General features: G+C 37.7%; 117 protein-coding genes, 1 tRNA gene and 6 pseudogenes (1 of these 124 running past the window's edge). 92 read left to right on the forward strand and 32 right to left on the reverse strand.

From position 1 onward, the window contains the following. The first annotated feature begins 38 nt into the window (after window positions 1-38). Entirely contained in the window at window positions 39-1,175 is a 1,137-nt protein-coding gene (locus AB3I27_RS00825) for a 5-methyltetrahydropteroyltriglutamate--homocysteine S-methyltransferase (RefSeq protein WP_002292037.1), read from the forward strand. A gap of 77 nt (window positions 1,176-1,252) precedes the next feature. Further along, on the forward strand, window positions 1,253-2,263 hold the full coding sequence (locus AB3I27_RS00830) for an alpha/beta hydrolase (protein WP_368022881.1): 1,011 nt from the start codon (window positions 1,253-1,255) through the stop codon (window positions 2,261-2,263). Between the two features lie 66 nt (window positions 2,264-2,329). Here the strand turns inward: AB3I27_RS00830 and AB3I27_RS00835 are convergent, their stop codons facing one another. Then, window positions 2,330-3,364 (reverse strand): LacI family DNA-binding transcriptional regulator, encoded by a 1,035-nt coding sequence (locus AB3I27_RS00835; protein WP_002306521.1) that lies wholly within the window; start codon window positions 3,362-3,364, stop codon window positions 2,330-2,332. Window positions 3,365-3,477: 113 nt separating this feature from the next. On the opposite strand from AB3I27_RS00835, the gene AB3I27_RS00840 reads away from it, so the two are divergent. From AB3I27_RS00840 to pheA, 10 genes are all read left to right on the forward strand, one after another. Continuing rightward, window positions 3,478-5,703: an alpha-galactosidase gene (locus tag AB3I27_RS00840; RefSeq protein WP_002292032.1), complete on the forward strand. Its 2,226-nt coding sequence runs from the start codon at window positions 3,478-3,480 to the stop codon at window positions 5,701-5,703. A 17-nt stretch (window positions 5,704-5,720) separates the two neighbouring features. Next, window positions 5,721-7,604 carry a glycoside hydrolase family 2 TIM barrel-domain containing protein gene (locus AB3I27_RS00845; protein WP_002342180.1) on the forward strand — a complete coding sequence of 628 codons (1,884 nt, stop codon included), beginning with the start codon at window positions 5,721-5,723 and terminating at the stop codon, window positions 7,602-7,604. Beyond that, a complete protein-coding gene (locus AB3I27_RS00850; protein ID WP_002306525.1) occupies window positions 7,585-8,559 on the forward strand; it encodes a beta-galactosidase small subunit in 975 nt (324 codons plus the stop codon). Before AB3I27_RS00845 ends, AB3I27_RS00850 begins: the two co-directional genes overlap by 20 nt. Window positions 8,560-9,233: 674 nt before the next feature. Then, on the forward strand, window positions 9,234-10,256 hold the full coding sequence (gene aroF / locus AB3I27_RS00855; RefSeq protein WP_002313693.1) for a 3-deoxy-7-phosphoheptulonate synthase: 1,023 nt from the start codon (window positions 9,234-9,236) through the stop codon (window positions 10,254-10,256). Window positions 10,257-10,288: 32 nt separating this feature from the next. After that, window positions 10,289-11,353 (forward strand): 3-dehydroquinate synthase, encoded by a 1,065-nt coding sequence (aroB, locus tag AB3I27_RS00860; RefSeq protein WP_002316320.1) that lies wholly within the window; start codon window positions 10,289-10,291, stop codon window positions 11,351-11,353. Between the two features lies 1 nt (window position 11,354). Continuing rightward, a complete protein-coding gene (aroC, locus tag AB3I27_RS00865) occupies window positions 11,355-12,521 on the forward strand; it encodes a chorismate synthase (RefSeq protein WP_002313695.1) in 1,167 nt (388 codons plus the stop codon). Between the two features lie 16 nt (window positions 12,522-12,537). Next, entirely contained in the window at window positions 12,538-13,629 is a 1,092-nt protein-coding gene (locus AB3I27_RS00870; RefSeq protein ID WP_002309040.1) for a prephenate dehydrogenase, read from the forward strand. Window positions 13,630-13,641: 12 nt separating this feature from the next. After that, window positions 13,642-14,937 (forward strand): 3-phosphoshikimate 1-carboxyvinyltransferase, encoded by a 1,296-nt coding sequence (gene aroA, locus AB3I27_RS00875; RefSeq protein ID WP_002309041.1) that lies wholly within the window; start codon window positions 13,642-13,644, stop codon window positions 14,935-14,937. Next, window positions 14,930-15,439: a shikimate kinase gene (locus tag AB3I27_RS00880; RefSeq protein WP_002292022.1), complete on the forward strand. Its 510-nt coding sequence runs from the start codon at window positions 14,930-14,932 to the stop codon at window positions 15,437-15,439. Before aroA ends, AB3I27_RS00880 begins: the two co-directional genes overlap by 8 nt. Next, on the forward strand, window positions 15,436-16,260 hold the full coding sequence (gene pheA, locus AB3I27_RS00885) for a prephenate dehydratase (protein ID WP_222897079.1): 825 nt from the start codon (window positions 15,436-15,438) through the stop codon (window positions 16,258-16,260). Before AB3I27_RS00880 ends, pheA begins: the two co-directional genes overlap by 4 nt. An 80-nt stretch (window positions 16,261-16,340) precedes the next feature. Here the strand turns inward: pheA and AB3I27_RS00890 are convergent, their stop codons facing one another. The 3 genes and pseudogenes from AB3I27_RS00890 to AB3I27_RS00900 form a co-directional block, all read right to left on the reverse strand. Next, window positions 16,341-18,071, reverse strand: coding sequence for a sensor histidine kinase (locus tag AB3I27_RS00890; protein ID WP_065763788.1), 1,731 nt, complete (start codon window positions 18,069-18,071; stop codon window positions 16,341-16,343). Beyond that, window positions 18,068-18,997, reverse strand: coding sequence for an AraC family transcriptional regulator (locus tag AB3I27_RS00895; protein ID WP_025476918.1), 930 nt, complete (start codon window positions 18,995-18,997; stop codon window positions 18,068-18,070). Before AB3I27_RS00895 ends, AB3I27_RS00890 begins: the two co-directional genes overlap by 4 nt. Window positions 18,998-19,315: 318 nt before the next feature. Continuing rightward, window positions 19,316-19,576: pseudogene (locus AB3I27_RS00900) on the reverse strand (response regulator); the annotation flags it as partial. A 272-nt stretch (window positions 19,577-19,848) separates the two neighbouring features. On the opposite strand from AB3I27_RS00900, the gene AB3I27_RS00905 reads away from it, so the two are divergent. The 36 genes and pseudogenes from AB3I27_RS00905 (at window position 19,849) to clpB (ending at window position 55,824) form a co-directional block, all read left to right on the forward strand. Next, window positions 19,849-21,135, forward strand: coding sequence for an ABC transporter substrate-binding protein (locus tag AB3I27_RS00905; RefSeq protein WP_002306538.1), 1,287 nt, complete (start codon window positions 19,849-19,851; stop codon window positions 21,133-21,135). Window positions 21,136-21,271: 136 nt separating this feature from the next. Next, a complete protein-coding gene (locus tag AB3I27_RS00910) occupies window positions 21,272-22,141 on the forward strand; it encodes a carbohydrate ABC transporter permease (protein WP_104771513.1) in 870 nt (289 codons plus the stop codon). A 320-nt stretch (window positions 22,142-22,461) separates the two neighbouring features. After that, window positions 22,462-23,024: pseudogene (locus AB3I27_RS00915) on the forward strand (carbohydrate ABC transporter permease). Between the two features lie 167 nt (window positions 23,025-23,191). Continuing rightward, on the forward strand, window positions 23,192-23,875 hold the full coding sequence (locus AB3I27_RS00920; RefSeq protein WP_002292009.1) for a DUF1538 domain-containing protein: 684 nt from the start codon (window positions 23,192-23,194) through the stop codon (window positions 23,873-23,875). After that, window positions 23,872-24,645 (forward strand): DUF1538 domain-containing protein, encoded by a 774-nt coding sequence (locus AB3I27_RS00925; RefSeq protein WP_002306549.1) that lies wholly within the window; start codon window positions 23,872-23,874, stop codon window positions 24,643-24,645. The genes AB3I27_RS00920 and AB3I27_RS00925 overlap by 4 nt, the downstream gene beginning before the upstream one ends. Next, window positions 24,642-25,040 (forward strand): P-II family nitrogen regulator, encoded by a 399-nt coding sequence (locus tag AB3I27_RS00930; protein WP_002292005.1) that lies wholly within the window; start codon window positions 24,642-24,644, stop codon window positions 25,038-25,040. Before AB3I27_RS00925 ends, AB3I27_RS00930 begins: the two co-directional genes overlap by 4 nt. 183 nt (window positions 25,041-25,223) lie before the next feature. Continuing rightward, window positions 25,224-25,895, forward strand: a complete 672-nt coding sequence (locus AB3I27_RS00935; RefSeq protein WP_002292003.1) for a hypothetical protein — start codon at window positions 25,224-25,226, stop codon at window positions 25,893-25,895. Between the two features lie 61 nt (window positions 25,896-25,956). Next, on the forward strand, window positions 25,957-26,394 hold the full coding sequence (locus tag AB3I27_RS00940; protein WP_002292001.1) for a hypothetical protein: 438 nt from the start codon (window positions 25,957-25,959) through the stop codon (window positions 26,392-26,394). Window positions 26,395-26,405: 11 nt separating this feature from the next. Beyond that, the gene (locus AB3I27_RS00945) at window positions 26,406-27,074 is read left to right on the forward strand and encodes a 2,3-diphosphoglycerate-dependent phosphoglycerate mutase (protein WP_002309053.1); all 669 of its coding nucleotides are present in this window, start codon (window positions 26,406-26,408) and stop codon (window positions 27,072-27,074) included. A 60-nt stretch (window positions 27,075-27,134) separates the two neighbouring features. Further along, complete coding sequence (locus AB3I27_RS00950) at window positions 27,135-27,758, forward strand: HAD-IA family hydrolase (protein ID WP_222897081.1); 624 nt, start codon at window positions 27,135-27,137, stop codon at window positions 27,756-27,758. A 55-nt stretch (window positions 27,759-27,813) separates the two neighbouring features. Next, entirely contained in the window at window positions 27,814-28,200 is a 387-nt protein-coding gene (locus AB3I27_RS00955; protein WP_002291995.1) for a DUF1149 family protein, read from the forward strand. 211 nt (window positions 28,201-28,411) lie between these two features. After that, complete coding sequence (locus tag AB3I27_RS00960; protein WP_002291993.1) at window positions 28,412-29,803, forward strand: L-cystine transporter; 1,392 nt, start codon at window positions 28,412-28,414, stop codon at window positions 29,801-29,803. A 270-nt stretch (window positions 29,804-30,073) separates the two neighbouring features. Further along, window positions 30,074-30,442: a VOC family protein gene (locus AB3I27_RS00965; protein WP_002291991.1), complete on the forward strand. Its 369-nt coding sequence runs from the start codon at window positions 30,074-30,076 to the stop codon at window positions 30,440-30,442. Between the two features lie 178 nt (window positions 30,443-30,620). Beyond that, on the forward strand, window positions 30,621-31,562 hold the full coding sequence (locus AB3I27_RS00970; protein ID WP_368022882.1) for a rhodanese-related sulfurtransferase: 942 nt from the start codon (window positions 30,621-30,623) through the stop codon (window positions 31,560-31,562). Between the two features lie 68 nt (window positions 31,563-31,630). Next, entirely contained in the window at window positions 31,631-32,362 is a 732-nt protein-coding gene (locus AB3I27_RS00975; RefSeq protein ID WP_002291986.1) for a metallophosphoesterase family protein, read from the forward strand. Window positions 32,363-32,505: 143 nt separating this feature from the next. Further along, window positions 32,506-34,686, forward strand: coding sequence for a Tex family protein (locus tag AB3I27_RS00980; RefSeq protein ID WP_104771515.1), 2,181 nt, complete (start codon window positions 32,506-32,508; stop codon window positions 34,684-34,686). A 19-nt stretch (window positions 34,687-34,705) separates the two neighbouring features. Beyond that, window positions 34,706-35,176, forward strand: a complete 471-nt coding sequence (locus tag AB3I27_RS00985; RefSeq protein WP_002306555.1) for a SprT family protein — start codon at window positions 34,706-34,708, stop codon at window positions 35,174-35,176. A 27-nt stretch (window positions 35,177-35,203) separates the two neighbouring features. Next, window positions 35,204-35,965, forward strand: coding sequence for a YdcF family protein (locus AB3I27_RS00990; RefSeq protein ID WP_104771516.1), 762 nt, complete (start codon window positions 35,204-35,206; stop codon window positions 35,963-35,965). 130 nt (window positions 35,966-36,095) lie between these two features. Next, window positions 36,096-37,430, forward strand: a complete 1,335-nt coding sequence (gene murC / locus AB3I27_RS00995; protein ID WP_002313703.1) for a UDP-N-acetylmuramate--L-alanine ligase — start codon at window positions 36,096-36,098, stop codon at window positions 37,428-37,430. Between the two features lie 426 nt (window positions 37,431-37,856). Continuing rightward, the gene (locus AB3I27_RS01000; RefSeq protein ID WP_002291977.1) at window positions 37,857-38,342 is read left to right on the forward strand and encodes a MaoC/PaaZ C-terminal domain-containing protein; all 486 of its coding nucleotides are present in this window, start codon (window positions 37,857-37,859) and stop codon (window positions 38,340-38,342) included. Beyond that, window positions 38,335-39,018, forward strand: coding sequence for a Bax inhibitor-1/YccA family protein (locus AB3I27_RS01005; RefSeq protein ID WP_002306560.1), 684 nt, complete (start codon window positions 38,335-38,337; stop codon window positions 39,016-39,018). The genes AB3I27_RS01000 and AB3I27_RS01005 overlap by 8 nt, the downstream gene beginning before the upstream one ends. 124 nt (window positions 39,019-39,142) lie before the next feature. Then, on the forward strand, window positions 39,143-41,788 hold the full coding sequence (gene polA, locus AB3I27_RS01010) for a DNA polymerase I (protein ID WP_002309058.1): 2,646 nt from the start codon (window positions 39,143-39,145) through the stop codon (window positions 41,786-41,788). Between the two features lie 44 nt (window positions 41,789-41,832). Further along, complete coding sequence (gene mutM, locus AB3I27_RS01015; RefSeq protein WP_002291972.1) at window positions 41,833-42,669, forward strand: DNA-formamidopyrimidine glycosylase; 837 nt, start codon at window positions 41,833-41,835, stop codon at window positions 42,667-42,669. Continuing rightward, entirely contained in the window at window positions 42,633-43,262 is a 630-nt protein-coding gene (coaE, locus tag AB3I27_RS01020; RefSeq protein WP_070872525.1) for a dephospho-CoA kinase, read from the forward strand. Before mutM ends, coaE begins: the two co-directional genes overlap by 37 nt. A 51-nt stretch (window positions 43,263-43,313) precedes the next feature. After that, the gene (locus tag AB3I27_RS01025) at window positions 43,314-43,646 is read left to right on the forward strand and encodes a hypothetical protein (protein WP_002291968.1); all 333 of its coding nucleotides are present in this window, start codon (window positions 43,314-43,316) and stop codon (window positions 43,644-43,646) included. A gap of 313 nt (window positions 43,647-43,959) precedes the next feature. Further along, on the forward strand, window positions 43,960-44,463 hold the full coding sequence (gene nrdR, locus AB3I27_RS01030; RefSeq protein ID WP_002291966.1) for a transcriptional regulator NrdR: 504 nt from the start codon (window positions 43,960-43,962) through the stop codon (window positions 44,461-44,463). Between the two features lie 22 nt (window positions 44,464-44,485). Continuing rightward, entirely contained in the window at window positions 44,486-45,859 is a 1,374-nt protein-coding gene (locus tag AB3I27_RS01035) for a replication initiation and membrane attachment family protein (protein WP_002291965.1), read from the forward strand. Then, the gene (gene dnaI, locus AB3I27_RS01040; RefSeq protein WP_002306563.1) at window positions 45,859-46,785 is read left to right on the forward strand and encodes a primosomal protein DnaI; all 927 of its coding nucleotides are present in this window, start codon (window positions 45,859-45,861) and stop codon (window positions 46,783-46,785) included. Before AB3I27_RS01035 ends, dnaI begins: the two co-directional genes overlap by 1 nt. A gap of 128 nt (window positions 46,786-46,913) precedes the next feature. Then, window positions 46,914-47,354 carry a hypothetical protein gene (locus AB3I27_RS01045; RefSeq protein ID WP_002291962.1) on the forward strand — a complete coding sequence of 147 codons (441 nt, stop codon included), beginning with the start codon at window positions 46,914-46,916 and terminating at the stop codon, window positions 47,352-47,354. 142 nt (window positions 47,355-47,496) lie between these two features. Continuing rightward, a complete protein-coding gene (locus AB3I27_RS01050) occupies window positions 47,497-48,198 on the forward strand; it encodes a tRNA (adenine(22)-N(1))-methyltransferase TrmK (protein WP_002309061.1) in 702 nt (233 codons plus the stop codon). Next, the gene (locus tag AB3I27_RS01055; protein WP_368022883.1) at window positions 48,195-49,316 is read left to right on the forward strand and encodes a Nif3-like dinuclear metal center hexameric protein; all 1,122 of its coding nucleotides are present in this window, start codon (window positions 48,195-48,197) and stop codon (window positions 49,314-49,316) included. The genes AB3I27_RS01050 and AB3I27_RS01055 overlap by 4 nt, the downstream gene beginning before the upstream one ends. A gap of 13 nt (window positions 49,317-49,329) precedes the next feature. Then, entirely contained in the window at window positions 49,330-50,562 is a 1,233-nt protein-coding gene (pepT, locus tag AB3I27_RS01060) for a peptidase T (protein WP_002291957.1), read from the forward strand. Window positions 50,563-50,692: 130 nt separating this feature from the next. After that, entirely contained in the window at window positions 50,693-51,601 is a 909-nt protein-coding gene (locus AB3I27_RS01065; protein ID WP_368022884.1) for a diacylglycerol kinase family protein, read from the forward strand. A gap of 34 nt (window positions 51,602-51,635) precedes the next feature. Beyond that, window positions 51,636-51,908 carry a DUF1294 domain-containing protein gene (locus AB3I27_RS01070; RefSeq protein WP_002306567.1) on the forward strand — a complete coding sequence of 91 codons (273 nt, stop codon included), beginning with the start codon at window positions 51,636-51,638 and terminating at the stop codon, window positions 51,906-51,908. A 10-nt stretch (window positions 51,909-51,918) separates the two neighbouring features. Further along, window positions 51,919-52,959 (forward strand): lysylphosphatidylglycerol synthase transmembrane domain-containing protein, encoded by a 1,041-nt coding sequence (locus AB3I27_RS01075; protein WP_104760060.1) that lies wholly within the window; start codon window positions 51,919-51,921, stop codon window positions 52,957-52,959. Between the two features lie 255 nt (window positions 52,960-53,214). Beyond that, window positions 53,215-55,824, forward strand: coding sequence for an ATP-dependent chaperone ClpB (gene clpB, locus AB3I27_RS01080; protein WP_002291951.1), 2,610 nt, complete (start codon window positions 53,215-53,217; stop codon window positions 55,822-55,824). Window positions 55,825-55,972: 148 nt separating this feature from the next. On the opposite strand, the gene AB3I27_RS01085 is transcribed toward clpB, so the two are convergent. The 3 genes from AB3I27_RS01085 to AB3I27_RS01095 are packed head-to-tail and all read right to left on the reverse strand — an operon-like array spanning window position 55,973 to window position 58,371. Next, window positions 55,973-56,659 (reverse strand): hypothetical protein, encoded by a 687-nt coding sequence (locus AB3I27_RS01085; RefSeq protein ID WP_002316308.1) that lies wholly within the window; start codon window positions 56,657-56,659, stop codon window positions 55,973-55,975. Further along, window positions 56,637-57,131, reverse strand: a complete 495-nt coding sequence (locus AB3I27_RS01090) for a nucleoside 2-deoxyribosyltransferase (RefSeq protein ID WP_002291949.1) — start codon at window positions 57,129-57,131, stop codon at window positions 56,637-56,639. The genes AB3I27_RS01085 and AB3I27_RS01090 overlap by 23 nt, the downstream gene beginning before the upstream one ends. 19 nt (window positions 57,132-57,150) lie before the next feature. Then, window positions 57,151-58,371 (reverse strand): enhanced intracellular survival protein Eis, encoded by a 1,221-nt coding sequence (locus tag AB3I27_RS01095; protein ID WP_002291948.1) that lies wholly within the window; start codon window positions 58,369-58,371, stop codon window positions 57,151-57,153. A 146-nt stretch (window positions 58,372-58,517) separates the two neighbouring features. On the opposite strand from AB3I27_RS01095, the gene lepA reads away from it, so the two are divergent. Together lepA and AB3I27_RS01105 are read left to right on the forward strand one after the other, a co-directional pair. Further along, window positions 58,518-60,353, forward strand: a complete 1,836-nt coding sequence (gene lepA / locus AB3I27_RS01100) for a translation elongation factor 4 (RefSeq protein ID WP_002291945.1) — start codon at window positions 58,518-58,520, stop codon at window positions 60,351-60,353. An 882-nt stretch (window positions 60,354-61,235) separates the two neighbouring features. Next, window positions 61,236-61,496 (forward strand): hypothetical protein, encoded by a 261-nt coding sequence (locus AB3I27_RS01105; RefSeq protein ID WP_002329257.1) that lies wholly within the window; start codon window positions 61,236-61,238, stop codon window positions 61,494-61,496. Between the two features lie 180 nt (window positions 61,497-61,676). On the opposite strand, the gene AB3I27_RS01110 is transcribed toward AB3I27_RS01105, so the two are convergent. Beyond that, the gene (locus AB3I27_RS01110; RefSeq protein WP_002313710.1) at window positions 61,677-61,979 is read right to left on the reverse strand and encodes a hypothetical protein; all 303 of its coding nucleotides are present in this window, start codon (window positions 61,977-61,979) and stop codon (window positions 61,677-61,679) included. Window positions 61,980-62,309: 330 nt separating this feature from the next. After that, window positions 62,310-62,564, reverse strand: a complete 255-nt coding sequence (locus AB3I27_RS01115) for a hypothetical protein (protein WP_002306574.1) — start codon at window positions 62,562-62,564, stop codon at window positions 62,310-62,312. An 86-nt stretch (window positions 62,565-62,650) separates the two neighbouring features. Between AB3I27_RS01115 and AB3I27_RS01120 the strand changes: the two genes are divergently transcribed. From AB3I27_RS01120 to AB3I27_RS01140, 5 genes are all read left to right on the forward strand, one after another. Beyond that, window positions 62,651-62,794 (forward strand): hypothetical protein, encoded by a 144-nt coding sequence (locus AB3I27_RS01120; RefSeq protein ID WP_167513731.1) that lies wholly within the window; start codon window positions 62,651-62,653, stop codon window positions 62,792-62,794. Window positions 62,795-63,086: 292 nt separating this feature from the next. Continuing rightward, window positions 63,087-63,284 (forward strand): cold-shock protein, encoded by a 198-nt coding sequence (locus AB3I27_RS01125; RefSeq protein WP_104760464.1) that lies wholly within the window; start codon window positions 63,087-63,089, stop codon window positions 63,282-63,284. Window positions 63,285-63,571: 287 nt separating this feature from the next. Further along, window positions 63,572-63,925, forward strand: coding sequence for an ArsR/SmtB family transcription factor (locus AB3I27_RS01130; RefSeq protein WP_368022885.1), 354 nt, complete (start codon window positions 63,572-63,574; stop codon window positions 63,923-63,925). Then, a complete protein-coding gene (locus tag AB3I27_RS01135) occupies window positions 63,903-64,580 on the forward strand; it encodes a type 1 glutamine amidotransferase domain-containing protein (protein WP_002291929.1) in 678 nt (225 codons plus the stop codon). The genes AB3I27_RS01130 and AB3I27_RS01135 overlap by 23 nt, the downstream gene beginning before the upstream one ends. After that, window positions 64,581-65,504 (forward strand): NAD-dependent epimerase/dehydratase family protein, encoded by a 924-nt coding sequence (locus tag AB3I27_RS01140; RefSeq protein ID WP_002291928.1) that lies wholly within the window; start codon window positions 64,581-64,583, stop codon window positions 65,502-65,504. It abuts the gene before it with no gap. Window positions 65,505-65,584: 80 nt separating this feature from the next. Here AB3I27_RS01140 and AB3I27_RS01145 read toward each other — a convergent pair whose 3' ends face one another. The 5 genes and pseudogenes from AB3I27_RS01145 to AB3I27_RS01165 all read right to left on the reverse strand — a co-directional run bounded on the left by AB3I27_RS01145 (window position 65,585) and on the right by AB3I27_RS01165 (window position 68,521). Continuing rightward, a complete protein-coding gene (locus tag AB3I27_RS01145) occupies window positions 65,585-65,977 on the reverse strand; it encodes a VOC family protein (protein ID WP_002291926.1) in 393 nt (130 codons plus the stop codon). A 109-nt stretch (window positions 65,978-66,086) separates the two neighbouring features. Then, window positions 66,087-66,878, reverse strand: a complete 792-nt coding sequence (locus tag AB3I27_RS01150) for a TraX family protein (RefSeq protein ID WP_002291925.1) — start codon at window positions 66,876-66,878, stop codon at window positions 66,087-66,089. Window positions 66,879-67,270: 392 nt separating this feature from the next. Next, window positions 67,271-67,506: pseudogene (locus tag AB3I27_RS01155) on the reverse strand (hypothetical protein). Window positions 67,507-67,665: 159 nt separating this feature from the next. Beyond that, complete coding sequence (locus tag AB3I27_RS01160; protein WP_033606565.1) at window positions 67,666-67,926, reverse strand: hypothetical protein; 261 nt, start codon at window positions 67,924-67,926, stop codon at window positions 67,666-67,668. 181 nt (window positions 67,927-68,107) lie between these two features. Continuing rightward, window positions 68,108-68,521: an Hsp20/alpha crystallin family protein gene (locus AB3I27_RS01165; protein WP_002291922.1), complete on the reverse strand. Its 414-nt coding sequence runs from the start codon at window positions 68,519-68,521 to the stop codon at window positions 68,108-68,110. A gap of 191 nt (window positions 68,522-68,712) precedes the next feature. Between AB3I27_RS01165 and AB3I27_RS01170 the strand changes: the two genes are divergently transcribed. After that, on the forward strand, window positions 68,713-69,351 hold the full coding sequence (locus tag AB3I27_RS01170) for a hypothetical protein (RefSeq protein WP_002291921.1): 639 nt from the start codon (window positions 68,713-68,715) through the stop codon (window positions 69,349-69,351). A gap of 80 nt (window positions 69,352-69,431) precedes the next feature. On the opposite strand, the gene AB3I27_RS01175 is transcribed toward AB3I27_RS01170, so the two are convergent. Next, window positions 69,432-69,917, reverse strand: coding sequence for a hypothetical protein (locus AB3I27_RS01175; RefSeq protein WP_002306582.1), 486 nt, complete (start codon window positions 69,915-69,917; stop codon window positions 69,432-69,434). A gap of 137 nt (window positions 69,918-70,054) precedes the next feature. After that, window positions 70,055-70,270 carry a DUF378 domain-containing protein gene (locus AB3I27_RS01180; protein WP_002293281.1) on the reverse strand — a complete coding sequence of 72 codons (216 nt, stop codon included), beginning with the start codon at window positions 70,268-70,270 and terminating at the stop codon, window positions 70,055-70,057. Between the two features lie 609 nt (window positions 70,271-70,879). On the opposite strand from AB3I27_RS01180, the gene AB3I27_RS01185 reads away from it, so the two are divergent. After that, window positions 70,880-71,665 carry a glycerophosphodiester phosphodiesterase gene (locus AB3I27_RS01185; RefSeq protein ID WP_368022901.1) on the forward strand — a complete coding sequence of 262 codons (786 nt, stop codon included), beginning with the start codon at window positions 70,880-70,882 and terminating at the stop codon, window positions 71,663-71,665. 272 nt (window positions 71,666-71,937) lie between these two features. On the opposite strand, the gene AB3I27_RS01190 is transcribed toward AB3I27_RS01185, so the two are convergent. Next, a complete protein-coding gene (locus AB3I27_RS01190; RefSeq protein ID WP_002306584.1) occupies window positions 71,938-72,825 on the reverse strand; it encodes a peptidyl-prolyl cis-trans isomerase in 888 nt (295 codons plus the stop codon). A gap of 184 nt (window positions 72,826-73,009) precedes the next feature. On the opposite strand from AB3I27_RS01190, the pseudogene AB3I27_RS01195 reads away from it, so the two are divergent. Together AB3I27_RS01195 and AB3I27_RS01200 are read left to right on the forward strand one after the other, a co-directional pair. After that, window positions 73,010-73,848, forward strand: a pseudogene (locus AB3I27_RS01195) (lysostaphin resistance A-like protein). 195 nt (window positions 73,849-74,043) lie between these two features. Continuing rightward, on the forward strand, window positions 74,044-74,856 hold the full coding sequence (locus AB3I27_RS01200; protein ID WP_104760445.1) for a cell wall anchor protein: 813 nt from the start codon (window positions 74,044-74,046) through the stop codon (window positions 74,854-74,856). A gap of 245 nt (window positions 74,857-75,101) precedes the next feature. Here the strand turns inward: AB3I27_RS01200 and AB3I27_RS01205 are convergent. Further along, window positions 75,102-75,434: pseudogene (locus AB3I27_RS01205) on the reverse strand (Spx/MgsR family RNA polymerase-binding regulatory protein); the annotation flags it as partial. Between the two features lie 155 nt (window positions 75,435-75,589). On the opposite strand from AB3I27_RS01205, the gene AB3I27_RS01210 reads away from it, so the two are divergent. The 3 genes from AB3I27_RS01210 (at window position 75,590) to AB3I27_RS01220 (ending at window position 79,184) form a co-directional block, all read left to right on the forward strand. Then, a complete protein-coding gene (locus tag AB3I27_RS01210; RefSeq protein ID WP_002309154.1) occupies window positions 75,590-76,096 on the forward strand; it encodes a cysteine hydrolase family protein in 507 nt (168 codons plus the stop codon). Window positions 76,097-76,264: 168 nt separating this feature from the next. Beyond that, the gene (locus AB3I27_RS01215; RefSeq protein ID WP_104760447.1) at window positions 76,265-78,178 is read left to right on the forward strand and encodes an alpha/beta fold hydrolase; all 1,914 of its coding nucleotides are present in this window, start codon (window positions 76,265-76,267) and stop codon (window positions 78,176-78,178) included. Window positions 78,179-78,182: 4 nt separating this feature from the next. Next, window positions 78,183-79,184, forward strand: a complete 1,002-nt coding sequence (locus AB3I27_RS01220) for an alpha/beta hydrolase (RefSeq protein WP_368022886.1) — start codon at window positions 78,183-78,185, stop codon at window positions 79,182-79,184. Between the two features lie 244 nt (window positions 79,185-79,428). On the opposite strand, the gene AB3I27_RS01225 is transcribed toward AB3I27_RS01220, so the two are convergent. Next, window positions 79,429-79,635, reverse strand: a complete 207-nt coding sequence (locus AB3I27_RS01225) for a DUF3955 domain-containing protein (protein ID WP_002306600.1) — start codon at window positions 79,633-79,635, stop codon at window positions 79,429-79,431. A 662-nt stretch (window positions 79,636-80,297) separates the two neighbouring features. Further along, on the reverse strand, window positions 80,298-81,146 hold the full coding sequence (locus AB3I27_RS01230) for a MurR/RpiR family transcriptional regulator (protein WP_002335083.1): 849 nt from the start codon (window positions 81,144-81,146) through the stop codon (window positions 80,298-80,300). A gap of 164 nt (window positions 81,147-81,310) precedes the next feature. Here AB3I27_RS01230 and gnd point away from each other — a divergent pair, with 164 nt between their 5' ends. From gnd to AB3I27_RS01280, 10 genes and pseudogenes are all read left to right on the forward strand, one after another. Next, window positions 81,311-82,213 (forward strand): phosphogluconate dehydrogenase (NAD(+)-dependent, decarboxylating), encoded by a 903-nt coding sequence (gene gnd, locus AB3I27_RS01235; RefSeq protein ID WP_002335082.1) that lies wholly within the window; start codon window positions 81,311-81,313, stop codon window positions 82,211-82,213. Window position 82,214: 1 nt separating this feature from the next. Further along, the gene (locus AB3I27_RS01240) at window positions 82,215-83,216 is read left to right on the forward strand and encodes a D-isomer specific 2-hydroxyacid dehydrogenase family protein (protein WP_368022887.1); all 1,002 of its coding nucleotides are present in this window, start codon (window positions 82,215-82,217) and stop codon (window positions 83,214-83,216) included. Between the two features lie 8 nt (window positions 83,217-83,224). Next, window positions 83,225-84,328, forward strand: a complete 1,104-nt coding sequence (locus AB3I27_RS01245; RefSeq protein ID WP_002335080.1) for an iron-containing alcohol dehydrogenase family protein — start codon at window positions 83,225-83,227, stop codon at window positions 84,326-84,328. Between the two features lie 13 nt (window positions 84,329-84,341). Continuing rightward, on the forward strand, window positions 84,342-85,175 hold the full coding sequence (locus tag AB3I27_RS01250) for a PTS sugar transporter subunit IIC (RefSeq protein ID WP_002335079.1): 834 nt from the start codon (window positions 84,342-84,344) through the stop codon (window positions 85,173-85,175). A gap of 17 nt (window positions 85,176-85,192) precedes the next feature. Beyond that, window positions 85,193-86,050: pseudogene (locus AB3I27_RS01255) on the forward strand (PTS system mannose/fructose/sorbose family transporter subunit IID). Between the two features lie 21 nt (window positions 86,051-86,071). Then, window positions 86,072-86,581: a PTS sugar transporter subunit IIB gene (locus AB3I27_RS01260; protein ID WP_002335077.1), complete on the forward strand. Its 510-nt coding sequence runs from the start codon at window positions 86,072-86,074 to the stop codon at window positions 86,579-86,581. Window positions 86,582-86,617: 36 nt separating this feature from the next. Beyond that, window positions 86,618-87,448: a hypothetical protein gene (locus AB3I27_RS01265; RefSeq protein ID WP_104760449.1), complete on the forward strand. Its 831-nt coding sequence runs from the start codon at window positions 86,618-86,620 to the stop codon at window positions 87,446-87,448. A 69-nt stretch (window positions 87,449-87,517) separates the two neighbouring features. Next, the gene (locus tag AB3I27_RS01270) at window positions 87,518-87,961 is read left to right on the forward strand and encodes a PTS sugar transporter subunit IIA (RefSeq protein WP_002335075.1); all 444 of its coding nucleotides are present in this window, start codon (window positions 87,518-87,520) and stop codon (window positions 87,959-87,961) included. Between the two features lie 16 nt (window positions 87,962-87,977). Then, window positions 87,978-89,063 (forward strand): mannonate dehydratase, encoded by a 1,086-nt coding sequence (gene uxuA / locus AB3I27_RS01275; RefSeq protein WP_002335074.1) that lies wholly within the window; start codon window positions 87,978-87,980, stop codon window positions 89,061-89,063. After that, window positions 89,056-89,769, forward strand: coding sequence for an HAD family phosphatase (locus AB3I27_RS01280; protein WP_002335073.1), 714 nt, complete (start codon window positions 89,056-89,058; stop codon window positions 89,767-89,769). Before uxuA ends, AB3I27_RS01280 begins: the two co-directional genes overlap by 8 nt. A 142-nt stretch (window positions 89,770-89,911) precedes the next feature. Here AB3I27_RS01280 and AB3I27_RS01285 read toward each other — a convergent pair whose 3' ends face one another. Both AB3I27_RS01285 and AB3I27_RS01290 read right to left on the reverse strand, forming a co-directional pair. Continuing rightward, window positions 89,912-90,685, reverse strand: coding sequence for an Ltp family lipoprotein (locus AB3I27_RS01285; RefSeq protein ID WP_002335072.1), 774 nt, complete (start codon window positions 90,683-90,685; stop codon window positions 89,912-89,914). A 428-nt stretch (window positions 90,686-91,113) separates the two neighbouring features. Then, window positions 91,114-91,263 carry a hypothetical protein gene (locus tag AB3I27_RS01290; RefSeq protein WP_002293298.1) on the reverse strand — a complete coding sequence of 50 codons (150 nt, stop codon included), beginning with the start codon at window positions 91,261-91,263 and terminating at the stop codon, window positions 91,114-91,116. A gap of 162 nt (window positions 91,264-91,425) precedes the next feature. On the opposite strand from AB3I27_RS01290, the gene AB3I27_RS01295 reads away from it, so the two are divergent. The 3 genes from AB3I27_RS01295 (at window position 91,426) to AB3I27_RS01305 (ending at window position 93,473) form a co-directional block, all read left to right on the forward strand. Then, window positions 91,426-91,821, forward strand: coding sequence for a flavodoxin family protein (locus AB3I27_RS01295; protein ID WP_368022888.1), 396 nt, complete (start codon window positions 91,426-91,428; stop codon window positions 91,819-91,821). A gap of 338 nt (window positions 91,822-92,159) precedes the next feature. After that, window positions 92,160-92,360, forward strand: coding sequence for a cold-shock protein (locus AB3I27_RS01300; protein ID WP_002293303.1), 201 nt, complete (start codon window positions 92,160-92,162; stop codon window positions 92,358-92,360). 525 nt (window positions 92,361-92,885) lie between these two features. Further along, window positions 92,886-93,473: a hypothetical protein gene (locus AB3I27_RS01305; protein ID WP_104760451.1), complete on the forward strand. Its 588-nt coding sequence runs from the start codon at window positions 92,886-92,888 to the stop codon at window positions 93,471-93,473. A 222-nt stretch (window positions 93,474-93,695) separates the two neighbouring features. Here the strand turns inward: AB3I27_RS01305 and AB3I27_RS01310 are convergent, their stop codons facing one another. The 4 genes from AB3I27_RS01310 to AB3I27_RS01325 form a co-directional block, all read right to left on the reverse strand. Continuing rightward, the gene (locus tag AB3I27_RS01310) at window positions 93,696-94,061 is read right to left on the reverse strand and encodes a TIGR02328 family protein (RefSeq protein ID WP_070704618.1); all 366 of its coding nucleotides are present in this window, start codon (window positions 94,059-94,061) and stop codon (window positions 93,696-93,698) included. 77 nt (window positions 94,062-94,138) lie between these two features. Further along, window positions 94,139-94,384: a helix-turn-helix domain-containing protein gene (locus tag AB3I27_RS01315; RefSeq protein WP_002306609.1), complete on the reverse strand. Its 246-nt coding sequence runs from the start codon at window positions 94,382-94,384 to the stop codon at window positions 94,139-94,141. Window positions 94,385-94,453: 69 nt separating this feature from the next. Then, window positions 94,454-94,708 carry a hypothetical protein gene (locus AB3I27_RS01320; RefSeq protein ID WP_002306610.1) on the reverse strand — a complete coding sequence of 85 codons (255 nt, stop codon included), beginning with the start codon at window positions 94,706-94,708 and terminating at the stop codon, window positions 94,454-94,456. 156 nt (window positions 94,709-94,864) lie between these two features. Continuing rightward, window positions 94,865-95,188: a hypothetical protein gene (locus tag AB3I27_RS01325; protein ID WP_002306612.1), complete on the reverse strand. Its 324-nt coding sequence runs from the start codon at window positions 95,186-95,188 to the stop codon at window positions 94,865-94,867. A 172-nt stretch (window positions 95,189-95,360) separates the two neighbouring features. On the opposite strand from AB3I27_RS01325, the gene AB3I27_RS01330 reads away from it, so the two are divergent. After that, a tRNA-Ile gene (locus tag AB3I27_RS01330) sits at window positions 95,361-95,434 on the forward strand. A 512-nt stretch (window positions 95,435-95,946) separates the two neighbouring features. Here the strand turns inward: AB3I27_RS01330 and AB3I27_RS01335 are convergent. Together AB3I27_RS01335 and AB3I27_RS01340 are read right to left on the reverse strand one after the other, a co-directional pair. Then, window positions 95,947-96,450 (reverse strand): isochorismatase family cysteine hydrolase, encoded by a 504-nt coding sequence (locus AB3I27_RS01335; protein WP_002306614.1) that lies wholly within the window; start codon window positions 96,448-96,450, stop codon window positions 95,947-95,949. Window positions 96,451-96,489: 39 nt separating this feature from the next. Continuing rightward, window positions 96,490-97,299 (reverse strand): Cof-type HAD-IIB family hydrolase, encoded by an 810-nt coding sequence (locus tag AB3I27_RS01340; RefSeq protein ID WP_002306615.1) that lies wholly within the window; start codon window positions 97,297-97,299, stop codon window positions 96,490-96,492. Between the two features lie 333 nt (window positions 97,300-97,632). On the opposite strand from AB3I27_RS01340, the gene AB3I27_RS01345 reads away from it, so the two are divergent. The 9 genes from AB3I27_RS01345 (at window position 97,633) to AB3I27_RS01385 (ending at window position 103,706) form a co-directional block, all read left to right on the forward strand. Next, a complete protein-coding gene (locus tag AB3I27_RS01345; protein WP_002329245.1) occupies window positions 97,633-98,490 on the forward strand; it encodes a glycosyltransferase family 8 protein in 858 nt (285 codons plus the stop codon). Further along, the gene (locus AB3I27_RS01350) at window positions 98,483-99,385 is read left to right on the forward strand and encodes a glycosyltransferase family 8 protein (protein WP_002306618.1); all 903 of its coding nucleotides are present in this window, start codon (window positions 98,483-98,485) and stop codon (window positions 99,383-99,385) included. Before AB3I27_RS01345 ends, AB3I27_RS01350 begins: the two co-directional genes overlap by 8 nt. 32 nt (window positions 99,386-99,417) lie before the next feature. Further along, window positions 99,418-99,768 (forward strand): iron-sulfur cluster biosynthesis family protein, encoded by a 351-nt coding sequence (locus tag AB3I27_RS01355; RefSeq protein ID WP_104760452.1) that lies wholly within the window; start codon window positions 99,418-99,420, stop codon window positions 99,766-99,768. Between the two features lie 48 nt (window positions 99,769-99,816). Next, window positions 99,817-100,740 (forward strand): magnesium transporter CorA family protein, encoded by a 924-nt coding sequence (locus AB3I27_RS01360; protein WP_174131774.1) that lies wholly within the window; start codon window positions 99,817-99,819, stop codon window positions 100,738-100,740. 79 nt (window positions 100,741-100,819) lie between these two features. Continuing rightward, window positions 100,820-101,713, forward strand: coding sequence for an SDR family oxidoreductase (locus AB3I27_RS01365; RefSeq protein WP_002306620.1), 894 nt, complete (start codon window positions 100,820-100,822; stop codon window positions 101,711-101,713). A 37-nt stretch (window positions 101,714-101,750) separates the two neighbouring features. Then, window positions 101,751-102,314 carry an alkaline shock response membrane anchor protein AmaP gene (gene amaP, locus AB3I27_RS01370; protein ID WP_002306622.1) on the forward strand — a complete coding sequence of 188 codons (564 nt, stop codon included), beginning with the start codon at window positions 101,751-101,753 and terminating at the stop codon, window positions 102,312-102,314. Between the two features lie 11 nt (window positions 102,315-102,325). After that, complete coding sequence (locus AB3I27_RS01375) at window positions 102,326-102,514, forward strand: DUF2273 domain-containing protein (protein WP_002291274.1); 189 nt, start codon at window positions 102,326-102,328, stop codon at window positions 102,512-102,514. A gap of 12 nt (window positions 102,515-102,526) precedes the next feature. Beyond that, on the forward strand, window positions 102,527-103,432 hold the full coding sequence (locus AB3I27_RS01380) for an Asp23/Gls24 family envelope stress response protein (RefSeq protein ID WP_002313723.1): 906 nt from the start codon (window positions 102,527-102,529) through the stop codon (window positions 103,430-103,432). Between the two features lie 31 nt (window positions 103,433-103,463). Next, window positions 103,464-103,706: a GlsB/YeaQ/YmgE family stress response membrane protein gene (locus tag AB3I27_RS01385; protein ID WP_002313724.1), complete on the forward strand. Its 243-nt coding sequence runs from the start codon at window positions 103,464-103,466 to the stop codon at window positions 103,704-103,706. A 287-nt stretch (window positions 103,707-103,993) separates the two neighbouring features. On the opposite strand, the gene AB3I27_RS01390 is transcribed toward AB3I27_RS01385, so the two are convergent. Then, complete coding sequence (locus AB3I27_RS01390) at window positions 103,994-104,365, reverse strand: hypothetical protein (RefSeq protein WP_002306626.1); 372 nt, start codon at window positions 104,363-104,365, stop codon at window positions 103,994-103,996. 605 nt (window positions 104,366-104,970) lie between these two features. On the opposite strand from AB3I27_RS01390, the gene AB3I27_RS01395 reads away from it, so the two are divergent. The 3 genes from AB3I27_RS01395 to AB3I27_RS01405 all read left to right on the forward strand — a co-directional run bounded on the left by AB3I27_RS01395 (window position 104,971) and on the right by AB3I27_RS01405 (window position 111,068). After that, on the forward strand, window positions 104,971-109,437 hold the full coding sequence (locus AB3I27_RS01395; RefSeq protein WP_368022889.1) for an LPXTG cell wall anchor domain-containing protein: 4,467 nt from the start codon (window positions 104,971-104,973) through the stop codon (window positions 109,435-109,437). 168 nt (window positions 109,438-109,605) lie between these two features. Beyond that, the gene (locus AB3I27_RS01400; RefSeq protein ID WP_235688716.1) at window positions 109,606-110,511 is read left to right on the forward strand and encodes a helix-turn-helix domain-containing protein; all 906 of its coding nucleotides are present in this window, start codon (window positions 109,606-109,608) and stop codon (window positions 110,509-110,511) included. After that, complete coding sequence (locus AB3I27_RS01405; protein ID WP_227140686.1) at window positions 110,487-111,068, forward strand: hypothetical protein; 582 nt, start codon at window positions 110,487-110,489, stop codon at window positions 111,066-111,068. The genes AB3I27_RS01400 and AB3I27_RS01405 overlap by 25 nt, the downstream gene beginning before the upstream one ends. Window positions 111,069-111,189: 121 nt before the next feature. Here the strand turns inward: AB3I27_RS01405 and AB3I27_RS01410 are convergent, their stop codons facing one another. Continuing rightward, a complete protein-coding gene (locus AB3I27_RS01410; RefSeq protein ID WP_002306632.1) occupies window positions 111,190-111,423 on the reverse strand; it encodes a helix-turn-helix transcriptional regulator in 234 nt (77 codons plus the stop codon). An 8-nt stretch (window positions 111,424-111,431) separates the two neighbouring features. After that, window positions 111,432-111,905, reverse strand: coding sequence for a DUF2975 domain-containing protein (locus tag AB3I27_RS01415; protein WP_002306633.1), 474 nt, complete (start codon window positions 111,903-111,905; stop codon window positions 111,432-111,434). Between the two features lie 310 nt (window positions 111,906-112,215). On the opposite strand from AB3I27_RS01415, the gene AB3I27_RS01420 reads away from it, so the two are divergent. From AB3I27_RS01420 to AB3I27_RS01435, 4 genes are all read left to right on the forward strand, one after another. After that, on the forward strand, window positions 112,216-113,493 hold the full coding sequence (locus AB3I27_RS01420) for a GHKL domain-containing protein (protein ID WP_180811642.1): 1,278 nt from the start codon (window positions 112,216-112,218) through the stop codon (window positions 113,491-113,493). 7 nt (window positions 113,494-113,500) lie between these two features. Further along, window positions 113,501-114,241, forward strand: coding sequence for a LytTR family DNA-binding domain-containing protein (locus AB3I27_RS01425; RefSeq protein ID WP_002306636.1), 741 nt, complete (start codon window positions 113,501-113,503; stop codon window positions 114,239-114,241). Between the two features lie 166 nt (window positions 114,242-114,407). Further along, a complete protein-coding gene (locus tag AB3I27_RS01430; protein ID WP_002329239.1) occupies window positions 114,408-114,989 on the forward strand; it encodes an accessory gene regulator B family protein in 582 nt (193 codons plus the stop codon). Then, the gene (locus AB3I27_RS01435; protein WP_002291297.1) at window positions 114,986-115,141 is read left to right on the forward strand and encodes a cyclic lactone autoinducer peptide; all 156 of its coding nucleotides are present in this window, start codon (window positions 114,986-114,988) and stop codon (window positions 115,139-115,141) included. Before AB3I27_RS01430 ends, AB3I27_RS01435 begins: the two co-directional genes overlap by 4 nt. A 76-nt stretch (window positions 115,142-115,217) precedes the next feature. Here the strand turns inward: AB3I27_RS01435 and AB3I27_RS01440 are convergent, their stop codons facing one another. Beyond that, window positions 115,218-115,343, reverse strand: partial view of a hypothetical protein gene (locus AB3I27_RS01440; RefSeq protein ID WP_002291299.1) — the 3' portion only. The gene runs 48 nt beyond the window's last position; 126 of the gene's 174 nt are visible here — the last part of the coding sequence; the start codon falls outside the window, past its right edge; it ends in the stop codon at window positions 115,218-115,220.

Genomic DNA, 115,343 nt, shown 5'->3' on the forward strand with positions numbered 1-115,343 from the left:
ACGCTTTGTTAAAACATGATTATTGGAGGAGATTTTTTATGACAATTCGAACAACATCACCATTTCGCTATGACATCGTTGGGAGCTTTTTACGTCCTGAAAAATTGAAAGAGGCAAGGACTCGTTTTACTGATGGGGAAATCACACAAGAAGAACTTCGAAAAGTAGAAGATGAAACAATCATCGAATTGATAAAAAAACAAGAAGGAGCTGGTTTGAAAGCTGTTACTGATGGAGAGTTCCGTCGCAGCTGGTGGCACTTGGACTTCTTTTATGGGTTGAATGGCGTGGAATTTTATGTGCCTGAACATGGCTATTTCTTTCATGGAGAAGAGACACGTCCTGGTACAGTGATTGTGACGGGGAAAATTTCTGGTACGAACCACCCTTTCGTCGAACATTTTAAATTCACTCAGGCACATACAAGTCAAGGCATCGAAGTGAAACAGACAATTCCTGCTCCAGCTCAAATTTTAGTGGAACTACTTCGTCCGGATATATTACCCCATGTTCGAAAAGTCTATGAAGACAATCAAACATTGATCAAAGATATCATCGCAGCTTATCGTCAAGTGATCGACGACTTATATGAAGCAGGTGCGCGGACGATCCAGCTAGATGATTGTACATGGGGAGTATTAGTTGCACCACTTCCTAAAGGGTTTGCGATGGATGAGGGAAAAGATGAAAAAGAAGTTCGTCGGGAACTAGCAAATCTTTATTTAACGATCAACAATGCAGTCTTAGCTGACCAGCCGGATGATTTAACACTCAATACACATGTCTGTCGCGGGAATTATCATTCTACTTGGGCAGCATCGGGGGGCTATGACGACGTAGCAGATCCATTATTTACTCAAGAAAATGTCCGTGCCTATTATTTAGAATACGATAGTGAACGTGCTGGGAGTTTTGCACCTTTAGCGAAAGTTTCCGAAGATAAATTAGTTGTATTAGGCTTGATCACAACGAAAAGTGGTGAACTGGAAGAGCGCCAGCAAGTGATTGACCGGATCTACGAAGCGACACGATATCTGCCTTTGGATCGTTTGTGCTTAAGTCCTCAATGCGGATTTGCTTCAACAGAAGAAGGAAATATTTTGTCTGAAGAAGAACAATGGGAAAAGATTGCTTTTGTCAAAAGCATTGCAGAAGAAGTTTGGGGGAACAATTAAATCATGCAGGAGAGCTTGCTAGGAAAGAACACTATGGTATAATCAGAATGCTTAATATTAATTTCTGAGGGAGACTTATGAAAAAGAAAATTCTTAAATTTATCGGGTGGTTCTTCGGAATCATTCTTGGGATCGCGTTTGCAATCTTTCTTGCCTTCCAGCTTTCCCCCAGACCCGGAGCATTCTTGATCAACCATATGTTTTCAAATACTGTTCAAATCACCGATCAGAAAACGTTCAATCAAGCAGAAAAAAACGTGGCGAAAAAAACAGATTTGACGTACGAGTCCAACTATAAAGAGAATACGTATGATATCTACTATCCAAAAAACAGCAAGGGACCTGTTCCTGTTCTGTTTTGGGTACATGGTGGAGGGTTCGTCGGCGGAGATAAATCAGGTGTCAAGGAATTTGCGACAAAATTAGTATCAGATGCCAACATCGCAGTGGTTGCGATGAATTATGAATTAGCGCCTGATTCAGAATACCCTAATCAAGTTCTTCAAGTGAATGAGCTGGTCAAAGATTTATTAGCTGAAGGCGACGACAAACTGCTAGACATGGAACAACTATTTTTTGGCGGCGATAGTGCAGGTGCACAAATCGCTTTGCAATATGCAGCTCTACAAACAAATGAAGCGTATGCCAAACAGATGAAAATCAAACAGGTACTTCCAAAAGATAGTTTGAAAGGAACCATTTCTTATCGTGGACCCGTTGATTTAAAGCTAACAGCACAGCAACATTCGGATGATCGATTTATGAAGTTCTTCGTCAAAACCGTTGCATGGTCGTTGATTGGAACAAAAGATTGGAAAACGAGCGAGCAACTGAAAGAAGCTAGTGTGGCTGACCATGTTTCTAAGGAATTTCCGCCAACGTATATAACTGACGGAAATGCTTACTCCTTCCAAGAGCAAGGTCAAGCATTAGAAAATCGGTTGACAGAATTAAAGGTACCCGTGCAATCCTTGTTTTATACAGATACAAAAAAAGAGATTACCCATGAATACCAATTTGATTACACGCTAAAAGAATCGCAAAATTGTTACCAGCAGACATTGGATTTTGTGAATAAGTATAAGTAAGAGGTTGTGAAAAAGCCGTTTAGTTTTGAGTATGAAGAAACGAAGCGGCTTTTTACAACCTCTCTTTTAATACCTTTTTGTTCTTGGGATAAAACTTTCCCGAACAATCAATCGTGCAGGATAAGTCAAAATGATTGGTTCGTCCCGTATTCCGTCAATTCGCTCCAATGCCATTCGAACAGCTGCTTGCCCAATTGATTTCGCATTGATTTGGACACTGGTCAAGCCAGGGGAGAGGTTTGCGATTGTCTCGATATTATCAAAGCTTGCTACAACAATCTCTTCTCCAATTTGGATATTTTTTTGTTTCAATGCCCGATAGACACCGATTGCCATTGGATCGCTCCCGACAAGAATGGCAGTAGGAAGAGGGGATTCATTTTCTAATAGATCAGTCGCAAGTCCCTCACCTTGTTTTTCTGTCCAGCCACCTAGACGATAAGACATATATTTTTCTAAGTGATGATCGATCATAAAATGCTGATAGGCACGCATTCTCTTTTCGTTTATAGAAATCTGCTTCCCACCCAGTTCATCCATATCGACTTTATACCCCCCGATATAGGCTATTCTTTTATGGCCATTTTCTAAGAACAATTCCAGTACGGTTTTAGTCATCCGTTCAAGATCTGCATAAACCATATCGACCTCTTGCTGGATGTCAGGGTTATCCACGACGACTATTTGCATGTTTTGTTTTAATAAGGCGGTAATCGATTCTTTCGTAACGGTCCCAACAACGATCACCGCACCTAACTGATCTAGATCTTCCCATTGTTTAGGATTATCAGATAGATTATAGATTCGATTCATCCCTAAATGCAGACGTCGAGCTTCTTCTTCCATCCCTACTCGCAAATGTTTGTAATAGATATCCTGTTCTTCGCTCGCTTTGCCGATCGTAGAGATCACACCAATCGAAGGCATTCTCTTTTTGATATATTTTCGAGTACTGATATCATAATCCAACGCAGCTGCTGCCTCTACTATTCGTTGCCGAGTAGCCTGAGCCACATGGATCGTCTGATCGTTATTCAACACGCGGGAAACTGTAGCAGGAGAGACATTTGCCTTTCGTGCGACATCTCTAATTCCAACCATTTTTACACACTCCTCAAAAAAACAAAAAATTTCTATTGACAAAATTGTTTAGTAAACAGTATACAGGAATTATAAAAAAAGTAAACGGTTTCCGTTTTGGTGGGAGTGAAATGATGGATATTACGCATAAAAAAACAGAAAAAAATTTCATCTTATTTGATGAAAAGAGCCGAGTATTCCATTTACGAAATACATTTCTTTCTTATCTGATAAAGATAGAAGAGAGCAATGTATTGGCGCATATTTATTTTGGCAAACCAGTCAAGCAGTACAAAGACAATAAAAATTATCCCCGAAGAGATCGTGGATTTTCAGGAAATATTCCCTTAAATCCTGACCGGTCTCTGTCGAAAGATACACTACCACAAGAATACTCTTCTCATGGCAGCATGGACTTTCGAACGCCCGCATCGATCATTCAGCGCAAGAATGGGTCAGACTTACTGGATCTGAGATATGATAGTCATTATATTACAGATGGGAAGCCAGACATCGAAGGCTTGCCTCAAACTTATGTGCTAGACAAGTCAGAGGCACAAACGTTGGTGATTTCACTTAAGGATAGAGAAACAGCGATTTATTTCGATTTGTTCTATACCATATTTAGTGATAGAGCAGTGATCACACGATCTGTAAAGATAAGAAATGAAACTAGAGAAACAATCAAACTAGAAAAAGCAGCTAGTTTCCAGTTAGATTTTGCCCATACTAGGCGATTTGATGAAGTCATTGCTTTGCCAGGAGCACATGTCAATGAAAGACAGATCTCACGGCAATCTCTTTTATCTGGAACAAAAGTATTTGAAAGCCGTCGAGGAACGAGCAGTCACCATATGAATAACTTTATTGCTTTAGTTCATCATCATACGACAGAAAATACTGGAGAAGCGATTGGACTTCAATTTGTTTATTCCGGCAACCATTCTTTCGAACTTGAAAAAGATCAGATCAATCAATTGAGAGTCGTCGGTGGGATCAACAGCCATTGTTTTTCGTGGGAATTGAATGCAAATCAGTCTTTTCAAACACCTGAAATGATCCTTTCTTACTCAAGTCAGGGATTGAACAAAATGAGTCAGATCCACCATGAGTTGCTACGTGAAAGAATCGCAAGAGGTCGTCATCAATTTGCTGAACGGCCGATTCTTGTCAATAACTGGGAAGCCACTTACTTTGACTTCAATAGTGAAAAAATCAAGGCGATCATTGATGAAGCAAAGGAGCTAGGCATCGAAATGTTCGTATTAGATGATGGCTGGTTTGGAAAAAGAGATGCGGACAATTCTTCATTAGGAGACTGGTTCGAGTATAAAGGCAAGTTAACAAATGGATTACGTGAAATAGCAGATTATGCTCATAGCAAAGGATTGAAATTTGGTTTATGGTTTGAACCAGAAATGATCTCCATTGATTCTGAACTGTATCGAACACATCCTGATTTTCTTATGCAGGTGCCAGGTAGAATGCCTTCTGCTTCCAGATCACAACATGTACTGGATTTTACAAGGTTAGATGTTCGGCAGACGATTGAGAAACAAATGAGAAAGATTTTAGACACGATTCCTCTTGACTACATCAAATGGGATATGAATCGTTCGCTTTCAGATATCTATTCGATTACCCTTGACCCACTTAGACAAGGAGAAGTAGCGCATCGTTATATGCTTGGGCTTTATGAACTACTCGAACATTTGACAGCTGATTATCCGGAAATCTTATGGGAAGGCTGTTCTGGTGGAGGTGGGCGGTTTGATGCTGGTTTTATTTATTATATGCCGCAGTCATGGACAAGTGATAACACGGATGCAGTGGAGCGTATGAAAATCCAATATGGAACAAGTCTTGCTTATCCGATTTCGTCCATCACGGCTCATGTATCAGCTGTACCAAATCATCAGACTGGCAGATCTACTTCGTTGAAAACAAGAGGAGAAACAGCTATGAGCGCTGTTTTTGGTTATGAACTGGATTTGACAAAGCTGTCTCCTGAAGAAAAAAAGCAAGTCAAAGAACAAATTATATCCTATCAAACGATTCGTCCCGTGATCCAGTACGGCCATTATTATCGTTTGGCGAGTCCTTTTGAAGAAAATATTGTCGCATGGATGTTTGTGTCTCCTAAACAAGATGAAGCTATTGTGTTTTTAGGGAGGATACTAGCTTCAGCTCAACCAGCGTTCCATGAAGTATATCTGTTGGGGTTAGATGATGAGGCACTTTATCAGGAACAGACCTCGAAGCGGCTATTTTCGGGGGCCGAATTGATGACAGTCGGACTTTACTTCCCTGATTTTCAAGGTGATTTCCAAACAGAGCTGCTTCATTTCAAAAAGTTATGAGAGAGAAGGAAAAAAGTATGAAAGCAAATATAAAATGGTTAGATGATCCACAAGTTTTTAGAGTGAACCAATCAAATGCGCATAGTGATCATGTTTGCTATGCAACAAGGGAAGAAGTAGAAACCACATCATCCCTTAAACAGTCTTTAAATGGAACATGGCGTTTTTGTTATTCGCCAAATCCTTCGGTACGTCCAAAAACATTTTATAAAAAAGATTTTGATGCCTGTTCTTTTGATGAAATCACTGTTCCTAGTCATATTGAATTAGCAAATTATGACAAGATCCATTACATCAATACGATGTATCCGTGGGAGGGACATGTATTTCGCCGTCCCCCTTTCACGACAAGCCCTGAGAAAGAGGCGGAAGGGATATTTTCAGCTGCTAAAGACAATCCGGTGGGGTCCTATTTGACGACTTTTCGATTAGAAGAAGGTCTAAAGGGAAAACAAATCTCGATACATTTTGCTGGTGTAGAACAAGCAATGTTCCTTTGGTTGAATGGTCATTTTATCGGCTATGCCGAAGATTCGTTCACTCCGTCTGAATTTGATTTAACACCTTATTTGGAAGAAGAAAATATTCTAGCTGTGGAGGTTTACAAAAGAAGTACAGCTGCATTCTTGGAAGATCAGGACTTTTTCCGATTTTTTGGGATCTTCAGAGAGGTCTTCTTAGTTGCTCGAGGACAAAACCATTTAGAAGATCTTTGGATCAAACCTCGCTTAGATGACAAATGTCAAAATGGTAAACTTGAAGTAGATTTGTCTTTTGAGCAAGTAGCCAAAAACAGTCAGCTGAATGTAGCGATACTAGATCCTGAGGGGAAGGAAATCTATCAACAGCAATATCCGTTAAAAGAACAAATGACGATTCGGATCGATGGATTTGAAAACGTGGCATTGTGGGGGCATTTTCAGCCCAATTTATATAAGCTTGAATTGGAGACGATAGACGAAGAAAAAAGAGTAACGGAGTATATTAACTATTCCTTCGGTTTTCGTAAAATCGAAATCAAAGATAAAATCATATACTTCAATGGAAAACGGATGATCATCAACGGGGTAAATCGACATGAGTGGCATCCAAGAAAAGGACGCGCCATCACTATAGAAGATATGGAAAAAGATTTGGCTATCATAAAAAATGCAAAGATCAACGGCGTACGGACATCTCATTACCCCAACCAGATCACTTGGTATTATTTATGCGACCAAGCAGGTATCCACGTGATGGCGGAAACGAACCTCGAATCCCATGGCTCATGGCAAAAAATGGGTGCATTTGAGCCTTCTTACAATGTGCCAGGTGCAGTACCTCAGTGGCAATCTGCTGTTCTTGATCGGGCAAAAACGAATTTCGAAACATTAAAGAACCATCCAAGCATTCTTTTTTGGTCTCTTGGAAATGAATCCTATGCGGAAGAAAACATTCGACAAATGAACGATTACTTCAAAAAAGTAGACCCGGATCGACTTGTTCATTATGAAGGGAATTTTCCAAATCCAGCATTCGAAGATTCGATTTCAGATGTAAAAAGCTGCATGTATGCGCCACCAGAAGAGATTGTTGACTACCTTGAAAATAAAGCGGAAAAACCGTTCATCTTATGTGAATACATGCATGACATGGGGAATTCGTTAGGTGGAATGGATTCTTACATGACGTTGCTTGATCGTTATGAAATGTACCAAGGAGGCTATATATGGGATTTTAAAGATCAGGCGATCCAAGTGACTGATCCAATCACTGGTAGAGAAGTGATGCGCTATGGCGGTGACTTTGACGATAAACCAAGTGACTATGAATTCTCAGGGAATGGAATCGTTTTTGCAGATGGACAAGAAAAACCCGCCATGCAGGAGGTAAGATATTATTATGAAAAATACAGTAAATAAAAGTCATATGGAGACAGAAAAAGTTGCAATCGTCTTCGGCGACTGTACATTAGGTGTCAAATCGGGGAATACGCATTATATTTTTTCTTATACAAGAGGCGGACTAGAATCGCTCAATAAAAACGGAAAAGAATGGCTATACCGGGAAACACTTCCAGTTTTTTGGCGGGCAACGACCGATAATGACAGAGGTAGCGGATTTGGATTTAAATCTGGTATGTGGTTAGGAGCCGGATTGTATCCAAAAGTCAAAGAAATAGAAGTACTGGTGGACAATAAAAAGATCGATTTGCCGATTGCCCCAGTAAATAATCAATATTCAAGTAATGAATACGCTGGAACAGTTGAAATCATTTTTACACTGGAAATCAACACAGTACCAAAAACACAAGTGACAATTTCCTACCAAATCGCTGGAGAGGGTAAAATGCTTGTTAAAATGCATTATGTTGGACAAAAAGGGTTGCCGGAATTACCAGCATTGGGTATAAGGTTCATTATGCCAACAAAAGCAAAATTCTTTGAGTATGAGGGTTTATCAGGGGAAACATATCCGGATCGGCTGGCTGGTGGTATCGAAGGTATTTATAAAGTGGAAGGACTCCCTATCCCTCCATATCTTGTTCCCCAAGAATGCGGTATGCATATGGAAACGAAATGGCTAGAACTGACAAGAAATCAAACATTGGATAATACGGACAAAGATCAAGAAGACTTTTCGTTACGATTTGAACAGCAGGATACGCCATTTGCTTTTTCCGCTTTACCATTCAAAGCAGAAGAACTGGAACAGGCGACACATATAGAAGAACTACCGCCAGAAAGACGAACGGTTCTTACGATTTTTGCAAAAGTAAGAGGAGTCGGGGGTATCAATAGCTGGGGAGCGGATGTTGAGTCACCTTATCGCATCAGCGGCGAAGAGGACCATGAAATCAGCTTTATTATCCAGTAGCGATCTTTAGATTATTATTTGAAAAACAGAGTTTACAAGACAAAGCTGCTTTATTCTATACGTCATGAACAAGATACGTCATGAACAAGCGAGCAAAAAAGTTCTCAGAATCTTTTGTTCATGACTATTTTCTTCAATGAAACCAATTGTTATTTTTCTGAAAAATAAAGTTAACTATCAGAAAATTAAAAAAAGTTTCACAAAAATGATTGACAGTCGATTTTTTTATGTCTATACTAGGTACAATTCTTACATCAGTTTGGAGCGATTTTTTATGAAATCTAGAAAACTTACAAAACTGAATACGTATTACTTTAGCTATTTTAGATAGGTTTGTATTCATGACTTCGTGGGTACAAACAAACCAAGTTTGTATCTATGATGGCTAAAGATTTTTAAACACGACTTACAGCCACGTAGAGAAATTCATCTATAGTGGCTATTTTATATTTTTGCAGCGCTTTTTAAGGCTCGTTGAAGATGTTCACTGTAGAGGCAATTTCCTACAGGGACATCTTTTTTTGTTGATTATCCGGTTCATAAGTAGGAAAGAAGGAGCGAAAATGAGAACAATAGGACACGGTCGTTTAGTAGGAATTTATGTAAAACCACCTTGAAAAAGTAGAGAAAATCAGCCAAGATAGATAAGTAAACAAAAGAAAGCGGGAAAAACAATGATAGTAATTATGAAAAAAGAAGCAACGGAAGAACAAGTAAAAAAAGTCGTCGATCATATCGAAAAAGAAGGATTCAAAGTCTCAATCGATCAAGGAACAGAACGAGTAGTGATTGGACTAAAAGGTGATACGCGAAGTTTACAAGAAGGAGCATTTACACGCTACGAAGGAGTAGAAAATGCTGTGCGTATTTTGAACACATACAAATTGACTTCTCGAGAATTCCATCCTGGCAATACAGTCGTGGATGTAGACGGAGTAAAAATCGGTGACGGCAGTTTTGTGACGATGGCTGGTCCTTGTTCTATCGAAGGATTAGACCAAATCAGAGAATGTGCGCGGATGGCTAAAGCCGGGGGCGCAAAAATTCTGCGAGGTGGTGCCTTCAAACCACGTACTTCTCCATATGCTTTCCAAGGTTTAGAAGAAGAAGGATTGAAATACATCCGTCAAGCGGCTGATGAATTTGGAATGAAAGTGATTACTGAAGTGATGGATGAAGGACATATCGACATGGTGGCTGAGTACAGCGATATCCTACAGATTGGCGCACGTAATATGCAAAATTTCAAACTGCTATCTGCTGTCGGCAAAACAGGTAAACCTGTTGGATTGAAACGTGGGATTTCTGGTACGATCAATGAATGGCTTAATGCTGCAGAATACATTGCAGTCGAAGACAAATCTCCTGTCATTTTTATCGAACGTGGGATTCGGACTTACGAGACAGCTACACGTAATACGTTTGATTTAAGTGCTGTCCCATTGATGAAAAAATTAACTCATTTCCCTGTGATCGTTGATCCAAGTCATGGTACAGGTATTTGGGATCTTGTACCACCAATGGCCCGTGCGGGTGTGGCAAGCGGAGCAGATGGCATGATCGTAGAGATTCATCCTGATCCTGCAAATGCTTGGTCAGACGGTCCCCAATCGTTGAATGAAAAGACTTACTCACGCATGATGAAAGAAGTGACGATCATGAAAGAAGCAATGGAAAAGATCCAAACACTCGATTAATGTCAGCTTTTTAAAAGAAAGAAGTGAAACGAATGCTTACTGTACATGTTGATAACCAGAAATACGATATTCATATTGAAGAAGGTGCACTAGAACAGGCTGGATCATGGCTTCAAACGATTTGGAAGCCTCAAAAAGTAGCTGTAATCACTGATACCAACGTTGCTCCACTGTATGCGGAAAAAATCATGTTCCAATTGAGACAAGCTGATTTTGAACCAGTCCTTTCAATCGTACCGGCGGGTGAGACCAGTAAATCTTTGGAACAAGCAGCTGAGTTATACGATTTTTTGGCAGATAATGATTTTACCCGCAGCGATGGAATACTTGCACTTGGTGGAGGAATGGTGGGTGATCTAGCCGCATTCGTGGCCTCAACGTTCATGCGTGGGATCCATTTCGTTCAACTTCCGACTACGCTACTTGCACAAGTAGATTCTAGTATCGGTGGGAAGACAGCAGTCAATACAAACAAAGCGAAGAACCTTGTCGGAACATTTAGCCAGCCAGCTGGCGTATTGATTGATCCTGAGGTTCTAAAGACTTTGCCGGTACGTCGTTTACGAGAAGGGATCGCTGAAATCATCAAATCAGCAGCTATAGCAGATGCAATGCTTTGGCAACAGCTGAATGAGCTGAAAGACGAAAAAGATCTTTTAGAGCATGCTGTTCCAATCATTACTGCTACGTTGAAAATCAAGCGAAAAGTAGTGGAAGAAGATGTCTTTGACCAAGGAAATCGACTTATTTTAAATTTTGGTCACACAATTGGCCATGCAATTGAAAATACAGCAGGATATGGGGTAGTCAGTCATGGAGAAGGAGTAGCTATTGGAATGGTAGCCATCACTTCTCATGCAGAAAAAATCGGCTTGTCTCCAACTGGATCGACAGCTGCATTAGAAAGGATACTCCAAAAATTCCACCTGCCGATTACTTACGATCTAAGTCATTCAGAGGAATTATTCCACGCGATAACCCATGATAAGAAAGCAAGAGGAAGCCAATTGAATATCATCTTGCTAGAAAAGATTGGGCAAGCAAAAATCGTACCTGTTCCTACAGAGACATTCAAAGATTACTTAGGAGGACTGTAAGATGCGTTATATGACTGCGGGAGAATCCCATGGACCAGAATTAACAGCGATTATTGAAGGACTACCAGCAGGGTTACCTCTATCAGAAGAAGAAATCAATTACGAACTCGCTCGCAGACAAACTGGTTACGGCAGAGGAGGAAGGATGAAGATCGAAAAAGACCGTGTTCGGATCACGTCTGGCATCCGTCACGGCAAAACAATTGGTTCACCTGTCACTTTAGTGGTAGAAAATAAAGATTGGAAAAATTGGACAACTGTCATGTCTGTAGCAGAAGTACCTGAAAAAGACCGATCACTGCGGCGAGTTGCACGTCCGCGTCCAGGACACGCGGATTTGGTAGGCGGTATGAAATACCATCATCGAGATCTTCGGAATGTGCTTGAACGGTCCTCTGCAAGAGAGACGACCATGCGTGTAGCAATCGGCGCAATTGCCAAGAAAATTCTGGAAGAACTTGACATCATCGTAGCCGGACACGTGATTTGTCTTGGTGGAATCCAAGCAGAAATACCTGGAAATATCTCCATTCAAGAAATCAAAGAAATTTCTGAAGCATCTGAAGTACGGGTTGTTGATTCAGCAGTCGAGCAAAGAATAAAAGAACTGATCGATCAGACAAAGAAAAATGGAGACACGATCGGAGGAATTGTAGAAGTGCTCGTTGGAGGCGTTCCAGCTGGATTAGGAAGCTATGTACAATGGGACACGAAGCTAGATGCCAAAATCGCGCAATCTGTGGTTAGTATCAATGCCTTTAAAGGAGTAGAATTTGGGGTCGGGTTCACTGCTGGATCATTACCAGGATCAGAAGTGATGGATGAGATCTTATGGGAAGAAGAACGAGGCTACTTCCGACGTAGCAATAATCTAGGCGGCTTCGAAGGCGGAATGACCAATGGCGAACCACTTATTATCCGCGGGGTCATGAAACCCATCCCTACATTGTACAAGCCGCTTCAAAGTGTTGATATCGATACAAAAGAACCTTACAAAGCAAGTGTAGAACGTTCGGATAGTACAGCAGTTCCTGCAGCTAGTGTCGTTGCGGAAAATGTTGTAGCCACTGTGGTAGCGACAGAGCTATTGTCAAAATTCCCAAGTGATTCGCTTGTTGAGTTGAAAGCTGCAGTGAAGGAGTACCGTGACTACTTGAAACATTACTAAAAAGGGGGCAAATAAGATGGCACAACATGTTTTTATCGTGGGGCTTGGACTGATTGGTGCTTCTATGGCACTTTGTATTCGTCAGACCAATCCAGAACTGATAGTAGTTGGTTGGGATAGTCAGTCAAAAACCCGTGAGCAAGCAGTAGAACAGCAGATCGTTGATTACGTTGCAAATGATTTTGAAACAGGTGCAGAAAAAGCAGACGTTATCTTATTAGCCGTTCCCGTCCGTACAACCTTAGCTTATCTTGATGTCCTTGAAAGAATCAACTTGTCTGATCACGTCATCATTACGGATGTCAGCAGTACGAAGCAGCAAGTCGTGACATCCGCTGAGCAGAAAAATCTTCGGTTTGTCGGTGGACATCCAATGGCTGGTTCTCACAAATCAGGTATACAGGCAGCAGATGCTAAACTATTTGAAAATGCCTATTACATCTTTACACCTTTGGAAAAGACGAAAAAAGATGTTGAAAAACTGCAAGAACTATTTTGCGGAACCAAAGCAAAATATGTGACTCTTACAGCAGGAGAACATGACCGTATAACAGGAATGCTAAGTCATTTTCCACATATTCTGGCAGCTGGTTTAGTCAATCAGGCAGAACAATTCAATCAAGAATATCCGCGAGCCAAACAACTAGCAGCAGGAGGCTTTCGAGATATCACTAGGATCGCTTCCTCGGATCCTGTCATGTGGACAGATATTTTGTTGAGCAATAAGCAGATATTATTGGAACGATTGGCAGATTGGCAGCAAGAAATGACACAAATAGCAGAATGGATCATGACTGAGAACCAATCGGAAATCTTTTCTTTTTTCAATCGGGCAAAAGAAAGTCGAGACCAGTTGCCTATCCATAAGCAAGGCGCGATCCCTGCCTTTTTTGATTTATTTATCGATGTGCCAGATGAGCCTGGCGTTATTGCAGAAGTAACTGGACTGATCGGAAAAGCGGGAGTTTCTTTGATTAATTTGAAGATCCAAGAGACGCGAGAAGATATTTTAGGGATACTGCAAATCAGTTTCAAAAATCAACAGGATTTGTTACAAGCAAAAAGAACCATTTTGTCTAATACCAGTTATCATTGCTGGATCAAATAGGAGGCTGGATAAATGCGATTATTACAACAAATACATGGATTAAGAGGGACTGTTAGGATACCAGCAGATAAATCGATTTCTCATCGCAGCATCATGTTTGGAGCAATTGCTGAGGGAACGACGACTATACAAAATTTTTTGCGCGCAGAAGATTGTCTGAGTACTTTACATGCCTTCCAACAATTAGGCGTCGAAATCGAAGAAGAGGAAGAGGTGATCAAGATTCATGGTCGCGGTAGCCACTCCTTTGTCCCACCAACTGAACCCATCGACATGGGAAACTCCGGTACGACGAGTCGTTTATTGATGGGTATTTTGGCTGGTCAGCCTTTTACAACGACTCTGTTCGGTGACGCTTCATTGTCTAAACGTCCAATGGGGCGAGTAATGGAGCCTTTACGCGAGATGGGTGCTGACTTGCAAGGAAATGAAAATGACCAGTGTTTACCAATCACTGTGACAGGAACCCACTCTTTATCACCTATCCGATACAATATGCCTGTAGCTAGTGCACAGGTCAAATCTGCTTTGCTGTTTGCGGCACTACAAGCAGAAGGTACATCCGTAATCGTTGAGAAAGAACGTTCCCGTAACCATACGGAAGAAATGATTCGTCAATTTGGTGGAAGGATCACAGTGGAAGATAAAACAATCATGGTGACAGGACCGCAAAAATTAACCGGTCAGCAGATCACTGTTCCAGGTGATATTTCATCAGCTGCTTTCTTTCTAGCAGCAGGACTTCTTGTTCCGGAAAGCCAGCTGTTGTTAAAAAATGTCGGGGTCAATCCAACAAGGACAGGTATCTTAGATGTGTTGGAGGAGATGGGCGCAGCGATTACCCAGACGAATCACAATAAACAGAACCAATCGGCTGATTTAAGTGTCAAGACGAGTCATTTGAAGAAAGCGACGATTGATGGAGAAATCATTCCGCGTCTGATTGATGAACTGCCAATTCTAGCTTTAGTGGCTACTCAAGCAGAAGGAATCACGATCATTAAAGACGCAGAAGAATTAAAAGTAAAAGAAACCAACAGAATTGATGCGGTGGCAGAAGAATTGCAAAAAATGGGAGCAAAGATAAAAGCAACAGCAGATGGTTTGATCATCCATGGACCAACACCTCTGCATGGCGCAAAAGTTTCTAGCAGAGGCGATCATCGAATCGGGATGATGCTGCAAGTAGCTGCTTTGATAGCTGATGGACCTTGCGAACTAGAAGGAGCCGAAGCCGTTTCAATCTCTTATCCGGCATTTTTCGATGATTTAGCAGAACTTGTGTCAGGAGGAGAAGCTCATGGCTAGCATTTTGCTGATTGGTTTCATGGGCGCTGGAAAAACAACGATCGGTAAAGGGTTAGCTCAACGTTTACAAAAAGAGTATGTAGATTTAGATACAAAGATTGAGGAACATATCCAATTGTCGATTGCCGAATATTTTCACTATTACGGTGAAAACAGCTTTCGAAAAGTGGAGTCAAAGGTTTTAAGAAAGCTGTCAAATGAAGATAAAATTATCGCGACTGGTGGAGGAATCGTCCAATGTGCTGCCAATCGGCAATTTTTACAAACACAGCCAATTGTTCTTTACTTAGAGGCAGAAGCAGATTGTCTAATCGATCGTATCCAACAAGATAAAACGTCTATTCGACCGTTAGCTCTTGGAAAAACAAGAGAAGAAATAAAAGCCTTATTGGCACAACGACTTTCCTGGTATGAAGAGAGCGCGACACTTCGAATCAACACGACCAATGAAACACCAGAAAAGATCATCGATACCATTATAGAGAGGATCAAAAGCATATGAATGTCAGCTATCTAGGGCCAGAAAGTTCGTTCACTTATCAGGCGGCTTGCCAGCTATTTCCTACAGAACAATTGACTGCGTATGCTTCGATTCCTGCTTGTTTGCGCGCTTTGTTTCGCAAACAGGTCGATCTGGCTGTCGTTCCTGTAGAGAATTCATTGGAAGGATCTGTTCATCACACAATCGATCTTCTTTCCAAACATCCAGAAGTCGAAGTTAAAAGTGAAATCGTTCTTCCTATCAAGCAGCAGCTTTTAGGCAATGCAGCAACAAAGATTACAAAAATCCTTTCTCATCCCCAAGCACTAGCACAATCACAACAGTTTTTAGAAACGCATTATCCTAATGTTCCTTTAGTAGCAACAGAATCAACAACTGCTGCAGCAATGTATGTAGCAGAACATCCGAAAGAAGACGCAGCAGCGATTGCTTCATTAGAAACAGCACAGCACGTTGGATTGGAGATCTTAGCTGAGAATATCCAAGATAATGAGTTGGACCAGACACGTTTTTGGATCGTCGGTGACCGAAAGATGACCAGCCAGCAGCCAGCTCCAGTAAAGATGAGTGTCATCTTGACACTGCCTGCTAATCGGCCAGGGATGCTTCATAAAATGCTGGCAGCTTTTGGCTGGCGGGAGATCAACTTAAGTAAGATTGAATCTCGACCATTGAAAACTAGCTTGGGAGAATATTTTTTCGTAATCGATTTGTTATTGGACCGCCCAATGGCATTAGTAGAGAATGCGCTCCAAGAAATCAAGATGCTCGGAGGAAAAAGTCAAATATTGGGCTGTTATCCAGTATTGACAGTAGAATAGACGCGTAGATGAAAGTCAAGAATACTGATTGATTTATTTAACTTAAAATAAATCAATCAGCGCTTGGCTATTCTTTATTTTTAATATTCTGATTGATTTTTAGAAAGAAGCGGGAGACAAATCGTTACAGTCGTTCCTGTCCCAATCACTGATTGGATCGTTATGCCATATGCATCTCCATACATTAGGCGTATCCGCTCATCTACATGACTGATGCCGATTCCTGAGAAATGATCATTTTTTTGTTTGGTATTTTCAGTATCGAAGCCATCGCCGTTATCAATCACTTCGAATAAAAGAAGCTGATTTTTTGTTTTGCCGTACACCGTGATGAATCCTTGCGTTTTATTGTGAAAAGCATGAAGATAGGCGTTTTCGATAATTGGTTGAAGGATCATATTCGGCATAGATAATGTCTGCAGTTCATCAGGAATCATTATTTTAGCCGAGATTCTTTCGCCATATCGCATACTCAAAAGATCAATGTAACTTTGTACGCTTTTGATTTCTTCCTTGACTGGAATCACTTCTTCTTTTTTTCCAATCGTACTTCTTAGTAAAGTAATGAAACTGTCGATTCCCTGAACTGCTTCATCTGTTTTTTTCTGCCAAATCAAAAATTTCAAGCTAGTCAGCGTATTATAAATGAAATGGGGCTGTATCTGTGCTTGCATAGTTTGGATTTCAAGCGAACGTTTCTTCTTTTCGTCTTGGATGGTCTGTTCATAATGATGCTGCGCATTACTTAGCAATTGATTGATCGTATTCCCTAGCAATTGGACTTCATGGCTTCCTTGTACAGGAACAGTAGCTTTTAAGCCATCTTCCTCTAGCCAGTTTAGCGAATCAATCAAGCGGTAGATCGATTTTGTGTGTCGATCCAAATACATAAATGCCAATGAGCCAGCAAAAGCAAGTGTCACGATATTATACAAAATAATGGGGAAAATCACGCCCATTTGGTTAGACAAAGAATGAAGATCGACTTGACTGAGTAATGTACAATCCTGGCGGTACAGGGGAAGACGGGTCAACTGCTGTCCATTTGAAATCGTTGTTTCACCTACTGTTAGTTTTTTGAAAATCATTGATCGGCTCCCAATTCTATTTTCTTCATTTGATGCGATGATCGTCTGTTCTTCGTTCATGAAGGAGATCTTCGATATCTCAGGATTTACTACAGATTGAAAAAGATTCGCTAGTTGCTGAGATGAGATCGATAAAACAGCATATCCGTAAATGTGATTCAATGTGTTTTTCAGTTTTTTGACAAAGAAGACGCTGGGTGCTTTCTTATCGCGAAGAGTCAATCCGTATTGTGCAAAAAGCATTTGTGTATCAGCAGCACGTTCATTCACTCTCTGGGCAATCGCAGATTGAAAAAAAGAATCGGCAGATACGGCAGTGAGCATGTCGTTTCCGACAAAAGTTCTTCCGTTTTCTCCAAAGATCAACACATCGTAATCGATCATTGGATGGATTTTTGAAAGAGAGTCATTCATTTTTTGGATCGTTCTTAGCTGCTGAAGCTGTTCCATATGTTGGACTGGACCATTGGAAAAATAGCTTTCGACAGCTGGGTTGGAATCAAAAGCGGCTAATGTATTCTCGATTGCATCATTCAAGCCTTCAAATTCAGATTGGATCTTTTTTAGTACCACATCATTCGATTGATTGAACAGCTGGATATAGGCATCCCTTGATCGATGATAAATAAACAAAGAGATGACGATGGCCTGCAGAAAAAGACCGATGAACAAAATGAACAGAAGTTTGGTAAAGAGTTCATGCTCTTTGATTTTTTTTCTCATTTTACAAAAGTTCCTTTACGGTATTGAGAAGGTGTCATTCCTGTCTCTTCTTTAAAAACTCTGGAGAAATAACCCAGTTCGGTATAGCCGACTTTCTCACAGATTTCCGTCAAAGTAAGCCGTGTTTCCGTTAAAAAGAGCTTGGCTTTACTAATACGGACTTTTTTTAGATATTTTGAAAAGTTGATGCCAAATTTTTCAGTAAAGATAGCTGAAAGATAGCTATATGAAAAATGATATTTTTCGGATAGAAGTTGTAAATTGATTTCTTTCTCATAATTTTCCTGGACGAACTCGTAGATCAAAGTCAAGATATCGAAATTGTCTTTTATTGCATTTGCAGAAAAGTGGGTGAGTTTCTCAAGTGTTTCTTTGACAAGAATAGAAAAATCTTCCAAGTACTCAGCATCGGCTAATAAAGAAGGAAGGGCGATCTTGAGCAAAGAAAGTTCTTCATTCCCAACATATTCGTCAGCCAAAGCGTTGAGTAATGCATAGAAACGATTGATTGCCTCATGTTTCAAATAAGCTGGATCAATAGGCTGTTCCAATATTGTCGTGAAGAAACCCTCAAGTTCTTTGACAGCTAAAGCGTAGTCTTTATGAACGATTTTTGTTAAATAGCTACTTGCTTGCTGCTCGTGGTTGGTTGATAACGGAAGAAGTTCATGCTGATAAGCAAGGTTCTTTCCCTTATGATAGAAACGTTGTCCTTTGGTACAATTTCTGATTTCTTGGAATATTTCATTGATATCTTGGATTGCAAAAGAGTCAGAAACAACAAAAAAATCACCTGGAAAAATTTCTTGACGAAACTTTTGAACAAACTTCCTAAGTGTATCTTTGGAATCAGTATTGATCACATAGCCGGATTCTTCCGAAAAGGTAGAAAAGGGATAAATAGTAAATGAATCGTCGCTATCCATCAACGAATGGATGATCGACTGTTTTTGTTTAGAGCCTTGTTTTGAACTGAATGGCCGATTTTCGGTATATACCAGAAAAAACAAGGTGTGTTCAAAAAGAAGAGGGTCAAGCAATGGACGAGTTTGTCCAGCAATCTGCTGTGAAAGATTCTCGCAGATCTGCTCATAACGATCGGTGATTGGGCTTTTGTTGGGCTTTTTTTTGATTTTTTGTGAAACGGCAATTAAGGAATTTAGAAAAAAATCAGGACTCAATCGAGGCTTTAAAAGATAATCAGCGACGCCATATTTGAAAGAATCTTTAACCATATCAAATTCATCATAGCTAGAGAGGATAAGAATCTGTGTTTCAGGTTGTTGCTGTTTTAATAGCCGCGATAATTCGATCCCATTTAGTTCAGGCATCATTACATCTGTGACCACGATATCGATTGCATGTGCCAAAGAAAAGTCAAGCGCTTTCAACGGGCTGGAAAAAGTTCCTATTAATTGAAACCCGTGCTCAGACCAATTGATCAACTGTTTCATTCCGTCTAAAATCGTCTGTTCATCATCGATAAGAATTACGCGTATTGGCATTTTTTTACCCGCCTTAAGAATAGTCTTGTAATTTAAAAATACTTATTTCTAGGAGAAAATGCAAGGATATTTTTATTTTAAAGAAACCTCCACCCTTTCGATCTTTGGTCTAGATGCTAAGATTATTCCTTTTGTCATAGTTGATTTGTATTTTTTTATTATTTTAGGAGAAATTTTTGAAGTATCTGAATAATAAAGAAACCGTTTTCGAATTTTGGTATGATGAATGTAGCAAACGTAAACAACTAAGGATGGAAAAGGAGCGGATAAAAATGAACATCAGAAAGTTAATTGCTGGAGTCGTTTGTTTAGCGGCAGCATCAGGTTTCTTAACAGGATGCGGAAGTGCTAGTAGCACAGCAGACAACGAAGAAAAAGTCACTGTTTGGGCGTGGGATGAGACATTCAATATCAAAGCAGTGAATGAAGCAAAAAAAATTTATGAGAACGAAGAAACAGAGATAGAAGTTGTTACGATGTCTCAGGATGATATCGTTCAGAAACTGAACACCGCTTTAGCAAGCGGGAATACAGAAGGATTGCCCAATATCGTCTTGATTGAAGATTATAGGATACAAGGCTATTTGACTTCTTATCCAGATGCATTCGCTGATTTGTCTGCTATTGTAAAGGAAGATCATTTTGCACCGTATAAATTTGCGGTAAACAAAGTAGGAGAAAAAATATACGGTGTTCCTTTCGATTCGGGCGTAACAGCAAACTTCTATCGTACGGATCTGATGGCTGAAGCAGGATATACAGAAGAGGACATGGAGAATCTGAGGTGGGACGAGTATATTCAAGTGGCGCGAGATGTCAAAGAAAAGACGGGAAAGAAAATCGCTGAAGTCAATCCTTCTGATCTTGGTCGAGTAAGAATGATGATGCAACAAGCGGGAGAATGGTATACGTCCAAAGACGGGGAGACGGTCACGATCCAAGACAATGCATCTTTAAAGTATGGTCTTGAATTATTTGCCACTCTTTTGAAAGAAGACCTAGTCGAACAAACCTCTGACTGGAATGCTGGAGTAACTGCGATACAATCAGGAGCAGTAGCTTCTAGCCCAACTGGCGCTTGGTATTCTTCAACGATCCAAGGAGCAGAAGACCAATCTGGAAAATGGAAGATTGCGCCAATACCTGCACTGCCAGAAAGTTTACAAAAAGCGCAAGCTTCTAACCTTGGCGGCGCTGGCTGGTATGTGCTCAAAGGAGTAGCTGGAGAAGAATCAGCGAAAGATTTCCTCGAAGCAACGTTTGCATCGAATGAAGAACTGATGGGCACTCTTGCGAAAGAAATCGGACTGGTGTCTACGATGCTTAGTGCAAATGAACAAGAAGCTTATCAAGAAGCTTCAGAATTTTACAGTGGCCAAAAGGTCTTTGATGATTTTTCCAAATGGACATCAGAAATTCCAGAAGTGAATTACGGACATGAGACCTATGCAATTGAAGCAGTCGTAGCCGAAGCTCTTCATCGAATCATCAATGGAGAAGAGACAGACAAGGTACTAGCAGATACACAAAAACAAGTAGAAGCACAGTTGGCTAATTGATTGGTGATAAAAAAGCAAATTTCTTTACTTTTTCATCAGACAACCGAAAAGACAAAAAAGATGGCGGCTGCCTTACAGACGTTGTCTTTCTTGTCTTTTCAATTAAATAATCGATGATAGAATTGGAGGGAAAAGAATGAAGCAGAAAGATTTATTCAAAAACGGGCATGCTTTTTTAATCTTGCCAGTCATTTTGATATCGATCATGGTTTTTATTCCGATGGTTTTGGCTTTGATCACGTCTTTTCAAAGTGGTCCCCCTGTCAATATGAGATTTAACGGATTAGGTAATTATCAGCGGATGCTGACAGATGCTACTTTTAAAAAAGCTTTTTTCAATACGTTCCTATATTTACTAGTTCAAGTACCAATCATGCTGTTTCTAGCGCTTTTTATTTCCAACCTCTTAAATGATAAAAAGCTGAAATATAAAGGGTTGTTTCGAACAGTTATTTTTCTTCCGTGTATCACTTCGATGGTCAGTTATTCTCTGATCATGAAAAGTCTATTTTCTCAATCTGGCCTTGTAAACAACTTGTTGTTGGGCATTGGTATGATTGATACACCGATTGGCTGGCTGACTCATCCAATTTGGGCGAAAGTTCTGATCATTCTTTCGATCACTTGGCGTTGGACTGGATACAATATGATTTTTTTCCTTTCAGGCATGCAAAATATTGATTCGGAGATTTATGAAGCAGCATCTATTGACGGTGCTTCTAAATGGCAGCAGTTTATCAAAGTGACGATCCCGAATTTAAAACCGATCATTTTGTTTACTTCCATTACTTCGACGATCGGGACATTGCAGCTTTTTGATGAAGTACAAAATATTACTGGCGGGGGTCCAGCAAATGCAACGACCACCTTGTCTCAATACATCTATAATTTGAGTTATAAATTCACGCCTAATTTTGGATATGCGGCAGCAGTTTCCTTTGTTATTGTTGCCTTTATTGTGATATTGTCGATAATCCAAACGAAAGTAGGAGGAGAGAGTAGATGAAAAGCATGGTAGAAAAAGAACCGATCGAACATCCCAACGTCAAAAAACAAGCCTTAGGACTTCGTTCGGCAATTGGGTCAGCATTAAAGTATACAGCATTAAGCATCCTATCATTTATTTCCATTTTCCCTTTTGTCTGGATGATTCTGGGAATGACGAATACACCCGTGGATATCACATCGGGAAAAATAAAGATTGGCAGTAACTTGATCATCAATTTTCAAAATTTGTTTTCCAATGAACTGAATTTTACTCGTTCCCTTTGGAATTCAGCAATGATCGCTTTAGTGACCACTGTGTTTGCATTGCTGATTTCCTCAATGGCAGGATATGGGTTTGAGATTTATCAAAGCAAGCGAAAAGACTTGATTTTCAATATTCTACTGCTATCGATGATGGTTCCTTTTGCGGCGTTGATGATTCCTTTGTATCGAATGTTTTCACAATTGAACGGAACGATTTTGGGAATCAATAGTTTCTTAGTTGTAATCTTACCATCTGTCAGCACTGCTTTTTTGATCTTCTTCTTCCGACAAAATGTTAAATCCTTTCCAAAAGATCTAGTAGAAGCCGCTCGATTAGACGGTCTAAAAGAACTAAGTATTTTTTTAGAGTATATATGCCGACGGCTAAAAATACCTATGCAGCGGCAGCAATCATCACATTCATGAGCAGTTGGAACAGTTATTTATGGCCCTTAGTGGCTTTGCAATCTCCTGATAAACGGACGGTTCCGCTTGTTTTATCTGCTATGGGTGCTTCCTATACGCCAGATTATGGAATGATCATGGCTGGATTAGTCATTGCTACTTTACCAACTGCCATCGTATTTTTTGTTTTGCAAAAGCAATTCGTTCAAGGAATGATCGGCTCTGTAAAATAAAAAACAACAGCAAGTGCGTCCCTACAAAGTCATCTTTTCCAAGTAAAAAGATACTTTTGGGACGTGTGTTATTTTATGTTGAGAAAAATTAAAAGATAACGTTTTAAGTTTATACTCGAAAACTCTTTCATTTTAAGGTAAACTTAAAGAGTAAAGGAGGAGGATACATGCTAAAAAATTTTAAAGAAGTGATTGCTGCCATATTGCCGATGACCGTCCTGATTGTCATTTTAACGTTTGTTTTTGCGCCGTTAGAAGGAGAAGACCTCGCTTCATTCTTGGTAGGTGCGGCTATCATGATGATCGGAATGACGCTCTTTTTGTTTGGGGCAGACTATTCCATGATGGAAGTCGGAGATCTAGTAGGGAAATATATGATCAAAAAGAAAAGTTTGGCTGTTTTGGTCAGTTTGGGGTTTGCTATCGGGATCGTGATCACGATTGCCGAACCTTCCGTGCAAGTTTTGGGACAACAAGTATATGATATATCTGACGGAGAGATTGGCAGAGTGTTGCTGATTGGGATCGTCAGCGTCGGCACTGGAGTATTTCTAGCCTTTGCGCTGCTTCGGGTCGTATTCAAGCTATCCTATTATCAATTGATGGCTATAGGCTACATAGGCGTTTTGATCGCCTCGTTCTTCACCAGTTCCGAATTCATGCCGATTGCTTTTGATTCGGGGGGAGTGACTACTGGTCCAGTAACTGTTCCATTTATCTTGGCCCTTGCCGGAGGGATGACTAGTATGATCAAACAAAAGAAAAATGAAAATGACAGCTTTGGGATGGTTGGTATTGCTTCATTAGGACCAATTCTTGCCGTAATGATTTTGGGGGTGATCTTCCAATGAATTTCTGGCAGCAAGTGATAGATGGTATCGAGATCGTTACTATGGAAGTTATTTTAGCAGTGGCACCTATCGTGATTCTATTTGTTTTGATGAATATCATTAGTTTTCGTATGCGCAAGAAGCGTTTCTTTGACATTATGAAAGGCTTCTTGATAACGACTATTGGGTTGATCCTTTTCCTGCACGGAGTCAATATGGCTTACGTTCCGGTAGGACAGCATTTAGGTAGTACGATCGCTGGATTGCCCTATAATTATATATTGGTTCCACTTGGCTTTTTGATGGGGTTCCTAGTAGGGTTTGCTGAGCCGGCGATTCATGTAATGGTTAAACAGGTTGAAGAATTGAGTGAAGGGAGGATCCGGTCGAAAGTCATGCTGATGGTGATTTCGATTGGGATTGGCGCAGCAGTAGGATTGTCTATGTGGCGTTTGCTCGTCGGATTCTCTCTTTATTATTTCTTGATCCCAGGATATGGGCTAGCATTTATTTTAGGACGAAAAGTGGACAAGATCTTTTTAGCAATGGCTTTTGACAACGGTGGAGTAGCAACGGGTCCGATGTGTTCGACATTTATTTTATCAATGAGCGTGGCGATCGCTGCACAAATTGAGGGAAGAGATCCGATCATTGATGGGTTTGGTGTGGTTGCAATGATTGCATTGACACCAATATTATCCACTTTAGTACTAGGATATATTTATAAACGAAAAGATGAAAAAGACAGAATCGAAAAAGAAAGATTGCAAAAATTGGGGGGAAGCAAATGAAAGATCTTGTAGCATTGAATCTTCACATGATTGTGACGATCGTGGACGGAGGAACAGGTGAAGATGTCATCGACTTTTCAAAAGAAGCAGGTGCAGCTGGCGGTACAATCTTGCATGGTCGTGGTTCTGGTGTACATGATTCAGGGAAATTTTTAGGTTTGGACATCTCGCCAGAAAAAGATGTTGTTTTGACATTAGTACCAGATAGTTTGACGAATCAAGTGATGGATGCGATTGGTCAAGGCATCAACATCGATGTTCCAGGTAACGGGATTTGTTTTAGTATTGATGTAGATAAAGTAATTGGTATCACTAAGATTCATCAGTATCGGGAAATTATCGGGATGCAGGAACTTTTGGATGAAACTAACGATAGAGAAAATCCTGAATCATAGACAAGCATTTGAAGAAAAAATAAACCTAAATAAGAAGGCGGATGAACGTTATTTCCGCTTTTTTGTTTAGGTTTTTTCGTGAATACTTATGAAATAGTAAATTTTTATGAAATTCTTCTCTAAGCATCAGACATTCTTTTCAAAATATGCTATTTTAAAAATGATGAAAAAAGGGGGAGAAAAATGAATTTTTTAGTTGTTTTAAAAGATACTCTGATTGAGCGGTCTACATTTCTATATGTTCAATTGCAGGAAAATAAAACATTGCTGCATTTTTCACCAGAGTTCCATCTAGAGGGACTAACATTAGGAGAAATTTATCAAGCAGAAGGACTATCGGCTGTTTTGCACTTTTTTGAGGCAGAATTGGAATTACCGGTAAAAGATTATATCGAGCTTTCTCTCGAATCTTGGGATCGAGCAGTCGTTGAGCTATTCCCAGAAGGTTTGATGATCGATACGAATGATGGGAAGATTCATTTGACTGCAGCAGAACTACAGAAACAAATGCGTTATCAAATAGATGATGAAAATTCTTTTTCTATTTTTAGACGTCAGCAAAAGATTCTAAAAAGCTTTTTAAAAGTAATCAGTAAAAAACGGAATTTGATCAAAACGACTCAACTGTTGAAAAAATATCCAAATCTGCTTCATACGTCCATTCAATTCCCTCAATTGATTACGATGATCCATCGATTTATACGTATGCAACAGCTACCATCTAAGAAGCTGTTTTTGCCATTGACGGACACATTCCGTGTAGTCAACAGAGAAGATAAAAAGAAAGTGATTGTGATCGACTTTACCAGAAATCGGAATGTCCTTCATCAAGTCGCAATGGAAAAGGCCAATTAAGGCTTTTTCTTTTTTGTTTTTTTTGTCATAATGAATGATAGATGATGGAGGAGATAATAGGATGCAAACATGGTTAGAAAGACTGATACGGTTTCAGCAGAACTATCAAAAACTTATGCAGGGAAGATATGCAAAATTTGATCAATTGAATCGGGTTCTATTGATTATCGCACTTTTTTTTAGTTTACTAAGTCGGTGGTTGCCATTTAGAATCGGGCAATTGTTGTTCATCGTCTTTTTCGGATGGATGCTATTTCGTTTTCTATCAAAAAAAATCTATCCTAGACTAAATGAAAATCAACGTTATTTGGAATATTTTGATAAAGTCAAAGAAAAATATCATCAGATGAGAAACAAAAAGCAAGCTAAAACGGAACGAAAAAGCTATACTTTTTTTGAGTGCCCGAATTGTCATCAAAAGCAGCGTGCGCCTAGAGGAAAAGGACGAATACGCGTGACATGCAAAACATGTGGCATAAAATTCGAAACGAATGTTTAAGGGAGAAAAAAATGAAATTAGTATTATTGCGTCATGGCGAAAGCGAAGCAAATTTTGAAAATTACTGGACAGGGTGGCTAGATGTCGCCTTAACAGAAAAAGGAAAAGAACAAGCAGCAGTAGCCGGTCAAAAAATGTATGAAGCCGGTCTTCAATTCGATGCGGTTTACACCTCTGTTTTAAAACGCGCGATTCTTACCGGTCAAGTCGCACTAGAAGAAATGGGGCAGTTGTGGCTTCCTATAGTAAAAACATGGCGTCTGAATGAACGGCACTATGGGGATCTTGTTGGTAAAAACAAGGATCAGATGAAAGAAATATACGGAAAAGATCAAGTAAAGAAATGGCGCAGAGGATATACAGAAGTTCCGCCGCTAACCGCAGAAAACCGATTTGACCGCAGATATGATCATTTGGATCCACATTTGATTCCGTACGGAGAAAGTCTAGAAATGACAGTGAATCGGATCATTCCTTTGTGGCAAGATCAACTAGCACCAAAACTGAAAGATCGGAAAGATTTACTAGTTGTGGGTCATGGGAATAGCATCCGAGCACTGACAAAATATTTAGAAAATGTTCCTGAGGATCAAATGGATACAATTGATATCCCGAACGCACAACCAATCCAATATACATTAACAGACGATTTGACGATTCTAGAGAAAACAATACTTTAATCAACGTATTTATCTATAATGAAAGATAGAAAAAAGAAGCAAAGGAATGGAACAAAAAACGTGAGAAATTATATATGGGACTTTGATGGGACATTGTTTGATACGTATCCCGCAATGGTAGATGGTGCTCAGCAAGCTCTAAAAGATTTTGGTATCAATATGGACAAAAAAGAGATCTACTTCAAAATGAAAAAATATTCCACCAGTTATTTGATCAATGAATCAAATTTGGACGCCAATGAGTTTAATGAATGGTTTCATCGGTATGAGAAAAAAAGCAAGGAAGCTTCCCGTCCATTTCCAGAAACGAAACAAGTACTTGAAAGGCTAAAAATCAATGGAGGACGTCACTTCATCTTGACCCACCGTTTGACAGAATCGACATGGGAACTGCTGAAAGAGTATCAATTAGCCCATCTGATTGAGGAAGTAGTAGGGATTGATCAGGATTTTCCTCGTAAACCGGATCCAGCATCTTTAAAGTATTTGATTGAGACTTTTCATTTAGAAAGAACAGACACGATGATGATCGGCGATCACCGTTTAGATATTGAAGCAGGGAAAAACGCAGGAGTCGTTACTTGTCTTTACGATATCGATCATTTTCTGGGAGAGATTCCTGCAGATTATGTGGTAGGAAATTTGAATGAAATCCTATCCTTGCAGAGTAACGTAAAAAAATAGTATCCCCTTACAAAGGAGATATGTTATAATTTTTATAAAGGAGTGATAAAATTATATGGAAATCAGAAGACAAAAAGAAGTAGTAGAAGCATTTCATTATGATATGAGATTACCGAACCAAGAAGTAGAAACAGATTTGAAAGTGGGCTTCTCGCCTTTGAAAGAAACGATCGAAAACTATCCGAAAGAACATAGCATCGTAGGAGCACGCTTAGAGTTCCGTTTAGTGTTTGATACATATGTTTTATCTGGAAGTGTGAGTCAGATCAATCATATCCTCAATCGGAAAATTGAAGGTCAAAATGATGTCACACAAGAAGAAGTGGACGAACTAGTAGCACCTTTATTCGATATCGTACGCCGGATGTCTTATGAGGTGACAGAGATCGCCTTGGATCAGCCTGGGGTAAAATTGAATTTTCAATCAGAAAAACAAGAATAGACAGTAAAAACATGCCTGCGATAGTTTTAATCTATCACAGGCATGTTTTTTTATTACTAATTGTAAGCAAAAAGAATGTCATTTCGATAAAAATCGTCTAAAATATAAAAGTCACTGAAAAAAATTTTTCAGGAGGATGGTTGAAGAATCATTCTCGGGAACCTTTACTTCCTTCGATGGACTTGTCATTAATAATATGAGGAGGAGAAAAATGACAACACTCATCACAGTTTTAGTGGTTCTAGTTTTTGCGGCATTATTATATGTGTTCTATCGTATGCAAAAGCGCCATACAAAATTTTCAACACGCGTCTTTACAGCATTAGGAGTTGGTATCGTCTTTGGCGGTCTGCTTCAATTGATCTTTGGGGTAGAAGACAAAGTCGTTACTCAATCAATAGAATGGATCGGGATCGTAGGACAAGGGTATGTATCATTCTTGCAAATGTTAGTTATGCCTCTAGTGTTCATTTCGATCATTGGTGCATTCACAAAAATGAAAGTTTCTGAAAAGCTGGGGAAAATCAGTGCAACTGTACTGACTTCTTTACTTGGTACAACAGCTATTGCAGCATTGATCGGAATCGGTTCAACGATGCTGTTCGGTCTTCAAGGAGCTAAATTCACACAAGGAGCAGCAGAAACAGCACGGATCTCTGAATTGGCGACACGTCAGGAAACGGTTGAAAACTTATCGATTCCGCAGCAGATTTTATCCTTTATCCCTAAAAACGTATTTGCTGATTTAGCAGGTAGCCGTGCAACTAGTACGATTGGAGTCGTTATTTTTGCAGCCTTTGTCGGTATCGCTTATCTAGGGGTGAAAAGAAAAGCGCCAAAAGAAGCAGCATTCTTTTCAGATCTAGTCGACAGTCTGTATAAAATCATTATGCGGATCGTAACGCTTGTTCTGCGTTTGACACCATATGGGGTATTTGCTTTGATGACAAACGTTTTGGCAACAAGTGATTTTGCAGCTATCGTCAATTTAGGTAAATTTGTCGTTGCATCTTACGTAGCATTGCTGGCTGTTTTAATTGTCCACTCACTGATTTTGATTGGTGCCAAAGTCAATCCAATCAACTATTTCAAAAAAGCTTTTCCAGTATTGAGCTTTGCGTTTACTTCACGTTCAAGTGCCGGAGCCTTGCCATTGAACATCGAGACTCAGACAAAAGCTTTAGGAGTAGACGATGCAACAGCTAACTTCTCAGCAAGTTTTGGTTTATCTATTGGACAAAACGGCTGTGCTGGTGTTTATCCAGCTATGTTGGCAACGATCGTCGCACCAGCGGCTGGAGTGAATGTCTTTAGTTTGGAATTTATTTTGATGCTTGTGGCGATTGTAACAATCAGCTCTTTTGGTGTAGCCGGAGTCGGCGGTGGTGCAACATTTGCTTCACTGATCGTTTTAGGGGCAATGAACTTGCCAGTAGCAATCGTTGGGTTAGTTATCTCTGTTGAACCATTAATCGATATGGCACGCACAGCAGTAAACGTCAGCGGTAGCATGGTAGCTGGTATCGTGACAAGTGCACGCATCAAAGATTTAGATCGCGATGTCATCAATGATGATTCAAAAGTGATCGATGTGAATGCATAGTTAAAAACATACTAAGATTAGAGGGGAACATCATTGATAAATGAGGTTCTCCTCTCTTAGTATGTTTTTTTATTCATTCCATATAAGTACAAAATATTTATTCCGAAAAGTGAAAGTCGGAATAACAAAAACAACCAACTTAATTTATTATTAAAGAGAAGCGTATTTAAGTAGGATGAATCTGTTGAGAGCTTTCGTAGATTTTCCCATTTTCCTATGGTAAACTGACAAAGTTGGGGATGTTAGAACAGATCGTTTAGGAGGAAACAGATGTTTACAAATGAAATAAAAATCATGCTGTATGTGGACGATGTAGAAAAAAATGCAGCGTTTTGGAGAGCAATTGGCTTTGCGGAAAAAGATCGTCAAGAAATGGATGGGACGCTTGTAATTGAAGTAGGGATTGAGGACAGTCAAACCTCATTCGTGTTATATGATCGAGCGTTTGTTGAGTCCCATTCACCTGGTACAGCTACTAGTGCCCCATCTTTGATGTTTTACAGCAAAGATATCTTTGGATTATATAAAAAAATGCAGACGCAATCAGTCACATTAGGTGATATGGTACAGCTTGGAGAAGAATATGTCTTCAACTTTGCTGATCCTGATGGCAATTACTTTGCGGTTACAGGTAAATAATAGAAACAAAGACTTTGTTTTTCTGTGCAAAACAGGAAAGCGAAGTTTTTTTAATTCAAATAATAATATTATGTAAACAAAAAAATCACATGCGTAATTATACACAAGCAAATAAATCGTCAAATGCGAACGCCTTCTTTATACTGTTTAGGAACGAAAAGAAGGAAGGAAGAAATACATGGATTATCAAGTACTGCTTTATTACAATTATACAAAAATAGAAGAACCAGAGGAATTTGCCAAAAATCATTTAGCCTTTTGCAAATCTTTGGATCTTAAAGGTCGTATTCTAGTAGCTGAAGAAGGAATAAATGGTACTGTGTCTGGAACCGTTGAAAACACGACTGCCTATATGGAAGCAATGAAAGCTGATCCTCGATTTGCTGATACGATGTTCAAGATTGATCCAAGCGAAGGACATGCCTTTAAGAAGATGTTTGTAAGATACCGTCCAGAGCTTGTAAGTTTAAAGCTAGAAGAGGACATTGATCCAAACCAAGTGACAGGTGCTTATCTTTCACCGCAAGAATTTAAAGAAGCTATTTTAGACGAACAGACAATGGTGATTGATGCACGGAATGATTATGAATATGACTTGGGGCATTTTCGAGGGGCCGTACGCCCAGATATACGCAGTTTTCGAGAGCTTCCAGACTGGATTCGCGAGCACAAAGAAGAATTTATGGAAAAACGGGTAGTGACCTACTGTACTGGTGGTATTCGTTGCGAGAAGTTTTCTGGTTGGCTTGTCCGTGAAGGATTCAAAGATGTCGGACAGCTGCATGGCGGTATTGCTACTTATGGTAAGGATCCTGAAGTCCAAGGAGAATTATGGGACGGCAAGATGTATGTGTTTGATGAACGAATCGCTGTCGATATCAACCAAGTAGATAAACAAATCGTCGGTCGCGACTGGTTTGACGGAACACCATGTGAACGATATATCAATTGTAGCAATCCTGAGTGCAATCGCCAGATTCTTGCTTCCATTGAAAATGAAGAAAAACATTTAGGAGCATGTAGCGTAGAGTGTGCGAAACATCCACGCAACCGCTATGTTCAAGACCATGGAATCTCTCCAGAAGAAGCAGAACTGCGGTTTGCAGCTTTAAATAAATAGAAAACAATAGTTTTGATTGTCGACCATTTCCAATATGCGCTATACTATCGTTGAGGATGGTGATCCACATGAAATCATTGATTTATGCTATTGGCGATGTCCATGGTAAATATGATCTTTTTGAAAAACTTATTCACTATTATGATCCGACGATCCATCAGCTTGTTTTATTAGGAGATCTCAATGATCGAGGACCTCGTACAAAGGAATGTTTTCTATTAGGAAAACAATTAGTCGAAGAAACAGGAGCCATTTATCTCCGGGGCAACCACGAAGAATATTTTTTGCAATTTCTGCAAGCACCGGAGGACTGGTATGCGCCTTATATCAGAAATGGTGGAAAAGAAACATTTGAAAGCCTACTTCACCCAGGTGCGTCGGAGGAATACTCCCCGACTGAAATCTCAATGATGATCCGATCGAGATACCCAGAACTGATTGAATTTTTAGTCCAGCGCCCCTTGTATTATGAATGGGAAAATTATCTGTTTGTCCATGCTGGAGTGGATTTGACAAAGAAAGACTGGCGTAAGACAAGTCCAAGCGATTTTATTTGGATACGGGAACCATTTCATGAAGGGAAAAACAATACAGGTAAGACAATTGTATTTGGACATACGATTACACCAATGCTCCATGGAGATATGCAGACAACAGATCTCTGGATTCAGGATCATAAAATCGGAATGGACGGTGGGGCTGTATTCGGAGGGTCATTGCATGGGGTTGTTTTTGACAAGGAAGGCATCCTTCAAGACATTGAATATCAGAACAACGAAGGATCTTGGCAAGGAATCTGACAAATGGAAAGAATGAAGGAGCTGCGACTTTGTTGCGGCTCTTTTTATTTGTATAGAGAATATTGTTTCTTTCAGCAGTTTAACCCATGATAAAAAGTATGATAGAATAAAGAAGCAATTTTTAGCAGAAAAGAGGCATTTTAATGACGGAAAATTTGAACCAGACAATCATTCAGCTTGTACAAAAAGAGCTTTCAGACTATCGTCCCAAGCAGTTGACGACTGTACTTAATTTGTTAAATGAAGGAAACACCGTTCCTTTTATCGCGCGTTATCGAAAAGAAATGACGGGAAGTCTTGATGAAGTCCAGATTCGTGAAATCGAAGAGCGGTATGCATATCTTGAAAACTTAGAAAAACGAAAAAACGAAGTGATTCGGCTGATCGATGAACAAGGGAAACTGACCCCTGAGTTAGAAACAGAAATCACGCAATCCGTAAAAATGCAACAAGTGGAAGATTTATATCGGCCATACAAACAGAAACGACGGACAAAAGCAACGATTGCTAAAGAAAAAGGACTTGAGCCACTCGCGCTGTGGCTGATGCAGCTTACAGATGGAGAGGTGCAATCGGAAGCAGAAAAATATATCGATAAAGAAAAAGAAGTCTCTTCTGCTGAAGAAGCGTTGCAAGGTGCGCATGAGATCATTGCTGAACAAGTCAGCGATAATGCAAAATTTCGGACTTGGATTCGGTCTTATACGTATAACAAAGGCATGTATGTCAGCCAAGTCAAGGATGAGAAAATAGATGAAAAAGGCGTATATGAAATGTATTATGACTTTGCAGAACCTGTCCATAAAATGGTTTCTCATCGGATATTGGCCACTAATCGAGGAGAAAAAGAAGAGGTTCTCAAAGTATTCCTTCAAGTAGACGAAGCAGCAGTTTTAGCTTACTTGGATCGCCAATTAGTGAAAAATCCTGCCTCACCTTCTTCTTCCTTTGTAAGAGAAGCCTATCAAGATAGTTATAAACGCTTTATACAGCCGGCAATCGAGCGAGAACTGCGTAATGAATTGACTGAAAAGGCGGATGAGCAAGCCATCGCTATTTTTGGAGAAAATCTTCGCAATCTTTTGTTGCAACCGCCGCTAAAAGGTAAAGTCGTACTGGGATTTGATCCGGCCTATCGTACTGGATGTAAACTAGCAGTCGTAGATGCGACAGGAAAAGTTTTGGCAATCGAAGTCATTTATCCGCATAAACCTGCAGCACAAGCGAAAAGGGAAGCTGCTGGTCCAGCTTTTATCCAATTGATCAATCAATATCGAGTAGATATGGTAGCTATCGGGAATGGAACAGCCAGTCGGGAATCAGAACTTTTTGTGGCTGAACAATTGAAATCAGCCGACCATAAAGCCTATTATGCCATTGTCAATGAAGCTGGCGCTTCTGTTTACTCTGCTAGCGAAATTGCACGAAAAGAATTCCCGCATCTACAAGTAGAAGAAAGAAGTGCTGTTTCTATTGCCCGTCGTCTGCAAGATCCTTTAGCTGAATTAGTCAAGATCGATCCTAAAGCTGTCGGTGTAGGACAGTACCAACATGATGTTTCTCAAAAACGTTTGGCTGAACAATTGGATTTTGTCGTGGAAACAGCGGTCAACCAAGTAGGCGTGGATGTGAACACGGCTAGTCCACAGCTCTTGCAGCATATATCAGGATTGAATAAAACGACTGCCCAAAACATTGTCAGTTATCGTGAAGAAAATGGAGAATTTACTGCACGAACTCAGCTGAAAAAAGTGCCACGTTTAGGACCAAAAGCATATGAACAAGCAATCGGCTTCTTGCGAGTTCCTGGCGGGAAAAACATTTTGGACAACACCGGTATCCATCCCGAAAGTTATTCTATTGCGAAAGACATATTAATGACCGTCCATCTTTCAGAAAAAGAGCTTGGGACAGAAGAAGCAGTAGAAAAATTGACACGGTTATCCGCGGAGAAACTGGCTGAAAGCTTATCAGTCGGAGAAGAAACGTTAGCCGATATTTTAGCTGGGCTGACAAAACCTGGACGAGATATGCGTGATGAGATGCCAGCGCCCCTATTGCGTACAGATGTGTTGAGTATGGAAGATTTGAAACCAGGTATGGAATTGACTGGAACGGTCCGTAACGTCATCGACTTCGGCGCATTTGTCGATATCGGTGTGAAACAAGACGGACTTGTCCATATCTCAAAACTTAGCAAAAAATTTGTCAAGCATCCAACAGACGTCGTGTCAGTCGGAGATATCGTGACGGTTTGGATAGAGCAAGTTGATACGAAAAAAGGCAGAATCAGTTTGACGATGCTTTCCCCTTATGAAGAGTAACAATGAGGAGTAACAAAAATTGACACAAGAAGAACTGCAGCAGTTAGTAGAAGAGATATCATTAAAAAGCTTCCAGCGTCCTTTCAAGCACCAAGCAATGTTCAATCCACGCTTGCGTACAACTGGCGGGCGCTATCATTTAAACGATCATCATTTAGATTTTAATGTAAAGCTGTTTGAAGAGTCAGACAAAGAAACAATTGCAGGAATCATCAAACATGAACTTTGCCATTATCATCTGCATCTAACTGGAAGAGGATATCGTCATAAAGATATGGATTTCAAGTATCTTTTGAAAAAAACAGGAGGATTGCGCTATGCGCCAGCCTTGACGAAGAAACAGATAAAGATCGAATATTATCAATGCCAAGATTGTTCTGCCACGATCTGCCGCAAAAGAAGAATCGATGTACACAAATATCGTTGTGGAAGATGTCATGGGGAAATCAAATGGATTGAGACAAAGAGAGAAAGCCTCAATGAAGTATAAAAAATCAAATGAAAGGATGAAGAGTTTTTGGAAAAAAAAGAGCAGAGAAATCTAAAAGACTGGAATCAGTTATTAGCCTTTTTAGCCGCACCTGATGAGAAAGATTTTGAGAAATTGTCGGCACCTACACTTATTTTAGCTGGAAACGGTCTTCCTATCTTAGCTGATAAAGCAGCACAAATGTATGTAAATGGTCAAGTAGAACGTTTGTTTTTGGTCGGCGGGGTGGGTCATGCGACTAGGATCCTTTATGAGAATTTTGAAAAGCAAGGATTTCATTTTGAAGAAGGCATGAGTGAAAGTGAAATCTGTCGTCAGTATCTAAAAGAAGTCTATGATTTGCCCGATAAGGCTTTCCTGATAGAATCGAAGTCTACAAATTCTGGAGAGAACGCCACTTTTTCACTGGAGATTCTTCATTCCTTAGATGCTGTACCAGAAAAAGTCCTATTGATGAATGATCCGACACTGCAACGCAGGACTCGAGCAACTTTTGAGAAAGTATGGCAAAATGAACAAACTGTTTTCGCAAATGCTGTGCCATTTGTGCCGGAAATCCTTCACTTTTCTGAGGAGATCGTCTTTACAGTAAAAGAACTGAACCATCAATGGCCGAAGGAATATTTCTATGCACTGGTGTTAGGAGAAATGGAGCGACTCCACGACGATGAGAATGGCTATGGTCCGAAAGGAAAAGATTTTATTCCTCATATTGATATATCAGAAGAAGTTTGGTCTTCTTATACAAGAATCAAACAGTCAATAAAAACGGATTTTTCCCGTACATGACCTTTTTAGCAGGCGAATCCTCCTTTCTAAATAAATTTGGTTGAAATTTTCAATCGTTTATAAGATAATGAGGAGCGTGTTGAATGTAATAGCTAAAAGAATGGACGCTAGATAAGAGAAGAGGATTCAAATGGAAAATCAAAATAAATTGTATCATTTTGTTGGTATCAAAGGTTCAGGAATGAGCTCCTTGGCTCTTGTTTTACATGAACAAGGTTTAAATGTCCAAGGATCAGACATTGAAAAATATTTCTTTACACAAAGAGATTTAGAAAAAGCAAATATCACGATTCTGCCATTTAACGCAGACAATGTAAAACCAGGTATGACGATTATTGCAGGAAATGCATTTCCTGATTCACATGAAGAAATCCAGCGAGCAAAAGAATTAGGTTTGGAAGTGATTCGCTATCACGACTTTATTGGTCATTTTATCCAAAACTATACGAGTATCGCTGTAACCGGTTCTCACGGAAAAACAAGTACGACTGGTCTGCTCTCTCATGTATTGAGTGGTGTTCGTCCAACAAGTTATCTAATTGGAGACGGAACAGGGCATGGTGATCCGCAAGCGGAATTCTTTTCATTTGAAGCCTGTGAATATCGCCGTCATTTCCTTGCCTATTCACCAGACTATGCGATCATGACAAACATCGATTTTGATCATCCGGATTATTATACAAGTATCGACGATGTATTTACAGCTTTCCAAACAATGGCTGGACAAGTGAAAAAAGCTATTTTTGCGTACGGTGACGACGCTTATTTACGCAAATTAGAAGCAGATGTGCCGATTTATTATTATGGTGTCACAGAAAATGATGATATCCAAGCACGAAACATCGAACGTACAACATCCGGTTCTGCTTTTGATGTCTATCATGGGGATGAATTTGTTGGACATTTCACTGTACCGGCATTCGGCAAACACAATATTTTAAATGCTTTAGGTGTTATTGCAGTCGCGTATTTCGAAAATCTGGATCTGAAAGAAGTTGCGGAAGAAATGCTGACTTTCCCAGGAGTAAAACGTCGATTCAGTGAAAAAATCGTAGCAGACATGACCGTAGTCGATGATTATGCGCATCACCCTGCAGAAATCAAAGCAACCATTGATGGCGCACGCCAAAAATATCCAGATAAAGAAATAATTGCAGTTTTCCAACCTCATACGTTTACGCGTACGATTGCATTGATGGATGAATTTGCAGAAGCACTTGATTTAGCTGATAAAGTTTACTTATGCGATATTTTTGGTTCGGCTCGGGAAGAACAAGGAAACGTTAAGATCGAAGACCTTGGAGCGAAAATCAAAAAAGGTGGAGAAGTCATCAAAGAAAATAATGTATCTCCATTATTAGATTATCATGATGCAGTAGTAATCTTCATGGGTGCTGGAGATGTTCAAAAATTTGAACAAGCGTATGAAAAACTTTTAAGCAGCACGACGAAAAATGTACTGTAATACAATTACTGCAGTGTCCTTATAAAAATAGAAAGAGGGAGAGTGGCAAAATTCTTGTCATGCTCCCTTTTTACAACTTTTGATAAACGGCGTTCAAAAGCTTGCATCTGCGGTAATAAGCCTAGCCAAATCAAAAACATGAGAAGCTGTTTTTTCTTGGCTGTTCTTATTACTTGATGCAGGACAGCTTTTTCACGACCTCAGATAAACGGCGTTCAAAAGCTTGCATCTGCGGTAATAAGCCTAGCCAAATCAAAAACATGAGAAGCTGTTTTTCTTGGCTGTTCTTATTACTTGATGCAGGACAGCTTTTTCACGACCTCTTTAAACTATAGGAATCTGTTAAATCAAAGGAGCAGAACTTGCCTTTTGCGCTGCTTTTGGTACAATAATGTATGATTAAAAATAAACTGGAGGGTTTCTATCTTGAACATAGGTAAGCCGAGAAAACTAGGAAAAACAATAAATGAAATCGAGGAAGGCGACTCGTTATCTTTAACAGAATCTATTGAAGATAACCAGCTTTTGCTGTATTTGGGATTGACGAATGATGCAAATCCTTTGTATATCCAACATGACTTTGCACAAAAAACAGAATATCATCAGCCAATCGTTCCATCAGTGATGCTGATGGGGATCATCACAAGTGCAATTTCAAAGCATCTTCCTGGACCAGGATCACATGTTGTCAATTTTTCTGTCAATTTTATTGAACCGGTTTTCCATTATGAAACACTGACTTTTCAGTTTGAGGTCATAAAAGTAGATAAGATGAAGGACGTGGTGACGATTTCTGTAGAAGCGGAAAACACGAACGAAGATCGTGTGTTGGATGCTGTTGTTATGGTCCAACCGCCACAAGTTCCTGAATTGGAAATAGCAATCGAAAGTGAAGGTGAATTAAATGAATAATCCAAGTACATCAATGTCAGGCATTAATCGTTTTTATGCAAAAGTTTATGGTTTTTTAGGTATGGGGCTTGCCCTTAGTGCAGTCACTTCTTACTTGGCTCTTTGGGTATTTCCTTTACAACTAGCAACTTTTATCAATAACTTTCCATTAGGCTTTATGGGTCTGTGGATCGTTGAACTGATTTTGGTAATGGTTCTAGGCGTAAAAGCACAAAAGAATCCGAGCTTAGCGATCGGTGGATTCATTGCCTACTCTCTTTTGAATGGCGTAACATTAGCAGTTACTCTTGCATTCTACGATATTGGAACAGTAACACAAGCTTTCTTGACAGCTACCTTGATGTTCATGGGGATGTCTGTTGTCGGAGTGACAACAAAACGAGATCTTAGCGGGGTCGGAAGAGCAGGACAGGCTGCTTTGATCGGAGTGATCATTGCACTAGTCTTGAACATCTTCATTTTGAGAAGTAGCGCAGTTGAGCTGTTCATCTCACTGCTTTTAGTCGTCATCTTTGCAGGGATCACAGCTTATGATAACCAAAGCATTCGTAATATCTATGTCCAGACAAATGGAACAGCACATAGTGGCATTGCTGTATTTATGGCATTGAAGCTGTATTTAGACTTTATCAACTTGTTCTTGGCGTTTTTAAGAATCTTTGGACGGAACAACTAAAAAGGAAAAAATTGATCAGTTGGGGCTATACCAAAATATTTGGTATGGTCCCGCTTTTTCTTTTCGCATTCCGCATGATTCTTTGTTAGAATGAATAAGAACTTTACAGTAAGGAGTTAAGAAGATGACAAAAAATAAATTATTACTCGTTGATGGGAACAGTGTGGCTTTTCGCGCATTCTTTGCGCTGCACAATTCCCTTGAACGTTTCAAAAACAGAAACGGTCTTCATACAAATGCAATCTATGCATTCAATACGATGTTTGAAAATGTTATGCAAAAAGAGCAACCGACGCATGTTCTGGTTGCGTTCGATGCAGGAAAAACGACCTTTCGGACAGAAATGTATGCGGAGTACAAAGGAGGAAGATCTAAAACACCAGGCGAATTCAAAGAACAAATGCCATATATCCGTGATTTGTTGACGGGATTAGGTGTACAGTATTACGAATTGCCCAATTATGAAGCGGATGATATTATCGGTACTTTGGCAGAAAAAGTAGATAAAAATCAATTTGATGTCGTCGTACTTTCCGGTGATCGGGATTTGACTCAATTAGCTAGTAAAGAAGTAAAAGTGGATATCACTGTAAAAGGTGTCAGCGATATCGAAAGTTATACACCAGAACATGTGGCGGAAAAATATGATGGATTGATACCAAAACAGATTATTGACATGAAGGGACTAGCCGGAGATGCCTCTGACAATATCCCAGGTGTGACTAAAATCGGAGAAAAAACAGCTATCAAGCTATTGAAACAATATGGCTCAGTCGAAGGAATCTATGAGCATATTGATGAAATGAAGCAAAGCAAAATGAAAGAAAATCTGATAAATGACAAAGAGCAAGCGTTCTTATCGAAGAAATTGGCGACCATCAATACTTCAGCCCCTGTGGAGGTCTCTATCGACTCATTGAAGTATGAAGGGAAAAATCTCGATAAACTCGTTCCATTTTATAAAGAAATGGATTTCAATCAGTTCCTTTCTAAACTGAATATCGTTGAAGAAGAAGTAAAAATGGATGATATTTTATTTGAAGTCGTGCATGAATTTAAAGAGGAAATGTTTACTACGGATATGGCACTGTACGTGGAAATGATGGGCGACAATTACCATACAGAGGAAATCGTCGGAGTAGCGTGGGGGACAGAAAAGAAAATCTATGTCACGAATGATCTGTCTGTATTCGAAAACCAAGCGTTCCATTCTTGGATCACTGATCCGAACCGATTGAAAAAAGTATATGATGCGAAACGAACTTATGTTGCTTTAAATCGCTATACTGGAAAAACGAAAGGAATCGATTTTGATGTCTTGCTAGGTGCATACCTTCTCGATACGAATGAAAAAAGCACAGATATCGAAGGAATAGCTGCACATTACGGATACAACGATATCCAATCAGATGAAACTGTATACGGCAAAGGGGCGAAAAAAGGTTTACCAGAAGAAGAGGAACTCTTTTTTGCTCATTTAGCGCGAAAAGTAGCTGCAATCAATGCGTTAACACCAAAATTGAGCCAAGAACTGGCAGATAAAAACCAAGAAGATCTTTTCCGGAAAATGGAACTGCCATTGTCTATCATTTTGGCAGAGATGGAAATAAGCGGGATCAAAGTAGATGCGACTCGCTTACAAGAAATGAAGGGCGAGTTTTCTGCTCGCTTAAGAGAGATCGAACAAAAAATCTACGAAGAAGCCGGCGAAGAATTCAATTTGAATTCACCAAAGCAATTAGGAGTGATCTTATTTGAAAAAATGGGATTACCCGTCATCAAAAAAACAAAAACTGGGTACTCCACAGCCGTAGATGTACTGGAACAGCTTCGTGAACAAGCACCAATCGTAGAGGATATCCTAACCTATCGTCAAATCGCAAAAATTCAATCTACCTATGTCGAGGGACTGCTGAAAGTGATCCAATCAGATGGAAAAGTGCATACCCGTTATGTCCAGACATTGACCCAAACAGGACGATTAAGCTCTGTTGATCCTAATTTGCAGAACATCCCGATTCGATTAGATGAAGGGAGAAAGATACGTCAGGCATTTGTTCCGAGAGAAAAAGACTGGTTGATTTATTCTTCTGACTATTCACAAATCGAGTTACGCGTACTTGCGCATATCTCAAATGATGAACATTTGAAAGCTGCCTTCCTAGAAGGTCAAGATATCCATGCCAGCACAGCGATGCGCGTATTTGGAATCGAAAAGGCAGAGGATGTCACACCAAATATGCGTCGGCAGGCAAAAGCAGTGAATTTTGGTATCGTGTATGGCATCTCTGATTACGGACTTTCACAAAATTTAGGCATCAGCCGAAAAGCAGCACAGCAATACATCGATACGTACTTTGAAAAATACCCAGGTGTCAAAGAATATATGGAAAGAATCGTACGCGAAGCAAAAGATCAAGGCTACGTCGAAACGCTGTATCACCGCCGACGATATTTGCCAGACATCAATTCAAGAAATTACAATATCCGTTCTTTTGCGGAACGAACAGCTATCAATACACCAATTCAAGGAAGTGCTGCTGATATTTTGAAAATCGCGATGATTGAATTGGATAAACGATTAAAAGAAACAGGTCTTCAAGCTACGATGCTGTTACAAGTTCATGATGAACTTGTCTTCGAGGTACCTGAAAAAGAACTTGAATCATTAGATAAATTGGTGAAGGAAGTTATGGAACAAGCTGTTTCTCTCCATGTACCACTGATCACTGACAGCAGTTGGGGAAAAACGTGGTACGAAGCAAAATAAACATTGTTTAAGACAGAGCAATATAATGAAGGTGAAAAGAAAAAATGCCAGAATTACCAGAAGTAGAAACCGTTCGTAAAGGATTGGAACGGTTAGTAGTAGGAAAAACGATTCAGAAAGTGCAGGTCTTGTGGCCCAAGATCATTGAGCAACCAGAGACGCCCATCTTTGAGGCTTCTCTTGTTGGCGAAACCATCCAATCCATTGGACGTAGAGGGAAGTTTTTGATTTTTCATCTCGATCATTATGAACTGATCTCACACTTGCGAATGGAAGGAAAATATCAATTCACGAAAGAAAATACACCAATCGATAAACATACGCATGTACTTTTCTTTTTTGAGGACGGGAGCCAACTTCGCTACAACGATGTACGAAAATTTGGTCGTATGACAATTGTCGAAAAAGGAGCAAGTGCAACTTACCGAGGAATCATGAAATTAGGACCTGAGCCATTGCCTGACAGCTTTTTATTAGCAGATTTTGCAGCTGGACTGAAAAAATCGCACAAAGCAATCAAGCCTTTACTGCTAGATCAACGTCTAGTAACGGGACTAGGTAATATTTATGTAGACGAAGCATTATGGGAAGCGAAGATTCATCCAGAACAACCGGCGAATACATTACGTCCAAAAGAGATAGAACAATTACGTCTATCGATCATTGATGTTTTGAATCGTGCAATAGAAGCCGGAGGTACCACGATTCGCAGCTATTTGAATGCATTAGGAGAATCAGGCGGATTCCAAGTCGCACTGCATGTCTATCAGCAAACTGGCAAACCATGTATACGTTGTGGGACACCGATCGTGAAAATAAAAGTGGCACAAAGGGGGACTCACTATTGTCCGAATTGTCAAAGGCTGAAAATCGAAAAGTAGGCTTTGTTTTAGGTTTGACGGGCGGAATAGCTACTGGCAAAAGTACGGCAGCCAAAGTCTTTCAGTCTCATGGATTTCCTTTGATCGATGGTGACGTGATTGCTAGAGAAACTGTTGAGCTTGGAACGCTTGCTCTGAGGAAGGTTGTGTCCGTGTTTGGCCAAGAGATATTGCAGTCTGATGGTCAGCTAGATCGAGGGAAACTTGGGATGATTGTTTTTCCATCAAAGGAGAAACGACAAAAACTTGATCAGCTATTAGATCCGTTTATCCGAAAAGCGATAAAAGATCAAATCGCCTATCTAAGTTCCCATCATCCTTTAGTAATTGTAGATATCCCATTGCTCTATGAAGGTCATTATGACCACTATATGGATGCAGTAGCTGTCGTTTATACCACGCCAGATATTCAACTCAGACGCTTGATGAAACGTAATCAACTAACACTAGAACAAGCACAGCAGAGAATTAGCAGTCAACTTCCAATCGAAGAAAAAAAGCAGCGTGCGGATATTTTGTTTGACAACAACGGAACAAAAGAGGAACTTATGGAACAAATCGAAAATTGGCTTTCAGCTAATCGCTTTCTTTGAGTATCTGTGTCAAGTTTGCTATCCTGAGTATATAGAAAGCGAGGGATAGCGATGGGATCATTTAAAAACCAAAAGGATAAAGTCGTAGGTAACGCAAAAGAAAAAATCGGCGAAATACTCAATAAAGAAAATCTAATCGATGAAGGTCGTACGCAATCAGAAACAGCAGAAGAGAAAGAAAAGCAGTACCAAGCAAGAATCGATGAAATAGAAGACCAGCAGGCAGAAAAAGAAGCGAAACAGCAAGATTTGACTCAAGAACGAAAAAATCCGGTACCTGATCGTAGTAAGACACCGCTCCCAGAAAGTGAACACATTCCTGATGAACAAAAAATCGAGGAACAACGAATGAAACACTATACAGGAATCGAAGAGAAGTTATAAAACAATAAGAAATAGAGATGTGACTTGAAGCAGATGATAAGATGTTCATCTGCTTCAAGTTTTTTGTGCTAGCCGACTAAATCAGCTTTTGGGCGAGTCATTTCTCAGCAATCAAGGTCATCAGTACTGGAAAATTGAAATTGAATTAGGACAGGGGACATAATTACGCATGAAAATAGAAAAAATTGTTCTTATATCCGTGTTTTTTTGGGTAGGACAGTCGCGTTTGTGATTTGTTTCGTGTTATAATACAACTAGTTGTAAAGAAAGACACATCCTTTATATAAAAATGCGATGCAAGAGGTGAGACAAAATGAGATGTCCCAGATGTCAACATAATAATTCACGAGTAATCGACAGCCGTCAAGCAGATGATGGACGTGCGATCCGTCGCCGTCGCGAATGTGAGAATTGTTCGTTCCGATTCACTACTTTTGAACGAATTGAAGCTGCTCCGTTATTAGTCATCAAGAAAAACGGGGAACGCGAAGAATTCAATCGCGATAAAATTTTAAGAGGACTCATCCGCTCAGCAGAAAAAAGACCTGTAGCTATGGAGCAAATGGAACAAATCGTCAACCATGTCGAAAACCGCGTACGCAGTCTTGGGGAAAACGAAGTATCAACGAATCTGATTGGTGAATATGTGATGGAGGATTTAGTCGATTTAGATGAAATCGCGTATATCCGTTTTGCCAGTGTTTATCGCCAGTTCAAAGATATGTCTGTTTTCTTAAAAGAGCTGCAAGATATCGTGGATAAAGCAAAAGAAAATAATAAAGAGAATAATAAAGAGAATAATAAAGAAAACAATTAAGAAACAAAAAGGAGGCATTTCCTTGGAAAATGCTTGGAAAGAGCTTCAACCAAAAAATATTTACCAAGGAAGAAAAGAAGCTCCGCTGAGGGAAGACAGCAAGAACGCGTTGCTGTATCTTTATCAGCCACTGATCGGCGGAGAAGCCTTGAGTATCTATTTCACTCTGTTATCAGAGATCTCGCAAGAATCTGGTGAAGGTCCTGAAGGGATGCATGCAGATTTACTCAGTAGTCTAGGCTGCGGGATCCCTCAATTTTATGATGCAAGAAAAAAGCTGGAAGGAATCGGCTTACTGGATGTTTATTTTAAAGAAGATAGCGATCTGGGGCCTCGTTTTATTTATGAGTTGTTAGAGCCACTCATTCCTAAAGCATTTTTCAAAGATTCTGTTCTGGCATTTCTTCTTTTGGAAAAAGTTGGTGAACGACGATTCCAGAAGCTTACCCAGTTGTTTGAACCTAAAAGGCATACAACAGAGGGATATCAAAAAATCACAAAAAAATTTTTAGATGTTTATCGCTTCAATGAAGCAGTATACGCTGCTAATCAAGAAAACATCGAATCACTGAATAAATCTTTTGAAGAATCTGAGCCAGTAGCATTACTTGAAACAGATTCGACATTCGATTGGCAATTTTTGAATGATTGGCTGGCAAAAAAACATATGACTGTTCTTGATGATTCAATCATCAAACAAGTCGACATGTATCATCAGCTTTATGGATTCGATGAACTAACTCTTGGTGAACTCATCAGTCAATCTTATGATTTTAGTGAACAAAAAGTATCCATGAAGGAGCTGCAAAAAGCTGTTTTGGCAATGCAGAGACGACCAGTGAAGCAAATAAAGGAAACAGTAGCTGTTGCTGAAAACAGCAATGAATCTCCGACGAACGAACATTTGACAAATGCAGCGCTTCAGTTGATAAAAGAAGCACAGAGCATTCCGCCGATGAAATATCTGGAAGCAATCAAGTCAGAAAAAGGCGGATATGTTTCTAAACAAGAAACTTGGTTACTGCAAGACCTTGTTTCTCAATCAGGTCTTTCCAGCAGTGTGATCAATGTTTTGCTGAATTATGTATTGGTGATCAAAAATAATGCTAGCTTAAATGCTAGTTATGTGAATACAGTGGCAAATGAATGGGCACAAAAGAAAATCGCCACAGCAGAAGAAGCGATTCAGCATATTCGGCAAATAAGCAATCAAGCAAAACAATCAAAACAAAAAAAGCAAACAAATTATCCAAACGGCAAGCGAAATGTTCGGCGGGAAAAGCTTCCTGATTGGGTCAACCAGCCAAAAGATGAAAAACAGATCAGTAGTGAGAAAAAAGCAGAGATTGACCGCCGTTTTAAAGAATACCTGGCGAAAAAGGAGGGTGACATCTAATGGAAGACGTAGGCAAAGAATTGAAGAGGATCATCAGCAAACGTAATTATCAAGAAAAATATGCTGAAATGATTGCTGACGTCCTAAATGATACGGATGTTCAAGCTTTTCTAAGTGCACACCAAGAAGAACTGACACAAGCGGATATTGAAAAAAGCTACGCCAAATTGTATGAGTTCGTGCAAGAAAAGCGTAAATATCAAAAAAACGATCCAACGATGATCGCTCCAGGATACGAGCCGAAGTTGACGTTGAATTTTCATTATGTGGATGTCACTTATGTACCAACAGAAGCATTGTTAGCTCGGCAAAGACAAGAAGAAATTAGAAGCCGAGTAAAAGCAATGGATATGCCAAAAGATATTCAATCAGCATCTTTTGAAAACTTTGAGCGTACAGATGGACGAGGATATGCAAGCTTGGAAGCCCTAGATTTCGTAGAGAAATATACTGCAGATCCAAAAGGGTATCATAAAGGTCTTTATTTGGTGGGGAGTTTTGGTATTGGAAAAACATACTTATTAGGAGCAACAGCGAGAGAACTAGCGATTGCTGGATTCACCACGACATTAGTCCACTTTCCGACGTTTGCCGTTGAGATGAAACAGGCAATCGGAAAAGATCAAGTGGCAGAAAAGCTAGATGCAGTGAAGCGTTCCCCCATTTTAATGATTGACGATATTGGTGCAGACGCGATGAGCAGTTGGATACGGGATGAAGTATTTGGCGTCATCCTTCAATATCGGATGCAGGAACAGCTACCGACCTTCTTCTCATCAAATTTCACAATGGATGAATTGGAACAGCATTTGTCCGTCACTCAACGTGGAGATGAAGAGCCGCTGAAAGCAAAACGCATAATGGAACGCATACGTTATTTGACAAAAGAAATCGAAATGACTGGTCGCAACCGCCGCAATGGTTGAACAGTTGATAAGTCCAACTGATATTTGACCAAGGAGTAAAAGCAGGTCAGCGAATCTTTACATGGACAGAAATGACCGGAGACAATCACCGCAACAAGTAATGCAAAAACTTAAACGGAGGATTTTTTATGAGGGCTATTTTTTCTAGTATATATGTAGTTGGTCTATTTTTTATTTTAGCAGGATGCGGTAGTGCAGACAGCAACACAGGTTCTCTTGATTCGATTGATGCGGGTCAAACAATAAAAACAAGCAGTACGAAAACGGAGGGACAAAGCATATTTGTAGGAACGATTGAAAGCATCACTCAAGTAGAAGCGGAAGAAGAAACGATTCAACTGAAACTCGTCGATGTCATGGCCAAAGAAGATCCAGCGAATATGGGGACATCATTCAGCAATGACGGAGTGATTTTGAATGCTACTGCTGAAAAAATAAGCGTGGACATAGATGAACTGAAAATCGGTGACAAAGTCCAATTTACATTAGTTGAGATGCCGATCATGACGATGTCTATCCCACCACAAGTGCCTGGAGATTCGATCATTGATATTTCATTGAACAAATAATTAACAACATTTTTCAAAAATAAGAAAATGTTGTTTTATAGAACAAAAAGGTATAATTTTTAAGGAGATCTGGGAATTTTTTTATTCCTAGTCTCCTTATTTTATATGGAAAATGCTATAATTACCTAGAAGGAGTGAAGCTATGAACCATTTAGATTTATCTCAGCGCTTAGCGGCAGTTGGTGAATTTGTTCCTGAATCTGCTCGTTTAGCAGACATTGGATCAGATCACGCATACTTACCTGTTGCATTGATGCTAAAAGGAAAAATCAAATATGCAGTTGCAGGTGAAGTCGTTCAAGGTCCTTATGAATCAGCACGTAAGCAAGTCCAAAAAGATGGATTGGAAGACCGTATCACTGTACGTCTTGCAAATGGTCTAGATGCGATCCAACCGCAAGATGCTATAACGGCTGTCACGATCGCGGGTATGGGAGGTTCGCTGATCAGAGAGATCCTAGAAGCTGGCAAGTTGCATCAACGCCTAAGTGGACAAGAACGTTTGATCCTTCAGCCAAATATCGGAGAGCGTACGTTACGATCATGGCTGCAAGAAAATCAATACAAAATCCAATCAGAAAAAATACTTGAAGAAAACAAAAAAATATATGAAATTATTGTAGCCGAAAAAGAACAAAAACCAGTTACTTACAACGAAATGGAGCTGATGTTCGGACCATTTCTGCTCGAAGAGAAAAGTGAGATCTTCAAATCAAAATGGACAAGAGAGCTTCAACAAAGAAAAGCTATCCGTGAACAGCTCAAACAAGCAGCTAATCAAGAGGCACGTCAAAAACAAATCGAACAGGAAATCCAAATGATTGAGGAGGTTTTAGAGATATGACAATAAGCGGACGTACCTTCATCCAAAAGTTTGAGAGCTATTGTCCTCAATGGCTAGCTGAAGAAGGAGACCCAGTCGGACTGCATATTGGAACATTAGATAAACCGATTCAACGGGTAATGATGACATTAGATGTTCGCCCAGAAGTGGTCGAAGAAGCAATCGAGAAAAAAATCGATCTGCTGATTGCTAAACATCCCCCAATCTTTCGCCCTGTAAAACGGCTGACTACTGATCAGCCGCAAGAAAAAATGTATGCAGATCTGTTGAAACATGATATTGCCGTTTATGCGGCACACACGAATATGGATATTATTTGGGACGGACTGAATGACTGGTTTTGCGAACTGCTTGGTATTGAAGTGGAGAGTTATTTAGTGAAGACTCATGAAATCCATTATAAAAAACTGGCGGTTTATGTACCTGTGGATCATGCACAGAAAATGCGGGAAGCATTAGCTGTAGCTGGTGCTGGTACGCAAGGCGATTATACCGGTACAAGTTTTACCTCGATTGGACACGGTCGATTTACTCCGAATGTTGGTGCACAACCAGCGATTGGGAAAGTAGGGAAGGCAGAACAAGTCCAAGAAGCAAAAGTCGAGGTTATTTTGCCCGAAACAATCGAAAAACAAGTGATTGATGCCATGCAATCGGTTCATCCTTATGAAAAACCTGCGTACGATCTTTTCGCAATTGATGAACCAGTCGAAAAGTTTGGGCTAGGTCGAATAGGTGAATTACCGCAAGAAATCCCCTTAGAAACATTTGTGGAACAAGTAAAAAAAGTTTTCCAATTAGAAGGACTGAGAATCGTTCAGCCTCAAAAAACAAAATCATCCATCAAGCGTATTGCGATTTGCGGTGGAAGCGGCGAAAAATTTTATCCGCAAGCAATCGCTCAAAGAGCAGACGTCTATATCACCGGAGACATCTATTATCATACGGCTCATGATATGCAAAGCGCCGGGTTGATTGCAATTGATCCCGGACATTATATTGAATCGTTATGTAAGGAACGGTTCATCGAGAAATTTGAGACTTGGAAACAAGAAGAAAATTGGGATATTGACTTTTTCGTTTCTGAAACGAATACAAACCCATTTCAATTTAATTAAAGGAGAGAATACTATGTACGAAAATCTTTTGCCACGTTTTTTACGGTATGTCAAAACAGAAACACGCTCCGATGCAACAAGCAAAACGACCCCATCGACTCAGACACAAGTTGCTTTTGCACAAGAATTGAAAAAAGAATTAGAAGAGTTAGGTTTATCAGATGTTTTCTATAATGAAGACAATGGATTCGTTATGGGAACATTACCAAGCAATGTCGATCATGAAGTGCGTTCCATTGGATTTATTTCCCACATGGATACAGCAGACTTTAATGCAGTAGGAGTCAATCCACAAATCATTGAAAACTATGATGGAGAGTCTACGATCGTACTAGATGCGGAAGAACGTTACACGTTGAATACAAAAGATTTCCCAAATTTGAAAAATTATGAAGGCCACACGTTGATCACTACAGATGGCAGTACTTTACTGGGAGCAGATGACAAATCAGGGATTGCGGAAATCATGACTGCAATGGAGATCTTGATCAATAATCCTTCTATCCCTCATGGTACCATCAAAGTAGCTTTTGGACCTGATGAAGAAATCGGTGTCGGAGCGGATAAATTCGATGTTGAGCAATTCAATGTGGATTTTGCTTATACAGTCGACGGCGGTCCTTTAGGTGAATTGCAGTATGAAACATTCAGCGCTGCTCAAGCAAATATCACGATCCAAGGGAAAAATGTACATCCAGGGACGGCAAAAGATACGATGATCAATGCTTTACAGCTGGCCATTGATTTTCATAATCAGCTTCCAGCCGATGAAGTTCCAGAAAAAACAGAAGGATACGAAGGTTTCTTCCATTTGATGGCATTGAATGGGAATCCTGAAGAAGCTTCTATGAGTTATATCATTCGCGATCATGATCGTGAAAAATTCGAAGCACGCAAAGCACAAATCACACATATCCAAGAAGAATTGAATCAACGATTTGATCAAGAACGAATCAAAGTAGATATGTATGATCAATATTACAACATGAAAGAAATCATCGAAAAAGATATGAGCATCGTGGAATTAGCGAAACAAGCAATGATCGAGCTTGGGATCTCTCCAGTGATCGAACCAGTCCGCGGAGGAACAGATGGTTCAAAAATCTCTTACATGGGTATTCCGACGCCAAATCTATTTGCCGGAGGAGAAAATATGCACGGTCGATTCGAATTTGTTTCTTTACAAGTAATGGAAAAAGCAACAGATGTGATTGTTAAAATTGCAGAATTGAACACAAAGAGTTAAAATCGAAAAAGAACAGCTTATGACAAGGCGTTCGTCCGATGATGGAATGTCATCTGTCTAAGGCTAAAGGGCAGGACAATGGAATGGATTGTCCCGCCCTCTTTTTTGAAGAGTAAATAGGAGGTAAAGAATGAAAAAGCTGCTAGTTTTTTATAACAAAAGTTCAGGGAAAGATGAGGGGGAGAAATTAGCACGCTGGTTTCAAGATTATGTAAAAGAAAAGCAACCAGAATTATTTGTAGATTTAGCTGAAACTGGCCCGTCGATTGACCATGCGGATTTAGTCAAGAAAGCAGAAGCTATAGGAGCCGATACTCTAGTGATCATAGGAGGGGACGGAACGATCCATCTTATCGTCCAAGCGTTCCAGCAAACGTTATCTCAGTATCATATCGGATTACTTCCAGGTGGAACAGTCAATAATCTCGCACGTGTCCTTGAGATTCCATTGAAGAAAGAAGAGGCTGCTGACGTGATTCTAGAAGGAAATGTCCGAAAAATAGACTATGGCCAAGTCAATGATGCAGTCATTATCTCTACACTGACAATCGGTATCTTAGCCGATACAGCAGTTTGGATCAGTCAAGAAGAAAAACAGCGTTATGGCTCGTGGATTTTTATCAAGAAATTCTTTAAGTTATTGCTGAAGAAGAAAAAATATCATTTGGATTTAGAAACAGACGAGGAGCATTGGAAAGGAAAATCTCAGTTATTGACAGTCACGATGTCTAACTCCGTGGGCGGCTTTACAAATTTCGACGATTCAGCGACCCTAGATGATGGAAAATTCCATGTAACGATCGTACCTTCCTTAGATATTTTCCGATTTATTTTTTATTTGCCTAGAATCATGAGAGGAAAATTCTATACGATACCTGGCATCACTTATTTCACAGCCAAACGCATGAAAATCAAAGCAAAGGAAAAATCTGTTGGCACTCGGACAGATGGAGACACGACAGATGATCTTCCAGTTGAATTATCTGTTGTATCAAAAGGATTAGCAGTTTATTCACCAAAAAAAGAAGAACAAGCTTAGAAATAGTAGTTAATAGAAAGTTGGAAGAAGAATAATGGATGTATTGTTGCACAATCCTTTGTGGTTTTATCTATTCATTGTAAATTTTTATTTATTTTGTCTGATGGGATATGATAAACATCAGGCTCGAAATGGCGGCTGGCGTGTACCTGAAAATAACTTGATATTTGTCAGTCTGTTAGGCGGTGGTTTGGGAGGATTGATTTCTCGGAAAGTTTTTCATCATAAAACAAGGAAAAAAAAGTTTACCGTAGGATTCACTGCGGGTGTGCTTGTTGATTTGATTCTCATTTATTTTTTCCATTAAGGAGCAGGAGATGTCATCTAAAGGAACGAAAATTAAAATCATTCTGAATCTGCTTTTGCTGATTGCGATTTTTGCTATTATTTATTATTTAATCAATCAATCATTTGCAGATATCTTTGCCGAATTAATGTCTACCAGTGTTGTCGTTTTGGCAGCCACTGTTATATTAGGGACAGTTTACCAAATCGCTGAAGGGCGCTCAATCAAAGAAATTGCTGAACCTTTCGCGCCGAATTTTACAACGAAAGATGGGTTCTTGACCTCTAGCTATATTGCGTTTTACCGAATCGTTTCGTTTGGTACAGGAACATTGATCTCGGAAATTTATTTTTATAATAAAAAAGGAATGAAACTGTCTCAGGGAGCAGGAGTGACAGCACTCCATATGATCATGTACAAACTTGCAGTGATTACCTATGCGTTAGCTGGCTTGCTCATCCAATTCTCTCTTTTTTATTCTAATAGTCCGTCAATGATCTGGTTTATTATTGCTGGAATTCTTTTGACGATCGTGATTGTTGCCTTTTTATTGGTAATGTCCATCAGTCTGAATGTCCAAATATTTTTTGTCAGCTTATCGAATAAGTTATTTAAGAGTGAGCGTTTGCGAAAATGGGTGGATACATGTAATCAGCAGATCTACTCTTTAAGGGAAACGGTCCAAACCATTATCCAAGACAGGACTGCGCTATTGCGTATTTATCTATGGAATATGTTGAAACTTGTATTTTGGTATGTACTTCCCTATTTGATTCTGATTGAAAACCATCCTAAAATAGATTTTCTACTGACCATTTCGTTTATCAGCTTTGCAGTAGTGCTTTCAGGGGTTATTCCTACGCCAGCTGGTATTGGCTCCTTTGAATTTGTCTACTTGTTATTGTTTAGACCAGTTGTCGGAACAGTTGACGCAGTTTCTTCGCTTTTGTTGTATCGTTTCAGTTCCTTTATCTTGCCATTTCTCTATGGATTTGTGTATGTGATTGCTGAACGGCGAAGAGTGATCAAAGAAGAAATAATAGAAGTAAAAAAAGAGAATAAAGAAAATTAAGGGTAGGTCTTTTATAAGATCTACCCTTTTTATCAAATCAAAGAAAAACGTTATGGGTAAGATAATTTTACGTTTGTTTTGCTCTTTTTTTGTATGTATACAATCAATTTTGTTTTTTTAAGATTTATATAAGACGAGAAAAAAAGTCAAAAAAACATGTGTATATTTTGACCAAAATTGACCAAAGAGATATAATAGTTTGTGTAAAGATCAAAGAAATAAGTGATCTTACCTTTAATTAGGAGGTATACCTGTATGAATATTGAGAAAATGACTACGACGCTTCAAGAAGCGATTGCTGAAGCTCAACAGATTGCGGTCACTCGAAAACACCAAGATATCGACATTGCCCATGTATGGAAAATCTTTTTACAACCTAATCATTTTGGTCGAAATTTCTATACGGATGCCGGATTGGATGTCGAATCTTTTGAACATGAAATCGATCGTCTACTGGATGAGTATCCAGTTGTTTCTGGTGGAAACGTCCAATATGGACAAAACCTCAGCCAGAATTTCTTTCGATTATTGAATGAAGCAGACCAAATACGTGAAAGCTTCGGCGACGAGTTTCTTTCAACGGAAGTCGTTATTTTAGCGTTGATGAAATTAAAAAATTATCCGTTAACTGTTTATTTGAATAAAAACGGATTATCTGAAAAAGAATTGCGTAAAAACATCGAAGAGATGAGAGGAGGAGAAAGGGTGACCTCGCAAAACCAAGAAGAACAATACAAAGCATTAGAAAAATACGGCGTTGATTTAGTACAGCAAGTCAAAAGTGGAAAAATGGATCCAATCATCGGTCGTGATGAAGAAATCCGTGATGTCATCCGTATTCTTTCACGAAAAACAAAAAATAATCCTGTTCTGATAGGAGAACCAGGTGTAGGTAAAACGGCGATCGTTGAAGGACTTGCTCAACGTATCGTACGCAAAGATGTGCCTGAAAATTTAAAAGATAAAACGATTTTTTCATTAGATATGGGTGCATTGATCGCTGGAGCAAAATTCCGCGGTGAATTTGAAGAAAGACTAAAAGCGGTCTTGAAAGAAGTCAAAAAAAGTGATGGGCGGATCCTCTTGTTCATTGATGAAATTCACAATATCGTAGGAGCAGGAAAAACAGAAGGAAGTATGGATGCCGGAAATCTGTTGAAACCAATGCTTGCTCGCGGTGAATTACATTTGATCGGTGCCACAACTTTAGATGAATACCGTCAATATATGGAAAAAGACAAAGCGTTGGAACGTCGCTTTCAAAAGGTATTAGTCAAAGAACCAACAGTGGAAGATACGATCAGTATTCTGCGTGGATTAAAAGAACGTTTTGAGATCCACCATGGTGTTAACATCCATGACAACGCACTGGTCGCAGCAGCTACTTTATCTGACCGTTATATTACTGATCGATTCTTACCAGACAAAGCAATCGATTTGATCGATGAAGCCAGTGCAACGATTCGGGTAGAAATGAACTCTATGCCAACGGAATTAGATCAAGTGACCAGACGTTTGATGCAGTTGGAAATCGAAGAAGCTGCACTGAAAAAAGAATCAGATGATGCAAGTAAAAAACGACTGAAAAATTTGCAAGAAGAATTAGCTGAACTTCGTGAAGAAGCAAATGCAATGAAGATGCAGTGGGAAACAGAAAAAGAAGAGGTCAATTCTGTTTCAGCAAAACGTGCTGAAATCGATAAAGCAAAACACGAATTAGAAGATGCAGAAAATAACTATGATCTGGAACGCGCTGCTGTATTGCGCCATGGTACGATACCTCAATTAGAAAAAGAATTGAAGGAACTAGAAACCAAAGCAAAAGACAGCGAGATCAAGATGGTTCAAGAGTCCGTTACCGAAAATGAAATTGCTCAAGTCGTTGGCAGATTAACGGGTATCCCCGTAACGAAACTTGTAGAAGGCGAACGAGAAAAACTGATTAAATTGAATGAAACGCTTCACAAACGAGTGATTGGTCAAGATGAAGCAGTTGATGCGGTCAGTGACGCGGTGATTCGTTCACGGGCTGGATTGCAAGACCCAAATCGTCCTCTAGGTTCTTTCCTTTTCCTAGGACCAACTGGTGTCGGAAAAACCGAATTAGCGAAAGCTTTAGCTGAGAACTTGTTTGACTCAGAAGATCATATGGTACGGATCGATATGAGTGAATATATGGAAAAACATGCTGTGTCTCGTCTAGTCGGAGCTCCTCCAGGCTATGTAGGTTACGAAGAAGGTGGACAATTAACGGAAGCTGTCAGACGAAATCCTTATACAATCGTCTTGTTGGATGAAATCGAAAAAGCGCATCCCGATGTCTTCAATATCTTGTTACAAGTCCTAGATGACGGACGCCTAACCGATTCAAAAGGGCGAGTAGTTGATTTCAAAAATACGGTTCTGATCATGACTAGCAATATCGGTTCACAGTTACTGTTGGAAGGTGTGACTGCTGATGGAACGATTCCAGAAGCAGTGGCTGAACAAGTCAACACGCTATTACGTGGAAACTTCAAACCAGAATTCTTGAACCGAATCGACGACACGATTTTATTTACACCATTGAGCCTAGACAACGTGAAAGGAATCGTTGACAAAATGGTGGCGCAATTGGCACAACGTCTGGAACATCAAGAAATCCTACTAACAATCAGTGATGAAGCCAAAACGTGGATCGCTGAAAATGCTTATGAACCAGCATATGGTGCCAGACCATTGAAACGATTTATCACTAAGGAAGTAGAAACACCATTAGCTAAAGAAATCGTTGCAGGGCATGTTATGCCTAAATCAAAAGTAACGATTACTTTACTTGATGGACAACTTCATTTCAAAACAGAAGAGCTAGAAGAAATCGTCTAATCTTCCATTGAGACTATAAAAGAAAAAGGGGTCTGACACAACTACTGTCAGACCTCCTTTTTTTCAAATAAACAGTGTTCCAGAAGTAGCTTTTTCGGATATAAGCCGAAATTTTTTGAGCTGTCCACTTCTGTCACGACCTTTGTTATTAAGTATTTTTCACTTTTTCTAATTTATAACTTTCAAAGTAACGCTCATCTTTTTTACTTTGAGACCAAGCAAACAATCCCATCAAGGCAGCACCTATCGTATTTGTCAGCAAGTCGCCCATCGTATCCATCAATGCTGCTCGTCCAACAAACAGTGTGCCATCAGAAGCAGCAAAACGTTGAAGATTCATGCCTAAGAACTGGTCGCATAAGAATTCCCAGAACTCCCAAAACACGCCGCAAAGTCCAGCAAACGCAAAGCCGAATAAGAGGAACAACCAAGGACTGGTTTTTGATATCTCCGCATCTTTCATCAAGTAACCAATCAATCCATAGCCAAGAGCTGTCAGAACCATTGGACTCACTGCATGTAAGATTTTGTCCCAAAAAGAGATGATACTAATCAAATGCATCCCTGTACCTAAAAAGACAGAGATAAATAAGAAAAACCAGTAAAACAAAACGATTGCTGCTGGAATTTTAAGTTTGAAAACTGTCAAAATGACTTGTGGCATGAAAATCAATGCAATCCCTAATAAAGATTCCACGATAAATGTGATTCCTTGAGAAGTCGAATACTTTTGGGTGATAAATTCATAAAAATTATAACAGACAACGAATACACCAAAAGCAAGTAAAGCTATTTGAACCTTTTTGATTTCTTTAATCACTGAAAGTCCCTCCATCTAAAAATCTTTTTACTTCTGAAAGCAACTCAGTCTCTGAAGAAACCACTTTTCCGTTCAATTTGATCAGTCCTACTGTATATAAGTTCAGATAGTGAAATTGATTCTCAGCTGTTTCCTGTAGCGCAGCGATTTTTTTCGGGTGGGCTCCGCCTTGCTGCCGGGTATCAGTATACAAGCCAATCACTGGGATACCTTTCGCATAAGCCACACCGATTTCTGATGCTACGCCAGCATCAATCGTCAATCCATCTAATAAAGCGATCATCAAATCGCTTTCCAGCACTTTTTCTGTATCTGCAAGAGCAATCATCCGACTGTCTGCATAAGCAGTTTTGTCATTGATTGCTTCATTTTCTTGAGGAAGATAAATTGAAAGTTTAGAAGAGATCGCTCTGACTTCTTTAACTATCTGCTCGTTATATAACAAATCACTTTTAGCAAACATTGGTGCGGCAAAATAAATTTTCATCTAAACATCATCCTTTTTATTAAAAATAATCGCTAAAGTAAGCTTCCATATTTGGAATAATACGCTCTAGTGACTTCAGTGTTTCTTCATCTGTTTCTAACCGTTCGATTCTTGCCAAATAAGAAGCACGTCGATAATTCATCATCAAGCATGTCAATGTTTGGATATTCAATCGAACAGGTTTTCCTATAGGTTCATTCAAGACACGGACTTGTCCTTGTTCATCCCATGTTAAGGCGAAGATGCCATTATTCCAAGGAGCGACAGGATCTTCAATGATGAAATGAAAAGCATCAGCTGTTCCAACAAACGGAAAATGTTGTAGGAATTCTTTTACATCAACGATCCGAGCCATAAAATATGGTTCGATCTGCTCTTTGATCTGACTGTCTTCAATCAAAAAAGCTAAGGGTTCATTTTTGTAAATATCTCCATGTACCCAGTAAATCATGGAAAAATGTGCGGAAATAAAGTTCCATAAGCCATTTCGAGCTTCTTGATCAAGATAGAACATTTCTTTTACGTGAAATATTTCTTCAGCTACCCAGTAGAATAGAACACCTCTTGGTTCATGATTGCTATCGTAGTAGACAGCGGCTGTGCGCTCATCTTCATTTTCGAAACGCCAATATTCTTCCCAATGAAAATTACTGCGGAATAAAGCACCATGGTTTCGTTGGGCAAATTTGTCATAAACGGCAAATACATCTGGATGATCAACTGGTAATCGTTCAACCATCCCACTTACTGGGACTTGTTTAGGTAGCTGTGTATCTCTGATTTTAAAGGAAAGTTTATCAGACATAATCTCCCATCCTTTGCGCCGATAATAGGGGATACTGTAAGGATACAAATAAGAGATCCATTGCTTGTTCTTGCGCATATTATCCAATGCAACGATGATTAAATCTTGCATCAATCCGTGGTTCGCATATTCTGGATAAGTTCCAACTCCAGTCACGCCTCCCATTTTATAACGTGCACCGTGAATATTGACTTCACAAGGATAGATAGCGATTTGAGAGATTAGTTTGTTTTCATGAAACCACCCGAACACTTTTGATACTTCTAAAATCGGTCTTTTGGAACGGATAAAAGCTCGTTTATTCTCAAACCCGCTTTCCTCGATATCTGCTTCAGTCACTTGGAACACATAGGAAAGTAATTCGTTGAACTGATCGATATGTTCTTGAGTGACTGGTTTTAATTCAAGATTTTCTCTAAAATCTTTTTGATCCATTTTTTCATCTCCATTTATTAGCTTGATAACAGTATAGCAAAATTCTACCAAAAAAACTTCTAAAGCTGACTAATTAAAAAGTCTTTAAATTACTGCTTTTCGTTGGTATAATGGAAAGTGCTGATTATATGAAAAGAGGAGACGCTATGGATATAAAGAAAATGAAAGAACGCCAAGAGCAGATTCGTAATTTTTCGATCATTGCTCATATCGACCATGGAAAATCTACATTGGCCGATCGTATTTTAGAAATGACGCACACTGTGACGTCTCGCGAAATGCAAGATCAGCTGTTAGACTCGATGGATTTGGAACGTGAACGTGGAATCACGATTAAATTAAATGCTGTAGAACTCAATTACACAGCGAAAAACGGAGAAACATATATCTTTCACTTGATTGACACTCCAGGGCACGTCGACTTCACCTATGAAGTCTCTCGAAGCCTTGCTGCCTGTGAAGGCGCCGTTTTAGTGGTTGATGCAGCCCAAGGAATCGAAGCACAAACATTGGCCAATGTTTATTTAGCGTTAGACAATGATTTGGAGATCCTGCCAGTCATCAATAAAATCGACCTACCCGCAGCAGATCCCGAACGTGTCCGTCAAGAAATCGAAGACGTAATCGGAATCGATGCTAGTGAAGCTGTATTAGCTAGTGCAAAAGCAGGGATTGGAATTGAAGATATTCTCGAGCAGATCGTGGAATATGTTCCAGCACCAAGTGGAGACTTAGATGCACCGCTAAAAGCTTTGATCTTTGATTCTATTTATGATAGTTACCGCGGTGTTGTTCTAAATGTCCGGATCACGGACGGTATGGTCAAACCCGGAGATAAAATCAAACTGATGAGTAATGGCAAAACATTTGATGTTACAGAAGTCGGGGTCTTCTCGCCAAAAGCAGTTGCTAGAGACTTTTTGATGGTCGGTGATGTTGGTTATATCACAGCAAGTATCAAAACTGTCCAAGATACTCGAGTAGGGGATACAGTAACATTAGCAGACAATCCTGCCGCTGAAGCTTTACCAGGTTACCGAAAAATGAATCCGATGGTTTATTGTGGTCTTTATCCAATTGATACTTCTCGTTACAACGATTTGCGGGAAGCTTTAGAAAAACTGCAATTGAACGATGCTGCTTTACAATTCGAACCAGAAACTTCTCAAGCATTGGGATTTGGGTTCCGCTGCGGATTCTTAGGACTTCTTCATATGGATGTCGTCCAAGAACGTTTGGAACGAGAATTCAATCTAGAATTGATTACGACTGCACCATCCGTTATTTACCATGTTAATAAAACAGATGGTACGACTGCTACAGTTGATAACCCGGCAGATTTTCCTGAACCTGTAACGATCCAAGATGTAGAAGAACCATTTGTCAAAGCACAGATTATGGTGCCCAATGATTTTGTCGGTGCAGTCATGGAACTTTCTCAACGAAAACGTGGAGAATTCATTACGATGGATTATTTAGACGATTACCGAGTAAATGTCGTCTATAATATTCCGCTTTCTGAAATCGTCTTTGACTTTTTTGACAAATTGAAATCAAGTACAAAAGGCTATGCCTCATTGGATTATGAAATGTCTGGTTATCAAAAAAGCAAGTTAGTGAAGATGGACATCTTGCTGAATGGAGAAAAAGTCGATGCATTAAGCTTTATCGTTCACCGAGACTTTGCCTATGAACGTGGAAAAGCAATCGTTGAAAAACTGAAAAAACTAATCCCACGCCAACAATTTGAGGTGCCAATCCAAGCAGCTATTGGACAAAAAATCGTTGCCCGTTCAGACATCAAGGCCTTGCGTAAAAACGTCTTGGCTAAATGTTATGGTGGAGATGTTTCTCGTAAACGTAAACTCTTAGAGAAACAAAAAGAAGGGAAGAAGCGGATGAAACAAATCGGCTCCGTCGAAGTTCCGCAAGAAGCCTTCATGGCCGTTCTGAAAATGGACGAAGAAGAAAGTAAGAAGTAGTAAGAGGTCTATTTGACAATACTGAAAAAAATACCATATTTACATGGGTTTGCCACCGGAATGTCACCGGTGGTTTTTTTGTTGGTAAAATTCTCCATGATATCTACCATTTCAATTCTCATTTTATTTGTAATATGAGAATAGGTGTCCATCTAATCATGTTTTGGATGCCATGGAATCAGAGGATTAGTCGGAAACAACTTTGGATTAGTCAAAAGAATCCATGTATAAACTGAGTGATGTCGCTTAAGTTAGCGCAAAATTCTTAGCTGTTTTAAAAAATAGTTTGGCTATAATCTCTCAAAAAGTGTATTTATTCAAGTAACTTTTTCAGAAAAAATAGACTAGAAACAAAAAAAGCCAGCCCTAAGAGCTGGAAAACTTAATTTTTTGTATTCAGATAAATTAGTATGCAAATAAAAAATACTATCGAAAATACTAAACCAACTAAATAATTGGATAAAAAAAGGGGATCAGTATCTGAATCATCCCAAATCTGAATCATGAAATAGATAAATGGGAGGGATGAGACGATCAGTAAACAATCTTTTTTACGTCATGTTTTTAAACAATGTAGAACAATAATTTTATATGCACAAGTAACCCAGAATAAAATTTTACTAATAAATAACAAAGTTATATCCCCTTTATTTTTTCTCTTTTGCAATATATTTATCTTATCATTATTCATTGATTACGAGAAAAAAATGAGATTGAAGGGGGGAATCGGTAATAAAAGACTTATACAAAAATGAAGGGTTGCTTAGATACGTAGATTACTACAGTATAATAAGAACGGTTTCAAGCTATATGATCATTGATACATAAGTTCAGAAAATCGACTTAAAATGTTATTGATTAATGAGAATTGGAAAAACGGCAATGAATAAATCGAGTAAACAAGAATCGAACGTACTGAAGGCAACATTTGAAAAAGAATACGGAGTTTCTACAGAAGAAGTATATAAAGTGGCAAGTCAGGGTGTTGCTATTGCAAGTGAGGTTATTCGTAAGCTTGGATTTCTATATAAAATGATGCTCGTCAATGGGAGGGAGCGGAATGAAAAAAAAGACAGATGTTACGCTAGTAGTCATGGTATAGACGGTTTAATACTAGATATGCCGATAAAGTACCCTAATTAATTCGGATTGAAAGAATGATGAAATGCGATAGACAGCAACGGTTGAAAAATAGTAAGAACAATTATGAAGAGTTGAAATTCACATCCTTGTTTCCTAGTATGTTTTTACTATTTCCGTTGCTGTCTATTAATTTATAAACATCGGAGTTACGCATATTTAAAACACATCAATTACTTATTGTCAAAGATAGATATAATACGCATCAGCTTCCGAAGTAGCAGAATTTACCTTATGAAGTCCTTCTAATTTGATGTGGAGTTCTTTGGCAATTTCTTGAATATATTTGTTAAATATACTATTTTCTAATTTTAAATAATTAGCAATCTCTATAGAAATAACTTTTTTACATTCTTTTCCTATAAACTGAATATTAAACTGTCTTATTACACTGTTTCTATCACTTTCATTAGGAAAGCTACTTATCATCGATACATATTCTTTTATAGACATAAGAGTACTTTTTATCATTTGGAATTCATCCATAATTTCACCTTCTCTAATTATTTTAATTTTAATTTAATTATACATAATACTTTTATTTCTATCCATTTTTTTGCTGAAGAGAAAATAAGGTAAGGAAAGTTTAGCGACTATCGCTAGGTGAAAAGATAAACAGCTTCTTTTTTATTTTTTAGTTACATAGACATTCAGAAAAAAAGACAATCAACTAGTGATCGTCTTTTAGAAAGTTACCAATCAATTTTATAATATTGCTAGAAAATAAGATAAGAGCAAGACCTAAAATATTTATAAAAAATTGAAATCTAAAAAAATAGCATTCAGGATAACAAGAATCATTTCGATGTATAACAATTAATCATTCTTATAAAGATATCGCAAAACAATGATGAAAAGAATAAGTGATAAAAACAACCCAACTACGTAAAAAAATAATGCTGAAAGCGATTGATAAAATGTATATTTCACTATTTTTATGATAAAAATTGCTGTAGGAAGAAAAGAAAGCATTAATATAACTGTTTTTCTAGAACGTTTAGTGAAGTAAAAAAAAGAGCTGATACCAATACAGACTGGAATCCAAAATAAAAGCATGCTAAATGTGACCACCGTATCATCTCCCATATCGTCTTATGTCAATTAGGATAATAGCACTTTATCAACTAATAACCAAATATTAAGGATAATAGTTCCGAATGGACTACAAACACACCAGAATGGAAAAAGTCAGAAAACCGGAACTAACTGAAATAAAAGCAAAGTTTAAAAAATACGGTGTTCCTACAGAAGCAGCGGATAAAATTGCGAGCAATTGTATTGCCGGCCATCATTCAGGTTGAAAAAGTAAGTAGTTAACGAAGAACAAAAAGAAAGTAGATAGATATGAGATTTTTAATCGGAGATCATACTCGTTCATTAAACAATTGTTGTGATTTTTCTGAAATTTTACATCTTTTAAACCTTATATCGAGTGATTATCCTTGTGTTAGTATTATATCCGTGTTACAGTAAATAAGTAATCTAATTTGAAACGTAATCTGAGCGATATATTCACACTATAAAAACTCCTTTTACCAAGTAATATTAATTGCAATAAAACACGTATTATATACGTATCAGGAGGAAATATATATGAATAAAGGTACAGTAAAATGGTTTAACTCAGATAAAGGTTTTGGTTTCATCACTGGTGAAGATGGAAATGACGTATTCGCTCATTTTTCAGCAATCCAAGTAGAAGGCTTTAAGTCTTTAGATGAAGGCCAAGCAGTTACTTATGATATTGAAGAAGGTCAACGCGGTCTTCAAGCAGTAAATATCGTAAAATAATGTTGAATGTTAACCGCCTCATATGAGGTGGTTTTTTTGTTTATGTTGGTAGAAAAAATCCTTCACTGTAATATTAGGTGAGGGATTTTTTTCGTTCATTGATTAAGTTTAACACTATTGTTTGATTTAGTTTGTTTATTTTCTGTTACTCAGTTTTTACTTGCTTTGATATTTTTTTCTGAAACCGTCAAATCATAAAGAAGATACTTTTCTGAGCAAAGGAATTTACATATTTTACCAAATATAGTTTAATGGTTTAAACATATGAACAAAAGAGGTGAGCTACAATGATTAGACATGATCGTTTAAAAACAGAACTAGAATCATTGAGTGGTTTTTTAGCAGCGTTAGGTGACGCAAAAAGACAATTGATCTTGATTAGACTATTAAATGAAAAAAGCTGTCATGGTTTGCAAGTAGGAGAACTAACTGACGATACAGGTTTATCAAGACCAGCAGTATCGCACCACTTGAAAATTTTAAAAGAAGCCGATTTATTAGAGGTCAGAGAAGAAGGAACTAAAAATTTTTACTATCTAAAACACGAAAATAAAAATATATACAAATTAAGAGATTTTTTGAATGATGTAATAACTGAAATAGAGGAGCTAAAAGACAGTGAAGAAAATTTTGATCGTTGAAACAAACGTCAATCAATATAAAGGAACAAATAAAGCTACTGGGCTTTGGCTAGGAGAAACAGTAGAATTTTTAGCAGAAATCTATAAATATCAGTTTGAAGCTGATTTTGTTAGTCCGTTAGGTGGCTATGTGCCGATTGATCCTAGAAGTATGAAAAATCTAGATTCTGATGTTATGGACATTTATTCTAATGCAACATTTATTGAAAAAGGTTTGAGGAATACGTTGTCTCCTGCAAACGTAAAGAGTGAAGATTATATTGCTATTTACTTTACCGGAGGACATGGTGTGATGTGGGATTTTCCAGAAAATAACGCATTACAAAAAATAGCGAGTGATATTTATGAATCAAATGGCTATGTATTATCTGTGTGCCACGGTATAGCAGGTTTATTGAATATCAGACTTGCTAATAATGACTATTTAATAGCAAATAAAAAATTGACTGGTTTTACTAAAACGGAGGAACGATTAGCGATGAAAAGCAAAGTAGTTCCTTTTGATAATGAAGAGATGACTGTAAAGAGAAAAGGACATTTTATCAAGAAGCGTTTCTTTAAGAGTCATGTGGTAAAGGATGGACATCTGATTACTGGACAAAACCCGTATTCAACAAGAGAACTAGCACGAACATTCATCAAGGAGGTTATCTAAATGCAAACAGTTATTGGTAGTAATGGCCAAATTGGATACGAATTAGCAAAAGAACTCAATCAAACGTACGGGAAACAGTTGCGCTTAGTTAGCCGAAATCCGAAATCAATCAACGATACAGACGAACTAATCTCAGCGGATATTTTAGATCGTGAGGCAACTATTCGTGCTGTAGCAGGAAGTGAGATTGTTTATTTTGCTGCAGGATTACCGATGGACTCCGAACAGTGGAAAACAAAATTTGAAATCATGTTAGAAAATGTCATACAGGCTTGTAAAGAAACAAAGGCGAAATTAGTTTTTTTCGATAACACTTATATGTACGAAAAAAATGACACGGAACAATTTGAGGATAGCAAATTTATTTATGATGGTATCAAATCCACTGTTCGAGCTAAAATGGCAGATCGGCTAGTGACTGAAATGGAGAATCCTGACATCGATGTGATGATTTGTCGCGCTCCTGAATTTTATGGACCTAATAAGACGCAAAGTATTACAAACAGTTTATTGTTTAACCGAGTGAAAGACGATAAGACTGCTTTGGTACCAATTTCTGATCAAACTTTAAGGACCTTGATTTGGACACCTGATGCTAGTAAAGCCATGGCACTTTTAGCAAATCATCCTGACACTTATAACCAAACTTGGCATCTACCTTGTGATGTAAGTCGAACATATGAAGAGATGATAAAGTTGATGGAAGAAAAGTTGTGCAAACCGGTAAAATATAAAGTGATCAAACAATGGATGTTTGATCTTGGTTCTATATTCAATAAAAATATGCAAGAGCTAAAAGAGTTACTACCTAGATATCATTATGATAACAAGTTTAATTCTGATAAATTTAAAAAGAAATTTCCAGATTTTGAAATAACAACATTCTCCAATGCGTTAGACGAATTATTCAAATTAGAAAAGTAATGCTACTCGAGAGAAAAAGCGATAGTTGCCATCCACTAAATATGGAAAGTCAACTATCGCTTTTTCGTTTTATCTCATGACTAGAATAACAGTTGCCAAGTAAAGCCAAACTTGTCAGTCACCCAGCAAACTTCCGTATACTTTTCGTAATTTTTTTCATGCATCATTACGGTTCCGCTATCTTTTAATGTATTAAATGCCTGATCAAATTCTTCCTGATTATCTACTTCAATCAAAATGGTAGATGCCCAGGTGGAGACAGGCGCAGGGAAATCTTTTGACATATCCAAAAATCCAATTACTTGATTGCCTAACTTAAGTTCACCTTCAAGGATAAGATCCGATTCCTCTTTGCTCGCATCCCCATACCGATTCAACTTAGTGATTTGGGAGTTAGGAAAAGCTTTGTGATACCAATTGATTGCTTCTTCTGCTTGACCATTATATGTCAAAAACGGTAATAGTTGCTTCATCTTTTTCCCTCCTGCTTCCTTTTTTGAGATCGATTGCAAAGCGATTGTAACATGGAATGGGTAAAAAAGACTAAAGACAGGAACTGAATCGAAATGGTCATTCATCAGTCTAGTATTTATATAAAAAGGCAGACAGCAAATATAATAGGGCAATATGTGCCGGATAAAAAATATAAAAGAAATATTTTATTCCTTTTCCTTTTTGTCCGTTATATAGCAAGATTGGGATGATTGAAAAGATCATTATCCACTGGGTCGTACCTAAAAAGAAGAATATTCCAGCAACAATCGAAATGATGACACATTGAATGTTACGGTGATTTCTTGCTAAATAAAGCAAAGGAATCAAAAGAACCATAAAACTATTTTCTGCCAAAAGCAGTGCAGGTAAAAATGATGTAATCAGCATAAAAACAACTTTGTTTTGAAGGATAACAGGACTAGAAAATAACAACGGGATAAATAATGAGAGCAAGATTGGTAAAATGAATAAGAGAATACTTGTAACAATCTTTTTCCAACTTCCTGTATTTTTTCCCTCAGTGAAAAGATCGATTGCATACATCATGACCGTACCAATAAACAGATCTCTGAAAATGTTATTCATTAATACTACTTCATCATAATGAACGATATTACCTAAAAAATAAGTAAAAAAGGCCATAAGAACCATTGAGAGATAAAGCCGCTGCATATATTTCTTTTTATCATGTGTATGTGAGAAGCCTACAACGCTTATAAAAAAGAACAAAGTAGCAACTGGTCTACCAAACCAATCCAGCCAGTCGGGGACACCAAACGGATAAAACATTTGATGAATGTGATCGACAAACATCAATGTAATCCCTAAAATTTTCAAGTCAAAGGTAGAAAGTCCTCTTTTCAAACGAACAGTATTCAAATTTTCCCCTCCTAATGATTAAATAAATGAAACAAGTGACAATCACATTATTAATGAATTGAAGTAAGAAATACAATCGAAAAGTCGAACATTTTTGTCATGTGAATCACTGCAAAAATCAAAACAAAGTAGAAATTATCTTTGGAATATCAGAGAATGAGGGGGGAAAATAGTATGTAACTATAATTAAATGATGTAAACTTATAATTTGCAAATAATTTCTATGCCAATGTATCACGAACCTAAAAGTAATCTAATTTGTCTAAACGTTTATATATAATAAAAATGTGCGAAATACCGCACTTTTTTATCTTTTTATTTGGTTTTAATGCAAAAAATCGAGTTACAAGATAAATTAGTTGGGACAAACGTGTTTATACATTATTTTTTATTCAAAAAAATAGCACAATGGCAAAGAACATAAGTGAGAGCATAAGCCCCAAGGAATGACTAAAAAGAAAAGCAGAATCACATGCCATGTCATCCTAAATTTCTTCCAGAAAATAAATAAGCGGAAAAAAGGGAAGAAACAGCAAAACATAGATCCAGCACCATTTTCCCCCCTTTTGAAGTAACATAAAACAATAAACATGAATGTGCAGGGAAGTAAAAATAAAGCTTTACTCATAGCTAACAAAATACCAGCTCCTTTTATTCTTTATCCCTCACATTCAAAGAGTAACAATGGTATGTACTTAATAATAGAAAAATGGATCAACTTGTATGAATATCAAATGAAAAGTTCTACGCCAAAATAAAAAACTTCCAGCCAATTTTGACTGGAAGCTTATTTTTTTCTGAAATATCCTAACACACAAATGAAAAAGATGGCCGAAGCTAATAAACCGATTTCGTAGTAAAACAATGAAATACCAGAGTCATAATAATAAAAGCCTCTGATTTTATGGATAAAATAAATCATCGGACAAGCAGATAAAAGTAAGTATTTGTTCGGTTTTTTGAATAAGTAAAAGAAAATACTGGTCATTATGATGAATGGTATCCAAAATAAAAGTTTACTTAAGACAATCAAATGATCAACTCCCATATTTTTTACCAAGAGAGATCATACCATCTTTATCGCCAAAACAAAATATTTTTTTGTATCGTTTGAAATTTTAATTAGGATTATTGAATTAGTTCTGAATAACTATAAATTTCAATTAGAAATCACTTGTTCTTATCAAAAATAAAAATATCGCCTCTCATTTATTGAGAGGCGAAAGTTCTTAGTTTAACTCAATTTTTTTCGTTTCTTTTGGATGATGCGCCGTTTTAGGTAATGCTAATTTCAGTACACCATTTTTAAAGGTTCCGGTGATTTTTTCTTCATCAACATCAGGAAGATAGAATGAACGTTTGTAAGAGACCGAATGTCTTTCTTTCCGTACATAGTTGCCATTTTCTTTATCTTCCGTATGGGACTCGTGGTTGGCGGAGATCGTCAAAGTATTGTCTGAATATTCAACTGTCGTGTCTTCTTTGTCACAGCCAGGCATATCAGCTGTTAGTTTGTATTCTTTTTCGTTTTCAACTAAATCTACTTTTGGATAACTTGAAACACCTAAAAAATCATTGAACGCTGGACTAAACACATCATTGAAATCAGGGAACATGTCGCGAATGCTAGGTACATTTGCCATTTTTGATCATCCTTTCAATAGAGTATTTTTTATTTATCCCTATTTATGTAATAACTCTATTTTGAAAAAAATTCAAGTATAACGATTGTCTTTGTGAATGTTTCATCTAGTGAATTACAAAGGTTATCTTTCTAATTTGAGAAAGGGTTTGCTAGAATAATAGTAAGAAAATAATTTAGAGAGGAGAAAATATGGCAAAAACCACAAATCCCTATTGGCGAGAAGAAAGCAGAATCTATCATTTAGAATTAGAAATCGCTAGGACAAGCAATCCACAAAAGAAACGTGAACTCGGCTATCTTTTAGAAAAAGAAAAAACAGCTTTGCAGCAACGAAAATGGCGAGATCGAGAAGCGCGAAATTACCAAATAAAAACGATACGTAAAACCCGTAGAAGAAAAATCGTCTATTACACATGTTGTATAGCAGGAATCATCATCGTGTCATTTTTTATAATAAGCAAATTCTTTTACCCAAATGTAGAAAAATTGGATTTAGAAAACCATCCGGCGACTAATTTTATTACACAACTGACAAAAAGCGAAGTAGATACCACAAATTTAACAAGAGAGCAAGTAGAGAAGTGGGCATACTATCATTTGAAGTTAGAAGATCCAACTATTGTAAGCGCTAACCATTATTGGTTTGACGTTCGTATCAATCAAGTTAGAGAAGTAGAAGTAGATATTTTTATGGAAGAAGTAGCTGTAGCAAACTATGTAGTTGACGCAAATGGTCACTTATATCGTATGACTGCATCTGACAAAAAAATGGTGGCGAATAAATGGGACGTACCAGAGAATTTTGAAATAGAAAACGCGAACGATTGAGATACTCGTTCGCGTTTTTCAAAATAAAATAGCGTTAAAACACACAATGAACAGACAGAAATGTGAAATTTTCTATATCATCAAAACGGTGTGCCGTACGCATCAGTAATCAAGATCACTCCATCGGGGGAAACTCGATAGAAACCGACACTTCCTGATCCTCCTTGGGCACGAGTCTGCTTGCTAGAAGTCGTGAACAAATAATCTTGATCGATTTTTTGATAAAAGCTAGTAACGATATCTTCACTTTGTAATTCGGAACGATGGGCAATAAGAAATAGAAGTGCTTCATCAGAGTTTTCCAATGGAAGAGAAGGTTCAGTTCTTTCTTGCATTTCAGATGTTGAAGAAATGGTAGACGACTGAATGCTTGATTGGCTATATTGAGAATCTACATTATTAGTAGAAGTATTAGTAATGGAAGCAGTAGAAGTACTTTTAGTTGAACCGACCACAGGTGTTGAATTGGTTAGTGAAGATTCATTGATAGAATTCTTTGTAGCATTTCCACAGGCTGAAAAAAGTAGTACAACCCCTAACAATCCTACGTAAATCCCTTTATTCATGATGGTACCTCCTAAAATAGATTATCTTGATTCAGTATACCACTTTCCATGTGGAATCAGATGACTTCAAATAAAAAAACCTTCCCACTAATGGGAAGGTTCATGAAGATAATTGCTTTTTTAATAATTATAGCTTTCTAATATCTTTCATCAACTTTTCTAGTAATCATAGGGAAAAATTTCAAGCAGTAAATCGCACAAATACCTACGATGATATAAATGATCTTCGCAAAAATAGTTGTTGAACCACCAGCAATCATAGCTACTAAATCAAATTCGAACAAGCCTACCAACAACCAGTTCAGCCCTCCCACAATCAATAAAGTTAATGCAATAGCATCTAAAGTTTTCATTAGAATTCTCCTTTCTTAAATGATAAAATAATTATATATCAAAAAGAGAAACATTGCTTATATAACGCTCAGGGATTTTAGCAAATGATGCAAAAAGAGGAAAAACAAGTAAAGGTATCGCAGATAATGCCTTCAATCAAAAAAAGAAATAGACTTACAAAACGTCTGATTTTCAACATTGACAGTCAGAAATACTTGATGAGCTCCGATGAGGGATGAGGAATGACTTGCGGACTCACTTATCCATAAAATAAACGATAGCCTTCTCGAAAACTCGAGAAGGCTATCTGACGATTCAATATTCATTAATTTAAAGTTTCGGTGACTATTACTAACTATTACTTATTTCTCATTTAAACGATGTATTCCCTAACCTCTAATACATCCTTGTAACTCTGAAGTTACGCCAGTTTTGAATAAATTTCATAAAAACAAATGAAAAGTGTCGCATAAAAATATCTTTCGTGTTTCTTTAGTATAACAGAACAAGAAGAAAAAGTCCATAAGGGATATTTTTAGCTCGTTTTAAAATAACTTTTTAAACAGGTTTAAGTTTGCTATACTTGTTTTTGAGGTGATTTGGCAAGTGAAAAAAAGATTGGAATAGTAATGCTATTCACTGTTTTATTAACAGGATGTGTTTCATTAGCAAATAATTGGTTGGAACATGAAGGTACTTACTTAGTGGCTCATCGTGGCGCACACATTATTGCGCCTGAGAATAAGGTGGAGAGTATCCATCAAGCAAAAATATTAGGCTACCAAGCAGTCGAGATTGATGTTCGGACAAGTAGAGACGGCGTGAATTTTTTGATGCATGATGACACATTGGATCGAACAACAGATGGAACGGGGAAACCAGAGACATACACGATCAAACAACTAAAGAAGTTTAATTTAGATACGAAAAACTATCCAGAATACGTAAATAAAAAAGTTAAGATACCTACTTTTGAAGAAGCCGTAAAGGAAATCAAAAAAAATAACTTGATTGTCAACGTGGATGGTTCAAAAGGAAACTGGCAGGATGAACATTTTGTTAATGACATCGTAAACACGCTAAAACAAAATAGTGTGTATGAACGTTCATTTTTTGTACTGACGGATAAAAAGATCCGAGACGAAGTCGTAAAGAATCATCCTGACTGCACAGTATCTTGGTTATATGACCAAAAAAATAAACTTGAAGATGAGATTGAACAAGTAAAAAGTTATAAAAAAGCGTTGCTCTCAGTATCTAATGATGCTGCTACAGAAGAAACAATCAATAAACTAAATAAATCTGGAATCGAGTATCAAGTGTATGGGGTGAATGACGTTAAACGATTTGAAGTGTTAAAAAAATCATCCGTTCCAATCGTAGAAACGGATCAAATCAATCCTAGTGATTTATAAACATAATATATTCATTTTATGTAATTATTCATCTTTATATCCATTTTTGAACCTAGGTCGTCAAGTTGACTTAGGTTTTTTTATATAGCATGTTCATAAATAAAAAAACTTCTTTTTTATTTTATATTGATATGATTGTGATAAATTCAGTTACTTGTTTTGGTATGGAAAAAAATAACCCGCATGAGGTCGTGGCAGAAGTGTTCATCTTTAAGAAATAAGAAGTAATTTCCGAAACATGCTTGCCACATCCCCAATCGGGTCAAACTTGTTTATTTGAATATATTTTTTACATAAGGATCTTTAATAGTTACATTGTCTTTTTTCATCACTTTATGGATTGTTTTATCCATGAATTCCGTATCAAGGGTTTTTGTTTCCGTGGCGATTTTTTCTAGCTCTGATTTGTATTTATCTTTATTGGCACCTTTATCCTGTTTTTTTACCATTTTTACTAGATAATAGCTTTGCTGATAAGTCGTTGGATCTGTTACAGGAATGATATCAGAAACTTCCCCGTTGTTTAATTGAAATGCTGCTTTTTTTACTTCAGTAGGAATCCCTGGATTGGTTGAATCAAATTTCATTTTTCCATCAGTTTCCTTTAGTGTTTTATTTTTTCCATAAGCTTGAACAAGCTTGGAGAAATTTTCCCCTTCATTTACTTCTTTTTTTGCATTATCTGCTTCTTCTTTAGTCGAAAATGGGATGATCTGTGTACTAACTTCTGGATGGAATTCTTTCCAAGCAGTGTCTAGATCTTTATCTGTTAATTTTACATTGGCTTTCAAACCGTACTGGAAAGCCAGCATCTGTTTCAAAAGTTTCTTATATGTCTCTTCCGTTTGGCCAACTGCTTTTAATTGTTCCTTGTAGTTTGGACCAAGTTTTTTGATTTGCTCATTATATTCTTTTGTTACTTCCTTTGAAGAAATCTCTTTTCCGTATACATCATCAAACGCTTTGAAGACGATCATTTTTCTTAATAGTGTTTGATTGTTTGATTTAACTTTTGGGTTATCATAAAAATCCTGAACTGTAAGTGTTCCACCTTTAAACGTTGCAATTGTTTCATTGGACTTGCTACAACCTGAGAATAGTAAAATAGCAAATCCTGAAAGGCACATAATCAGTAGTTGTTTTTTCAAAAAATTTCCCATCCTTTCCTTATTAAAGACAGTCTAACAGAAGAACCAGGCAGACAGTCTTTCATTTTCGTAAGGTTGCTGTAGACATTCTTAGTTCGTAAAAATCTATTCTCTCTATGATGGAGAACATTTACATAGTTTTCACGAGACAAGAAAGAAAAGGGTTATTACACTTAATATAAAGGAGGGATGAAAGATGATCAGGATTATTCGATTGATTGGCTCTGTTTTAATAGTCTTAGTTGGTTTTGTTTTAGGAATTCTTGTCAATAATGCACTTGCGGATATGTTTCTTGGAGACAGTGAATGGATTGGAGCAATTGCTGGTACGGTTGGACATTTAGTTGTTTTTTTACTAGCTTTATTTCTTGCTAGTAAGATAGAAGGGAAAAAAGTGGAAGATTATGGTATTTCTGGACGAGGAAAAGACTGGGGGTATTTAGTGGGAGGTCTCGTTGGTGGAATTGGAGTGTTTCTGCTTATTACTAGTCCATTATATTTGATAGGGGCGTATCGGTTAGATTCAGGAAACGCAAATATTGTGCCGCTGATCACGAGTTTTATTTTATTTATTGCAGTGGGGTATCCGAAGAGCTTTTATTCCGTGGCTTTTTTCAGCACCAGCTGCTTAGATTTGGTCCGTTAATAGCAATGATTGGATCTGCTGCATTATTTGCTCTTTTGCACGGATTGAATCCTAACATGACATTTCTGGCAGTTTTCAATATCTTTTTAGCAGGTTGCTTTTTCAGTGCACTTATCTACAGTACAGAAAGTTTATTTACGGCCATCGGTGCTCACATTACTTGGAATTGGACACAAGGAGTTATTTTAGGTATACCAGTCAGCGGAACGTAAGAACAAGGTTTTTTCTCCACTCTGGTCCAATCGCAAAACACAATAATTACTGGGGGAAACTTTGGGGCTGAAGCGTCTATATCGACTACATTATTCTTGTTAGTCTTGATTGTTGGTTTGTTACTCTATGCATATAAAACAAAGCGAATGAAGAAACATACTGCTGTTTATCAATAAAAGATGAAGAAAGCAAGGCTGATATCGGTCTTGCTTTTTTAAGTCTTTCATTGATTAAACGAAAAAGTAAACAGATTCAAACGAATACACGACATCTTTTGTTAGATTTTCACAACTGACTGTCGTGTTCTCATCATTTTCATTTTATATAATTCCTTTATCAAATAGAAGGTAATTATATGGAGAGTGATTGAAATGAAGAAAACAGCGACCGTATTATTTGTTATTCTTGGGCTAAGTATAATTGCAGCAATGATTGGAATCAGTACTTCTGCAAATGAACGGACAAATGAAAATCTTTCATTTACTGTGAAAACTGATCGGATCGTTTATGACGTGACACAACAAGTCATTACTATTCTGATCAAAACAAATAAAAGCGTGAATGCTAGTGATATACATGCTGTTCTAACATATGGTTGGGATGGTAATGGAAGTTCAGAAAAGGTTATTGGGGAAGTTTATTTAAAGGACGTACAATGGACCGCTGGTATTGAGTATACAATAATGATTTCTGCAGAACTATCAATTGATGAGATCAAGAGTAAAGATAAAGTTGATTTGATTGTTTTTTATGATGGACAGATGACGATTACGGAGAATTTGAAACCAAGTAGTTGGACAGTTGTTGGACCGTCGAGCAGTACGGATAGTACGAGTAGTGAAAGCAGTACAGAAAGTACGAGTAGTGAAAGTAGCACAGGAAACACAAGTAGCGAAAGCAGCACAGGAAAAGTAAATAATGAACTTGATTTGGTACCTATCATACCAACTAAGGAACAAAAGAGAAATGCAGGGAGCAACCTAAAAAGTGTGCTAAAACAGTCTGATTTTGTTTCTCGTGGAATTGATCATCAAGAAAAAGCGAAAGAAACAGATAAGAGAAAAAGCGATTTACCAGAAACTGGTAGTAGAACCATAAACAAGCTAATTACATGGATGGGTGTGTTACTCATTTTGATTGTAGGAGCAAGCTATTTTCGTTCTCTCTTCCATCGAGTGAAATAAAGAATAAAAACAACAGATCTAAAATTGAATAAAACGATAGATTTTTGAGTGAATATTTCATTCGAGAGTGCTGTATTGCCTGGCGAAGTTGTAGCTTTGCCAGGTTTATTTTTGTTTACTAACATATTTGAGAAACAGGAAATAACAGGAACGCAAAGATTATTTTCTTTAAAATCAACAAGATGACCAGAAAGCAAGAGTTCGTTGAGCTCTTGTTTTCTTTTAGTTTTAGGAAGGAACATCCTGATTTTATCTTCGCTAAATCCAGTCAAAAGTTTTGCAGGTTGGTCGTAGATAATCGGTTTTTTCAATAAAGAAGGGGACGTACGAATCTCAATATATAGTTCACTCAAACTGAGCTCATCTATTCTGTGAACAAGATTTTTACAACTAATAGAATGAGTAGAGAGCATTTCGGTCACGCCATTGTTTGTCAATTTTAGTAAGTGGATAAATTCATTTTTGGTTAGTGGTTGACGAATTAAGTTCTGTTCGATAAACGGTATATCATGTGTGATAAGCCAACGTTTTGCGCGTCTAGAAGACGAGCAACTAGAACCTATATATAATTTAATCATGATACATTCCTCCAATAGCTAAATATTTATGAAATAATAACATGAAGAAATAGTCGAAAAGTGCCATTTATAGGTGTAAAATAAGAAATTGTTGTCACGTATAAAGGAACTAACTAGATAAGAAATACTATTAAATCAAGAAAGAAGGCATACGTATGTCAAACACAGCCGACGCATTCGTAGTGATCGATTTACAAAAAGGGGTATGTTTTGATTCTTCGCCGATACACGGATTAAAAACAGTGACAGCATTAGTGAATAAAAGAATCAAAGCATACGAAACGATTGGAAAGCCAGTTATTTTCGTTCAACACGAAGATGATCAATTAGTACCAAAAACAAAACCATGGGAGCTATTGTCGGAATTATCTATTCCTGAACACAGTTATTTTGTGAGAAAAACCCATGCGAATTCATTTTATAAGACTAATTTGAGTATGTTATTAACTGAATTGGACTGTCATTCGATCGAATTATGTGGGGCGCAAACAGAGTATTGTATAGATACGACTGTGAAGTTTGCTCATGGATTAGGATACCAGCTTATGATGTGCAGAGGAGCAGCGACGACTTATGATCATCCTTTTATGAAAGCAAAGGAAACAATCGCTTTTTACGAAAAGATTTGGGATAAACGATTTCTGACATTTTTGGAGCAATAAGCTGTTTCATTGTTTAAAGAAAAGCAGAATGGATAAACCAGTATCCATTCTGCTTTGTTACGTAAATTGAGAAAATAATCCTGTTCTATTTTTATGGGATAAACCGTTTGTTTTTTGTATAAAAAATGTTTGCGTTTACATATAATTCTCCTAGAATCATAAAAAGGAGTGAATCGATTGAGAACAAAACAAGTGTTAAAGGGAGCGTTGGTCGTCTTATTTGCTGTAAGTACAAATGTCCCGCAATGGTCAGTATATGGAGAGAGTATCTTTTCCGAATCGGGATCTAGGGAGGTCGAAACCACGGAAACAACTGATGCTAGAAACGAAACGAAATCGAGTACTTCACAAACAGAAACAAGTACTGAAACAACGGCTGAGACATCTGTTACTAGCACAGATCAAGAAACGACCGCTACCACAGATAACCAACAAACAGATGAAGCAACAGCTACAAAAACGCCAAACGACAAATCCTCTTCTGCTAAAGTAAGTGACAAAGAGAATGGGACAGAAAATGATGATATCGGTAAAGGCGAAAACTTCAATGGTAAGAAATATCTTAATTACTTCGGTAAACAGATGACAGATATACTTAATGGACCAGTAGATGAAATTAACGCACGACTAATAGGTTTAGTATTAAGTGAGCTTTTTGGTAAGGATTATGGTGTAGACAAAGAGATTATCAAACATCTGATTGCTACTTATCTATTGTATGATATCGCTTTTTCTAAAAATAGTGTGTTGATGTCAATGCTTGGAGGTACAGATGATGGTACGACGCCTACAGAAAACACAGGCTTCTATCCAAACACAAAACAACTTCATCAAACTGTACTAAACAAACAAGACGGCAAAATGATGGATGTGTATGCTTACTATGTCGACCAGGGTTCAGATAAAACAGTCATGATCCATGGCGGATTTAGAGGGAATTGGAATAATGGGATCGTTACAGAAGAATACAATGATTTTTATAAGGCAGGGTATAATTTATTATTTGTTGATTCCAGAGCAACTGGTAACAGTGGAGGCGATTATGTAACCTATGGACAATATGAATCAGATGATGTCCTTTACTGGATCAATCAAGAAGTTCGAGAACGTCCATCTCAAAAGATCCTGCTGTATGGTGGTTCCATGGGAGCAGCTACGATGATGTCTGTATTAGCAAAAGATATCCCAGTCAATGTCAAAGGAATTATTGAAAATTGCGGATTTGCATCAATCGATGAACAACTACGTTTTACGTATAGCCAGACAGTAGTCCCTGCATTACCGCCTGCCATAAAAAATCAGTTAGACATCATTGGGGATCAAGAGCATGAAGATTTGTTTATGGGGCTTTTGAAACAATATTATTTTGATCAGGAGATCCATTTGGATCCGACAGCCGCTCTACCTACGATTGGAATGTCTGGTTCATTGCCTAAATTGATCATCCATGGAACGGCAGATGATGTAGTACCTGTGTCTAACGCGCAAAAACTATATGAGTTAGCAGGAGGATATAAAGACCTTTTATTGGTAGAAGGAGCAGGGCATGGAAAGGCACAGGAAGTTGACCATGCTGCCTACACGAAACATGTAACGGACTTTTTGAAAGTAGTGTTCCATGATCAGATAAACGTGAAATATGTGGATGAAAACAATAAAAGTCTACTCAAAGACCAGGACGAAATCCGGCTTTACGGAGCTTATGGAGAGAATTATGTGACAGAGCAAAAGACATTCGAAGGATACGAATTAGCAAATGTTGAAGGACCGACTGAAGGGGTTTTTAACGAGACGACACCAACTATTATTTACCATTACAAAAAAATCCCAGTAGTTCCACCAAAAAAACAAGATCCGGCAGAGAATGCAGACAATAAGGGAAAGGATGAACCTCGAGATGATCAATCAAGTGATGATACGCTACCGATTCAGATGACAGTGAAAGTACAAAAAAAGACAGATACAAAAAAAGGAATGTTGCCGAAAACTGGGGAAAAGAAACATTCGCTTCTCATTTATTCAGGTGGATTTTTATCTGCTAGCACGATTATCACATGGATTTGGCGAAGAAAGAGAGGGTAAATGAATGAAATGGTTCAAGCGAATAGTGATTGCAGTGCCAGTTATCATCGTAGTTATTTTAGTCACTGTATTTTTGATTAATCAAATCACACCAAAGCCGATTAGTTTGCTTGTTAGAAAACAATTTGACACAAGTGAAAAAGAACAAGTATATGCCAGACCAGACGATTTCCAGCAAAAAATCAAACAAATCGATAGAAATAAAGAAATAACTTATCCTTCAAAGTACAAAAACAATCATATGGATATCTACACACCGAAAACGGAGAAGAAAAAGTTGCCCATCCTTTTCTGGATGCATGGAGGCGCATATGTAGGAGGGGATAAAAACGATTGTCGTGATTATTTGGAATACCTATGTTCAGACACGCAGCAGATCGTCGTAAATATCGATTATGAACGATCACCTGAAGCAAAGCATCCTACACCAGTTATCCAATTGAACGAAGCCATTCAAGCAGCCAAAAAAGAGATAAAAGAGCAAGCGGATTGGTCGAATATTTCGATTGGTGGCGATTCAGCAGGCGCACAAATTAGCGGAGAGTATTTGTTAGCACTTCAAAACGAAGAAATCAAAAAAGCCGATCAACTTGATCCAACTTTGGAGAACAAGCAGATCACAAAATTTGTTTCTTTGTCTGGACTACTAGACCCTTCTGCATTTACCCAAGTAAGTGATAAGATTTCTAGCTTTCTTTATGCAAAATGTGGATGGGCTTATTTTGATAGTAAGAACTTTGAACGTTTAGAAGACGTCAAACATTTAGCTTTAACAAGACATGCAGACCGTTGGACGCAAAAAACATTCTTGACGGATGGGAACACAAATACGTTTACGAAACAAATGGAACAAACAGCTTCTGCATTTGAAAAAGTAGGAGTGAAAGTCACAAAAGTAGACTATACGAAGAAAAATGTTGTCTTGAACCATGAATATCAGTTTGATTTTAGTAATAAACAAGCGCAAGAAACATACCAAAAATTAGTAGCATTTTTCAAGGAATAAACGCTCATGATGTAAAAGAGGATGTGAAGAAACTGCTTAGTTCCGAGTCAGAAGGAACTAAGCAGCTTCTCAGGTTTGATGAATAGTGGGACTGGTGACTGAAGAGCTTGTAGGTACCGTGTATCAGTTCTCGCGAAAGAGACGTCCAGCCTATTGTCAAAAGATTGTTTATGGAAAATATTTATTCGGAATAAGGAAAGGTGATATGTTTTTTTTTACGGTCTCTTTTACGTAAATTTTATAGTCAGATTTGTTGTTTCGATCGTTTAAAAAAGGCAACAAATCCGAATCCAGCGGAGGCAAAAAGGGATAAAAGACCGAGCGGTAAGCAAAAGAATGCTGGTTCTACTAATATTCCGTTGTTATTGATATAAGGCTGGGAGCAAAGATGAATAGCAAATAAAATCAATGCACTAGCGAAAAAAAGCAAAGAAATATGAATAGCTTTCATACGCAGCACCTCCTTTTTTTATAATTATAGGATAGATAGATTAAGAATTCATAAATGTGTCAAGTTTGTTAGAACGTGAACAAAAAATACCATCCATCTATCATAAGTAAGTTTGGAGCAAAGTTATCTCATGATAAATGAAAAAGGATTCATCCATCATATAGATAGGAAGTTCATTAGTATATGTCTAGACCAATAATGGAAAATATGAGAAAATAATAGAAAAGGTTTAGGATACCCCCCAAAAAGAATTTCCCCAAAAAATCGATGTATCCTAAACTTTTTTATTTTACATAACAATCATAACAACTGTGAAATAAAATTACAAACGATAACCTAATATGTATTCGAAAGCCAGTTTTATCCGGAGAATGCTTGATTCATCAAATATTTATTTTTATTTTTTAGAAAATAAGAAACAAAACTAATAAAAAAAAGAAAAAATAAATTTTTTCCCTACTGTATACTATCCTTGTTATCGCATCTAATAAGTCACTCGAATAATACCAATACAACCTTCTCCAAAGATGTGATAACATACGTTCTAACCCACCGACTATTGATGTTCTGTACCACCCTTACAGAACCCGAAAAGCCACTACCAAATATTTGGTAATGGCTTTTTAGGTTTTAATGGATTTTTTACTTTTTCTGTTATGGTGCTATTTCTTGATTTCAGAAATCGTATGACGAACTTTAGCGATAGAACGACGTGATTCTTTTTCATTATAAAACATCAAGATTACATATAAAGAGTCTAAAATACTTAGTTGCGAAATACGAGAAGCTAATGCTTCAGATCGGAATTCTGTTTCTTCAGAAATAGAAATAAAAACGACATCGCCAAGTTTGGCAAGGGAAGAATTAGCTTGGCTAGTAATAACAATTGTTTTTGCTCCAGTTTTTCTGACGGTTTCAGCAATATGGATTGTTTCTTTTGATTGCCCTGTGTGAGAAATCAAAACAGCACAGTCTTTTTCCGTCAATAAAGAAGCTTCCATCAACTGAATATGGTAATCCGTACTGTGAGAAGTCGCGATAGGGGAACGCAAAAATTTATGGTAGGCGTCAGTTGCTACAATTTCTGAACCACCAACACCGAAAAAATAGACACGTTTAGATTCATTGATAATAGTAGCTGCTTTTTTTAGATCTTTTTGTTGTAATAACCTTTTTGTGTCATTCAAAGTGGAAATACTGGACTCGAACACCTTTTGCGCCATAGTGAGCTCAGTATCTGTTTTCTGAATATTTTCGTGGATTGAAATAGCAGATAGATCATTTTCTTGGATCAACATGGCCATTTTAAAATCTTTAAATCCATTATAACCAAGTTTTTTTGTAAATTGAAAAAAAGTAGAGTCAGCAATGCCCAGTTCACTTGCTAAATTGCTGATCGGACTATGACTTACTTTGCTAGGATTTTCTAAAATATAATCGGCGATAGCCTGTTCTTTTGGGCTGAAGTCGTTGTACATTGTTTTGATTTGTAGTCTTATGGAGACGCTCATGAGAATTCCTCCTTTTCATAATAAGATTATCATTTTTTCCGTTCTCATTAATGTTAAAGATACAAGGAGAGTAGAAAAAAATCAAACAAAAAATATTTTTTTAAAATCTATTTACAAAAAAATATTTTTTGTATAATGAGAATATAAGGAATGGAGGCGCTATCATGGAAATTGGTGTAATTGGTTTGGGAAAAATGGGATTGAATTTAGCTTTAAACTTAAAAGAGCACCATCACAAAGTACAAGGACTCGACGTTTCAAGTACAGCTGTTAGTCAGGCAAGAGAAAGTGGCGTTCCTGCTTATCAAGAGATCTCTGAATTTCTAGCTACTTTTGAGCAGAAAAAAATCATCTGGTTAATGCTTCCTGCTGGAGAGATAACCGAAAACATGTTAAGAAAACTTTTTCCAAAACTCGGACCAGGAGACATTGTTATTGAAGGCGGAAACTCTTATTATAAAGATTCAATCCGTCGAGCAGAAGAATTTCAGAAAAATGAAATCGGTTACTTGGATTGTGGGACTTCTGGGGGAATCGAGGGAGCACGACATCAAGCCTGCTTAATGATTGGAGGAGATAAAGAAACTTTTCTATCCGTGGAACAATTATTCAAAGATGTAGCAATTGAAAGAGGATATCTGTATGCTGGTGCATCCGGAAGCGGACACTTCTTGAAAATGATCCATAATGGAATCGAATATGGAATGATGCAAGCAATCGGTGAAGGATTCCAACTTGTACAAAAAAGTGAGTATGCTTTTGACTTGGAACAAGTCGCTCGTGTTTGGAATCATGGTTCGGTGATTCGCGGCTGGCTGATGGAAATCATGGGAGATCAGTTAAAAGAACATCCCAATTTAAGTAATTATCGAGGAATCGTTTCTGCATCAGGTGAAGCAAAATGGACGGTTGAAACAGCGCTAGAAATGGCTGTTCCAGTTCCAGTAATTGCGACTAGTTTGTTCATGAGGAATCTTTCACAGGAAGAAGATAGTTTTTCAGCAAAAGTAGTTTCAGCACTAAGAAATGGGTTTGGCGGACATGAAATAGTTGAAAAGGGTGAGTAGAATGCTAGATTATCATATAGCAATCGTTAATTCCAGCAGTTTCGGGAAAGTTTTTCCACACCACTTGGAAAGATTAAAGTCGGTTGGAGACGTTCATTTCTTTACTGTTGATCGAGAGATTCCAGGAAAAGAATTAGCGGAGTTACTTAAAGGATTCAATATCATTATTGCAAGTGTTACGCCATTTTTTCGACGAGATTTTTTCGAAAACAAAGATGAATTGCTATTGATTTCCCGACATGGTATTGGTTACAACAATATTGATTTAAAAGCAGCAAAAGAACACCAGACAATCGTATCTATCATACCTGCTTTAGTTGAACGAAATGCTGTAGCAGAAAATAATATAACTAATTTGTTGTCCATGCTTCGACGCACGACACAAGCACAAGCAAGAGTCAAGGACGATCGATGGGAAGATCGGGCGGAGTTCGTCGGTAGGACGCTGTTTAACAAAACAGTTGGTGTGATTGGTGCAGGAAATACCGGCAGCGGAGTAATCGAAATTTTGCGTAACGGTTTTCGCTGTGATGTTCTAGCTTATGATCCTTACAAATCAGATTTATACATCGAAAGCTTTGGTGCAAAAAAAGTAGAATCTCAAGAATTACTGGAACATTCAGATATCATTTGTTTATGTGCGAATTTGACAGAAGAGAACTATCACATGATTTCTGCTAAAGAAGTCGATCAGATGAAAGAAAATGTTTATCTATCTAATAGTGCAAGAGGCGCTCTAGTTGATGAAGAAGCGATGATTAATGGTCTGAAAAGCGGAAAGATCGCTGGGTATGCCACAGATGTTTTAGAAGAAGAACCGGGACGTCAAGATCATCCGTATTTAGCGTTTGAACAAGTAGTGATTACGCCACATATATCGGCCTACACAAGGGAATGTTTAGAAGAAATGGGTGAAAAATGTGTCAGAGATGTAGAACAGATCAGTCAGCATCTTCTTCCTGAACGTTCTGTCCAGACAGAGAGTGATTATATAAAAGGATGATGAAGAAAATGGTGAACGGGTTAAAAGTGAAAACGGGTCCTCAATTTTATTTATATGAAGAAGGTGGCATTTCAAAAGTTTCTGATCTCTTAGAATCATACGGCGCAAAAAGAGTATTGATTACCCATGGAACGGTATCATGGGAAAAGGCGCTACCTAAATTAGTATTTTTGAATGACGAAACGATTCAATTTTTTTATCATCGTTATTCTGGAGAATGTAGTTACGCTGAAGCCAGAAGAATAGCTACAATCATCAAAGAAAATGAAATCGATTTCTTGGTTGGCGTTGGCGGAGGAAAACTGACCGATCTAGTGGGTTATAGCGCAAACCTTGCAAAAATCAATTTTGGCGTCATACCTACTTTAGCTAGTAATTGCGCTCCTTGGACACCACTTGCTGTCATGTATAAGGAGAATGGACAAGCAGAAGGGAAAACAGAACACTTTTACAGACAAGCTACCTTTTTTATAACAGATCCCCAATTAGTGATTGATTCCCCTGTTCCATATTTCATTGCCGGGTTAGCAGATACACTTGCCAAATGGTATGAATCTGAGCTCATCTTAGAACAAGATTTTTTGCAAGATGAATCATTTTTGAAGCTAGCACAAGATACTGCGAAGATCTGCAAAGAAGAGATTTTGAATCATTCTGCTAAAGCAATCCAAGATATGGCACAAAGAAAACTGACATCGGAGTTCAAACAGCTTTCAGAGATTATCTTTGCTGTTGCTGGTTTAGTTGGAGGATTAGGAGATAAATACGCAAGAAATGCGGCAGCACATGCTATGCATGACGCTATCAGTAAATATATTCCGGAAAGCCATCGTTTTCTACATGGAGAAAAAGTGGCGTATGGGATTTTCTACCAATTGGCACTAGAAGGTCGTTGGGAAAAAATAGACGAGCTATATCCTTTGTATCAGGAATTAGAACTACCGGTTTCTCTAGAACAAATGGGATTATTTCCGAAAGATAAACAAATAATAGATAAAATGGCTGAATTTATTGATTCGAAAGAGAAAGTGCATTTGATTCCTATAGAGGTAACAAAGAAATCATTGATACAGTCAATGATGGAACTGGAAGGTTATATCAGAAAGATCTGAAGGAGGAGGACACATGGAAACATTAAGTGTAGTACAAAGTTTGTTGATTGCTTTATGGGTGGCCGCGGTCATGTCCCGCTGGTTAGGTGGAGGAGCCACGTTGACCTTACGTTTTTCTCCTTTGATGACTGGATTAGTCGTCGGGTTGATCATGGGGGAAGTTGCACAAGCAATGATCGTTACAGCTGCTCTGCAAATGATTTATATGGGGGTTTTTTCTCCAGGAGGATCGATGCCAGCTGAACCTTCCATTGCAGCAGCTATAGCAGTACCAGTCGCATTATTAGGGGATCTGTCACCAGAAGCAGCAATTGCTGTTGCAGTGCCAGTCGGATTGCTCGGAAGTTATTTGTATCAGTTTCGTTTTTTCATCAATACTTTTTTAGGTAAATATACAGATAAAGCTGTAGAAGATTTGAATACAAAAGCTATGGCCAGATCAATTATTCTTTATCCAACGGTTGCCTCATTTTTATTATTCGTTCCGCTTGTTTTCGTTGCTTTATATTTAGGGGCACCATTGATTGCTGATGTAATCAAAGCTTTAGAGGGAACAGTTGTTATCCACATTCTTGAAGTAGTAGGTGGAGGGTTAGCGGCAATCGGGATTGCGACAACTGTATACGTTATCGGTCGAAAAGATTATCTGGTCTTTTTCTTCCTTGCTTATTTTATGAGTGTTGTTTTGAAATCTTTAGATATTACGATGGTTACTTATGCCATTTTTGGGATTATTATCGCTTTGATCTTTGTCCAGTCGCAAAAAGGGAAACAAGTACAGCCTGCTACAAGCAATAACAATTCAGCATCTTTTGATGACGAAGATGACTATGATGACGGATTTTAATTTAGGAGGAATGGGAAATGGCTGAAATAAGGGATAATCAAACAGGTGCTCCTGAAGAAATCACGAAAAAAGATGTAACAAAAGCATATCTGAGATGGCATTTTGCAAACGAAATCCCTCACTCTTTTGAACGTTACTTGGCGCCATCGCTACTATACGGAATGATGCCAATCTTGAAAAAACTTTATAAAGATGAAGAAGCTTTAAAAGCAGCGTATAAACGGCAGTTACTGTTCTTCAACACTCAATTAAGCTGGGGCGGCGGTGTGATCACTGGCCTAATGTCTTCTATGGAACAGCAAAGAGCAGAAGAAGAGTATGAAGAGAAAGAGATTCTGATGTAGGATGACTTGATGTATAACACGAAAGCGGGATTGATGGGGGCACTAGCAGGAATCGGAGATGCAATCGATTCAGGAACCGTCCAATATATTTTTATTGCGATCGCGGTACCTTGGGCACAACAGGGAAGTCCTTTAGGCGCACTTTTTCCTTTTATCTGCTTTGGGTTGTATCAGGTTTTACTAGGGGTATTTTTCGCAAGACAAGCTTTCACTATGGGTCGTAATGCTACAGGCCTGATGCAAAACACTGGTGTTCAGACAGCGATTGAAATGCTATCAGTTTTAGGATTGTTTATGATGGGGGTGCTTGCGGGAAACTATGTAAAAGTAGAATCTTCATTGAAATTTGCAATTTCCGGACGTGAGTTTGTTATACAGGAAATTCTTGATCAAATCGTGCCAGGAATATTACCTTTAGCTGTCGTAATGGGTGTGTACTTGTTCTATACGAAAAAAGGTTTGAAAGTCACACAAGCATTATTATGGCTGACAGGAATATTAATTGTGCTAGCAGGAATCGGTATTTTATAAAAAGAAGGGAACGTGAATAAGATGGGTGTAGTCAATTTAGCGCGTGTGGATGAGCGTTTGATCCATGGACAAGTAATGGTAACGTTATCTCAAAAAAGTGGAGTGAATTCCATTTTTGTTGTAGACGAAGTTGTAGCAAAAGATAAATTTATGAGAGATCTTTACAAAAATGCAGGAAGCCGTACAGGACAAAAAACAATTGTCATTACACCAGAGAAAGCTAAATTCTATTGGGATGAATATCAATTTAAAGAGTACAATTGTATTTTGATCGCAAAAACAGTCCAAACGATTTACGACTTAGTAAAACACGGAATCCCCATGGAAGAATTGAATATCGGAGGGATTGCTCAAAAAAATCCTGATACAGATCTTTTAGTGACGAAATCTGTTTATTTAAATAAATCAGATGCTGAAAAATTGAAAGAAATGAATGAACAATATGGCGTAAAGAATATTTATTTTCAAGCCACTCCATCTGCACCTAAAACAGGATTAAAAGATGTATTGAACAAGTTTGGTTTGTCATGAACAAATGCTTAGAAAAAAGATAAAGAGGGCGGGAAAATGAAGAAGAACGAGCTGTTTCGTGATTGGGAATTCCGTTATCGCTATGTTTACCGTAAGCGACGTACAAAAAAGAGTAAACAGCGTTTTCTTTCAGCGTTGGTATCAGATATTTACAGTATGAGAACAGATGTGACAGTCATTGCTTATGATACGCCAGACTACCGATCAAAAAATATTTATGTTGGAGATATCGAAAAAGCAGAGAAAGTTATCTGTACTTATTACGATACACCCGTTCATACATTAGGAAGTTATTTCATGTTTGATTGGAAAGACCAACGGAAAAAAATAATCTATTCTATATTATTGTCTTTCATTTTGTTGTTCAGTTTAGGTTGGTGGGGAATGATGATATATAACGGAAATCCTCATCACGTATTCGATCTGCTATCCGTACAAACAAGTATCACTGTACTAGCATTTGGGTGCTACTTTTTCTTATTGGGAAAAGCAGCGCGCGGATGGTCTAGCAGACAAACGTTTATTCGAAATACTTCATCCATATTAACGATGCTGGAAATGATTCGTACGATCGATGATCCGAATGTAGCGTATGCGTTTGTTGATGAAGGCTGTTATGGAAAAAAGGGTTTGGACAGTGTGAGATTGAGTATGAAAAAAGAGGGCATTCTTTTTTATCTAGACTCTGTTGGGGCAGATACACCGTTACAGTTTTCGGGAAATTATTTTTCAAATGAAGAACAGTGGCTAAAAAAAGTTGATAAGTTGAAAGAAAAAAATATCAATTATATTTTTAGTGCAAGAAAAAAGCAAGCGCAGTTTTTCTATTTGACCAAAACAGATTTACGAGGGAAAACATTTAATTAGCAAAATGCCAACCAGATTATTGCTCTTTTTCGATAATTGAAAAGTGCAAAACAAGGAGTGAGAAGACTCATGTTGGAAATCATGATCGTTACACATGGTAAGTTGAGCGAAGGACTGAAAGATGCGGCAGAAGTAATTGTCGGGACATCAAGCCATATTGAAACAGTGTGCTTAGAGTCTGGGGAAGACATCCAAACATTCGGAGAGAAGGTCAAAGAAAAATTAACTATGATCAACACAGCAGAACCCGTGCTAGTATTTGTTGATCTAATTAGCGCAAGTCCGTACAATCAAGCGCTCCTAGCAGTCAATGAACTGACTGAAGAAAAGAAAGCAGCCGCTTATGTCATAGGGGGCGTGAATCTGCCAATGTTGTTAGAAGCAATCAATCATCAGATGCTTCACACGCCGATAGAAGAAGCGGTGGAACAAATTGTCAAACAAGGAAAAGATAATTTAACTGTTTGGCATGCTTCAGCGGAAGAAAAAAATTTAGATGAGGACGATTTTTAGAAGGAAGGCTGAAAAGATGAAGTGGGGATTTAGATGGTATGGTGAAAAAGGGGATTCGATCCCATTAAAATATGTTCGCCAAATACCGGGAATAAATGGGATAATTGGAACTTTGCTGACTAAAATGCCTGGAGATGTTTGGGAGATTTCAGAAATTGAGGAGATGAAAGCATCTGTTGAGAGCCAAGGACTGGAACTGCTTGGAATTGAAAGTGTCGCAGTCCATGATGCAATCAAGGCAGGAACAGATGAACGAGATTACTATATTGATAACTATATACAAACAATCAAAAACTTGTCTCGATGTGGGGTTCGATTGATTTGCTATAGCTTCAAACCAATTTTTGGATGGGCGAAAACTGATTTGTTTAATGAAAACAACGATGGAAGCTATTCTCTTTTATACGATCAGAAAATCGTCAATCAGATGGAGCCAGGAGAGATGTATCAATTGATACACAGTCAATCAAAGGGATTCAAATTGCCAGGTTGGGAAGAAGAACGGTTGAAAAAATTTGCTCAGCTGGAAAAACTGTATGAAGGAATGACCGAAGAAGAATTATTTGAAAATCTGACTTATTTTTTAGGAAAAGTGATTCCTGTATGCGAAAAAGCAGATGTAAAAATGGCTATCCATCCAGATGATCCACCATGGGAACTTTTTGGTTTTCCTAGAGTGACGAAAAATCTTGGCGACTTGAAGAAAATTCTAAATGCAGTAGATTCTCCATATAATGGACTAACGCTGTGCACAGGATCTTTAGGAGCAAATCCTAAAAACGATTTAGTTGAAATCATTCATGAGGTAGGTTCTCGCATCCACTTTGTCCACTTTAGAAACGTGGAGTTTTTAGGAGAAAGAAAGTTCAAAGAAACGGCACATCCTTCTACAGAAGGCTCCCTTGATATGCATCATATTATGAAAGCGTTGGTGCAAGAAGGGTTTGAGGGGCCTATACGCCCTGATCACGGTAGAACCGTGTGGGGTGAAGTGGCTATGCCTGGGTATGGCCTGTATGATCGTGCAATGGGACTCACTTACATGCAAGGTCTATATGAGGCGATAAGTAAGGAAAAATCACTTGGAGAGCATTATGAATAAAATCAAGCTCTTCATCTTTGATATGGATGGCCTTTTATTAGAAACTGGACGTTTAGCTTATCGTGCTTATGTAAAATCAGCACAAAAGTATGATTATGAAATGCGTAAGGAAGTCTATTATTTACTGACTGGCCAGACAGAAGCGGCTATAAGACAACAAATGGGCAATTTGTACGGAGAAGATGTTCCATATATCAAATGGCGAGAAGCAATCAATCAATATAAAGAAAAAATCGTGGATGAAGACAAGAGAGTATATACGAAAAAAGGAGCAAAAGAAATTTTAGCTTTTGCAAAAGAAAGAGGAATCCATACAATCGTGGCTTCGTCTAATACACGGGTAAAAGTAGAAATGTATTTAAAAATGGAAAATCTATATGCCTTGTTTGACCAAATCATTTCAGGGGATGATGTAAAAAAAGGGAAGCCGGAACCAGAGATCTTTTTGAAAGCTTGTTCAAAAATGAATATTCCTCCAAGTGAAGCACTTGTATTTGAAGACTCGATTGCAGGGATCGAAGCAGCAAGACGAGCGGGTATTTTGTCTTTTCTTATCAAAGATCATTTGATAGGGTTGCCCGATCATAATGGGAAGCATAAGTTGAAAGTAGATGTAAGTTTGTATGAGTCCAATAAAGCAGACTATGAATTTTATGACCTGCATCAAGCAAAACAATTTTTAGAAAGTAAAGGGTTATTTTTATAAATAAGCTTAAAAACAGACAAAATCAGGATGGATTTTGTCTGTTTTTCTTACTAATATTTACAAAAAAGTGGTATAAAATTATAAATCATCATATGGTATGTGTCTTTAGCTAGCGAAAGACTCGTGCATATATCTAAATAATTTAGTCATTTAAATGCTGGATAGCATAAGCAGCTTCTTCGGGAGTAAATTGTTCACCAGCAGCAGAAGTGAGCTGTTCTCTGATTCCTTCTGGTGACATTGCCATTTGTTCTTGATAACTTTTTGCCTTTTTCAAAGCATTCTCATTATAGTTTGCTTTTAAGTTGTCAACAGCATATTGAGCTTCTTCGGGGGTGAATTGTTCTCCTGCTTCTGAAGTCAACTGATCATAAATACCTTGTTTTGACATATTCATGGAGTCAGAATAACTTTCTGCTTTTTTCAAAGCATTTGCATTCCAATCTGCATTAAGATGATCAATTGCGTATTGCGCAGCCTCTGGAGAAAATCTTTCCCCATAATCAGAGGTTAATTGATCATATACTCCCTGTTTAGACATGTTCATTATTTCTGCATAGGATTCTCCTTTAGTCAATGCTGAAAGATATTCGGTAGGTACATTTTCCGTTTTCGCTACACTTTCTTTTGTAGTCGGAGTTTCAGAAATGGAACTTTCTGAATTCTCAGTTAGAGAAATAGAACTTTCTTCAGTGGAGACAGAAGTATCAGAAGTCTGTTCTGTTTCTAATACCATTGTTTTATGAGCAGAAGAAGTTTTTTCATCAGTGTCAACAGCTCCACTTTGTTCATCTTTTCCAAGATTACCGCCGATAGCAATAATAATAATAACTAACACCCAAAACCACACTTTTTTGTAAAAAGGTTTTGCTTTCTTTAAAGCTTTTCCTTCTTTCCCTAATTCTTTTTTACCCATTGTTCCTCCTATAATTTAATTTTTTATTTACTCCCACTTGATGGCAGGTAGTAGCCGTCGCCAAAAAGAATAGAAGAAATTAAGCATGGCCCAAAAGCATTGGGAATTTTTTAAAATTGTTTCTTGTATGAAAGAAAACGAGGATATTTATATGTAAATACATTAAGTTTAATTGTCGAAATTTTGAGCTTTATTATTATAACATTAGTCTTTGTGGTAGGAATATTTTTATTAAATTGTCTTTTAAATGTAAAGAGAATGTTTTTTTTAAGTCTTTAAATATCGTTTTGGATTCATAATCGTCAATTAGATGGAGGGTTGTCAGATGAGAAGAAGTTATTGAAAACACAAAACGCACCTACTGTTATCATCCAGTAGATGCGTTTAAAGAGAAGAACGAGAATCGTCCATATGAGGGTTTCCACTCCTTATGCAGATTTTTTTAATTCTTGCACTGCTTGTTCGATCGTAACACCTGTTGCTACATGATTGCTATTTTCTTTGTCAAAAACGACAAAGAGATTCAAATCTGTATCCAAGGTTACTCGATATTGTATATCTTTGTTATAGAATGTCATAGCCATTCTCCTTTCTTTAAATACTTGCTGAAAGGCAACGAACACGTTGATAACGAAATTCCATTTATAAGTATATCACCAATTGAAAGGTTTTCATAGTTAAGAAAGTTTAAAGTCAAAATTTAGCAATCATGTTGTAAAATAAAGTGGGGAGGGAACGCAATGACAACTATATTTATAAATGCAAGTCCAAACAAAGAAGGTATGACTAGTAAGTGGGGAGCGAAAGTTCTAGAAGGAATAGATTATGAGAGGATCGATCTTGTAGATTTTCATATTGCTCAATTAGGTCAAGTCAAAGCTAATGATGATTTTGATGCCGTCATAGATAGATTGGCGAAGGCGAACTACGTAGTTATTGGTACACCGATTTATTGGTGGGATATTAGTGGACTGCTTAAAACGTTTATTGACCGTTGGACAGAATTATTCCAAATCGGACTTGATTCAGAAAACGCGCCATTACACCAGTTACCAGTACTATGGATCGTTCAAGGAGCAGCGCCAGAAGAAGCCATACCAGGCATAGAGAGAATGCTAGAAAATATTAGTAAATGATTCGTGATGGATTCACAAGGAATACTATATCAAAAGAAACAAATCTCTGAAGCAAACAGACAACTTAAACAAATGCTAGTAGATAAAAACAAATAAATGGAGAACAATAGGCGGCTCAAACGCGGTTATCCAACTTTTTTATCGATTCGAAGACAATAAGTTTTATATTTTATTGCATTATTCTTGTGTTATTAGAAAAAGCATGATATATTAAATAAGTAATCTATTTTGAAACGTAATTTGAGCGATATATCTACATAGATAAAACTCCTTTTGCCTATCAAATATTTATTGCAACGAAAAAACGTACATTGATACGTATCAGGAGGAATTTATTTATGAATAACGGTACAGTAAAATGGTTCAACGCAGACAAAGGTTTTGGCTTCATCACTGGTGAAGATGGAAATGATGTATTTGCACATTTCTCAGCTATCCAAGGCGACGGTTTCAAAACTTTAGAAGAAGGCCAAGCAGTGTCTTACGATGTTGAAGATGGTCAACGTGGCCCTCAAGCAACAAACATTGTCAAAGCTTAATAAAAATTGACTTTTAACCGTCTTTTCTTTCGAAAAGACGGTTTTTTTTGTACGAAGAAATTCATTGATCGTTGAATAGGCGGAAGGATGTTTTTCTTGGTGCTTTTTTTGCTTCGTCCTTTGCTTTTTCATTTCATAGCTGTGTTTGTTTGTCAATAGGTATTTTCGAGAAGTATTTTACATAAAGTGGTGTATCGATTATTAAAACAATAAAAAAACAGATCAACTATTACTTTTGCATAATTATTTAAAGAAAATTAAAACGAAAAAGCCTAATAGTAGTAAGATTTTAAAAGGATTTTTTTGTTTTTAGATAACGATATTTATTTGATTAATTTTAATTATGTCTTTTATTTTAAATGTATTGAGCTTATTTTTTTATTTAAAAATAACTATGTTATGTATTATGAAAGTTATAAGAGTTTTTAAATAAAATTTAAGAACATTTAGAAATTATTAAGCTTTAACTGAAAATAAAAAAACGAAATGTTATTATTTTAGTCTGTTTTCAGGGGGGATAATCTTATGATAAAAAAACTATTTTTACTATCAACATTAACACTAGCAATGGCAGGTTGTTCTACAACCGATTCGGCAACTGAATCAACAACAGAAACAACTGAAGACACGACAGAAGAGGTAAAAGTTGAGACGATCACAGAAGCCGAAGTCGACGAAGCACGGGAACGCTGGGCAGAAGCAATCATAAGTATCGGTGCAGCAAGCGAGGAAGGTATGGAGGAAGCAACAGAAAAAGCAGAAGAAGTCATCGAGACATTGTATGCATACGACGAAGGTGCTGTGCTTTTTAAACCAACTAAAGCTGCAGAGTTACCATTCAGGGCAACAAAAGAAGAAGCACTTTCTTATTTCGTTGGCGGTGATATCAGCGAAGATTCTGGTTTTGCGTTAGAACCTTGGACAGACATCCGCTTCGACAATCATGAAACGATCATCGATACGGATTCAGCAATCGCATCAGGAGAATATTACTTTACTTCTGGGAAAACGGGTGATGAAACAAAAGTAGAATATACTTTCGGATTTATACGTGATGACGAAGGTAACCTGAGAATCAACTTGCACCATTCGAGCTTACCCTACGTTGGTTAAGACTTTTTCGATGAGTAAAGAGTAGAAGAGTTTTTCATGTTATATTAGAGCGTGGGACAAAAGTAAAGAAAAACTTTTGTCTCACGCTCTAAACATGTGTAAACGGCGGAAGCAGAAGCAACTCCTTCGGAAATAAGCTGAAATTCACAAAGATTTGAAAAGCAATTTTCGTGAATTACCTCTTATTTCTTGGAGTTAAACGCTTCTATCCCAGCCTCTTTTTTAGGTAAGATAAATTCCTTTTTGCTCCAAATTTGCTAAACACTCTGCTAGATACACTACATCATGTTCCGGATAAATCGGAACGCTACGTTCTACAGTAGGCAAATCAAAAAATGCTTCGCATGATTTGCCACGGTACATAGGATCTGTCCATTCAGGTGCTGGGCTGTAGCCCCGCTTTTCCATTTCGTCCATGACAAGTTGATGATATTGAAATAATTTATAAGGAGAATAGTGGAAGACATAATCTACAGTAGCGTGTTTCTTTCCCCAACCATTTCCTCTTAACGCACAGCATTCTCGATGTTGTCCTAAAAGCTGCTGACGAGGAAGCTTTGAAATCAATTTTTCATGCCATAAACGCATAGATACATCTCCTTTTTGTACATAGTTTGTTCACTTTAAACATTAAATGAAAAAACCAGCACAATGGCTGGAAAAAATCATTTCAGTTTGCTTGCTGTTTCTGAGCGACCAATCAGGTAGTCAACGGAAATATCGTAAAAGTCGGCGATGTAGATCAATTCAATGATACTTGGAATTTCTTCCCCTTGTTCGTATTTACGATATTTGAATAAAGGAATACTTAACGCGCTAGAAACAGCTACTTGGGATAAAGATCGGCCAGTTCTTAAAAAATTCAGACGACAACGTAAAGTATCCAGTAAAATAGCTTCTTCGATACTCATTTAATCACCTTTCATCATAATAGGATAGTTGTAATGACCATAGAAAGCTACACAAGCAATCAATAGGACTCAATGTTTTTTATTTAAACGTATCAAATAAAGAATGACGATTAATAGAGACAAAACCAACCCTGATAATTCTTCTACAAAAACACTATCAGGTTCAAAGTAGTTGTAATTAAAAACCTTCCACATAAAATAAATAACCGGAAGAGTCAAAACAGCTAAATAAAGCCGTTCTTTGTTCCAATGCATAAGATAAAAAATAATTGCGATCAGGACGACCGAAGGCAACCAAAACAAAACTCTAACCAACGTAATCATGTAACGGACTCCTCAACGTTTCTTCTAATAAAAGATAACATGTTATTGCATACATCACAAATGAAATGCTAGGAAAATCAAAGAAGAATAGACCGATGAAAAAGCGGAACAGCTCTCTGCTCATACGCGAGAACTGTTCCGCTAAATACAAGTTATCTATCTAGAAAAAATCAATGGATTGATATTTAAGTAATTCAATACATATAAAAAGAGGACGATTGCATTCATTAAAAAGGAAAGAATGATGATCCCGTAACGAATAGAAACATATTTAACAAATATTTCTGTCTGGACACGTGCATATTTTTTTCCTTTGTAGCTGATTATCATGATGAGAAGGAGAAGGGTGATCACACCTTGGAAAATCATTCCAACAAACAGGACTTCTGAACTTTGATGATTGTATTGGAGAAAGTAAGCTGCTGCCGCAACCAAATCGAATAAAATCGCAATAAATGGCAAAATAATCACTCCTAGCATTGAGAATTTTTAAAAGAATAGCATTTCTTCTAAAATAAGCAAGTAAAAAATAGTCAAGTTTCAAGTCAAGTAAATAAGAATAAATATATCATATTATTTATATTTTGAAGCTTGTGAGCGTCTATAATTCGTGCTATAGTTAAAAAGTAACTAAAATATATCTCATGATGATGTACCTTTAGCTCAGTTGGTTAGAGCAGACGGCTCATAACCGTCCGGTCGTAGGTTCGAGTCCTACAAGGTACATAAGAGGTTGTGAAAAAGCTACCCTGCATCAACTAATAAGAACAGCCAAGTAAAAACAGCTTCTTATGTTTTTACTTGGTTGGACTTATTACCGCAGATGCAAGCTTTTGAACACCGTTTAAGGAAGAGGTTGTGAAATCAGCGTTTTGACCTGAGTATTAGAGAAACAAACGGAAAAATAGTTCCTCATATTTTGCCGTTTGTTAAGCTAATACCGAGAGTCAGCTGATTGAACACCATTTAAGAAAGAGGTCGTGAGCCTACCGTTTAACTCTGAGTCACAAGGAGCAATTTCAAAAAACAGCTTCCCATGTTTGTTGAATATTGTGACTTGTGACTGAGGAGTTGGCAGGAGAACACTGTTTACCAAGGTGTCATGGAAAAGCCAATATACTTTTGTAGAAAAAGCACGTAAGACTGAAAACAGTTCTTCGTGCTTTTTCTTTTTTATTTGCTTGCTAAATGATAATAGAACTTATATAAAGAATAGACTGTAGCATACGTGTGACTGTCTATTTTTTAGGTTCAATGATCGAAACATTGAAATCTTTCAGAAGTTCCAACGCAGATTCTCCATGTTTTCTACTAGAAACTAACGTTGGATCAACAAAAAAGTCAGCTTCAGGAAACGCACTCTGCAAGCCTATCAAATTAGAGAGCACACATAAGTTTGTTTCGATCCCAACCACTTCGATCTCTTTTTGTTCTTCTTTGCTTTCAAACAAAGTCTCCTTGATTTCAGCTAAAGTTTCAGGGGGGATCGTAAAGTAATACTTTTTGATCACTCGTTCATTTCCTTGGGGAGAAAGAAGAGGGATCAATTGCAAATCTTCCCGTTCCTCTTCTTTGTCCTTCAGTTCGACTGGAATATCCCGTGTGAATAGAATATATTCCTTGTTTTTGCGTGCTTTAGCTAATCGTTTAGCAATGCGTTCCGCCAATTGGTCTGATTCTGGAATATAAAATTCGCTATTTGGATCAAGAATATGATTTTGCATATCGATAATAACTAACATTTTCTTTCCTCCTACGTTCATGACGTCATTTTTTTATTTTCAATAGAAGTTTTTTAAAATATAAGCAACCCCAGCTTCCTCATTCGTCAGTGTTACTTGGTTTGCAATTTCTTTTACTTGCCGCTGTGCATTCCCCATCGCAATACTCAACCCACTATAATTCAACATAGCAATGTCGTTTTCTTGATCGCCAAAAGCCATGATATCACTCGACTCGATTCCAAGGTAATCCGCCAGAAAAACAAGTGAATGAGCTTTAGTGATACCTGTAGGCGTGATTTCTAAGAAATGCGGATCAGAGAATACTGAATTGATGCCGTCTGCTTGCAGATCTCTTTGTAACTTCTGTAGTTTTTCTTCACTCTTATCTGTTAACGCTAATTTAAGATAGCTAAGAGAAGGATCTTCTAACATACTTAAAATTTGATCAAAAGAATGATTCTGCAGATTGAAATGTTCATAATAGGGGTCGTCTTTGACAAGATTTGACTCATCGAATGTCAGCTGATCATCTTGGGTTTCTCGGCTGGCAATAATTGAGATTTTTGCTTCTTGAGCATAGAAGAAGGCTTTTTTCAGAGTATCGATATCTATTTTCGAACGTCTGAGAACCTTTGCCATCTTTCCATCCTTCATTTCAGCAATCAGCGAACCATTGGAAGAAATCAAATAGCCGCCGATCCCTAATTCGGAAAAAATATCTTTAGCAGAAATGCTGTTCCTTCCTGTAGCTACTGTTACGATTCCGCCATTTTCATCAAATTTCCGAAGTGCCTGGATATTTTCTTCTGGTATCTTTCCATTTCGATCAAGCAAGGTACCGTCTAAATCAATCGCTGCTAGTTTCATTTTATCTTCCTACTTTCTTTTTACATATCTATTTTCCTGTTACCTTAAGATTAAATGAGAAATTAAAAAAATGAAACTAACTTGCTTTGCCGTTATGAATTTTTTCAAAACACATTCTTAAGAAAAAAGTGGCTATATATAGTAGTTTTTGGTCAATACCTTTGAATAAAAAGCCATGAAAAACGAATAGTTAGCGCTTACCAATGCGTTTTGTAATAAAAAAATTTTAAAATATTCAATGAAAACAAAGCATATATTTTGCTTTAAAGCCAAATGAGGAATATTCTAGATGTAGAACAGGTTAGAAAAAGATTAGAAAAAGGAGTGATTTTGATGGAGAAGAGATACGGCGTAGTTCCTGTGGTGACTGCTTCAGACGAAAATTATGCTCCTTACTTGAGCGTGATGATCGCAACTGCATTAGAAAATTGCAATAAAGCAAGACGCATAAAATTTTATGTGATTGACGATGGTCTATCAGAATATAGTAAACAAGGATTGGAAGAAACGGTAAATAAATATTCAAGTAATGCAAGTATCCAATTCCTGACAGTGGAAAAAGATATCTACGAAGACTTCCTAGTCAGCGACCATATCACAACTACCGCTTACTTAAGAATTTCTTTACCCAACTTATTAGCTAAAGAGGATTATAAGAAAGTCCTTTACTTAGATTCAGATGTGTTAGTGCTAGACGATATCGTAAAACTATATGATGAACCATTAAATGGAAAAACGATCGGCGCCATTATCGATCCAGGACAAGTGAAAGCATTGGAAAGATTAGGAATAGATTCCGATGACTTGTACTTCAATTCAGGGGTGATGGTGATTGACATCGATCAATGGAATAAAAAAGAAATTACAGAAAAAACTATCCATTATTTAAGTGAAAATGGTGATCGAATCATTTATCACGATCAAGATGCTTTGAATGCTGTCCTTTATGAAGATTGGGAACAACTTCATCCAAAATGGAACATGCAGACTTCTTTGATTTTTGAACGACACCCAGCACCAAATGAAAAATATGAACGTCTGTATAAAGAAGGAAATGAAAAACCTTCAATCGTTCATTTTACAGGACATGATAAACCTTGGAATACGTTGAAAGATCATCCGTATACCAATTTATACTTAAAAAAATTAGCACACAGTACTCTAACGAAAGTAGGCGAGATCAATGAATAAAAAAGAAATAGCAGTAGTCGCAAGTTGTAACACAAAATTCGTACCGCATTTAGCTGCGTTATTTGTCTCAGTATTAGATAATTGCAACCCGTCTAAATTTGTTCGGTTCTATGTGATTGACGACGATATCGATTTTGAAAGCAAACAGCTTTTACGTTTCTCAGTGAAAAATGCACGAATGAATTCAGATGTAGAATTTTTGAAAATCAATAAAGAATTCTTTACAAATGTAGTAATCAGCGATCGTATTCCAGAAACAGCTTATTACCGCATAGCGATTCCGGAATTGTTCCGCGGCACGGAAGTTGAACGTATCTTATATATGGATTGCGACATGATTGCTTTACAAGATATCTCTAAATTATGGCGTCTTGACTTCGGTGATTCAATCGTAGCAGCTGTTGAAGACGCTGGGTTCCATCAACGATTAGAAAAAATGGAGATTCCAGCTAAATCAATGCGTTACTTCAACTCAGGATTGATGCTGATCAATGTAAAAAAATGGTTAGATGAAAATATTACGCAAAAAGTATTAGACTTCATCGAACATAATCCAGAAAAATTAAGGTTCCATGACCAAGATGCATTAAATGCAATCTTACATGATCGTTGGCTTCCGCTTCATCCGCGTTGGAATGCACAAGGCTATATCATGGCTAAAGCAAAGAAACATCCAACAGCAGCAGGTGAACGTGAATACGAAGAAACACGCAACAATCCTTACATTATCCATTTCTCAGGACATGTGAAACCTTGGAGCAAAGATTTTGAAGGACCAACGAAGAAATATTACGAAAAATATGCAGGGATGACGGCGTTCCGTTGTGTGGCTAAATTCCCTAAATATCCAAAATATGCAAAAATTCAACAAAAAACAGACGTAGTTGTTAAATAATACAAGACTACAACTGAACAGGGGGAGTAGGAATGGAAATTACACTGTCTAAAAATGCAGTAGAGACGTTAATCGAAAAAGTGGGGGGAAATACAAAAATTGCACTCGCTCTCATCAATGATTCCGATCCATTTTTAAGGGATAAAGGTGCTTTTGCAAAAGGCAGCTTTTTCCAAATTATTCCTTTTGTTTCGGAATTTGGAGAGTATGCAACAAAAATCGAGCATCCTTTACTGGAGATCTATACATCTAAAGTAGAACAAAGTTATTTCGGTAAACGACTAAACATGGACTTTAATAAACAGCTTGACAGCTTCTCATTAGAAAATGAAAGTGCAGTACTCGATTATAATATCAAATTAAAGAACTGCTTCTTCAGCTAATCGTTTTTGAAAAGTCCAGAAAGGAGGTATACATTGAGATACTACTTTGTGGATGATGAAAAGAAAGTCACAGAAACAGATGAAAACAAATACAATTGGCTTATTCTCGATAATAAAAAGCCAGAAGAGATCCAGCAGGCAATCAAAGAATTCGAGCTTCCAGATGATATTTTCGTAGGCACGGAATATCCGGAAGAAGTTTCTCGGATGGAGCGCCTTTATGAGACCAAATTAGCGCATCCATTTTCTTTGGTTGTGATCAATCTGGATCAGTCAGATAATCGTATCGAAAAAAATTTGACACCGATATCTTTTGTACTTTCCGATAATCTCTTGATTACATGTATTGATAGAAAGACCGATTTCATGGATCGCTTGCTGACAAAGCATGGAGATCATTTAAACTCGTTTGAAAAGATCATCACGTATACATTACTGGATATTTATACCCATTACGTGAAAGAACTAAGAGAAATGAAGCATAGAATTGACGCTTTGGATAAAGCAGCTCGTAAAACGACGGAGAATGAGGAACTGTATAAACAGGCAGATCTTGAAAGAGACATTGTGTATATCGATCATACCTTAAGAGATCAGCGGAAAACGATGAATCAATTATGGAATTCTGAAACGTTTATCAAACGTTTAGACGATGAACAGTTGCTTTATGATGTCCATTTGAGGCAGCGCCAAACAGAAAAAATGATCGAGATCTATCGAGACTTATTGGAGAGTATTGGTGATTTATTCAATGGGATGATGGACAATAATCTAAACCACATCATGAAATATCTAGATTCAGCTGCACTAATCATCTCCGTTCCGGCGTTGTTTGCAGGGATTTGGGGAATGAATACAGGAGGGTTGCCGGGTAAAAGCTCTGCTTTAGGATTTATCCTCGTAGTATTCGGCTCTTTGATAGCAGCGGCGGTTTTAGGCTACCATCTATACCGAAAAGATTATACGAATTAAACAAACTATTTAAAACAGGTATCAAACAAAGAAATTTGTTTTGGCAATACAATTTAGAAAAACTAGGAGGAATACAGCAATGACAGAACCAAAATTAATCGATCCGCGAAATCTGTACCATACGGAGAAATTTCCTAAGCAAGATCAGGATACGCCAGCTTTACAACAGAACATGATTCCTGTTCCTGATTGCGGAGAAGAATCCTATGAGGGCAGTAATCAGCTGGAAAACCGACGTGTACTCATCACTGGTGGCGATTCAGGGATCGGTCGTGCAGCAGCGATTGCATTTGCTAGAGAAGGTGCAGACATCGCTCTTCAATTCTTCCCAGGAGAAGAAAAAGATGCAGAAGAAGTAGCTAAATACGTCAAAGATGCAGGACGTAAAATCGTCTTACTACCATTTGATCTTCGTGATGAACAAGCACCTAAAGAAATCATTGAAAAAGCAGTAAGTGAGCTTGGTGGGCTAGATACGATGGTATTGAATGCAGGACAGCAAATTTCTTGCCAGTCCATTGTTGAACTGCCACTTGAACAAATCAAAGACACATTCATGGTCAACATCATCGCTATGTTTGCTTTAGTGAAAGAAGCAGTTCCGCATATCCCAGCAGGAGGAGCGATTGTTACAACAACATCTGTCCAAGCCTTCAATCCAAGTGAACATTTATTGGATTATGCAGCAACAAAAGCTTCAATCGCTAACTTTACGATTGGCTTAGCAAAACAACTTGCTCCTAAGGGAATCCGTGTAAATGGCGTAGCCCCTGGTCCAATCTGGACACCGCTACAACTAGACGAAGGTCAGCCTTCTGATTCAATTCCTGAATTTGGTCAGCAAAGTTTACTAGAACGTGCAGGTCAGCCAGGAGAATTAGCACCGGTCTATGTCTTCTTAGCATCGAATAAAGCAAGTTATGTCACAGCTCAAATCTACGGAGTAACTGGTGGAGAAGCGATCAACTTATAAAAAGTTGATCGTTTCACCCCTATGAGGAGGTGCGAAAATGAATAAAGGAGTAAAAACGCTTGGAGTGATCGGAACGTTACTTTTGCTATCTATACTTTTGTTTGCGATACTATTAAGTGCAGCCTATCCACTGCCTTTTCAATTAGAGAAGTTTCGATTCTTTTCCATCACTAATTCATATGTGCAACAATATGTATTCTGGCTTGCTGTTGCATTTGCTATTTTGACGATTATCACGTTGCTTGTTTTCTTGTTTTATCCAAAAACGATCGGAACCTTTTTACTGAAACATGGTGATGGGGAGTTGACGTTGGATAAAAAAGCAATCGAAGGAATGGTTCGTTCTCACTTGCATGAAGATGAATTTATCCATTCACCAAAAGTAAATGTCAAAGCAACGAAAAACAAGATCGCCGTCAATGTAAAAGGGGAGTTGAAACGAACTTCAGCACTCATTGGTAAAACGGGAACATTGATGAAAGAAATCGAAAACGAAGTACAACACATATTAGGCACAAAAGAGTCAGTGAAAGTATCCGTGAAATACACAGGCTTTGAAGAACCAGCTAAACAAAGTAATGACCGCAAACGAGTAGAATAGGGGGGACCAAAATGAAAGAACTATTTTCGACATACAAGCTCCCTATCATCTTTGGGGTTCTTGGGTTGATATTAGCCGTTTTATGGATAACCGTCGGCTTTTTCAAGACTTTATTGATCTTGATCATGGCCGCTATCGGTGTCGCTATCGGTTTTTATTTGAAACAAACGAAAATCTTAGATCACTATTTTAAATCTTAGGAGGAAACATCCATGAATAACAATAACAAAAATAATAATAACAATAAAATGAACAACCAAAAACCAGTGTCTGCACATCCAGACCCAACGACACCAAACCAATCAAATGGTGTGAACGATGAAAAGAACAAAACAGCACCAGTATCTGCACATCCAGATCCAGTCGTGCCAAATGTTCAACAAGGTGTAAAAGAAAAGAAACATGACGCAGAAAAACATGCGCCTCATCATCCCGGCTCTCCAGAATCTAAAGTTCCAGAACAACATGATGCAATCGATCCTTCTAAACCATTAGAGGAACAAAAGCACCCTTCTGATCATGCGAAAGCACAAGAAAAACTTGGTTCTGAACACTCAAATGGACAAGAAAAATTTGGTTCACAACATACAAATGACCAAGAAAACCATGGCTCTGAGCAGGAAGATTCGATGCGCGGTGAGTTGAATTATGAAGACAAAGTGGTGCAAAAAATCATTGGAATCGCAATTGAACAAGTAGACGGTTTATTATCTGCAAACGGTGGTTTCTTCTCTAATGTGGCAGGAAAACTTGTGAATACAGATAATGTAACGGCTGGGATCGAAACAGAAGTCGGTAAAAAACAAGTAGCAGTTGACATGGATATCATTGTGGAATATGGCAAAGATATCGAAAAAATCTTTGAAGAAATGCAAGAAGTAATCGGCAAAGAAGTAAAAAATATGACACACTTAGACGTCATCGAAGTTAACGCTAACGTAGTGGACATCAAAACAAAAGAAGAATTTGAAAAAGATCAAGAAACAGTGCAAGACAAAGTAACTGACGCAGCGAAAAAAACCGGTGAATTTGCTTCTAATCAAACAGATAAAGTAAAATCAGCAGCTGGAAGCGGCGTTGAAAAAGTAAAAGAAAATACAGAGCCACGCGTTCAGTAATAAGGAAGCAAAACATTAGGAGGAACGAAACATGGGATTTATTTGGTCACTTATCGTCGGAGGAATTATCGGAGCAATTGCAGGAGCAATCACGAATAAAGGTTCTTCGATGGGGATTATTGCAAATGTCGTAGCAGGTTTAGTTGGATCAGCACTTGGCCAAACATTATTAGGTTCTTGGGGACCAAGTATTGCAGGAATGGCAATCGTACCATCATTGATTGGTGCCATCATTTTAGTACTGATTGTCTCATTTTTTGCTAGAAAACTGTAAAAAGACTTTTAATAAAAAGGTCGTGAAAAAGCTGTTCTGCATCAAGTAATAAGAACAACCAAACAAAAATAGCTTTTCATATTTTTCGTTTGGTTGGGCTTATTATCGAAGATGCAAGCTTTTTATTCGAAATAAGGGGCTGTGACAAGATTTTGTCATAGCCCCTTGTTTGTGTGGGTAAATTCCCAATTAGATTTTTAAAAGTTTTTTAAAGAAAAACCAGTATGTTGACCAGTTTTTCCTTAACTGTGTCTTTATTGATACAGATAAGCTTTCTCCACCTTTTTTTAATAAAACAATGTCTCCCTAAATTTTCTTGAGAGAGGGAAGGTGAACATACAAAATAGTACGACCACTTGAAAGTCCCAGATGATCCACAAATGAATCGTATGATACTGATGAAGTAAAAAGCAATGGATCAGAAACTCAAAGAGATTGAAAAAGACAAGGAAGAAATAATATCTCTTTTTTACTCTTGTCTGTTTTAGCCAATAATAGCTCGTAAAGTAATCTAGACAAACAAATAGAAGTAAACAAAGTTTCGTAAGAGCAGTAATCGCATCATGTTGCTCAGCTAGACGATTGACGAGCAGAAAGAATGTTGGTAATGGAATATAGATCACGAGTAATGAAAGAAAAAAGTAAACGATGAATGGCATACTATTCCTCCTAATTGTGTGAATTCGTCCTCATTTTAAAATAACGATATTTGTTTGTGAAGCTTTTTCGTGTCGTAACAAATGTTATCTAATGTATTTTTAAATAAATAATCATTATTATCAAATTAACGTTAAAAAGAAAAATGAGTAGTGGATCGTTGTTATTCGAAACATTCTGTCAAAAACTCCATATTAAATGGTAAAAAGTGGCATTACATAATAGAAAGAACCCCTTTACAGTATAAATGTGGGAGTTTGCTCCCGCATAAAAACAAAAAGAAAGGAGTGGGAGACACCCAGTTACGATTATTGGGGAGAGAACTACATATTCAAAGATCGTAAGAAGGGGAACAGAAGCAATTCACGTACAATGCTGACCGTCAAGTTTGTCACAACAAATGATCGTTAGGTGTTTAGCAAAATAAATACTATTTGATCGATCAGACTTGTGTCAATTGAGCAAAAGCTACGGAGGTTAGAAACAAAACTATTTTTACACTATTTATTTATGTTTAAAACAAGAAAATAGCATACCTTCTTTGCTGACGGTTTAAAACAGACCGCTATTGATCTGTATAGGAAAAATAAAGGAGGTAAAACATTCATTGAAAAAAGTAAAAAAGTTATTGACTAGTACACTATCGTTGGGACTGGCTCTAGGGAATATGGGCGGTACCGTAGTAGAAGCCGCTTCTGCCTTACATTCGATTGAATTACCAGTATTAAGGCAATTACGCCCTCAGGAAGAGAAAGAACAGGAAAAAACAAAGAAAGAGGAAAATAAACCACGAGCATCTACCTTGCCACGATTACCAATAGAAGAAAAAAAAGAAACAAACCAAGTTGATTATATGTTCCCAGAGACACGATTGACTAGATGGACAATGGAAGAAGTGGTAACAGAATTAATGGATTTTTATGAACGATATTTTGTATACAGATTCAATGAAGCGATGGCAAATCATGACCATTCCTTTACGCGTGGGGAATTTTTAGAACTAACATATGACACAGATATGGATGTTCATGATGTACCAGAAATTGATTCTCCAAGTTTTTCTTCCAATGTACTTTCTTCACTTGGGATAACTAGCACAAGTATAGCAATCGGATCTACTTCAGATGATTTTTCTGCTTTTGTAGATACAAAGAGCGGGAATTGGAGATTTAGGGCGCTGATGGTTAATTGGGGCGACCCCTATAAGATAAGATTAACTAGGATAGGCGACGAACGAAACTTAGGTAATGAAAGTATAGAGCTACGTGTTCAAGTGTATCTTTCCGGACCTAATGCGTCTCATAGACAACACAGATTAATAAATTTCCACTCTGCAGCAAAATCAATGGGAGAGCTTGGAGTCGAAGCCAAATCTGGCACACATAATTTATGGGAAGGCGATGCGGTACCAGATCCTTCTGATTATGTGACGATTGATCGGAGTAATGTCAAATGGGATCTGAAGACAGAATGGGAAACTCCACCTAGAATGGATACAATTGGTACTCAAAATACTAGAATCAAAGTAACTGAAGATACTTCTGGCAGAACGACTACTGTAACTGTGCCGATCACGGTTCAGGATAGAGCACTACAAATCACTGGAAAGGCTGGTCCGCATTCCATTTACGTGAGCGAAGCAATCCCTAATCCTGCTGACTACTTTGAAGTGAGAGACCCTCTTGGACAGACCCATCAGTTAGAGTGGCTCGATGCTGATACGATCTCAGTTGGTACGAAAACGTGGCGGGCAAAAGCAACGGCTGCTGATGGACGTGAAGCTACTGGTTCGATCACGATGGATATTCTTCCTCAACCAGAGTTAGAACTAAAATTGAAGGATGTAGAAGATCGACATCTCGGTGGAAATTATCCTGCACTTTCCTCTTCATTCCGTGAATATATCCAAGAAGCGACGATGGAAGGGCAAAGGCTTAATACAGCTGACTTAGAGTTTGTCGCCGCTGAATCAACAGAGCCAGATTCTTCTATCGTAGGAGAACAGGCGCTCAAACTGACTGTTCAAACGAGACACCCTGTTACAGGTCGAATGATCAAAGGAACAGCTGAAACAACAGTCAATATTCGTTGGGGCGACACGTTCTTATTGAAAGCCCATGATGGACGATCAGCTGGAGCATACGCTTTCCAGTTGAGGAATGGGAATAATGCTCGAATCGTGGCAACTCGAGGATTAGATTCTCCTCTCGATGAACGGATTGGTCTTGAAGATTCGTTGTATTACTCTATTGAGGTGCTACGAAATGACCGACAAGCTTATTACCATGAGGTGCCGGGGAGAGCTACTCTACGGCAAGTGATCACGACATTCGGAAATGGAAATGGATACCTTGATGTACAGTTGGGCGATATCATCAATATTCACCATCCACAAAAGAGTGCAGGAAGCTCAGTCTTGATGGTAGAAGAAGAAGAACAGGACTTCACTTACGGAACAGATAACGCCTATTATCGTGTCACAGCTTTCGGATTTGAACCACTTCCTGTACTCCCTGATCCGGCGATCCAACTGAAATTGAAGCCAATGGAAGAACGTACATTAGGAGAAACTTCTGCGTCACTGGCAAGTACGTTTAAAAATTATATCGAAGAAGCCACTTTTGAAGGGGAATCAGTTGCGATCGAGGATTTAGAATTCGTCGCAGCAGAATCGACAGAGCCGACGAATACGATTGCTGGCAAACAAGATATTCGGATCACGGTACAAGCGAAACACCCGATTTCTGGGGAGACGATCAAAGGAACAGCCGAAACATCGGTCAATTATCTTTGGGGAGATACATTCATGATCAAGTCAAGCGAAGGTGGCTCAGCAGGAGCTTATTCCTTACATCTAAGAAGTGGGAATGCAGCTAGATTAACCGTTACCAGTGGGTTGCCTTCAGCATTAGATGAACGGGTCGGTACGGAAGAATCGATGCACGCCTTGTATTATTCTTTGGAAGTCCTGAGAAACAATCAGTCAATCTACAATTATGAGGTACTTGGTAGAGGAACTCTGCGGCAAGTGATCAATAACTTTGGGAACGGGAATGGTTACTATGATGTACGATTGGATGATGTAATCAAGATCTATCACCCACAGAGATCACCGAACAGCTCAGTTGTCATGATCGATGAAGAAGAACGGGATTTCACTTATGATTCCGAATATGCTTATTACAGAGTGACTGCATTCGGACTAGAACCGATTCCAGTGATGGAAGCAGAAGGGACTTCGCAAACATTCTCTTTGAGGGAGGACGTCAGCACATTAGATGTCAAAGAACTAGTCAAAGATGTCACGATCAATCATCAAAGTATCTCAGAAGATCGTTACACGATCGAACAAGTGTCAGAGATTGACACAAGTACAACTGGAAAACGAACGACAAAAGTAAAGATTACGATGAATGATGGGTTAGCTGAAACCGAAATCGAAGTGCCTTATGAAGTACAGTGGGGAAGTACATTCGTTCTTCGAGGACTGGAAGAAATGACCGTCGGCGCGTTTAGTTTATTAAAAGAAGGCGATCAGTTAGCAATCCATGCTTCTCCTGGTTCAAGCAACACGGACTTGAATCGTCCAGTGAACAATCCGTTCGGCAGAGGAATCTATTATGCCATCGAAGTGCTAGAAAATGACACGCGAAAATACAACTATGAAATAACAGGGAATACCTTGATCCGTCAAGCAGTAAACGGCTTCAACAACGGGCAGCCGTTAGCAGCCAATGTAGGAGATACCATCAAAGTCTATCACGCGGAGACACAAGGAAGAAATCTTCTGATGATGGATGAAATGGTCAGAGATTACACAGGTGGTTCTAATTATGCCTATTACAGAGTAACGGAAGAAGGATTCGAGCCATTTACAGATATCAAGGCTGATCCGATTTCACAAGAACTGCTGTTAGGACATGAGACGAATACAGTGAATCCGGCAGAATTGATCCAAAATGTGACATTCAACGGACGTCCGCTAACGAGTGATCTTTATACGGTGGAACAATTGTCTAACTTCGATACGACAACAGTGGGAGAAAAAGGGGTTCGTGTGAGAGTAAGCACGACTGATGGTACTGGGTTCACAGAAGTGAAGATCCCTTATGTAGTGAAATGGGGAAGTACGATCCGAGTCAAAAACAATGACGGCGCAACGATTGGCGCATTCAGTCTAATTAAACAGACAAATCCGAACAATCAGAATACTCAAATGATGATCCGAGCATCTCAAGGTGTGGCAAATACAGAGTTGTCCAAAGTAGTGCATGATTATTCCGATCGCTCGATTTATTATCAATTCGATGTGATGAACAAAGATAATACCACTAGCAGATTCACATATGATGTAACAGGAAACCGAACGATCGAACAAGCATTGTCTCGATTCAATAGTGGACAGCCATTGAATGTCAACGTAGGAGACATTGTCAGGATCTATCATACGAAAGAGTTTAGACGAAATATGTTGATGGAAGATGAGCAGGAGAAGAACTTCACTTACGGTTCTCAATATGCTTATTATGAAGTCACAGAATATGGGTTCGAACCAAGCGGGAAAATTGATGTAGAAGCTAATAAAGTAGAAATCCCACGAGGTGCAACGGATCTCGATCTTAAATCATTTATCAAAAATGTAAAAGTAAATGACAAGGTCATTCCAGAAAATCTTTATACAGTCTCTTTAAATTCTGAAATCGACACATCGACTCCTGGTCGGAACAATGTCGCAGTCAACGTGACGACTGACAGTTCTTATGGCGGTTTTTCAACAGAATTGAATATGCCGTATGAAGTACGTGATCACACGACGGAATCCAGTACGAATGAATCACAAAATAATAACACGAATAATGATGGAACAAGCGGCAGTACGGAACGAAATGAAGGAACGACACCAAGCATCCAAGATGATCCAACAACAAGTGCAGATAATGAATCTTCACTGAATATGCCACAAACCAATGCAACTAGGAATACTGCATGGACGTTGATTGGTATCGCGTTAGTAGCAGGCATAGGGACGATTGTTATGAGAAGAAAAGCAAAAGAGAAAGTTGAAAATCAATAACCGTTTTTTGCTTAAGTAAGAAAAAATAGTTCTCAAAGTTCCTATTCCTAAAACAGATAAACGATATAATATAATTAAAGGCACTCAATAAGGGAAACCGACATTGAGTGCTTTTACATTTATCTATCAGGATGTATCAAAAGGATTTTGTTAGAAAGGGATGGAAACATGTTGAATCTTCTCTCAAAAAAATTACAACGTCAGTTGAATCTGTTAGAAATACTATTCGAGGAGGAACGTTGCCGTCTTAGTCAATTGGAAAAAAGATTGGCAAGTTCTGGAAAAACATTGCGGAACGATTTTATAGAAATCAATACATATTCTTCCGATATCCAAATCGTCACTGATCGGGATGCTGGTGTGACAGCTATATTTTCACCTGCTTTCACAAAAGATCATATTTATCAGATCGTGATCTCCCAATCTACTGAATATAAATATTTAGAAACCATACTGCTACATCCAAAAGAGAATTATTTAGAATTAGCAGAGTATCTGTTTATTTCAGAAAGTACATTGCGAAGAATCGTAAAGAAAACCCAATCAAAATTAAAAAAATACGATTTGAGGATCAAAGGGTTGACTCGGATTGTCGGAGAGGGTCAGGTGATCGAGGGTCTTACAGCTCGTTTGCTGATGGAAAAGTATCCTTCTCCTGCTAGTATTTTTAATCGTTCTTTTAGCGAAGCAATTTATGACGTGGTTATCCTATTTTTAAAAGAAAATCAGCTGTATGAGGTAGCAAAAAATGATCCGAAAACCTTATGTTTTTTACATTTTTTTATTGCTTGTCGTATACAACGATTCAACAAAAATAAAATGGAAATGGAGCAAAAGAAAATCAGCTGTTTCACCTTTTCATTCTTGGAGAAAAATCACTTGAGCCATTTTTCTTTGCCATGGGAAGAAAAAATCTGGCAGTGGATATTTGAGACAGAAGTCATCCATACTGCTTTGAAAATAAGAAATGCAAGCGAGCAAAGAAAGTATCATTTTTGTATCAGTAATTGTTTAATGACATGGATGGATTGCTTGGAAAAAAATATCAGTTGGAATGTGAGAACAAAGATCTGATCGTTCAACGATGTAAAGAGATACTGACACAACCACGATTTCCAGAATATATCCTAAATGATCCAAGCCAGACAACGATAGTCGATCCGCCGATTTTAGCCTGTTTATATGAAGAACTGAAGGGCAGGATGGTTGATGACTGCAGAGAAAAAGGATACGTCATCCCTGAACTCGATTCATTTGTTCGCCATGCTATCTTAGAAATTCTTTTCGACTGGCCGTTATTGCTATCATACATTGAAGGGAAAGAAAATAAATTAAAAGCAGTGATAGTCATAAATACAAGAAAAAAACAGGCGGATTACATAGCAAAAAGATTGCAAAAAAAATTGGGAGACTATTATCAATTTAGTGTCATGCCAAACTTTAATCAGAAAGAAAAGAAATCATATCATCTAGATATCGACTGTATTATTACAAATGTAATGATTGATGATGAGACAAACATTCCGGTCTTCGGTATTTCTCTATTTCCAAATCAACGTGAGATCCAAAATCTTCTCCATTTTTATCAGGAGAAGTACCAAGTAGTAGAAGAAAAGTCTCTCTACGTGTAAATACGTATCTATAGACAACAGGATATTCCATCAAAATAAAATATCTGAGTAATAGATGTAATGACCGCTAAAGTTCTCGTACATCTATTATTCAGATTATTTTTTTACTGATTGTTATGTTTTATATTCCTTTTTTTGGTATAGGATCGGGGTCTTTTTGGTAACTTAATAAATCCCCCGGTTGACACTCTAATACTTCACAGATTTTTTCGAGGGTAGAAAAACGGATAGCTTTTGCTTTTCCGGTTTTTAGAATAGAGATATTTGCCATCGTAATACCCACTTTTTCACTCAATTCTGTTACACTCATCTTTTTTTGAGCCAATACTACATCTAGATTAACGATAATAGCCATGTCGCACCTCACACTGTCAAATCATGATCTGTCTTAAGTAAAATCGCGTGTTCGAGCAGATTTTCCAACACGCTTGTCAAAGTATATACGGCAAAAGGAATGAATACGACAGCAATTCCTACCAACATCAAACCAGGAGCATCATCTAAATCAGCCACTTTCAAAAATTTAGGAAGCAAGCCGAAAAAGGCGAAGCCAATAATCAAAATCGTTCGTTCGATTTTTTTGAGAATGTCCAAGCTTTGATTGGAAAAGGCCTGGTTTTCTTCGATTTGTTTCAACAGTCTCAATAAGAAATAAGCAATAATAATCCCTAAGAGAAGGGCGAAGTAGATGACAGAAACGAATAAAGTCGTCTGCCAATCAAAAGTGAATCCTTTTTCGCTTGTAGCAATCTGAGTATAAAAAAGTATACCGAATAAAATAAATACGGCACTTATACCTAAAACAACAAACTTTAATAATAATGTTTTTAATTTCATTTTTATCCCTCTTTTATCTTTGATAGCTAAAATATAGCAGGATAATTATTGAAAAGCAATTACTTTTTATCGAAAAACAATAAATTTTTGCCTTTTTTAGCAAATGTGGTTTTATAGTATTTAAGAGTTTTAATTGAAGTTAGCCTTTGATTCTTTTTGATTTATAAGGAAACTTTTAAATATGTTATTTACAAATAGTTAGTAAACTATGTTACAATTTTTATGGGGAAAAACTTAAAAAATAAATTTTTTTATTCATAATTGCTGTTTATTTTGTTATGTAAAACATGCATAAAGTGAGGTTCTAAAATTGAATATTTTACAGTTAAGTTATTCTCTACTCATATCAGGGCAGCTGATGACGATGTTTGTTGGATTGGGCTATTTCAACAAGAAACTAAGAAATAAAAAGTATGCTTTATTATCAATCTTAGTTATCCTATTAATATCGGTGCTTTATCAATGGATAAATGTAATTGCCACTGGTTTGGTATGGCTAGTCATGTGTGCTCTCGTGATTTATCATGAAGAGACGCTTCAATCAGCTTTATTCTATGCTTCGTTATCTATTATCCTACTTATTTTTTCTAATTATCTGATTTACGTTATCTTAAAATCATTATCTATAATGATGAATGATTTGGGTATATGTTTTTTATCAATTATTTTATATTTATGTTTCGCATTTTATTTAAGGAATCATATATTAAAAAAAGTACCCCTTGAATCGATGGTATATGATATTAGTAAGTATACTGTTATTGCTACGTTTTTGATTTATTTCATTTTTCTTATGATTGAACGCTTTTCAGATTTAGACTGTTTCATGAAGGGTGCTCATGGGATCTTTATGCTGGCATATAGCCTTTTTGCTATTCTTATCAGCTTTTTAGCTGTTTATACAAAAAAGGCAGAATATAAAAGTAAAGAAGAAAAGAATCGAATGGAATATCTTATCGAATATAGTGAGCAAATCGAAAAAAGTTATATGGAAATACGCAAGTTCAAGCACGACTACAAAAACATACTAGTTTCTATGGAAAATTATATCCAAAGTAATGATATAGATGGGTTGAAACATTTTTTTTACTCCCACATCAAGGAAACTGGAACCCTTTTTGATCAGGAATTGTTAGAAATGTCACCGATAAGAAATCTTGAAGCCAAGGAAATAAAAAGCATCGTTTTGAGCAAGTTGTATCTAGCTCATGAAAAAGGAATAGAAATAGACGTAAATGTGCCACAAAAATTGGATTCTTTCCCCGTTCCTTCTATCATGCTAGTTCGGATGCTGGGGATCATACTAGATAATGCAGTTGAAGAATCTTCTATTATAGATAAGCCGAAAATCTTGTTTGCCGGATTGAGACAAGAAGAAGCGATAACCTTTATTATTGCCAATAAATGTCGTTCTGATATACCTGATTTACATGTATTAAAGAAAAAATCTTATTCATCAAAAGGGAAAGAACGTGGGATTGGTCTAAGCAATCTTGATGAATTAGTTCAGTTGAATAAAAATGTGTACTTAGATACTAAAATCGAAGAAGGACAGTTTATTCAAATACTGACCATTTGGGAGGGGTAGAATCTTTATGTTGAAAATTTTTGTTTGCGAAGATGACGGAACATTTAGATTAAAATTAGCAAAGATGATTCAAAATTATTTAATGATGCAAGATTATGACATCAAATTTCAAATGGATACCTCGGACCCTGAAGTGTTGCTTTCATATATACGTTCAAATAAAACAGAAGGCATCTATTTTTTAGATATTGACTTAAGTTCCAATATGAACGGAATCAATCTAGCCGCTACGATTAGAGAATACGATCCACTAGCAAAAATTATTTTTGTGACCAGTTACACGGATTTAGCTTATCTCACTTTTTTGTATAAAGTAGAAGCAATGGATTATATTGTGAAGGGGAACGATACACTGCTGCAAGAAAGCGTGACAAAATGTATCGATGTGGCTAACCAAAGATATCTTGATACAATTTTACCTACAAGAGAACAGATTCGTATTAAGAGTGGACCAATCAATACAAAATTGTTCGTAGACGAAATCTTGTTTTTTGAATCCAGTCCTGTTCCTCACAAAGTGATCGTTCATCTTGAAAATCGAATGCTAGAATATAATGGAAAAATCAAAGAGATCGAATCGTTTAGCCCGAGCTTTTACCGTTGCCATCAATCGTTTGTTGTAAATGTGGATAATATTTGTTCCATCAACAAGAAGGAAAGAACGATCCTTATGTCTAACGGAGAAAAGTGTCTTGTTTCCACCCGAAGTTTAAAAAAATTATTGATTGCATTTAGCAAAGGAGCGTGACGAATGTCACGTTCTTTTTTTATAGAATAATTTAGATATAAAGAATATAAGGGCTTTATTAAGAAAGAAAACACTGCAGTTATGTAAAAAAAACGCGCACTTTTTACTTTTTAATATATGCATCCTTATTTTTAGTATAATCAAAAGTGAGAAAGGGGTGAACGATATGCCAAATGAATATCTGTCTCTTGAAGAGAACCTGTCAAGCAAGATGAGCAGAAAACTCGGAGAGAAATATGGGTTAACAGAACTGGAGGAAGCAAAAGTCAACTATGGATTAGCGATCCTGTTCATTAATCTTTTCAAGTTCATGCTTATTTACGTATCAGCGTTTTTCTTACATAGCATTCTTGCTGTGATCACCACTCATTTGTCTTTTATTGCTGTACGAAGATATGCAAAAGGATATCATGCAAGCCGAAGCATGGCCTGCACGCTCTATAGTATGGGATTATTGGTGGCGCTACCTGTTTTGGCTAATCATTACAATTTGGAACTTACACGCTACGAATATTTCATCGGAGCAGCTATTCTTAGTATGGTTTTAGGAATCATTGGTTCCTTTATCGCACAAGACCAACAAAAAAGAAGAAGCGTAAGAAACAAACTAGTTATAACAGGAATAAGCCTCACGCTGATCGGTTCAGTGATTCCAGCAAATGATTCAAGAGTCATGATATTACTGGGTATGTTGACCGCAATCTTACTTGTATTCATTCCAAAAAAAGAAAGGAAGATCATCAAATGAAACACACACAAACTAAATTTAGTCTCTCACATGCAATCACAACAATTGCTATCAGCGTTGCCGAAAAGGCTGTAATAAGCGGAAGTACCTGTATTGGTTTAGTTTATGAACCAAAAGTACCAGAAGCATTAAAAAAAGAAGTAGAAAAATAAGTAAAAATAAAATGGATTACCGAATAAAAAGTACCGTAAGTCCTAAAAACTGTGCCAACAGATCGTTGACACAGTTTTATTTTTTTCGATAGTTTTGTAACAAAAATACAAAGATGAAAAAGAATAAAGATTCCCATAGAGTAGTAGTCCAACTGAATTCTTTACTGATACCAAATACCATATTTCCAAGATTCGATACAAT

Origin of the sequence: Enterococcus sp. C46 (genome assembly GCF_040887565.1) — a bacterium.
Lineage (GTDB): Bacteria > Bacillota > Bacilli > Lactobacillales > Enterococcaceae > Enterococcus_B > Enterococcus_B lactis.

Bases quoted from the DNA above. Each gene is read 5' to 3' on its own strand.
- AB3I27_RS00980 (WP_104771515.1), top strand. From the start codon at position 32,506: ATGACGGAAAATTTGAACCAGACAATCATTCAGCTTGTACAAAAAGAG.
- aroA (WP_002309041.1), top strand. From the start codon at position 13,642: ATGCGATTATTACAACAAATACATGGATTAAGAGGGACTGTTAGGATA.
- AB3I27_RS00850 (WP_002306525.1), top strand. From the start codon at position 7,585: ATGAAAAATACAGTAAATAAAAGTCATATGGAGACAGAAAAAGTTGCA.
- AB3I27_RS00840 (WP_002292032.1), top strand. From the start codon at position 3,478: ATGGATATTACGCATAAAAAAACAGAAAAAAATTTCATCTTATTTGAT.
- aroF (WP_002313693.1), top strand. From the start codon at position 9,234: ATGATAGTAATTATGAAAAAAGAAGCAACGGAAGAACAAGTAAAAAAA.
- AB3I27_RS01290 (WP_002293298.1), bottom strand. From the start codon at position 91,263: ATGACATTCTATAACAAAGATATACAATATCGAGTAACCTTGGATACA.
- AB3I27_RS01095 (WP_002291948.1), bottom strand. From the start codon at position 58,371: ATGGATCAAAAAGATTTTAGAGAAAATCTTGAATTAAAACCAGTCACT.
- polA (WP_002309058.1), top strand. From the start codon at position 39,143: ATGACAAAAAATAAATTATTACTCGTTGATGGGAACAGTGTGGCTTTT.
- AB3I27_RS01200 (WP_104760445.1), top strand. From the start codon at position 74,044: ATGAAGAAAACAGCGACCGTATTATTTGTTATTCTTGGGCTAAGTATA.
- AB3I27_RS01410 (WP_002306632.1), bottom strand. From the start codon at position 111,423: ATGGCTATTATCGTTAATCTAGATGTAGTATTGGCTCAAAAAAAGATG.
- AB3I27_RS01240 (WP_368022887.1), top strand. From the start codon at position 82,215: ATGCTAGATTATCATATAGCAATCGTTAATTCCAGCAGTTTCGGGAAA.
- AB3I27_RS01070 (WP_002306567.1), top strand. From the start codon at position 51,636: ATGGATGTATTGTTGCACAATCCTTTGTGGTTTTATCTATTCATTGTA.
- AB3I27_RS01225 (WP_002306600.1), bottom strand. From the start codon at position 79,635: ATGAAAGCTATTCATATTTCTTTGCTTTTTTTCGCTAGTGCATTGATT.
- AB3I27_RS00960 (WP_002291993.1), top strand. From the start codon at position 28,412: ATGACAACACTCATCACAGTTTTAGTGGTTCTAGTTTTTGCGGCATTA.
- AB3I27_RS00930 (WP_002292005.1), top strand. From the start codon at position 24,642: ATGAAAGATCTTGTAGCATTGAATCTTCACATGATTGTGACGATCGTG.
- AB3I27_RS01245 (WP_002335080.1), top strand. From the start codon at position 83,225: ATGGTGAACGGGTTAAAAGTGAAAACGGGTCCTCAATTTTATTTATAT.
- AB3I27_RS00905 (WP_002306538.1), top strand. From the start codon at position 19,849: ATGAACATCAGAAAGTTAATTGCTGGAGTCGTTTGTTTAGCGGCAGCA.
- aroB (WP_002316320.1), top strand. From the start codon at position 10,289: ATGCTTACTGTACATGTTGATAACCAGAAATACGATATTCATATTGAA.
- AB3I27_RS01120 (WP_167513731.1), top strand. From the start codon at position 62,651: ATGGACTACAAACACACCAGAATGGAAAAAGTCAGAAAACCGGAACTA.
- AB3I27_RS01345 (WP_002329245.1), top strand. From the start codon at position 97,633: ATGGAGAAGAGATACGGCGTAGTTCCTGTGGTGACTGCTTCAGACGAA.
- AB3I27_RS00890 (WP_065763788.1), bottom strand. From the start codon at position 18,071: ATGAGAAAAAAAATCAAAGAGCATGAACTCTTTACCAAACTTCTGTTC.
- AB3I27_RS01025 (WP_002291968.1), top strand. From the start codon at position 43,314: ATGGGATCATTTAAAAACCAAAAGGATAAAGTCGTAGGTAACGCAAAA.
- AB3I27_RS01220 (WP_368022886.1), top strand. From the start codon at position 78,183: ATGAAATGGTTCAAGCGAATAGTGATTGCAGTGCCAGTTATCATCGTA.
- lepA (WP_002291945.1), top strand. From the start codon at position 58,518: ATGGATATAAAGAAAATGAAAGAACGCCAAGAGCAGATTCGTAATTTT.
- clpB (WP_002291951.1), top strand. From the start codon at position 53,215: ATGAATATTGAGAAAATGACTACGACGCTTCAAGAAGCGATTGCTGAA.
- AB3I27_RS00910 (WP_104771513.1), top strand. From the start codon at position 21,272: ATGAAGCAGAAAGATTTATTCAAAAACGGGCATGCTTTTTTAATCTTG.
- AB3I27_RS01435 (WP_002291297.1), top strand. From the start codon at position 114,986: ATGAAACACACACAAACTAAATTTAGTCTCTCACATGCAATCACAACA.
- AB3I27_RS01170 (WP_002291921.1), top strand. From the start codon at position 68,713: ATGGCAAAAACCACAAATCCCTATTGGCGAGAAGAAAGCAGAATCTAT.
- AB3I27_RS00825 (WP_002292037.1), top strand. From the start codon at position 39: ATGACAATTCGAACAACATCACCATTTCGCTATGACATCGTTGGGAGC.
- AB3I27_RS01430 (WP_002329239.1), top strand. From the start codon at position 114,408: ATGCCAAATGAATATCTGTCTCTTGAAGAGAACCTGTCAAGCAAGATG.
- nrdR (WP_002291966.1), top strand. From the start codon at position 43,960: ATGAGATGTCCCAGATGTCAACATAATAATTCACGAGTAATCGACAGC.
- AB3I27_RS01045 (WP_002291962.1), top strand. From the start codon at position 46,914: ATGAGGGCTATTTTTTCTAGTATATATGTAGTTGGTCTATTTTTTATT.
- AB3I27_RS01230 (WP_002335083.1), bottom strand. From the start codon at position 81,146: ATGAGCGTCTCCATAAGACTACAAATCAAAACAATGTACAACGACTTC.
- AB3I27_RS01385 (WP_002313724.1), top strand. From the start codon at position 103,464: ATGGGATTTATTTGGTCACTTATCGTCGGAGGAATTATCGGAGCAATT.
- AB3I27_RS01390 (WP_002306626.1), bottom strand. From the start codon at position 104,365: ATGCCATTCATCGTTTACTTTTTTCTTTCATTACTCGTGATCTATATT.
- AB3I27_RS01355 (WP_104760452.1), top strand. From the start codon at position 99,418: ATGGAAATTACACTGTCTAAAAATGCAGTAGAGACGTTAATCGAAAAA.
- AB3I27_RS01160 (WP_033606565.1), bottom strand. From the start codon at position 67,926: ATGGGAGTTGATCATTTGATTGTCTTAAGTAAACTTTTATTTTGGATA.
- AB3I27_RS01260 (WP_002335077.1), top strand. From the start codon at position 86,072: ATGGGTGTAGTCAATTTAGCGCGTGTGGATGAGCGTTTGATCCATGGA.
- AB3I27_RS00870 (WP_002309040.1), top strand. From the start codon at position 12,538: ATGGCACAACATGTTTTTATCGTGGGGCTTGGACTGATTGGTGCTTCT.
- AB3I27_RS01315 (WP_002306609.1), bottom strand. From the start codon at position 94,384: ATGAGTATCGAAGAAGCTATTTTACTGGATACTTTACGTTGTCGTCTG.
- AB3I27_RS01425 (WP_002306636.1), top strand. From the start codon at position 113,501: ATGTTGAAAATTTTTGTTTGCGAAGATGACGGAACATTTAGATTAAAA.
- AB3I27_RS01130 (WP_368022885.1), top strand. From the start codon at position 63,572: ATGATTAGACATGATCGTTTAAAAACAGAACTAGAATCATTGAGTGGT.
- AB3I27_RS00845 (WP_002342180.1), top strand. From the start codon at position 5,721: ATGAAAGCAAATATAAAATGGTTAGATGATCCACAAGTTTTTAGAGTG.
- AB3I27_RS01305 (WP_104760451.1), top strand. From the start codon at position 92,886: ATGATAAAAAAACTATTTTTACTATCAACATTAACACTAGCAATGGCA.
- AB3I27_RS01280 (WP_002335073.1), top strand. From the start codon at position 89,056: ATGAATAAAATCAAGCTCTTCATCTTTGATATGGATGGCCTTTTATTA.
- AB3I27_RS01375 (WP_002291274.1), top strand. From the start codon at position 102,326: ATGAAAGAACTATTTTCGACATACAAGCTCCCTATCATCTTTGGGGTT.
- aroC (WP_002313695.1), top strand. From the start codon at position 11,355: ATGCGTTATATGACTGCGGGAGAATCCCATGGACCAGAATTAACAGCG.
- AB3I27_RS01090 (WP_002291949.1), bottom strand. From the start codon at position 57,131: ATGAAAATTTATTTTGCCGCACCAATGTTTGCTAAAAGTGATTTGTTA.
- AB3I27_RS01175 (WP_002306582.1), bottom strand. From the start codon at position 69,917: ATGAATAAAGGGATTTACGTAGGATTGTTAGGGGTTGTACTACTTTTT.
- AB3I27_RS01005 (WP_002306560.1), top strand. From the start codon at position 38,335: ATGAATAATCCAAGTACATCAATGTCAGGCATTAATCGTTTTTATGCA.
- AB3I27_RS01335 (WP_002306614.1), bottom strand. From the start codon at position 96,450: ATGTTAGTTATTATCGATATGCAAAATCATATTCTTGATCCAAATAGC.
- AB3I27_RS00835 (WP_002306521.1), bottom strand. From the start codon at position 3,364: ATGGTTGGAATTAGAGATGTCGCACGAAAGGCAAATGTCTCTCCTGCT.
- AB3I27_RS01110 (WP_002313710.1), bottom strand. From the start codon at position 61,979: ATGGATGAATTCCAAATGATAAAAAGTACTCTTATGTCTATAAAAGAA.
- pheA (WP_222897079.1), top strand. From the start codon at position 15,436: ATGAATGTCAGCTATCTAGGGCCAGAAAGTTCGTTCACTTATCAGGCG.
- AB3I27_RS01400 (WP_235688716.1), top strand. From the start codon at position 109,606: ATGTTGAATCTTCTCTCAAAAAAATTACAACGTCAGTTGAATCTGTTA.
- amaP (WP_002306622.1), top strand. From the start codon at position 101,751: ATGAATAAAGGAGTAAAAACGCTTGGAGTGATCGGAACGTTACTTTTG.
- AB3I27_RS01185 (WP_368022901.1), top strand. From the start codon at position 70,880: ATGCTATTCACTGTTTTATTAACAGGATGTGTTTCATTAGCAAATAAT.
- AB3I27_RS01265 (WP_104760449.1), top strand. From the start codon at position 86,618: ATGAAGAAGAACGAGCTGTTTCGTGATTGGGAATTCCGTTATCGCTAT.
- AB3I27_RS01350 (WP_002306618.1), top strand. From the start codon at position 98,483: ATGAATAAAAAAGAAATAGCAGTAGTCGCAAGTTGTAACACAAAATTC.
- AB3I27_RS00925 (WP_002306549.1), top strand. From the start codon at position 23,872: ATGAATTTCTGGCAGCAAGTGATAGATGGTATCGAGATCGTTACTATG.
- AB3I27_RS01365 (WP_002306620.1), top strand. From the start codon at position 100,820: ATGACAGAACCAAAATTAATCGATCCGCGAAATCTGTACCATACGGAG.
- AB3I27_RS01055 (WP_368022883.1), top strand. From the start codon at position 48,195: ATGACAATAAGCGGACGTACCTTCATCCAAAAGTTTGAGAGCTATTGT.
- pepT (WP_002291957.1), top strand. From the start codon at position 49,330: ATGTACGAAAATCTTTTGCCACGTTTTTTACGGTATGTCAAAACAGAA.
- AB3I27_RS00970 (WP_368022882.1), top strand. From the start codon at position 30,621: ATGGATTATCAAGTACTGCTTTATTACAATTATACAAAAATAGAAGAA.
- AB3I27_RS01325 (WP_002306612.1), bottom strand. From the start codon at position 95,188: ATGCTAGGAGTGATTATTTTGCCATTTATTGCGATTTTATTCGATTTG.
- gnd (WP_002335082.1), top strand. From the start codon at position 81,311: ATGGAAATTGGTGTAATTGGTTTGGGAAAAATGGGATTGAATTTAGCT.
- AB3I27_RS00965 (WP_002291991.1), top strand. From the start codon at position 30,074: ATGTTTACAAATGAAATAAAAATCATGCTGTATGTGGACGATGTAGAA.
- AB3I27_RS01250 (WP_002335079.1), top strand. From the start codon at position 84,342: ATGGAAACATTAAGTGTAGTACAAAGTTTGTTGATTGCTTTATGGGTG.
- AB3I27_RS01415 (WP_002306633.1), bottom strand. From the start codon at position 111,905: ATGAAATTAAAAACATTATTATTAAAGTTTGTTGTTTTAGGTATAAGT.
- AB3I27_RS00940 (WP_002292001.1), top strand. From the start codon at position 25,957: ATGCAAACATGGTTAGAAAGACTGATACGGTTTCAGCAGAACTATCAA.
- mutM (WP_002291972.1), top strand. From the start codon at position 41,833: ATGCCAGAATTACCAGAAGTAGAAACCGTTCGTAAAGGATTGGAACGG.
- AB3I27_RS01210 (WP_002309154.1), top strand. From the start codon at position 75,590: ATGTCAAACACAGCCGACGCATTCGTAGTGATCGATTTACAAAAAGGG.
- AB3I27_RS01380 (WP_002313723.1), top strand. From the start codon at position 102,527: ATGAATAACAATAACAAAAATAATAATAACAATAAAATGAACAACCAA.
- AB3I27_RS01085 (WP_002316308.1), bottom strand. From the start codon at position 56,659: ATGGAGGGACTTTCAGTGATTAAAGAAATCAAAAAGGTTCAAATAGCT.
- dnaI (WP_002306563.1), top strand. From the start codon at position 45,859: ATGGAAGACGTAGGCAAAGAATTGAAGAGGATCATCAGCAAACGTAAT.
- AB3I27_RS01340 (WP_002306615.1), bottom strand. From the start codon at position 97,299: ATGAAACTAGCAGCGATTGATTTAGACGGTACCTTGCTTGATCGAAAT.
- AB3I27_RS01295 (WP_368022888.1), top strand. From the start codon at position 91,426: ATGACAACTATATTTATAAATGCAAGTCCAAACAAAGAAGGTATGACT.
- AB3I27_RS00975 (WP_002291986.1), top strand. From the start codon at position 31,631: ATGAAATCATTGATTTATGCTATTGGCGATGTCCATGGTAAATATGAT.
- AB3I27_RS00955 (WP_002291995.1), top strand. From the start codon at position 27,814: ATGGAAATCAGAAGACAAAAAGAAGTAGTAGAAGCATTTCATTATGAT.
- AB3I27_RS01270 (WP_002335075.1), top strand. From the start codon at position 87,518: ATGTTGGAAATCATGATCGTTACACATGGTAAGTTGAGCGAAGGACTG.
- AB3I27_RS01075 (WP_104760060.1), top strand. From the start codon at position 51,919: ATGTCATCTAAAGGAACGAAAATTAAAATCATTCTGAATCTGCTTTTG.
- AB3I27_RS01140 (WP_002291928.1), top strand. From the start codon at position 64,581: ATGCAAACAGTTATTGGTAGTAATGGCCAAATTGGATACGAATTAGCA.
- AB3I27_RS00935 (WP_002292003.1), top strand. From the start codon at position 25,224: ATGAATTTTTTAGTTGTTTTAAAAGATACTCTGATTGAGCGGTCTACA.
- AB3I27_RS01320 (WP_002306610.1), bottom strand. From the start codon at position 94,708: ATGATTACGTTGGTTAGAGTTTTGTTTTGGTTGCCTTCGGTCGTCCTG.
- AB3I27_RS01300 (WP_002293303.1), top strand. From the start codon at position 92,160: ATGAATAACGGTACAGTAAAATGGTTCAACGCAGACAAAGGTTTTGGC.
- AB3I27_RS01165 (WP_002291922.1), bottom strand. From the start codon at position 68,521: ATGGCAAATGTACCTAGCATTCGCGACATGTTCCCTGATTTCAATGAT.
- AB3I27_RS01105 (WP_002329257.1), top strand. From the start codon at position 61,236: ATGAATAAATCGAGTAAACAAGAATCGAACGTACTGAAGGCAACATTT.
- AB3I27_RS00830 (WP_368022881.1), top strand. From the start codon at position 1,253: ATGAAAAAGAAAATTCTTAAATTTATCGGGTGGTTCTTCGGAATCATT.
- AB3I27_RS00895 (WP_025476918.1), bottom strand. From the start codon at position 18,997: ATGGATAGCGACGATTCATTTACTATTTATCCCTTTTCTACCTTTTCG.
- AB3I27_RS01065 (WP_368022884.1), top strand. From the start codon at position 50,693: ATGAAAAAGCTGCTAGTTTTTTATAACAAAAGTTCAGGGAAAGATGAG.
- uxuA (WP_002335074.1), top strand. From the start codon at position 87,978: ATGAAGTGGGGATTTAGATGGTATGGTGAAAAAGGGGATTCGATCCCA.
- AB3I27_RS01180 (WP_002293281.1), bottom strand. From the start codon at position 70,270: ATGAAAACTTTAGATGCTATTGCATTAACTTTATTGATTGTGGGAGGG.
- AB3I27_RS01190 (WP_002306584.1), bottom strand. From the start codon at position 72,825: ATGGGAAATTTTTTGAAAAAACAACTACTGATTATGTGCCTTTCAGGA.
- AB3I27_RS00880 (WP_002292022.1), top strand. From the start codon at position 14,930: ATGGCTAGCATTTTGCTGATTGGTTTCATGGGCGCTGGAAAAACAACG.
- AB3I27_RS01310 (WP_070704618.1), bottom strand. From the start codon at position 94,061: ATGCGTTTATGGCATGAAAAATTGATTTCAAAGCTTCCTCGTCAGCAG.
- AB3I27_RS00920 (WP_002292009.1), top strand. From the start codon at position 23,192: ATGCTAAAAAATTTTAAAGAAGTGATTGCTGCCATATTGCCGATGACC.
- AB3I27_RS00945 (WP_002309053.1), top strand. From the start codon at position 26,406: ATGAAATTAGTATTATTGCGTCATGGCGAAAGCGAAGCAAATTTTGAA.
- murC (WP_002313703.1), top strand. From the start codon at position 36,096: ATGGAAAATCAAAATAAATTGTATCATTTTGTTGGTATCAAAGGTTCA.
- AB3I27_RS01050 (WP_002309061.1), top strand. From the start codon at position 47,497: ATGAACCATTTAGATTTATCTCAGCGCTTAGCGGCAGTTGGTGAATTT.
- AB3I27_RS01285 (WP_002335072.1), bottom strand. From the start codon at position 90,685: ATGGGTAAAAAAGAATTAGGGAAAGAAGGAAAAGCTTTAAAGAAAGCA.
- AB3I27_RS01145 (WP_002291926.1), bottom strand. From the start codon at position 65,977: ATGAAGCAACTATTACCGTTTTTGACATATAATGGTCAAGCAGAAGAA.
- AB3I27_RS01125 (WP_104760464.1), top strand. From the start codon at position 63,087: ATGAATAAAGGTACAGTAAAATGGTTTAACTCAGATAAAGGTTTTGGT.